The organism is Lentzea sp. CA-135723, from assembly GCF_050936595.1.
Lineage (GTDB): Bacteria > Actinomycetota > Actinomycetes > Mycobacteriales > Pseudonocardiaceae > Lentzea.
On sequence record NZ_JBNJMK010000002.1, the window covers coordinates 1410223 to 1522925 of the forward strand.

Here is a 112703-nt window from a genome sequence, read left to right on the forward strand (position 1 = left end):
TGCCGGCGGCGATCGCGACGTTCGAGCGCGCGCACCCGGACGTGTCGGTGCGGTTCGTGGAGGGCAGCCTGCCGGAGATCGGCGAGGACCTGGTCTCCGGCAGGTGCGAGGTCGCGTTCCTCTACGACCAGGACCTGGTGCCGGGCATCGCCACGACCCCGTTGTACGACCAGGCGCCTCGCGTGCTGCTGCCCGCGGACCACCGGCTGCGCCGCCGTCGTGCCGTGGCGTTGCGGGAACTCGCCGGTGATCCGTTCGTGCTGCTCGACGTGGCGCCGAGCGAGCGGTACTTCCGGTCGGTGTTCGCGGCGGCCGGGGTGGAGATGGTGGTGACGCACCGGGCGCGCAGCTTCGAGCTGGCGAGGTCGTTGGTGGCGCGGGGGATCGGCTACTCGATCACCGTGCAGCAACCGGCCGTGACCTCGTCGTACGAGGGGCTGGAGGTGGTGACCGTGCCGTTGCGCGACGACGTGCCCACCACACCTGTGGTGCTCGGCTGGGCGCGCGGCGGGGCGTTGACGCGCCGCGCGCAAGCGTTCGCCGAGCACTGCGTCTCGTTGTTCGGAGGCTAGATCGCCTGGGCGATGGCGATGTTGCCCGCCAGCCGGTCACCCGCCTCGTAGATCATGTACTCGCGGCCCTGGTAGGTGCCGAACGACGGCGCCGCGGCCCTGCCGTTGTCCGGTGAGCCGGACAGCGAGTCGTGGAAGACGCCGAGGTGGTTGCGCTTGCTGAAGTCCTTGCCCACCTCGGTGATGAGGATGTTGCCGCCGCTGCCCTTGTCGGTGTTGTAGACGACGTAGACGCTGTCGTTGCGGAACAGCAGGTGCGGGCCGCCGACGTTGACCGCGCCGACGTCCTGGTGCCGGATGAGCGGGGTCTGCGAGAACGTCCAGTCGCGGGCGTTGGCCGACCAGCCCCAGCCGATGTCGCGGTGGTTGGTGGTGTTGTTGAGCATGAAGACCATGACGTACCGGGCGCCGCGCGCGGTCAGGTCGTGGCGGAACACCCTGGCGTAGGAGGTCTCGGTGGTGCCGGCGGGCTGCAGGCGGGTGGACAGGACCTCCTTCTCGTAGGAGAAGTGGATGCCGTCGGCGGAGCTGGCGAGGCGGGTGACCGTGTTCTCGCCGTGGAAGTACAGGTACATGCGCTTCACGTCGTCGTTCCACATCGCGTGCGGCGACGACACGTGCGACACGGAGTACTCGCCGGGCCAGTTGCGCGTGATGATCGGGTTGCCGGCGTACTCGGTGAACTCCTCGTCGAGCGTGTTCGCGTACGCCAGGCAGATTCCGCCCGGTGCGTCGTGCGGCGCGTAGTAGAGGTAGTAGGCGGCGAGGGCGCCGGAGATCCGATCCTTTGTGCCGCGAATGGTCGGGAAGATCAGCTCGCCGGTCGGGTTGTAGCGGAGTTTGTTCTTGACGAGGGCGAGCCTGCGGTAGCGGTAGTCGGGGAATCCCGCCGGGGCGGCGACGGCGGGGGTGGCGGCTCCTGCCAGCAGGGCCGCGCTCGCGGTGCCGAGCAGAAGTTGACGGCGGGTCGGTGCCATGGGTGCTCCTTCGCTCAGGGGTGATTTCGGACCGTAGGGCCGCCGGAGCGTCGAAACAAGGCTGTAATACGAATTATCAGTTCTGGGTTCGGTCGGCGGCTCCGGTCGCCGGGGTGCGGGCGGGCGGCGTGCCGGGGCGTGCGTGGCATTACTCTTCTTTTTCTGTTTTGCCAATCGGTGAATTCCTAGAATCTGCTGGTTCTGCCCGGAAGAAGTCGGCGGTAAGGTCCAGACCAGTTGGTCATCCGCTCGGAGACGAATCCCGGGGGAGGACGTCGAATGACGAACCCTGGTCTGCTCGACGGAATCCGGCGCAGGCGACAGGAATTGGTGCGCGGCGGCCGGTGGAACGAGGCGGACGAGCTCGCGGGCGACGCCGTGCCGGGGTGCGACCCGGCCGCCCTCGCCTATCTGCCCGGCAGTCCCGGCGGGGGTGCCGATCCGGCCGTGTTCCGCGCGGTGCAGGCGGTCCACCGCGGCACGGGCCGGGCCGAGGCGGTGAGGGTCGCGCGGAGTGCGTTGGAGACGGTGCTCGACCCCGGCACGTTCTGGCAGGCCGTCACGGTGCTGTTGCACGCCGGCGAGGTCGCGGAGGCGCACCGGCACTGGTTCGCGGGAGGCGACGACCTGCTCGGCGGGCGGATCATGGTGCTGCGCGGCGATCCCCGTGCCGCGGTCCGGCTGTTGACCGGGGGCCGGGGCGTGGCGGTCGCCTGGCTGGTGCTGGCGCTGACCGAGCTCGGTGAGTTCGACCGGGCGAGCGCCCTGCTGGCCGACCAGCCGGACGGGGCCGAGGTGTGCTTCGCGCGTGGCCGGTTGGCGCTGGCGCAGGGGCGGAGCGCGGCGGCGCTGGACGAGTTCCTGGACTGCGGGCGGCGGCTCGCGGCCTGGGGCGTGGTCAACCCGGCGGTGCTGCCGTGGCGGTCGTCGGCCGCTCTCGCCGCCGCCGACCTCGGCGATCTCGTGCTCGCGCGGGTGCTCGCCGAGAAGGACCTCGTCGCCGCCCGGCGGTGGGGTGCGCGGCGGGGGATCGGCCTCGCCCTGCACGCGGCCGCGCTGGCCCGCGGCGGGGACGACCTGCTGCTGGAGGAGGCGCTGACGGTGCTGGGAGAGACCACGGCCGACGCGTTGCGGGCGCGGCACGACCTGGCGCAGCTGCTGCTCGCGCGCGGTGAGGTCGATCGTGCCCGCAAACACTCGCGACGGCTGCGCGAGGCCGCGTTCAGTCCACAGTGGATCGAAGTGGCGGACGCGCTGGCCGCCAGGCTGTTGCGCAACGACGGCGAGTCGGCGTTGAGCGGGCAGGAACGCCGGATCGCCCTGCTGGCGAGGGCCGGGCGGTCGAACCGGGAGATCGCCGGCGAGCTGGGGCTCACGCTGCGGACGGTCGAGTTCCACCTCACCGCCGTCTACCGCAAGATGGGGGTGGCGGGGAGACCGGGGCTGCGCCGGGCGTTCGTCCCCACGGCGTGAGAGCGTGCGAACTCGCCGTGGGGCTGGTCGCGGCGGGCGAGAACTGGCCGGACGCGGTCCAGGCGGCCGAGCACGCGCTGGCCGATCCCGTGTGCCGCGGGAGCGCGTCGTGCGTGTCGAAAGCGTTGGGGGCGTTGGTCTGCGCCGGTGAGCTCGTGGTCGCCGACGCGCACAGCATCGCGGTGCTCGACGAGAGCCCGGACGACCGCGCGCTGGCCGAGCACGTGCTGCTCGTCCGGGCCCAGGTCGCGCGCCGCACCGGCGACCTGACGAGGTGCGCCGCGCTGCTGGAGGCGTTGCGGGACAACGGTGCCGAGGACGGGATCCGGCCGGAGGTGCTGTTCTGGTCGGTGGAGGTGCTCGTCGCGCTCGGTGAGCCCAGGGCGGCCGAGGCGGTGCTGCGCGGCCACGGCGGGTCCGGTGCGTTGCTGCTCGCGGCCGAGGCCGTGGTGGCGATGGCCGCTGGACGTCCGGACGACGCGCTGACGGCCCACCTCGCGTTCGGACAGGCCACCGGTGTCGTCAACCCCGCCGTGCTGCCCTGGCGCGCCTGGGCTTCGCGTGCCGCGCTGGCGTGCGGCGACACCGGCCTGGCCTGTCGCCTCGCGGCGGAGGAACACGCCGCGGCGTGCCGGTGGGGTGAGCCGCGTGCCCTCGGGACGAGTCTCGCGGCGGTGGCGGCGTGCTCGTCCGGCGGCGAGGCCCTGGTGGCGTACGAACGGGCGATCCGGTTGCTGGAACTGGCGCACGCCAGGGCGGAGCTCGCACACGTGCTGTGCGACTACGCCGACCACCTGACCGCACAGGGCAAGCAGGCGGGGGAGATCTACGACCGGGCACGGGCCACGGCACTCGACATCGGCCACGAGGTGCTCGTGCGGCGCTGCGGGACCGTGCGTGGCGAGGCGCCCGCGCTGACCCCAGTCGAGACGGAGGTCGTCCGGCTGGTGCGGGCGGGCCTCGCCAACCGGGAGGTCGCGGCACGGCTCGCCATGGCCACGCGGACCGTCGAACTACACCTGACCAGGGTCTACCGCAAGCTCGGGCTGTCCGGGCGGCGGGAGCTGAGGACCTTGCGGACCCACCGTGGTGCCTCGGACGGCTTCCCCGCGTGATCGTGGAGTCCTGACTCCGGTGCCGCTACGCCGGAGGCGCGGGAAGGGAGCTCTCGGATGCTCGCACGACCACTCGGCCGCTGGGCCTCGGCGTTGTTCGCACTCGCGTTCGTGCTCGGGGCCTTGACGCCTTCGGCGAACGCGGCGGTCGACCACACCGTCACGCTGGTCAACAACACCGGCCAGACGATCTGGGTCGGCAGCCAGGTCAACGCGGACGGCTCCAAGGCGTTGACGTACCTGCCGACGCTGCAGAACGGCCAGTCCGCGACGGTCACGATCCCGGAGACCGCCGCCCCCGGCCACTGGCGCGGCACGTTCTTCGCCCGCCAGGGCTGCACCGGGACGCCGGGCTCGAACTTCCGCTGCGCGGTCGGCGACTGCGGGGTCCAGGCCGCCCGGTGCGTCACCGGCGAGCAGCCCGCGAGCCTCGCCGAGTTCAACTTCGACACCCGCGACCGGCTGGCGCCCTGGTACAACGTCAGCTACGTCAACGCGTTCTCCGTGCCGGTGTCCATCTCCGCCGTGAACGCGAGCCCGCCACCGGGTTCCACGTCCTGCGGCACCGCCGGGTGCACCGAGAACCTGCTGCCCCGCTGCAACCCCGCGTACGTCAAGTACCTGAACGGCAAGCGGGTCAACTGCGTCAACCCGAACCGCGACGCGCCGACGGACTACAGCAACACCATCAAATCGCGCTGCCCCAAGGCCTACGCGTGGTCCAAACAGGACACCGAGCCGGGCAACCAGACCGTGTTCCAGTGCGCGAACTGCAGCGGTTTCAAGGTCACGTTCCACTCCGTGGCCTGAGCGTTTTCCCATCCCTGAAAGGAAAACCATGAAGTCCACCCTGAAGGCGCTCGGCGTCCTGGCGTCGGCGGCGGTCGTGTCGTTCGTCTTCTCCGGCACCGCCTCGGCCGTGAGCGGCACCTCCAGCTGGTACAACGACGCGGGCTACGGCGCGTGCGGCACCAAGATCAACGCGGCGACGGAACTGCTGGTCGCGGCCCCCGCCGCGCTGTGGACGACGCCCAACCCGAACAACGACCCGCTGTGCCGCAAGTCGATCAGGGTCACCCACAACGGCAAGACGATCACCGTGCCGATCAGGGACAAGTGCCCGAGCTGCGGGAGCAACAAGATCGACCTGAGCCGCCCCGCGTTCGCCAAGCTGGCCAACCCCGACGTGGGCATCATCAACGTGACCTGGCAGATCGTCTGATGCGCACGTCCCTGCTCGCCGCCACGACCCTCGCCCTGGCGGCCACCCTCGCACCGCAGGCCTCCGCGGCCACCGTCCAGCAGGACGTCATCGCCCTCACGAACGCCGAACGGGCCAAGGCGGGCTGTGCGGCGGTGAAGGCGAACGCCGCCCTGAACACCGCGGCCCAGCGCCACTCCGCGGACATGGCGTCGCACAACTTCATGGGCCACACGGGTTCGGACGGCAGCACGGTGGTCGTCCGGATCGAACGGGCGGGCTACACCCGCTGGACCAGGGCCGCCGAGAACGTCGCCGCCGGTCACACGACCGCCGCCGCCGTCGTGCGGGGCTGGATGAACAGCGCCGGGCACCGCGCGAACATCCTCAACTGCGCGCTGAAGGACATCGGCGTCGGCTACCAGTACAAGGCGGGCACGAAGTACGGCCACTACTGGACGCAGGACTTCGGCACCCGCTGACGTCAGCCGAGCAGCGCGGCGAAGCTCCTGGCGAACAGGTACGCGTCGCCCGGCCAGCGCGCCGACACGTAGTTGCCGTCCCGCACCACGAAGGCGGGCCCGTCGTCGGTGGCCGTACCCCGGTCGCTCAGCTCGACGGGCCCGCGTTCGAACACCGCGCCCGACGCCGTGACCTCGTCCTGCACGTACGCGGGATACGTCCGGTAGTACCGCCCGCGCCGCCACGCCGTGGCGAGGTAGGCCGTCCGCTCCATGTACTTGGGCAGGCACGTCGTCCGCCGCCCGCCGAGCACCCCGGCGCGCGCCAGCACCAGCACGCCGTGGCAGATCGCGCCCACCGGCCGTTCCAGCGCCCAGAACCCCTTGACGACCTGCTGGAGCTCCGCCGAACCCAGGTACTGGCGCATCCCCGGCGCGTGCCCGCCCGGCAGGACCAGCCCGTCGAACTCCTCCGGCACCACCGACCCCCAGGCGACCGGCGCGCGGTAGGCGGGGTCGTCGAGCAGCTGCCGGTAGAACTCCTTCGGCTCGGCCTCGGCGCCGAGCCTGCCGAACAGCACGCCCGTCAGCAGCAGCGGGTCGGCCTGAGGCGCCGCGCCGCCGCGTTCGGTCGCGAAGACGACCTCGTGGCCCGCGTCGGTGAGCAGGCGCCAGGGCACCGCCACCTCGGTGACGTCGAAGTCCTGGTCGGGGAGGGGGAGCAGCACTCGCACGGATCCGATCCTGCCACCCGCGGGACTGATACGTTGCCTGGTGGTCGGGTCGCTGAAGATCCAGCGCCCAGCGAGAAGGGTTGGCTCGATGAGCTTGCTGCGCAGCTACGTGTCGGGTGGGTGGCACACGCCAACGGTCGAGGGCGCGCCGTTGCACGACGCCGTGACCGGTGAGGAGATCGCGCGGATCTCGTCGGCGGGCGTCGACATGGGCGCGGCGCTGCGGTACGGGCGCGAGGTCGGCGGGCCGGCGCTGCGCGAGCTCACGTTCCACCAGCGGGCGCAGCTGCTCAAGGCGCTGGGGCTCTACCTCAAGGAGCACAAGGCCGAGCTGTACGCGCTGTCGGCGCGGTCGGGCGCGACCAAGTCCGACTCGTGGATCGACATCGACGGCGGGTTCGGCGTGCTGCTCGGGTACGCGTCGAAGGCCAAGCGCGAGCTGCCCAACGACAAGGTCTACGTCGACGGGCCGGTCGAGCCGCTCGGCCGTGGCGGCACGTTCGTCGGCCAGCACATCTGCACGCCGCTGCGAGGCGTCGCGGTGCAGATCAACGCCTTCAACTTCCCCATGTGGGGGCCGCTTGAGAAGTTCGCGCCCGCGTTCATCGCCGGGGTGCCGTCGCTGATCAAGCCCGCGTCCCAGACGGCCTACGTGACCGAGAAGATGGTCGAGCTGATGCTCGCCTCCGGGCTGCTGCCAGAGGGGTCGTTGCAGCTGGTCTGCGGGTCGGCTGGCGACCTGCTCGACCACCTGACGCCGCAGGACCTCGTCGGGTTCACCGGCTCGGCGTCCACCGCCCAGCACCTGCGCACGCACCAGGCCGTGATCCGGTCGTCCGTGCGGTTCAACGCCGAGGCCGACTCGCTCAACTGCTCGATCCTCGGGCCGGACGCGGTCGCCGGCACGCCCGAGTTCGACCTGTTCGTCGGGCAGCTGGTGGCCGAGATGACGACCAAGGCCGGGCAGAAGTGCACGGCGATCCGGCGCGCGCTGGTGCCCGCGTCGCTGGTGGACGCGGTGGCCGAGGCGACGGCCGCGAAGCTGGCCGAGGTGGTGATCGGCAACCCCGCCGACAAGTCGGTGAAGATGGGCGCGCTGGCCGGGCTGGAGCAGCGCGAGGAGGTGCTGCGCTCGCTGAAGGCGTTGCGGGAGAACGCCTCCGTGGTCTACGGCGACGGTGCTCTGTCGCTTGTGGACGCGGACGCCGAGCGTGGCGCGTTCATGTCGCCGATGCTGCTCCGCGCCGCCGCCGACGCCGTGCAGCCGCACGAGGTCGAGGCGTTCGGACCGGTGTCGACGTTGATGCCGTACGACAGCGTGGACGACGCCGTGGAACTCGCCGCGCGGGGTGCCGGATCGCTGGTCGGCTCGATCGTCTCCGCCGACACGGACTTCGTGCGCGACGTCGTGATCGGCGTGGCGCCGTGGCACGGCCGGTTGCTCGTGCTCGACCGCGAGGACGCGGGGGAGTCGACGGGCCACGGTTCGCCGTTGCCGATGCTCGTGCACGGCGGTCCCGGCCGTGCCGGTGGCGGTGAGGAGATGGGCGGCATGCGCGGCGTGCTGCACCACATGCAGCGCACGGCCGTGCAGGGCAGCCCGCGCGCGTTGGGTGCCATCACGAACCGCTGGGTCACGGGCGCGCCCCGGACCGAGGACGCCGTGCACCCGTTCCGCAAGACGCTGGCCGAGCTGAAGATCGGTGACACGGTCACGGCGGGCCCGCGCGAGGTGACGATGGAGGACATCGAGCACTTCGCGTCGTTCACCGGCGACACGTTCTACGCGCACATGGACGAGGAAGCGGCCGCGGCCAACCCGTTCTTCGGCGGCAGGGTCGCGCACGGCTACCTGGTGGTGTCGTTCGCCGCCGGTCTGTTCGTCTCGCCGGAGCCTGGTCCGGTGCTCGCCAACTACGGGCTGGAGAACCTGCGGTTCGTCACGCCGACGTTCCCCGGCGACCAGCTGACCGTGACGCTGACGGTCAAGCAGATCACGCCGCGCGAGGATCAGGAGTACGGCGAGGTCCGCTGGGACGCCGACGTCACGAACCAGAAGGGCGAGTCGGTCGCGAAGTACGACGTCCTGACGCTGGTCGCGAAGAGCTAGTGGCGCGTCTCGGAACGTCGACGAGGTGATCCACGCGATGCACCCGTCTGACCGCGCATTCCCCCGGCAACGTTCCGAGCCACACCACTAGCGGGGTTCCTTGCGGGGGAGGGGCCGGGTCGCCGGTCCCTCCAGCACCGTGCCGTCGACGTCGAACCGCGACCCGTGGCACGGGCAGTCCCAGCTGTGTTCGGCGGCGTTGAACCGCACCAGGCAGCCGAGGTGCGTGCACCGCAACGACACCCCGTGCAGCTGTCCGTGCTCGTCGCGGTAGACCCCGGTCTTGCCGAGCCCGTCGCGGATGACGTGCGCGTGCCCCTTCGGCAGGTTCTCGCTGGACGTGGCGTCGGCCGGCACGACCCGGTCGCCGACCAGCTGGGTGGCGACCTCGGCGTTCTTCTTGACCAACGTCGGCAGCGACCCCAGCGACAGCCGGTGCGGGCTGAAGCGGTCCGCCAGCTCGTTCGGCTTGCCCGTCACCAGGTCCGCCAGCAGTGCCGCCGCGAACGTGCCGCTGGTCAGACCCCACTTCATGTAGCCGGTGGCGGTGAAGACCGTGGTGTTGCCCGGGGTGTAGCTCCCGATCATCGGCAGGTGGTCGTAGGCCGTCGGGTCCTGCGCCGACCAGCGGTGCGTGATCTCCTCGACCTGCCAGTGCTCGCGCGCGAACTCCTCCAGCCTGCGGAACGGCTCGACGGCGGGCTTGCCGGTCGGGTGGCTCTGCCCGGCGAGGATCAGCTTGTCCTCGTGCGCCGAGATGGACCACGACGGGCTGCCCGTGCTGATCGCGAGCGCCTGCGTCGGCGCGTGCACGCGTGCGGCGATGCAGTACGCGCGGGTGAGTTCGAGGCGCGGGAAGTACAGACCTCGGTCCAGCGTCGGGTAGTGGGTGGCGATCACGACCTTCCCGGCCGTGACCTGGCCGTCCTCTGTGGACACCGTGTGGCCGCTGACGTCCGTGACGCGGCTGTGCTCGAAGATCCGGCTGCCGTCGCCGTCGATCGCCTCGGCGAGGCCCAGCAGGTACTTCACGGGGTGCAGCGCGATCTGGTCGTCGAGCCAGACCGCCGCGTGCACGGGGAACGGCAGGTCGACGTTCCTGGCGTCGCGCACCGGCAGCCCGGCGTGGCGGGCGTTGATCAGCTCCTTGGCGACGTCGCTCACCTCGTCCTCGGTGTACGCGTACGTGACGGCGGGGGAGCGGCGCAGGTCGCAGTCGATCTCGCGCGCCAGCTCGGCGACCTGGGCGACGGCGGACACGGACGCGGTGGCGTAGTCGGTGGCGGCGGCCAGGCCGTGCCTGCTCCGGATCTGCGAGTACACAGTGGACTGGAGCGCGGTGACCTTGGCGGTGTTGTTGCCGGACACGCCCGAGGCCACCCGGTCGGCCTCCAGCACGGCGACGTTCAGGCCGCGGCGCTTGAGCAGGAGCGCGGTGGTCAGGCCGGTGATGCCTCCGCCGACCACGGCCACGTCGAAGGCGTGCCCGCCGGACAGCGGCGGGCGGGGCTCCCGCGGGAGGGCGGTGAGCCAGAGGGACTGGTCGGCGGTGGTGGTCATGGCGCGCGGATACCCCGCTTCAGAACGGGTATGCGAAGGGCATGAACAAGCACCGCGTCGTCGTTGTCGGAGGTGGGTTCGGCGGGCTGGGCGTGGTCCGCGGGCTCAAGCGCGCGGACGTCCAGGTCACCCTGGTCGACCGCACCAACCACCACCTGTTCCAGCCGTTGCTCTACCAGGTGGCGACGGCGTTGCTGCCCGCCGGTGACATCGCTCCGGCGTTCCGCGCGATCCTGCGCAAACAACGCAACGCGCACGTCCTGCTCGGCGAGGTGACCGGGTTCGACACGGCGGGCAAGCGCGTGTTCGTCGACCTGCCGGACGGCACCTCGCGGCACGTCGAGTACGACACGCTGGTCGTGGCGGCGGGGTCGAGGGACAGCTACTTCGGTCACGACGAGTGGGCAGAGTCCGCGCCGCCGATGAAGACCCTCGAACAGGCCGTCGGTCTGCGGTCGAGGCTGCTCAGGGCGTTCGAGACGGCCGTGGTGGCGGACGACCCGAAGCAGTGGCTGTCGTTCGCCGTCGTGGGGGCGGGGCCGACCGGGGTGGAGCTGGCCGGGCAGATCGCCGACCTGGCGCGCCGTGCGTTGAAGGGGCAGTTCCGCGAGATCGATCCCCGCGACGTGCGGATCACGTTGCTCGACGCCGTGCCGCACGTGCTGCCGCCGTTCTCCGCCGAACTGCGCGAGCACGCCCGCGTGAAGCTCGAACGGCTCGGCGTGACCGTGATGACCAGCGCGATGGTCGACCGCATCGACGCCGAGGGCCTGACCACCAAGGACGGCGACCGCGTCGAGGCGCGCACGATCATCTGGGCCGCCGGGGTCCAGGCCTCGCCGCTGGCCCGCGAGCTCGCCGAGGCGACCGGTGCCGAGACCGACCGCAAGGGCCGGATCGTCGTGAACCCCGCCGACTGCTCCGTCACCGACGACGTGTTCGCGCTCGGCGACATGGTCAACCTCGACGACCTGCCGGGCATCGCGGAGCCCGCCCTGCAGGAGGGCCACCACGTCGCCCGCGTGATCAAGGCCCGGCTGAACGGGCGCCGCGCCAAGCCGTTCCGCTACCTCGACCTGGGCACGATGGCCACCATCTCGCCCGGTGACGCCGTCGCGGACATCAAGAAGCTGCGCCTGCGGGGCGTCATCGGCAAGGCGGCCTGGGCGGTCGTGCACATCGCGTTCCTGGTGGGCTGGCGCAACCGGCTCGCCGTGCTCACGCAGTGGTGCTGGAACCTCGTCACCGGCCGCCGCGCGCAGCCGATCATCCTGGAGCCGATTCGGGCGATAGTGCGGAAATAGCGGCCGCCTCTAGCGTCCACGACGGAAGCCGAAGGCTGGTTCGGTTCTCTCCGTGGTGGACAAGCGGAAGTGGACGTATGTCGAACCTGGTTAACCAACTCCCCGTCGAGGTCGTGCGCTGGCCGGTGGACGCGGCGGCAAGAGAGGCGTGCCACCGGAGCGGGACCTTGTGCCTGCTGGTGCTGGAGAAGAACGTGCCCGCCCCGGTCCTCACCGACATGCGCGAGGACTGGGTCCGCGCGCCGGTCCCGCACCAGGACCTGGCCGTGCGCATCGCCATGCTCAGGGCACGGGCGGCCCGCTACGCCGTCCCGGAACTGGACATGGCGGGCATCCTGCGGTTCCGCACGCGTTCGGTCGTGCTCTCCCCGACCGAACGGGCGCTGGTGGCCGAACTGCTGCGGCGCTTCCGCTCCCTCACCACCCGGGACGACCTGCTGCTCTGCCTCCCGACCAAGGACGGCGACACCAGCAACGCCCTCCACCTGCACATAATGCGGCTGCGCAGGCGCATAGCCCCGCTCGGCCTGGTCATCAAGACCCTCTGGAACCAGGGCTACCAGCTGGGCCCGGCAGGGCCTTGACACGTTTGACGGTGGGTACTCCCCGGTCGTGAACACCGAGCTGCTGGGCATCTACCTCAACGACCACCTGGCCGGCGCCGCGGCGGGCACAGAACTGGCCCGCCGCGTCAGCCGCACCCACCCGGAGCTGCGCGTCCTCGCCGACGACATCGAGGCGGACCGCAAGGAACTCCTCGACGTCATGCGCGCGGCGGGCGTCGAGTCACGCCCGCACAAGGAAGCCCTGGGCTGGCTGACCGAGAAGGCGGGCAGGCTCAAGCTCAACGGCAGGCTGCTGGGTCGCTCCCCGCTGAGCGACGTCCTGGAGCTCGAGACCCTCCGCGTCGGCATCGAGGGCAAAGCCGCCCTCTGGCGCACGCTCCGCCACCTCGGCACCTTCGACGAGACCCGCCTCGAACGCCTCGCCGGCCGGGCCGAGAGCCAGGCGACCCTGGTCGACCAGTACCGCCTGGGCCTGGCCCCCAAGGCGTTCAACTCCCCGCACGTGTCCGGTGTGGACGTCGAACGCACCTTCACCGTGGCCACCACCCCGGAAAGCGTCACCGAGTACCTGCGCGACTTCTCCCGCACCGAGCAGTGGGACCCTGGCACCGTCACCTGCACCCGCCTCGACACGGGCCCGGTGGCCGTGGGTTCCCGCTGGCGCAACGTCTCCCAGTTCCTCGGCCGCAAGACCGAGCTGGTCTACGAGCTCACCCGCGACGACACCACGGGCCTGCAGTTCGTGGGGCGCAACGACACCGCGACCTCGACCGACGACATCTCGATCACGCCCGGCCCGACCCCCGGCACGACGAGGATCGGCTACCACGCTCACGTGGAGTTCAACGGCCTCGCGAAGCTGGGCGCGCCGGTGGCGAAGCTCGCGATGGAGAAGCTGGGCACGGACACCGAGCGGAGCCTGATCCGCGTCCTCGGCGCGGTCCACTGACCGGCCCCGTCCGGTAAAGGCGGAGGAAAAACGCAGGTCAGCCGCGATTCCGCCGTCAGCAGCGTGATCCCTAGACTCCCTCGGGCCGGTGTGCTGAGCCAGGTCCTTCCTCCTGCCGCCCCCGGCCAGGACACAGAGGGAGTACTGGGGTGTTCGAGAACAACGTCACCAGGCGCGGCTTCGTCACGGGCGCGGCAGCCGTAGCCGGACTCGCGGGCCTGTCCACCATCGCACCGGCCCTGGCGAACGCCGCTCCGGGCGCCGCACCCGACCCCGCCCGGTCCGCCGACCAGCACACGCCGGCCGAGATCCAGGCCGCCGAGGTCGGTGCACTCGCGATGATGACGTTCCAGAAGATCGACGGCACGCCCGTCTACTACTGGCGTTCCAACCGCGGCAACACGACCGCGCGCAACTGGCAGGCCACCGACGCCTTCTACAACGCCCTGGTCGCCTGGGTGCGCGACCTGCGTTCGCTCTCGTCGAGCTACGGGTCGATCAGCTACATCGTGTCGGCCGGGTTCTACGTCGACAAGCCCGGTCAGCACGGCGCGGGCACGGCGATGGACCTCGACCACGTGCGGTGGTCCAACGGGAACGTCACCTCGCCGCTCGACCAGCACCACGCGTCCGGCACGGCCGCGCTGCGCAAGCGTTACCTGGCAACGGAAGCGGTGTGCCGGCGGCGGTTCCGGTACGTGCTGGACGGCTGGTACAACGCCGACCACCGCGACCACATCCACTCCGACTTCGGCGGCATGCCGGTGCGCGTGCTGAAGGACTCCGAGGCGGACACCAAGTTCGTGCAGGGCACGTGCAACAACTTCCGGGCGTCCGGGCTCGCGATCGACGGCATCTGGGGGCCGGCCACGACGAGCGCGTTCAACGGGCTCAAGTCGGCGCTCGGCGTGACCGGTGACCCGCACACCAGCACCGCCGTGTGGCAGGGAATGCTGTCGAAGATCGCGACCAAGGGCTTCGCGAACCAGAACATCTGACAGCACGCGGAACCAGCAAGGCCGGAGCCGACACGGGCTCCGGCCTTGCTGTGCGAGGGCTGTCAGTTCGGCAGGACGGGCGCGGCTACTTCGGGCACTTCTTCCAGGCGAAGTGGTAGACGGTCTCGATCGAGCCGTCGGTCGAGTCCATCGCCATGAAGCTGGTCTTCTTCGGGTCCGAGGTGCCCTTGTCCACGCGCAGCTCGGTGTTGATGTTGAAGTTCCGCTTCGCGCCGCACGGGTGGTAGATGATCGACGCCACGTCGGTCTTGTGCGTGACCTGCCAGTCGTCGCTCAGGGCGCCGTTCCAGGTCTTGGTGCGCTGGTCGGTGTCCGACATCCCCTGGAAGTAGTAGCTCGCCTTCTGCGTTCCCTTGGCCCCGCGTTCCAGGTGGGCGAAACCTCTGTAGTCGGCCTGCGCGATGCCGAACGTGAATCCGCCGGGAACGTTGACCTTCAGGTTCAGCTGGCAGTTCTTCCGGAAATCGGTCGGCCGCGAATCCGGGCCCACCTGGGCCATGTAGTCGCTGTAGGTGACCGTGAACGCCTTGTTGTCGGGGGAGACGGCGACGGCGGCCGTGCCTGCTCGGCAGCCGGAGCCGTTGACCGTGACGACGTCGATCGTGATCTGGCCCGTCGGGGGCGGATCCGCGACCGGGGGAATGACGATGGTGGACAGAGCCAGGCCGGCTGCGGCCAGCACACTGATCATGGGAATGCCTTTCCGAATGTGCGACGACGTTCGGGCGGGCGGCGTGGTACGAGACCGTATCGGAAAGGATGTTGACGAACCGTCCGCCAACCAGAGCAACATCGCCGGACGTTCGCGCCGGTGAATGCGGTCCGACTATTTGTCACTTTTCGCGGTCAATCGGTCACTGAGGCAACAAGGCCCAGGGGCACCTCGTCGGTGAATTGCCGTCCGTACCACCAGAACGGCATCAAGAAACTCGATGACAGGGCCGCACGAGAATGTAACACGCCTCGAACGGAGCAGAGGCCGGGCAAAGTTCCGGAAATCAATTCGTGAAGCGTCCACCGAGGGAACCCCGCGAACACGCGAAAGGCGCGCCCACTGATGGACGCGCCCTTGCGGGTGAAGCTGGAAGATCTAGCGCTGACCGTTGCCCATCGAGCCACCGAGCCCGAACAGGATGCGCTGGATGAGCTCCGGATCGACGTCCGGCTCGTCGCCCAGCGCCTCGGCCGCCGGGGAACGGCGCTTCTCGCGGCGCGGCAGCGGCACCGCGTTCGCGTTCACGCCGGTCGGCAGCGCCAGTTCGCACCAGATGAGCTTGATGCCGCCGGCCAGCTGCAGCTCGCCGGTGCGCAGGTCAGGGGAGGTCGGCGGCATGATGAACCGCGCGGCCTCCAACTCGACGACCAGGTAGTCGCCACTGAGTCGCAGTCGCAGCGTGATCAGCCGCGACGTCTTGGGATCGGCCGACTCCACGGCGGCCTCGACCAGCGCACAGGCGACGGCCGAGCACTCCGCGGTCATGTTGCGCAGGCGCCACTCCCCGAGGGTGAAGCGCACGAACAGATCCGCGCAGTTCACCGCGGTGGGCAGCGCGATGAGTGTCAGGTCGTCGACCTGGGCGGTCTGGGCGTTCGCCTGCATGCTGCCTCCGTTTCGCGTGCGGCGCGCGAGCCGAGACGGTCACCCGAATGGCCGTCACGGTGAGCGGGAATCTACATGGGTATACGCGGGAAGCAATGCCCTGGTTGACTCACCCGTCAAAAGTCACGTCCGGGTCACGACGAGAGGGCCCGACGCTCACTGTGAGTATAGCGCCGGGCCCTCTAGGTGATCGTTCTGGGTCAGCATCGCTTCCAGGCGAACTGGTAGCGGGTGTTCACGCTGCCGTCGGTCGAGTCCATCGACACGAAGGCCGGTTGGTTGGCCGTGTTCGTGAACGCTCGCACCTCGGTGTTCACGTTCAGGTGCCGCACCGCCCCGCACGGCGCGTAGACGATCTCCGCGACCTCGGTCGAGTCGGTGAACTGCCAGTTGTTGGACGTCGGCGCCGCGATGTTGTGCGTGGTCGTCGTCGTGGAGGACGAGCCGGCGAAGTAGTAGCTGGCGCGCTGCATCCCGCGTGCGCCTCTGGGTAAGTGCGCGAAGCCGCGGTAGTCGGCCTTCGCGATGCCGAACGTGAAGCCCTGCGGGTAGTGCACGCGCAGGTTCAGCTGGCAGTTCTTGCGGAACTGCGTCGGCGTCGATCCGGAACCCGCCTGGGCGGTGTAGTCGCTGTAGGTCACCGTGAATGAGGTGTTGTCGTCAGAGACCGCGATCGCGGCCGTTCCGGCGGGGCAGCCGGAACCGTTCACCGTGACGACGTCGACCGTGATTTTGCCGGGAGGAACCACGTCGGCCTGAGGGGCTGTGAGGAGGGAGAGCGCCAATCCCGTTGCTGCCACCGCGCTGATCATGGGTCGCCTTTCGAATTTCTGCCGGGACGGCGGCGGGAGGACGACGCTATCTTAAATTCAGTTAAGTCGCGGACGACCGACCGGGCGAACTTAAACAAATTTAAAGCCGATTAATCGTCTGAACGGTGGATGGGCGACGATCCGCGGTCGGCTAACTTCATGTCAGATCGCAAAAACCCAGGACCCACTGAATACGCCGGTCCCCACACCTGGCGCCGAGAGCCCCGGCTGATCCACCTCGTTACACCGGTGTGGGAAGGCAAAGCGCGCACTGCTCATCGGGTTCCTCCCTCCTGCTCGGGACTCGGTGGTGCGGCAGCGGTGCCGCGCGGCCGGCCGGTGCCCGCCGGCGGCGTCGGACCAATCCCACGGTCCGCGCCGCCGGCGGCGTTCGTCACCGGTCACCCGGTCCAAGGCCTAGACCCTCCGGAGCCTCAATTGCACGCGTGCACCGCCCAACGGACCGCGGTCGACGTGGAGCGACCCTCCCGTGCGCTCCGCGGCCCTGCGGGCGATGTCGAGCCCCAGCCCGGTGGACCCGCCGCCGCTGGACCCGCGCCGCACGGCCTGCGCGGTGTCCGCGATGCCCGGCCCGGCGTCCTCGACCACCAGCGCCACCAGATCGGCCTGGTGCACCAGCGTCACGGCGAACCGCGTGCCCTCCGGCGTGTAGCGGAAGACGTTGCCCAGCAACGCGTCCAGCGCGGCCGCGAGGTCGTTGCGGGCGAGCGGCACCACCGCCGGCCGGTCGGCGCCGCGCACGGTCCACGGCCGTTCCTGGTCGTCGGCGAGCGCGGACCAGAACACGAGCCGGTCGCGCACCACCCCTGCCGCGTCCGCGCCGCCCTCGTCGGGCTGCAGACCGGACCGCGCCGCCTTGATGATCTCGTCGACCTCCCTCTCCAGGCCCTGGACGGCCTCTCGGACGCGGTCCGCACCCGGACCACCCCCGAGCGTGTCCGCGTCCAGGAGAAGGGCCGTGAGAGGGGTGCGCAGGCGGTGCGAGAGGTCGGCGACGACCTCGCGTTCGGCGGCGAGCAGGTGCCGGACGCGTTCGGCCATGGCGTTGAAGGCCTTGCCGGCCTCCTTGACCTCCGGCGGCCCCTTGACCGGGACGCGCACGGTGAGGTCGCCCTGGCCCATCCGGCGGGCGGCGTCGGCGAGGCCGCGGATCGCCCTGACGGCCCGCGCGCCGAGGCGGTCGGCGACGAGCACCGACCCGGCGACCAGGCCGACCGCGACCCCCGCCAGCACCCCCCACGTGCCGATCACGCCGTGGGTGAGCTGCTCGTCGGGCACGAACGCCTCGACGATCACGACGCCGCTGTCGCTGGTGGCGAGCGGTTGCAGGTAGGCGACGCCGTCAGGCCGTTCGACCGTGGACGCCCTGGCGAGCTTCTGCGCCTCCTGCAGGTCCAGGGCCGTGATGTGCGAGGTGCCGTACGTACCGGCCGGAGCGCCCAGGTGCACGGCCAGCCGGCCCTGGCCGCCGTAGCGGGTGCTCCTGATCGCCTGCCGGATCTCCTGCGGCTTGCGGGTGATGAGCAACGCGGGCGTCATCGCGTTGGCCTGCTTCTCGGCCTCGCTCAGAGCGCGGCTGTACGCGGAGTCCTTCACGACGATCGCGAGCGGGATGAGGAACGCCAGGGCCACCATGCTGGTCGCCGCGAGAGCGACCAGCACCAGTGACCGCCTCATCTCGGGTCGACCAGACGCACGCCGACTCCTCGCACCGTGTGCAGATAACGGGGCTGCGCGGCCCGTTCACCGAGCTTGCGGCGCAGCCAGGACAGGTGCACGTCGAGGGTCTGGTCGTCGCGGTTGGACGGCCACAGGCTCGCCAGGATCTCCGCCCGCGGCACCACCTCCCCCTGCCGTGCCGCGAGGTAGGAGAGCAGCTCGAACTCCTTGTGCGTCAAGGAGAGCTCCTGACCGTCCACAACGGCCCTGCGCAGGGTGACGTCGATCTCCAGGCCGCCGATCACGAGCTGCTTCGAGTCGCGGGCCCTGCGCAGCACCGCCTGCAGCCGCGCTTCGAGGATCTCGGCGGAGAAGGGTTTGACCAGGTAGTCGTCGGCGCCCGCGTTGAGCAGCCGGACGATCTCCGTCTCGTCGTCGCGAGCGGTCGCGATGACGACGGGGGTGTTCGTGACGCCTCGGATCATCCGCAGCGCGTCACCGCCGTCGAGGTCGGGGAGCCCGAGGTCGAGCACCACGACGTCGTAGCCGTTGGCGGTGACTTCTCGCAAAGCCTCGATCGCGAGCGCGACACCGTGCACGATGTGGCCCTGGCCGGTGAGAGCGCGCGTGACCGCCGCTCGCACCACCGGGTCGTCTTCGACCAGCAGTACTGATGCCATGAGCCGCTACAGGAGGATTGCCGCAGTGAGACGGTCGGTCGGATACCTGGTCGCCTGGGCGCTGGTGACCACGGTCGCCATCGGCCTCTCGTGGTTCGGCATCCGGTGGGCGATGGAACCCGCCCCGGCCGCGGACTTCGGCCCGCTGGGCGCCGCGACCTCCGCCGTGCTGCCGCTGCCGACCGTCTCGTCGATCAGCGTGCCGGTCCCCGAACCCGGCGCCTCCGTCGACGCCCCTCCGCCTGTCACGCCTTCTTCCACCAGGCCTCCTGTGGTCACAACAACTGTTCCGGTTCCTCCCAGTAGTACGGATGCGCGTCCCACCTCGGCTCAATCTCCGCAGGGGGAATGGCAGGCGGACGGGTCGTACGTGCACGCGTTCCACCTGCGTGGCGGTGACGTCGTGGTGCGCTACCGGCCACAGGGCGTGCAGGCGCTGTCGGCCACGCCCGCGGACGGTTACTCGGTGAAGGTGGAACAGCCCGGCGGGCCGCTGGTGGTCAACTTCACCAACGCCGCCGGCCGGTTGTCCAGGCTGGAAGCGACCTGGACCGACGGGCCGACGGCGAAGGTGATCGAGCAGTGAGCTCCTACAGGCCGATGGCCTTCGCGATCTGGGCGGGCTTGAGCACCCGCAGGATCGCCTCGTACAGGTAGTAGTCGCCGTAGGGCAGCGAGACCTCCACGCCGTCCTCGGACGGGCGGTTGCGGGTGCCGCGGGCGAGGATCGCCTCGGCGCGCGTGCTCTTGGTCGTCAGACATGTCGCGACCAGGCCGTCCAGGATCTTCAGCGCCCGGTCCTGGTAGCGGGTCGTGCCGGTGGCCTTGGCCAGGTCCAGCAGGCCGCACGCCATGATCGCGCCCGCCGACGAGTCCTTGATGTCGTTCACGCCCAGCGGTGAGCGGTAGTCCCACACCGGCACGCTGTCCGGCGTGAGCACCGACAGGGCGTAGTCCGCCAGCCTGCGCGCGGTGTCGCGGAACTCGCGCAGACCCGTGCGGCGGTACATGGTCGTGAAGCCGTAGATGCCCCACGCCTGGCCACGCGACCAGGACGACGTCGGGCTGTAGCCCTGCACGGTGTTCTGGCCGATGGGAGCGCCGGTGTCCGGGTTGAAGTCGAACACGTGCGGGGTCGAGCCGTCCGCGCGGACGAAGTGCGTCTGGGTGGTCCTGGCGTGCGCGATCGCGATGTCGAGGAACTTGCGGTCGCCGGTCTGCTCGGTGGCGAACGCGAGCAGGTCCAGGTTCATCATCGTGTCGATGATGACGCGGCCCGCGTTGCCCGGCGTGCCGATGGCGCCCCACGCGCGGATGAACTTGCCAGTGGCGTTCCAGCGCTGGATGAGGGTGTTCGCGGCGTCGATCGCGCCGTCGCGCCACTTCGTGTTGCCGGTCAGCCGGTACGCGGTGACCCACGACGGGTAGAAGAGGAAGCCCAGGTCGTGGTCGCGCGGCTGGAGCCGGCGAGGAGCGAGCCGGTCGTTGGCCGCCTCGGCGAGCGAGCGGAACTGCGCGTCGCCGCTGTCGAGGTGCGCGAGCCACAGCGTGCCCGGCCAGAAACCGCCGATCCAGCCGCCGTCGGCGACGTAGGTCCACTTCTCGGCCCTGGTGATCTCCGGGAACGAGGTGATGCCGGGCGCGACGGCCTTGAGCTTGGCGTTGCCGTAGTCGAGGGCCGCGCGGAGGGTGGCAGGCGAAGCGGCGGCTTGCCCGGCACCGAGGGTCAGGCCTGCTCCGGTGAGCAGGGGAGTGGCTGCTGCGGACGCCAGAAGGGTGCGTCGAGACAGATTCACGAGACTGTCCAGTCCCTTTCATTTGTGCCGTGCGCCCGGCGTCACAGTGGCAGATCGGATCAACGCCTGTAAAGGTGCGTCAAAAATTGATTCCTCTGTCTTGCATTGAGGCGTTGACCTGGCCTAAAGGACTGAATCACGTACGTGAAACCGCAGGAATCCGACGTTGTAAAACGCATTGTTCATCCTTGTGAACAATGCGCGGTTCAGGTGCGGAGCAGCACCGCGTCCAAATGGTGGGGGCGCAGGCCGTGGCGGCGCTGGAACGCCTCGTTGCCGCGGCCGCCCTCCAGGGTCGTCTTGCCGAGGCTGATGGCGTGCCGGACCGACTCGGCGAACAGCACGCCGTAGGGGCTGTAGTTGCCGTCCACCGCGTAGTCCACGCCGCACGTCCAGGTGTGGAAGCGCGTCTCGTCGGTGAGGCAGACGCCGGCCGCGACGAGCCTGCCGTGCTGGCGCACCTCGATCACGTGCGCGAGGTCGCCCAGCGCCGTCACGAACTTCGTGAACGCCTCGCCGGGGTGGTAGCCGGTGTTCTCGAACCTGCTCGCGGTCTTCACGCACAGCAGCGTGATGTCGTCCATCGCCGCGTGGTCGACCGGCAGCGCCTCGACGGTGACGCCCGCCTCTCGCGCCCTGCGGTCGTTGCGCCGCACGTTGGCCCTGGCGCGCAGGCCGAGGCCCGCGAGGTAGTGCTCGTACGTGGTGAGGTGCGCGGCCCAGCGGTCTGTCAGGTGCCGCGCCGGCAGCCCGGCGGCGTTGAGCGCCTGCGACAAGCCGTTGCCGCGCTGGACGTTCATGAACCCGCACCAGCGCGCCCCGAAGATCGACGCCGTGCGGATCATGGCGTCCAGCAGGCGGGGCAGCACCTCCTGCGTGGCGGGGACGTGCGCGTCGTAGCAGTGCCAGGTGTGGCTGAGCAGGGCGCGCTGGCCGGCCGCCTCCGGGTAGATCTCGTGCAGGCGGCGCAACGGGTTCTCGGCCGGCTGGAGGTAGGCGGGCGTGACGGCGACCGGCTCGTCGCCGTCCATCACCACGAAGTACGCGAACCCCTCGACCTCGGTGAGCGGGGACTGTTCGTACGCACTGATGTACGCGTGCCGGTAGAACACCGGTGCACCCGCCCGGCCCACCACCGAATCCCAAGCGGCAGCATCGATTTCCCTTATGCTGCTGGAGAATTCGACGCGCACGCCCTCACTGTACGGCTTGCCAGACGGCGAAGGGGACGTCGATCTCGTCGCGGCTCAGGCCACCGTGCTCGAACCGCACGGACGGGTCGGGCAGCGGGAAGCGCGGGGACGCGGCCACCGCCACGACCGGACCCGCCTCCGGCTGCGGCAGCCCGAGGTCGGTGGCGTGGTGCACGGTCGCCGTGTCGCCCAGAGTCGTTGCCACGCGGTCGAAAACGGCTTCCAGTCGGTCGGCCTTCGGGTAGAGCCAGCGCATCCGGCCCGCGCCGCCGGAGGGGATCACGCACTCCTCGCGCACGATCGCGTCCCAGGCGGCGACGAGCTCGGGGTCGGGGTCGACGGCGATCATGCCGTGGTCCGAGTGCGCGATCACGGTCCAGCCGGCCGCCGCCCAGCGGTTCGCGTGCGCGTCCAGGCGGAGCATCGCCTCGTGCACCGACTCGTCGTAGCCGTTGCGGTGCACGTGGTCGGAGATGTTGACGTAGGTCCAGAGGAACCTGGCGTCCTTGAGGGCCTTGTCGAGGTCCGCCACGACGTTCGCGACGAGCAGCGGCGGATCCTCCGCCTGGGCGGTGAGTTTGTGGGGCGCGGGGGCGGGTACCCGGGTCGTTCCTCGCAGCAGGGCCTGAGCCCAGGTTCCCTCGAGGTGGTCGAGCTCGCGGGCCAGCGCGGTCGCGCCGTGCCGTTCCAGCACGGTGGGCAGATCGGGGATCGGCGGCGCGCCGTTGACGGCGTGCACGAGCCCGGATCCGTTGCGGTACACCGTTCCCGGTACGCGGTGGACGTCGGCGGGGACACCGGTCAGCGCGGTCAGCAACGCCGTCGCCGTCGTCGAGGGCACCGTCGAGGACAGCGTGGAGACGGAGGCGGACAGCCAGGACTGTTTGGCCACGTCCGAGGAAAGACCGTCCACGGCGAGGACGATCACGCCGGACTGCGCCTTGCCGAGGGCGCGGTCGAGCCGGGAAGGTATCTCCGCCAGTGACATTCGGTGACTGTAACGCATCTCATCGAGCGAACATTGCTCGATCGGGGGCGCAGGTCAGCACAATGGTTGCCGATGAGGTAAAGAAACGTTTGGGGAAGGGAAGGTGGCGGATGTCGGTCGGAGTTCTGGACGTGGGGTGCTTCAGTGCACACCTGGTGGTCGTGGAACGAGACCTGATGCGTCCGCTGGTGTCCCACAAGGTCCGGCTGAGGCTGGACCGGGAGCTCGACGCGGAGGGCGCCATCAGCGCCGCCGGCATCGACTCCCTGTGCACCGCCGTCCTCGCCGCCCGCAAGAAGGCGGGCGACGTCCCGTTCCTGCCGTTCGCGACGTCGTCGGTGCGTGACTCGTCGAACGTCGACGAGGTGATCCGCAAGGTCGCGCGCCGCACCGGCGTCGAGCTGAAGGTGTTGTCCGGCAAGGAAGAAGCGCGCCTGTCGTACCTGGCCGCGCGGCACTGGTTCGGCTTCGGCGCCGGGCCGATGGTCGTGCTGGACGTCGGCGGCGGCACCGTCGAGCTCGCCGCGGGCTCCGGCGCCGAACCCGAGCGCGCCCTCTCGTTGCCTTTGGGGGCAAGGACGTTGACCCGCGCCGGCCTCACCGTGGCGGACATGCGCGCGGAGGTGGCGGAGAGACTCTCGGCGGCGTTCGCCCCGAGTGGGAGCGCTCGCGCGATCGGGTGCTCGAAGGTCTTCGAACAGCTCGCCCGTCTCGCCGGCGCGCGCAGCGACACGTACGCGCCGCGCCAGTTGCGGTTGAAGGACCTGGAGAAGTGGATCCCGCGGCTCGCGAAGCTCTCGGTGCGCGAACGCGCGGCCCTGCCGGGGATCTCGCGCCACCGGGCCCAGCAGTCGCTGGCGGGCGCGGTGGTCGCGGAGGGTCTGATGAAGGTGTCCGGCCACGACGTCGTGGACATCTCGCCCTGGTCCACCAAGGAAGGCCTGCTGCTCTCGCTGGTGGAGCGCTCTCGCGCGCGCAGCTCGTCCGCTGCCTAGAGGGTTGTGGACAAGGGATTTTCCGCTGAGGACCGCTGCTCAGGCGCTGAGCGCGGTCACGGCGTCGTCGACGTCGTTGAACAGCGACAGCAACTGGTCGACCGCGGTCATCTCCAGCGGCCGCAACACGATTCTGCTGTCGCTGACGACAGCGAACCTGATGCCGAGCTCGTCCGCCTGCTGCTGGGTCTCGACCAGTGCGCGGATTCCCTCGGAACCGAAGAAGCGCACCTCCCGCAGGTCCACGACGAGTGCGGGCGGCTTGTGGTCAAGCAGTTCGGCGAGCCGGCTGGTCACCGGTGCGGACGACATCATGTCGATCTCGCCGGTGAGCGCGACGATCGGAATGGACTGGACGTAGGTGGTTCTCTGGCGAAGTTGGTTCATGAGGACTCCCGTCCGCACCGACCGTACGCGCCATCGGCGGACGACCACAACCTGAAGCCCTCCGGGTTCGTGCTGGTCGTTGTGTCAGACCAGGAGGAACGCCTTGGTCAGCAGCATGGCGGCCACCAGCAGGGCGAACAACAGGATGAGACCGATCACGACGCGGGTCGTGGTGTTCCTGGGTGGTTTCGGTTCGTGGTGCGACAGACCCGAGGTCTGCCCGGACTCCGGCGGTGTGTCACCCGGCGCCACGCCCCCTCCCGGCTCGAGTCCGGGAGTGCGTCGCGGGTCGGGATCGGGCGGTGTGGCGGTCATAGGGGTTCAGGTACCCCGTTTTCACGCTTCCAGCTGCGCCCAGACCACTTTTCCGTCGTTGCGCGGCGTGGTGCCCCACCGGGCGCTCAAGGCCTTCACGAGCTGCATGCCACGCCCGCGCGCGCTGGTCGGGTCCACGGGTCTGAGCTGAGGCAGCCGCGGCGACCCGTCGTGCACCTCCACGAGCATGCCGCCCCGCGTCCTGCTGACCGTCAACGTGATCGGGCCCTCACCGTGGTCGATGCCGTTGGAGACGAGCTCGGTCACCACGAGCTGGGCGTCGTCGGTCAGGTCGTCCCCGAGCTCCCACGAGGCGGCGGCTTCGCGCACCACCTGACGAGCGCGTGCGCACGAGCCGCCCTCGGCGGTCAGGGTCACGCGCACCTCTGCCAGTGGGTCGTTCAGCACAAGGCGCATCGTCGCACATCCGGTGGGTCGTTCGGATCTTTCAGCCCCCCGGTGGTCGCATGCCCGGACGTCGTGCTGCACGATTTGGGTCGCACGAAGTCGCACGAGTCGGGCGTGGCGGAAGGAACGGCGACGATGGAGCTCAACGTCGGCAGCGAGGTCCAGCGGGGATGGCGAGTGCTCGCCGTCGCCGGTGAGCTGGACATCGATACCGTGCCTGTGTTGTCCGCCCGGATGGACGCGGACGTGACCGGGTCGCACGCGGTGCTGGACCTGTCCGAGCTGGCGTTCATGGACTCGACCGGGCTGGCGCTGGTGCTGGACTGGCACCGGCGGCTGGCCGAGGGCGGTGGGCAGCTGCGGATCGCGGCCGCGCAGGGGCCGGTTCGGCGGTTGTTCGAGCTGGCCGACGTGGCCGAGGTGCTGAGTCTGCACGCTTCGGTGGATTCGGCGGTTCAGGAAGCCGTTGATTCCGCTCGGTGATTTGGTGCGGGCTGCGGGTTCCGTCCGGCCTTGACGAGCCGGGTCATTTCATCGCCGCTTCGCGTCGATGGAGATCGGGGCTTGACTTCGGGGCCCTTGCGAGGCGCTTGTCGGACCGGAAAGGCCGGGCTGAAAAGCGCCCGGCCGAGCCACTAGCGGTAGCACCTCGCACCCAAGCCAAGCCCCAATCTCTACGCGTGCGTGGCTGGGTTGCGTTGGCACGTCACCGATACCGCTGCCCGCGTGCGCTGGGTCAGGCCTCTCCTGAGACTCCCAGGTAGTAGGCGATCAGGCGGATGAGGTGTTCGGTGTCCACCGGCTTGGTCACGTAGTCGGTGGCGCCCGAGGCAAGCGACTTCTCGCGGTCGCCCTTCATCGCTTTCGCTGTCACGGCGATAACGGGGAGGTCGGCGTAGCGTTCCATTGCCCGGATTGCCGAGATGGTGGCGTTGCCGTCCAGTTCCGGCATCATGATGTCCATCAGAACAATGGCCACGTCGTCGTATTGTTCGAGGGCTCGGACGCCTGTTATGCCGTTGTCGGCGAAGATCGCTTCCAGGCCGTGCAGTTCGAGGACGCTGGTCAGGGCGAAGACGTTGCGCAGGTCGTCGTCGACCACGAGGACCTTTTCGCCGTGGAAGCGCATCGAGGTCGAGTTCGCGACCACCGGGGCCGGGGTGACGATCGGGGTGGGTTCGGGGAGGACCACGGCGTCGGAGATCACCTTGCCCAGGGGGAGGCAGAGGGTGAAGGTCGAGCCGATTCCCGGTTCCGAGCGGACTCGGAGCGCGCCGTTCAGGAGTTGGGCCAGTTCCCGGCTGATGGAGAGGCCCAGGCCCGTGCCGCCGTACTTGCGGCTCGTGGTGCCGTCCGCCTGTTGGAAGGCTTCGAAGATGACCGCGAGCTTTTCGGCCGGGATGCCGATTCCCGTGTCGTGCACGTCGAAGGCGACGGTGGAGGGGTCGTCCATCCGGACGTGCAGGCGGATGCCGCCGTCGTGGGTGAACTTCACCGCGTTGGAGAGCAGGTTCCTGAGGATCTGCTGAAGCCTGTGCTCGTCGGTGTGGAGGGTTTCGGGGACGTTCGGGTCCACGCGGACGGAGAACTCGAGGTTCTTCTCCGCCGTCAGCGGCAGGCAGAGCGTTTCGACGTAGCGGACCAGTTCGTCCAGGCGGACCGGGTCCTCGTGCAGGGTCATGTGGCCCGCCTCGACCTTGGTGAGGTCGAGGATGTCGTTGATCAGCTGCAGCAGGTCGGAGCCCGAGGAGTGGATGGTGCGGGCGAACTCGACCTGCTTGGCGTTGAGGTTGCCGTCCAGGTTGTCGGCCAGCAGCTTCGCGAGGATCAGCAGGGAGTTCAGGGGAGTGCGGAGCTCGTGGGACATGTTGGCCATGAACTCGGACTTGTACTTCGAGGCCGTCTGGAGCTGGCGGGCCCGGTCTTCCAGTTCCTCGGAGCCCGCGCGGAGCTCGGTGGTGAGGCGCTGGGACTCGACCAGGAGGGCGTCGGTCCTGGAGTTGGCCAGGAGCGTGTTCACGTTGACGCCGATGGCTTCCTTGAGCTGGTCCAGGAGGTCCAGGTGGACGTCGGAGAACTCGTTCAGGGACGCCAGCTCGATCACGCCCAGGGTCTCGCCCTGGAAGAGGACCGGGAGGATCACCAGGTTGACCGGGGCCGACTCGCCCAGTGCCGAGGAGACGGTCAGGTAGCCGCCGGGGACCTGTTCGACCAGGATGGTCTTCTTCTCCAGCGCCGACTGGCCCACCAGGGACTCGCCCATGGCCACGTGGGTGGTGCGGGCCGCGTCGAGGCGGAAGCCGTAGGTGGCGGTCAGCTCCAGGGTCTGCTTGGAGTCGTCCTCCTCGATCTGGAAGAACGCGCCGTGGTGGGCGCTGACCAGCGGGGTCAGCTCGCTCATGATCAGCGACGCCAGCGCCCGCAGGTCCCGGTGGCCCTGCATGAGACCGGACAACCGCGCGAGGTTGGTCTTGAGCCAGTACTGCTCGCGGTTCGCTCGGGTCGTTTCCTTCAAGTTCGCGATCATCTGGTTGACGTTGTCCTTGAGCTCCGCGAGCTCGCCGGACGCGTCCACGGTGATCTGGCGCGTCAGGTCGCCCGCCGTCACGGCGGTGGCGACGGCCGCGATGGCGCGGACCTGGGTGGTGAGGTTCGAGGCCAGCTGGTTGACGTTGTCGGTCAGCTTCGACCAGGTGCCCGCCACACCGTCCACTTCGGCCTGACCGCCGAGCTTGCCCTCCGTGCCGACCTCGCGGGCGACGCGCGTGACCTCGTCGGCGAACGACGAGAGCTGGTCGACCATCGTGTTGATGGTGGTCTTGAGCTCGAGGATCTCGCCGCGGGCCGAGACGTCGATCTTCTTCGTCAGATCGCCCTGGGCCACGGCGGTGGTCACCTGGGCGATGTTGCGGACCTGGTTGGTCAGGTTGTCCGCCATGAAGTTCACCGAGTCGGTGAGGTCCTTCCAGGTGCCCGCCACGCCGGAGACGCGCGCCTGGCCGCCCAGGATGCCCTCGGTGCCGACCTCGCGGGCGACACGGGTGACCTCGTCGCCGAACGCCCGCAGCGTGTCGACCATGCCGTTCAGGGTCTCGGCGAGGGTCGCGACCTCGCCCTTCGCCTCGACGGTGATCTTCTTCGAGAGGTCGCCGTTCGCGACGGCGGTGGCGACGGTCGCGATGTTGCGGACCTGGTCGGTCAGGTTGTCCGCCATCAGGTTGACGTTGTCGGTCAGGTCCTTCCACGTGCCGGCGACGCCCTGCACGCGGGCCTGACCGCCGAGGCGGCCGTCGGTGCCGACCTCGCGGGCCACGCGGGTGACCTCCTCGGCGAACGAGGAGAGCTGGTCCACCATCGTGTTCAAAGTGGACTTCAGTTCGAGGATCTCGCCGCGCGCGTCGACCGTGATCTTCTGCGAGAGGTCGCCGTTCGCGACGGCCGTGGCCACGTGGGCGATGTTGCGGACCTGGTTCGTCAGGTTGTTCGCCATGAAGTTGACGTTGTCCGTCAGGTCGCGCCACGTGCCCGCGACGCCCGGCACCGTCGCCTGACCGCCCAGCCGGCCCTCGGTGCCGACCTCGCGCGCCACACGCGTGGCCTCGTCGGCGAACGAGGAGAGCTGGTCGACCATCGTGTTGATGGTGGTCTTCAGTTCGAGGATCTCGCCGCGGGCGTCGATCGTGATCTTCTGGGTCAGGTCGCCGCGCGCGATCGCCGTGGTCACCGAGGCGATGTTGCGGACCTGGGTCGTCAGGTTGTTCGCCATGACGTTCACCGACTCGGTGAGGTCGCGCCACGTGCCCGCGACGCCAGGGACCTGCGCCTGACCGCCCAGGCGGCCGTCCGAACCGACCTCGCGGGCGACACGGGTGACCTCGTCGCCGAACGACGACAGCTGGTCGACCATCGTGTTGATCGTGGTCTTGAGCTCGAGGATCTCGCCACGCGCGTCGACGGTGATCTTCTGGGTCAGGTCGCCCAACGCGACAGCGGTCGTGACCTGCGCGATGTTGCGGACCTGGGTCGTCAGGTTGTCCGCCATGAAGTTCACGTTGTCGGTCAGGTCGCGCCAGGTGCCGGCGACGCCGGGGACCTTCGCCTGGCCACCGAGCTTGCCGTCCGTGCCGACCTCGCGGGCGACGCGCGTGACCTCGTCCGCGAACGACGACAGCTGGTCGACCATCGTGTTCAGCGTGTTCTTCAGCTCCAGCATCTCGCCGGAGACGTCCACCGTGATCTTCTGCGTCAGGTCGCCGTTCGCGACGGCGGTGGCGACGTGGGCGATGTTGCGGACCTGGTTGGTCAGGTTGTTCGCCATCGAGTTCACGTTGTCGGTCAGGTCGCGCCACGTTCCGGCGACGCCGGGGACCTTCGCCTGACCGCCCAGCTGGCCCTCGGTGCCGACCTCGCGGGCGACGCGCGTGACCTCGTCGGCGAACGACGACAGCTGGTCGACCAGGCCGTTCACCGTCGAGCCGAGCGTCGCGAACTCACCGCGCAGCGTCTGGTCCGACATGCGCTTGGTCAGGTCGCCCTCGGCCACGGCGGCGAGCACGCGGCTCAGCTCCGTGGTCGGCCGCATCAGGTCCTCGACCAGGCCGTTCACCGAGTCGGCGATCAGCGACCAGCCCCCGGCGGTGCCCGCGGGCGCCACCCGTTCGGTCAGCCTGCCCTCCTGGCCCACCGCCTGGCGGACCCGGCCCAGCTCACCGGCGAGCCACTGGTTGCGCTCCGCGATCTCGTTGAACACGTCGGCGAGCGCGGACACGGGCCCGTTCCCCGGCACGACGAGCCTGCGCCGGAAGTTGCCGTCACGCAGGTCTCTCATGGCGGAGAGAACCCGTTCGAGGGTCGCGTCCGTCTCTTCGTTGGCCGTGGTCACTCCAAGCCTCCGTGCCTCGGTGGTCGCAGCCAAGCCTGCCACGTTAGGTTGGGAGCGAGGTAACTTGATGCCGCGATGCACGCCAACTACCCGCAGGAGGCCGTGATGATTCGGCCGCTTGCGCTGGACGAGAGCGGATGAGCAGCGTCGTGGGCATCGACCTGGACGGCTGGCAGCGCCTGGTGGACGGGCTGCGCGAAGCCGTTTTCGTCGTGGACCCGGCAGGCGTGGTGCGCGTGCGCAACGCCGCGGCCGCGGACCGGTTCCCCCGTCTCGGCGTCGGCGGGCAGTTCGACGTGCACGTCGCCGGCCGTCAGCACGACCTGGGCGAGGGCTGGAGTGCCTGGTACTTCGCGGATGCCACGCTCGACCACGCGCACCTGAGACTCGCCGGCGGTACATCGCGGGAACTCACGCTGAAGACGATCGTGCAGCTCGCGGCCGAGTTGCTGGGCGAGCACTGCGTGGCTGTGGTGCCCGCCACACGTGACCGCCTGGAGTGGTGGCGGTGCGGCGGCGGCGAGCCGACCGTCGCCAGGACGCCCAGACGGGCCTCCGAGCTGACCGAGGTGCTGACCGGTACGTCCACCCTGACCAGGATCACCTCATTGGGTGAGGGCAGCTGGGGCGTGCCGGACGACTTCGGGCGCGCGCTGGCCGTGCCGCTGGGTGTCGGCGGCGCGCTCGTGGTGCTGCGAAAGGGTGATTTCACTCCCAACGACGTGGAACGCGTGCGGCTGTTCGGCAAGCACGCGGCCGTGGCGCTGGAGTCGTCGTCGAAGCTGACCGAGCAGCAACGCACGATCGAGGTGCTGAGGTCGGCCCTGCTGCCGTTGCCACTGCCCGAGGTGCGCGGTGTGACGCTCGCCTCGGTGTTCATCCCGGCACACCAGCGGGCGCTGGTCGGCGGCGACTTCTACGACGTGCACCCGCGCACGGACGGCTCGGCGACGTTCGTGCTGGGCGACGTCTGCGGCCACGGCCTGGAGGCCGCGGTCCACAGTGGACGTGTGCGGCAGTCCCTGCAGGCGCTCTCCCTCGTCGAGACGAACCCGGTCCGGCTGCTGCACCTGCTCAACACCTCGTTGCGGGCCACCGGCTCGAAGCTCTTCACCACCCTCGTCGTCGGCGAGCTCGTGCCGCTCGCGAACGGGGGAGTGCGGCTGTCGCTCGCGAGCGGCGGGCACCCGGCGCCGTTGATCCTGCGGGCGGACGGCAGCGTGCACGAGGTGAGCGCGACCGGCGCGATCGTCGGCATCCTCGCCGACGTCCGGTTCTCCGGCGAGCAGGTGACGCTGAACCCCGGCGACACGCTGGTCCTCTACTCCGACGGCTTCACCGAGGCCCGCGCGCACACGGATCGCACGGAGTTGTTTGGGGAGCAGCGCCTGCGGGAAGTGTTGAAGGAATGCAAGGGCCTCTCGGCGGAGGAAACAGCACGGCACTGCGAGCGGGCAGTGCTCAAGTGGCTTGATCGCGACGATCACGACGACTTGGCACTGCTCGCCGTGCAGGCCCAGTAACTGCAATCTGCTGGCGATAAGCCGTGTGAGTGAAAGAACCGGGACAAGGGTTCACTGTCCGTTCGTTTGCCACGACAGATTCACGAGTTGTGATCTGCGCATGTCCCACTCTCACGATCACTCGCACGGTGATCACGCGCACCACCACCACGAGGTCGAGCCCGTCGAAGGCAGCTGGCTCGACCCCGAGGACGACCGCCCGTCGTCGGTCGAACGCCGCAAGTTCCTGGCAGGCCTGGGCATCGCGGCCGGCGCCGTCGGCGCGGTCGGTGTCGCCGCCGCGGCCGGTGCGGGCACCGCCGAGGCGCACGAGCCCGTCAACCCGTGGGGCGGCGGCGACCGCTGGTACGCCGGCGACCACCACATCCACACCCAGTACTCCGACGACGGCCAGTACACGATCGCGCAGCAGGTCAAGAAGGCGCACGAGTTCGGCCTCGACTGGGTCGTCATCACCGACCACGGTGGCCCCGCGCACCAGAAGTTCTCGATCGACCAGGTCACGCCCGACATCGAGAAGGTCCGCCGCTCGCAGCGCGACGTGCTCGTGTACCAGGGCCTCGAGTGGAACATCCCCGGCGCGGAGCACGCCACCGTGTTCCTGCCGCCCGGCAAGCACACCGTCGACATCCTCAAGGCCTTCGAGTTCGCCTACGACGGCCGCATCGCGAGCAACGCCGAACCGCTGGCGCTGGCCGCCCTGCGGTACCTGGAGGCGCAGGTCCTCTCCGGACGGACCGAGATCGCGCTGATGTTCGCGAACCACCCGTCCCGGCGCGGCGTCGACAGCCCGCACGAGCTGCGCGGCTGGCGCGACGCGGCCCCCGGCGTCGCGGTCGGCATGGAGGGCGCGCCCGGCCACCAGGCCGCCGGCATCCCGAAGTCCGCGGGCGGCCCCGGTCGTGCGCGCGGCTACTACGACACGGCCACCCCGAGCGCCGAGGCGTTCCCGGGCTATCCGCCGGAGTCCTACCGCACGCACGGCGGCTTCGACTGGATGACCGCCAAGGTCGGCGGCATGTGGGACGCGCTGCTCGCCGAGGGCAGGCCGTGGTGGATCACCGCGAACTCCGACGTGCACCAGGTCTTCAACGACACCTTCACCCAGGGCAAGCAGGACTACGCCACCACGGGCTCGAAGGGCGCGCCGATCGACTCCGGCGTCAAGCAGACCGGCTACGGCGACTTCTTCCCCGGCCAGTACGGCGCGAACATCGTCGGCGCCCGGTCGAAGTCCTATGTGGACATCATGCGCGCCATGCAGGCGGGCAAGCTGCTGACCGTGCACGGCCGCCTGATCGATGGCCTGGAGCTGCGCGTCCGGTCGCGCGACGACCTGCGCGGCGTGACGCTGGGCGGGCGGACGTTCGTGCGCCGCGGCGGCGACGTCGAGATCACCATCGAGATCGACCGCGCGTCCGGCCCGAACTTCTCCGGCGCCAAGCCCGTGCTGGCCAAGGTCGACCTGATCTCCGGCCCGGTCACCGGTCCGTCGATCGACCGCGACGCGTTCCTCGCGCCCGAGACGGTGGTCGCGAAGACGTTCGAGGTGCCGCGCACCGGCAAGATCCGCTTCACCCACACGTTCAAGAACGTCGACCGCGCGTTCTACCTGCGGCTGCGGGGCAGCGACGGCAAGCGGCTCACCTCGTCCGGTGACCCGATGATCGACGAGCTCGCGAACTCCGACCCGTGGCAGGACCTCTGGTTCTACGCCAACCCGGTGTTCGTCGACGTGATCTAGTACGGGAGATCCACACAGGACTAGGTTGGGCTCGTGTCCATGAAGCGCGAGCCCGACCGCCTGGTCCTCTTCACCGACGCCGTGGTCGCCATCGCGATCACGCTGCTGGTGCTGCCGCTGGTGGAGATCACCTCGGAACCCGGCGAGGGGCCGCCGATCGAGCTGGTCTCGCACCACTGGCCGCAGATCTTCAGCTTCCTGCTGAGCTTCGCGGTGATCGCGCAGCTGTGGTTCACGCACCACAAGCTGTTCGAGAACGTCCGCGAGTACACGACGCCGCTCGTGGTGCTGAACATGGCCTGGGTGCTGACGATCGTGGTGCTGCCGTTCCCGACGGAGCTGGTCGGGACCTACAGCGACGACACGTTCGTGAAGCTGTTCTACGTCGGCACGGTCCTCGCGAGCAGCGTGCTGCTGACCGCGATGACGTTGCTGGTGCACGGGAGTCCCCGGATCGGGCGGGACGTCGCCGGGTTGTCGCGGCCCGTGGTGCTCAGGGCGATCCTGCCGGCCGTGCTGTTGCTGCTGGCGTTCGTGCTGGTGCCGTTCATCAGCTACTACAGCATGCTGTTGTTGTTGCTCAGCCCGTTGGCGCAGCGGATCCGATGACCGACAGGAGCTGGAGCTTCTCGTAGCTCTCGGTACCGGGCGTCGCCGTGTAGACCAGCAGGAAGTGGTGCTGGTCGGGGTCGAGCAACGTCTGGCACTGCAGTTCCAGCGCGCCGATGCTCGGGTGGACGTAGCGCTTCACCTCGCGCGGGCGCAGGCCGATCTCCTGCCGGCCCCAGACGGTCCGGAACTCCTCGCTGCGGGCGAGCAGCAGGTCGGCGTAGTGCTGCGCGCGGGAGCCGGAGCCGTGCCGGGTGAGCGCCTCGCGCAGGCCGGAGGCGAACATGCGGCCCAGGAAGTCGTGGTCCTCCGGCGCGTAGAGCGAGCGGGACGACGGGTCGGCGAACCAGCGGTAGCCGAGGCTGCGGTCCGGGCCGGTGTAGCGCGACGCGTCCCCGGTCAGTGCGACGCCCAGCGGGGTCTGCCGCAGCGTTTCACCCAGTTCGGTGACGATCTCGGCCGGGGTGTCCTGCAGGCGGTCGAAGATCCGGGCGAGGCCGGGACCGACGTGCTCGCTCGGCACGCCGCGCGGCGGCGGGATGTGGTCGGCCAGCCGGAACAGGTGGTCGCGTTCGTCCAGCGACAGGTGCAGGCCCTGGGCGATGGCCGCGATCATCTGCGGCGACGGGTGCGGGCCGCGTTCCTGCTCCAGGCGCGCGTAGTAGTCCGCCGACATGTTGCAGCGGGCGGCGACCTCCTCGCGGCGCAACCCGCTGGTCCGGCGCCGGGGTCCGCGCGGCAGTCCGATGTCCTCCGGCTGCAACGCCTCCCTGCGGCTGCGCAGGAACGCGGCCAGGCCTGCTCGGTCGATCACGGCGTCACTCCTCTCGTCAAGCACAGTTCTAACTCGCGCGCCCGGCCGCAGCCACGGATCGTCAGGTCCTGGATCCGCTCCGGCGGGTCCGGCCACTGTGGAGGACACCACGACGAGCAGGGGAGAGCACGATGAACGGGTTGACCGGCAAGCGGGTCGTCATCACCGGCGGCAGCGACGGCGTCGGACTGGGCCTCGCGGGGCACTTCGCGGCGGCGGGGGCCGAGGTCGTGCTGCCGGTCCGCAACCAGCGCAAGGGGGAGGCGGCGCTCGCCTCGATCCGGCGGAAGACCCCGGACGCCGACGTGTCGCTGCGCTCGCTCGACCTGTCGTCGATGCGGTCGGTCAACGCGCTGGCGGAGACGTTGCTCGAAGAGGGCACCCCGGTGCACGTGCTGGTCAACAACGCGGGCGTGATGACCCCGCCGGACCGGCAGACCACCGAGGACGGCTTCGAGCTCCAGTTCGGCACCAACCACCTGGGCCACTTCGCCCTCGTGACGCGCCTGCTGCCGTTGCTCAGGGGCGGCCGGGTCGTCTCGCAGATCAGCATCGCGGCCAACCAGGGCGCGATCAACTGGGACGACCTCAACTGGGAGCGCTCCTACGACGGCGGCAAGGCGTACAGCCAGTCGAAGATCGCGTTCGGCCTGTTCGGGCTGGAGCTGGCGCAGCGCAGCGAGGCTCAGGGCTGGGGGATCACGAGCGTGCTGGCGCACCCCGGCGTCGCGCCGACGAACCTGCTCGCCGCGCGGCCCGAGATCGGGCGGTCGAGCGACACCCTCGGCGTGCGGCTGATCCGGGTCGCGTCCAGGATCGGTGTGCTCGGCACCGTCGAGTCGGCCCAGCTCCCGGCCCTGCTCGCGGCGACGACCCCGGACCCCGCGCCGTTCTACGGACCGCGCCGCTTCGGCCACCTGAGCGGTCCGCCGGCCACGCAGAAGCTCTACAGCCGCCTGACCAGCGCCGACGAGGCGCGCCGGGTGTGGGAGGTGTCCGAGGAGCTCGTCAGCGGACTCCGTGCGGGCGGAACTGGACGCTGATCCGGGGCCCGACGACCTTCGACGTCTTCGGGATGGCGTGCTCCCACGTGCGCTGGCACGAGCCGCCCATCACCAGCAGGTCGCCGTGCCCCAGCGCGTACCGGTGCGTCTCCCCGCCCCCGCGCGGCCGCAGCAGCAGGGCGCGGGGCGTGCCGACGGACAGGATCGCGACCATCGTGTCCTCGGTCTGCCCGCGGCCGATCGTGTCGCCGTGCCACGCCACGCTGTCCTTGCCGTCGCGGTAGTAGCAGAGCCCCGCGGTCGTGAACGGCTCGTTCAGCTCGGCCAGGTAGTGCCTGCTCAGCTGGTCGCGGGCGGTCGTCAGCACCTCGAACGGCAGCGCGCCGTCGTAGAAGCACAGCAGGCGCGGCACGTCGACCACCGAGTCGTACATCTGGCGGCGTTCGGCCCGCCACGGCACCTCGCCGGCCAGCTGGTCGAACACCGCGTCGGCCCCGGTGAGCCAGCCAGGCTGCACGTCGATCCACGCGCCGTGGGCCAGTTCGGTGCGGCGCGGGGCGAGCGGGGCCAGCTCCGGCTCCGCCTCCAGGTCGAAGAGGGATCCCTGGCGCATGGACGGCAGCATAATCGAACACGTGTTCTAGGGCCAACGACGTCCGTCAGGTGACGCGGAAGACCGGCCAGCCGATCTCGGTGCGCCACGCGGCGGGATCGGGCGAGTCGCGGTGGCCGACGAGGTAGACCTCCCGCACCGGCCCGGCCACCGACATCGCGTTCTCCACCACCCAGGTCCCGAGCTCGCCGTAGGTGACCTCGACGCCGTCGTGCTCGCCCGCGTGGGTGGTGACGGCCAGTTCCACGGCCGGGAGGACCACGGGGTGCACGCGTCCGGTGCGAGGTGGCGTGTCGGTCGGCAGGTAGAGCAGCGCGTGCCCGCGCTCCTGTTCGAACAGGGCGTTGTCGTAGCAGCCGCCCGGCGGTCCGGTCGCGGTGTCGCCGACGGCCGCCTCCAGCTCGGCGATCGCGCCCGCGTACCAGGTCTCGACGTCGCCGGCGTCGACGACGGCCTCCACCGCCGCGACCGTCCTGGCGGGTTCCGCGCGCAGCTCGACCACGATCGGCGCGGGGTCGGGCCGGAGCAGGCGCCGCAGCGACACGACGGCGGCGCGCGTGCGGTCGAGCACGGCCTCGAGGCGTTGCAGGTGGTCCGCGACCAGGGCCGCCCGGACGTCGGGGTCGGGGGTCCGCAGGATGCGCCGCACGTCGCTCAGGGGGACGTCGAGCTCGCGGAGCCGGTGGATGACCTGTGCGGCCGGGATCTGGTCGAGGGCGTAGTAGCGGTACCCGGTGGCCTCGTCCACCACGGCGGGTTCCAGCAACGACGCCTCGTGGTAGCGACGCAGGGTCCGCACGCTCAGGTGGGTCAGCCGCGAGAACTCCCCGATGGTCAGCACCCGTCCATTCTGGACTCTCCCCCTGGGAGAGAGTCCACGGCTTGACCCTCCCGCGCCGCGAAGCCGCACGGTGGGCTCATGACACAGCACACCGACCTGATCCCGGCCACCGTCCGCGAGTTCCTCGCCGCCCACGTCGTCCACGACGCCGACACCGCCTCGTCCTTCCTCGCCGAGGACGCGGTGGTCGTCGACCAGGGCGAGACCTTCCTCGGCCGGGAGGAGGTCCACGCGTTCCTGCGGGACGCCGGTTCCGAGTTCGAGTACACGACCGAGCAGATCGGCGCGCACCGCGTGGACGACACCCACTGGGTGGTGACCGTGCGGCTCGAGGGCACCTTCCCCGGTGGCGTCGCCGAGCTCGACTACCGGTTCGCGTTGCGGGACGACCTCATCGCCGAGCTCGTGATCGCCAACCACCCGGCCTGACCCGCCGATCGTCAACGGAGAGAGAAATGTTCAGTTCGGATCGCGATCGCCTCGACGGTCGCAGGGCACTGGTCACGGGCGGCTCGAAGGGCTCTGGCAAGGCCGTCGCGGCGAGGCTGCGGGAGATGGGCGCCGACGTGTTCGTGACGGCGCGCACGATGCCGGACGGGTACGAGCACCCCGACCGGTTCATCGAAGCGGACACGACGACGGCCGAGGGCACCGGCGCGGTGGCGGCGCGCATCGCCGAGGCCGGTGGTCCGCTCGACATCCTGGTGCACGTCGTCGGGGGTTCGTCGACGCCGGCCGGTGGGTTCGCGGTCGTCACCGACGACCAGTGGCTCACCGAGCTGAACCTCAACTTCCTCGGGGCGGTGCGGCTGGACCGGGCCCTGCTCCCGGCGATGATCGAGTCCGGGACGGGCGTGGTGCTGCACTTCACCTCGATCCAGCGCGAACTGCCCCTGCACGACGCGACCCTGGCGTACGCGGCGGCGAAGGCCGCGCTGCGCACGTACAGCAAGGGCCTCGCCAACGAGCTCGCGCCGCGCGGCGTGCGGGTCAACGCGATCAGCCCCGGCGGGATCGAGACCGAGGCCTACGAACGATTCGTGGACCGGCTCGCCGAGGGCGGCGGCATCACGCGTGAGGCGGCGAAGCAGACCGTCTACGACTCCCTGGGAGGAGTGCCGCTGGGACGGTTCGCGCACACCGAGGAGATCGCGGACCTCGTCGGGTTCCTGGTCTCGGACCGGGCTTCGGCGATCGTGGGCGCCGAGTACGTGATCGACGGCGGGACCGTCCCGACCGTCTGAGCCGGCGACGGCTAGGGCTTCAGCACGGCCCACACCGCGTCCGCCACGACCTCGCGCGCCTGCGCGAGGTCGAACACGCCGAGCAGGAACCGGCGCACCGACTCGTGCGCCGGGCCCATCGCCACCGGCTCCAGCGCCCACGGCGGCACCGCGCGCAGGTCGCCCGCCGCCATCCGGTCGAGGAACCAGGCGAGGACCGGCGCGAACTCCGCCGTCTTGGCCACCGGGTCGGCGTGGTCGGGGGCGGCGTAGAGGAACCGGGCTCGGCTCGGGTTCGCGATGACCCAGTCGAGGTAGCTCACCGTCAGGCCGCGCACGCCCGCCTCGGCCGCCGGTGCCCGCAACGCGGGCAGCATCGCGGCGACGCACCGGCTGTAGCTGTCGGCGTAGAGCTGGGCGAAGACGCCCGCGCGGCTGCCGAAGTGGTGGTAGATGCTGCCGTTCGACATGCCGGAGCGCTCGGTCAGGGCCGCGATCGTGACGGCGTCCAGGCCGCCTTCCTCGACGAGCCGGAGCGCCGCGGCGAGGAGAGGCTGTCGTCGGTCGGACACGAGCGTTAGAGTACCGCTCTGGAGCGACGCTCTAGACGAAGGTGGAGAGCAATGGCGCTGTCGATACCCGGCCTGCTGCGCGACCGCGCGGCCCGCACGCCCGACGCCGAGGCGATGCGCTATCGCGGTGACGGCGGCTGGGTCTCGCTGACCTGGGCGCAGCTGCAGGACCGGGTCGCGGCCGAGGCGTTCGGGCTCGTGGACGCCGGACTGCGCAAGGGCGACCGCGTGGCGTTGATGGGCAGGACGAGCATCGAGTGGATCGTCACCGACCTCGCCGTGCTCGCCGCCGGCGGTGCCACCACGACGATCTACCCGAACAGCACCGCGGCCGAGGTCGCGCACATCGTCGGCGACTCCGGCAGCCGGATCGTGGTGGTGGAGACCGACGAGCACGCCGCGTCGATGCCGGACGGCGTCGAGGTGCTGCGGTTCGGGGCGGTGCCGCGCGGCGAGGGCGACTACGCCGCGTTGATCGACGTGCTCGCGCCGGACGACCTCGCGACGTTGATCTACACCTCCGGCACGACCGGTACGCCCAAGGGCGTCGAGCTCACCCACGAGAACTGGTTGACGACGGCGGAGGCCATCGCGTCGCTGGGCATCCTGCGGCCGGACGACCTGCACTTCCTGTGGCTGCCGCTGTCCCACGCGTTCGGCAAGGTGCTGACCATGGCGATGATCGCCGCGGGCGTGCCGACGGCGGTGGACGGCAGCGTCGAGCGGATCGTCGACAACCTGGGCGAGCTGCGGCCGTCGATCGTGGCCGCCGCGCCGCGCATCTTCGAGAAGATCCACGGCCGGATCGTCGCCGGGGCGCGGGAGAAGGGCGGCGCCACCGAGAAGATCTTCCGGTGGGCCGACCGCGAGCACGGCCCCGCGACGCGCTGGCTCGCGGATCGCCTGGTGTACCGCAAGCTGCGCGACCGCGTGGGCGGCCGGATCCGCTACTTCGTGTCCGGCTCCGCGCCGCTCGCGCAGGAGATCGCCGAGTTCTTCGACCGCGCCGGCATCACGATCCTGGAGGGCTACGGGCTCACCGAGTCGTCCGCCGCGACGTTCTTCAACCGGCCGGGCATGATCAAGATCGGCACCGTGGGCCCGCCCATCCCCGGCATGGACGTCAAGATCGCCGACGACGGCGAGGTGCTGCTGCACGGCCCCGGCGTCATGCGCGGCTACCACAACCGGCCGGACGCGACGGCCGAGTCGCTGGTCGACGGCTGGCTGCACACCGGTGACATCGGCGAGCTCGACGAGGCGGGCCGGCTGAAGATCACCGACCGCAAGAAGGAGCTGATCAAGACCTCCGGCGGCAAGTACGTGGCGCCGGCCAGGATCGAGAGCATGATCAACGCCGCGTCGCCGTACATCAGCAACGTGATCGTGCACGGCGACCGCCGCAAGTACTGCGTGGCGCTGGTGACGCTCGACCCCGACACCGCTTCGGGTCTCACCAACGCCGAGGAAGAGGTCGGCAACGCGATCAAGACCGTCAACGCGCAGCTCGCGCGGCACGAGACGATCAAGCGGTTCGCCGTGCTGGAGCACGACTTCAGCGTCGAGGACGGGCTGCTGACCGCGTCGCTCAAGCCGCGCCGCCGGGAGATCGAGAAGCGCTACGCCGACGTGCTCGACGGCCTTTACTGAGCGAACTGCGCCGAGCGAACCGCCCACCGGCGGAAGTGGTGGGCGGTTCGCGAGGACCTTCGATCAGCGGCGGCCGCGCGGTTCGTCGTCGCGCTCGACCTCGACGCGCTCCTTGCGGACCTCGCCCTTGACCTCGCGCTGCTCGGTGACGGCGTTCTTCTCCAGCCGGACCCGTTCGGTGGCCTCGGTGCGCTTCTGCACCACCGGTTCCTCGCGGTGCAGCGTGACCTCGGCCGACTCGTCGGTGAAGGCCTTGCCGGCGTTGCCCTTCGCGGGCTCGCGGACGACCCGGACCTCCTCGTGCGTCACCGGCACGGTGATGTTGCGCTGCTCGGTGACCGTGTGCTTGACGAGCCGCACCCGGCCCGTCTCGACGCTGCGGGTGCCGACGTCGAGCTTCTCCTCGGAGAGCGTGACCTCGGCGCCCTCGTCGTCGCGCATGCCGGCGTCGGTTCGCTTGCCGGCGCGCTCGTCGTCCTGCATGGCGGCCCGCTTGCGGTCCTGGCGGCCGTCGAGCCGGTCGTGCTCGCCGGTCTTGGCCTGCGGGATCATCCCGTAGTGCCGGTAGAGCGCGTCCTGCTCCTCGTCGGACATGTGGTCGTCCGAGGTGTGCACGCTCGGCGCGTCCTTCACCTGCTGCTTGGAGACGGGAACGGTGATGCCGCCGCCCGCCACCTCGCCCTGCTGGATCGGGACGAAGCTCTCCTTCATGCCGAACAGTCCGGTGTGGACCTCGGCCCACATCGGCCTGCCGGTGCCGTCCTCGAGCCAGACCCGCTTGACCGACCCGATCTTCTCGCCGTGGTTGTCGATCACGTCGCAGTCGTACAGAGCTTCAACGTGCTTCTGGTCGATCATCGGGCTGTCCCTCCGCGTTGGTTGTCTGGCCTGCCACCGCGAAGTACCCGCCCATCGGCGTCCAACCGCGGGTGCCCTACGACCGGGTGACCGTGCCCGCCTGGCGATTCAGTCGACCGGGTGAGGTCACCACGGGATGTCACCGCCGTCGTCGAAGAAACCGCCGCGCGGGCCGTCGCCGGGCAGCGTGGCCAGCCTGACCGCGATCGCGGCGCCCTGTTCGGGAGTGCGGTCCGAGGCGTGGCCGGTGAAGTCGGTGGCGACGTAGCCGGGGCAGCAGGCGTTGATGATGACGTTCGTGTCGGCCAACGCCCGTGCGTACTGCACGGTGAGGCTGTTGAGCATCGACTTCGACGGCGCGTAGGCGGCCATGATCGGGCCGGTGCGCAACGCGAGCGAACCCATGTTGCTCGACACGTTCACGATGCGCGGTGCTTCGGCCTTGCGCAGCAACGGAAGCACCGCGTTCGTGACGCGGACGACCCCGAACACGTTGGTGTCGAGGACGGTCCGGACGACGCCGAGGTCGAGCGTCGTCGGGTCCTGGGGGAACGGGCCGCCGATGCCCGCGTTGTTGACGAGCACGTCGAGGCGGTCGAGCGCCTGCGCGGCCGTGCGCACGCTGTCGTCGGAGGTGACGTCCAGTGCGACGCCGAACGCGTCGATCCCCTTGGCGCGAAGGCGTTCGACGGCCTCCTCGCGGCGCACGTCGTCGCGGGCGCCCACCGCGACGCGGAAGCCGAGCGTGCCGAGCCCCTCGGCGATGGCGAAGCCGATTCCCTTGTTCGCGCCGGTGACCAGCGCGGTCTTCATGTCGTTCACGCGATCCATGCTCGGCTCGGTCCGCGCCGTCTGTCCAAGATCGATTCAGTAAGCCCTGATACCTCACGGGTATTAGGGTCGGGCTCGTGGACCTGGAGACCCGCGAACTGCGGTACTTCGTCGTGCTGGCGGAGGAGCTGCACTTCGGGCGCGCGGCGGCGCGGCTCGGCATCGCGCAACCGCCGTTGTCGCGGGCGATCACCCAGCTGGAACGGCGGCTGGGCGTCCGGCTGCTCGACCGCGACCGCAGGGGCGCGGCGCTCACCGACGCCGGGCGGGTCCTGCTGCGGGAGGCCAGAACGGCGCTCGACGCGGTGGAGGCCGCGGTCGAACGCACGCGCCGCGCGGGGGATCCGGACCGGCCGTTGGTGCTCGTGACGAAGGCGGGGGCGTCGCACGACCTGCTGCGGGCGTTGCTCGACGCCGTGGAGGTGCCGGTCGAGGTGCTGCTGTGCGAGGTGGGGGAGCAGGCGCACCGGCTGCGCGACGGGCAGGCCGACGTCGCGATCATGCACCGGCCGTACGACGACCTCGCCGGGTTCGACACCGAGGACCTGCACGTCGAGGGGCAGGTCGCGATCGTGCCGGCCGCCCACCCGCTCGCGTCGCGGGAGAGCGTCACCCTGGCCGAGGTCAGCGACGTGCCGGGCCTGCCGATCGCCCGCTGGCCCCGTCTCGACGGCACCTACCCGGACGGCCCGGGGCCCGAGGTGCGCACGCAGTCGCAGCTCGCCCAGCTCGTGGCGCTCGGCCTGACCCTGCTCGTCATCCCCGCGTCCAGCCGGGCGTGGCAGTGGCCGGAGCACGTCGCGGTGCCGGTGACCGACGCCCCGGACGTGACGACGCTGCTGGCCTGGCCGCCAGGAGCGCCCGTGAGCGCTGTGGTCCTGGCGGCCAGAAACCTAGTCGCAGACCGCTCCGCGTGAGGCCGAGCCGACGAGCTTGGCGTACTTGGCGAGCACGCCGCGTTCGTAGCGGGGAGGCAGCGGGGCCCAGCCGTCCTTGCGGCTCTCCAGGTCGGCTTCGACGTCGAGCGTGCCCTCGGCGACGTTCAGCGTGATCCGGTCGCCGTCGCGCACGAACGCGATCGGCCCGCCGTCCACCGCCTCCGGTGCCACGTGCCCGACGCAGAGTCCCGTGGTGCCGCCGGAGAACCGGCCGTCGGTGAGCAGCAGGACGTCCTTGCCGAGGCCCGCGCCCTTGATCGCGGCGGTGATCGCGAGCATCTCGCGCATGCCCGGCCCGCCCTTGGGACCCTCGTACCGGATGACCACGACGTCGCCCGCGGTGATCGTGCCGTCCTCGAGGGCGTCCATCGCGGCGCGCTCGCGGTCGAACACCCGCGCGGTGCCGGTGAAGACGTCCGAGTCGAAGCCCGCGGACTTGACCACGGCACCCTCCGGGGCGAGCGAGCCCTTGAGGATCGTGATGCCGCCGGTGTGGTGGATGGGCTTGTCCAGCGCCCGCAGCACCAGGCCGTCCGGGTCGGGCGGGGCGATGTCGGCGAGGTTCTCGGCGACCGTGCGGCCGGTGACCGTGAGGCAGTCGCCGTGCAGCAGACCGGCGTCCAGCAACGCCTTCATCACCACGGGCACGCCGCCGATGCGGTCGACGTCGGTCATCACGTGCCGCCCGAACGGCTTCACGTCGGCGAGGTGCGGCACGCGCGCGCCGATGCGGCTGAAGTCGTCGAGGGACAGCTCCACGCCGGCCTCGTGCGCGATGGCGAGCAGGTGCAGCACGGCGTTGGTCGAGCCGCCGAACGCCATGACGACGGCGATGGCGTTCTCGAACGCCTCGCGCGTCATGATCTGCCGGGCGGTGATGCCCCTGCGCAGCATCTCGACGACGGCCTGGCCGGACCTCCGCGCGAACCCGTCGCGGCGGCGGTCGGTGGCCGGGGGAGCGGCGCTGCCGGGCAGCGACATGCCGAGCGCCTCGGCCGCGCTGGCCATGGTGTTCGCCGTGTACATGCCGCCGCACGCGCCCTCACCGGGGCAGATCGCGCGTTCGATCAGGTCGACGTCCTCGCGGCTCATCAGCCCCCGCGCGCACGCGCCGACGGCCTCGAACGCGTCGATGATCGTGACTTCCTTCTCGGTGCCGTCGGTCAGCGTGACCCGGCCCGGCAGGATCGACCCGGCGTAGAGGAACACGCTGGCGAGGTCGAGCCGCGCGGCCGCCATCAGCATGCCGGGCAACGACTTGTCGCAGCCCGCGAGCAGCACCGAGCCGTCCAGCCGCTCGGCCATCATCACGGTCTCGACGCTGTCGGCGATCACCTCGCGCGAGACCAGCGAGAAGTGCATCCCCTCGTGGCCCATCGAGATGCCGTCCGACACCGAGATCGTGCCGAACTCCAGCGGGTACCCGCCGGCCGCGTGCACGCCGTCCTTCGACGCCTTCGCGAGCCGGTCGAGCGGCAGGTTGCACGGGGTGATCTCGTTCCACGACGAGGCGACGCCGATCTGCGGCTTCTCCCAGTCCTCGTCGCCCATGCCGACGGCCCGGAGCATGCCGCGCGCGGCGGTGCGCTCCAGGCCGTCGGTCACGTCGCGGCTGCGTGGCTTCACGTCCGGTGTCTCGGTCATGAGCGCACGCTAGCGCCTAGGCGGGGTTGGCCGCGTGAGTCAGCGTCTCCCACGCGATGAAGAGGTTGTCGGTCGCGTGTGGACGGTTCGACTCGGTGTAGATCTTCGTGTTCGCCATCGCGATGCCCATCCGGGTGTTCAGCGCGTTGTAGCTGACCTCCGGCGTGGGCCCGAGCTCACGGCTCAGCCTGCCGCCGCACAGCCAGGACGGCATGGGCTCGCCGTTCTGGTACTTCGTGTGCAGGCCCCACGCGTGCCGCATGCGGTCCTTGATCTCGCCCCAGATGTCCTGGCCCTGGATGCGCGCGGTCTCGGCGAGGTGCGAGGCCGCGGACAGCCCGTAGGCCGTGTGGGCGAAGTCGCGGCAGGTCTCCTGGGTGAGCCCGTCGACGAACGTGGACTGGTCGTGCCAGTACGAGATGATCTCCGACCGGGTGTCGATGCCACTGCCCGGCGGCGTCTTCGGCAGTGCCCCGTCGCTCGTCAGGTAGATGAACGCCTGGATGCGCGTCCGGAAGATGCCGATGGCCTTGTCGTAGGCCGCCTTGTCCTCCAGGAACACGGCGATGCCGATGGACGCCTCCATCATGCTGAGCTCCCAGTTGCCGTTGGTGTTCGCACGGCCGTTCTGGATCTCGGGCAGGTAGACGGTGCGCAGCATCGTGCCGAACCTGGCGCTGTTGGGCCAGTTCCCGTAGACGTGCTTGATGATCTCGGCGGCCTTGGGCCAGCTGCTCGCCGACCACGCGGTCTGCAGCGGGGCGTTGGAGTTGGTGTGGTCGCGGATCGTGTTGGACCAGGCGTCCATGATCTGGATCGCCTTGGTGGCGTACCTGGCGTCACGGGTGACGTACCAGGCGAGGGACAGGGTGTAGGCGGCGAGCGCGTCCTCGCGTTCGTCGGTGCACCCGTTGTTGGGGTTGCTGACGGGACCGCACTCCACGACCGCGCGCGGCTTCGGCGTGCGGTTGAGGTCGGCGTACTTCGACGCCATCATGCGGTCGTACGCGAGCTTCCACGGCTGCGCGCCCGCCTGGACCTTGGCGCGCACGAAGTCCAGCTGTGGCCGGGAAACGACGACTCCCGGGTGGACGAACGTCGCCGGCGCGGCCTGGGCCGAACCGGTGACCGGCACTAGAAGGGATGTCAGCAGTGCGATCAGCACCGCGCAGGAACGGGTGACCATGCCCGTCAGTGTTAGTGGTCTATACCTTTCTGGTCAATGATCCCGGTTGAAGATTCACGTCGGTGAACCGGTTCACGTGGATGAACGCGCTTGGGCGGCGAATCGCGGTGAAATCGCGGCCACGGCAGGGAAGTCGCCGGAGCGCCCCGACCGACCGTCCACACCGGACAGCGAAGAGCCCCGGTGCGCGGGAGGTGCACCGGGGCTCTTCACTCACGAACGGTCAGGGCGTCACTCGCGGCACTTCTTGCCCGAGTTCACGCAGTTGACCAGGCGGTTCATGATCTTCTGCGACATCACGTTGGCGAAGTCGTCGTGGTCGGTGAGCGGGTTGTGCTCCTCCTCCGGGAAGGAGTCGACCAGGTAGCGACCGTCCTTCTGGACGTCCAGCGGGATGTTGTAGGTCAGCGAGATGCGCAGCTGCGGCACGGCCTTGAAGCCCTGCTTGCACTTGCCGTTGGCGTCCGGGAACACGATGTGGTCGCGGTGGTTCGCCGAGTCGATGTTCTTGCCGTCCCAGCAGCTCGGGAAGTCGTGGATGCGCTTGACCTTCGAGCCCTGCGGGCAGATCGGGTACTTGTCCATCAGGACCTTGTCCTCGAAGCCGGAGCAGGTCCAGGACGCCTTGGCGTTCTTCGGGCCGTTCTGGCCGGCCTTGGCGTCGCCGTAGAGCACGCGCAGGAACTTGGGCATCGCGGTGACCTTGCCGACGGGCGAGCCGCGGAACTGCAGGTCGACGACGGCGGGGCGCTGGATCTCGCCCTCGTTGCCCTCGAGCTCGTTCTCGGCGTTCTCCTCGGCGTTGTTCTGGTTCTTCTTCTGCTCGGTGCCCTCGGCCTGGGCGTTGTCGCTGTTCTCGTTGCCGTTGTCGAGGCCCTTCTCGCCCGCGGCCGCGTCCTTCACGGCGCACGCGGCGCCCGCGTTCAGGTCGGGGGCCTGCACGCCCTGGCGGGAGAACGCCTGCATCATGCGGTTGAGGATCGCGGCGCGCTTCTCGCGCGTCGGGCCGACGATGACGTTGTCATGGTCCTGGGCCTTGGTGGAAGCGACCTTCTTCTCGGCCTCTTCGGTCACCTTGTCGATGTTCTCGAGTTCCTTGTCGATCTCCGCCTGGGCGCCTTCCGGCACGTCCTCGGGGAGCAGCGACGCGACGTCGGGGCACTGGAGCTGGGCCTGGCCCTTGACGGCCTTGTCCTTGTCCTGCTGCGCCTTGTCGTCCTTCTTCGGCGGGGCCTGCTCGCCGCCCTCCGCGCCTTCGGCGGCCTCTTCCTCGTCGATGATGCGCACGACGGGCCAGAAGTAGGCGGACTTGTCACCGTTCTTGCAGGTCGTGCCCGCCGCCTGGAGCGACTGGTTGTTGGAGTCCGCGTTCGTGGACAGGTTGCCGACGTAGTCGTGCAGGTGCTGGGCACCGTTGCGGACACCGGGCTGCGCGATGAAGTTGTCCGGGTTGAAGTGCCCGTTCTCGTTCCGCCCGCAGTTCACGGTGAACGTGCCTGTGGTGGCGTTGTTCTGTTGTTTTGGTTTCTTGACGTTCGGCTTCACCTTGGTGATGTCGACGAACAAGCTCTTGTCCGCCCCGTCGGCGAGCGCGGAGCCATCAGAAGAACTGATGGCCACCACCGCGGCACCGCCCGCGACCACGGCCATCGCCGCAGCGGCGGCGGTGAGCCAGATCGTGGATTTCCTCCGGTGAATAGCCATTTGCCACCTCGTGGTAGTCCGATAAAACGGCATGGCGAAGCTGACGGCGGTATGGGGCCGCTATCTTCGGGATTGAGCCTGGGTGTGTTTTTTAGAACGAGCGAGACTTACGTCGCGATTTCTTCGAACGGGAGATGAATCTCATCCCCACCAGCGCGAGAGCGAGCACCGCGATGGCTCCGAAGAAGACGCCGTTGTTCTCACCGAATACGCCCTGCTCGGCGGTCCGGGTGAACCGGGTGCCCTCGGGCACGGTCGGGATCACGCCGTCGGTGGGGTTGGTCGACTGGTCGCCCTGCTCCTGGTCGCCCTGTGCGGCGGTGCTGTTGTCCGCGGGCGGCGGCGGTGCGAGCGGTGCCGGCGACTCCAGTCCTGCGAAGTCGACGCGGCCGGTGTCCTCGAGCACCTTCATGTGGTCGAAGACGGTGATCATGGCCTGGGTGGAGAGGATGCGCACCAGCTCGTTCTTGGTGCCGGCGCGGATCTGCGCGGCGTAGGCGTAGACCTTGCCGTGGGCCGCGCGGAGCCGGTTGGCGAAGACGGCGTCGAACTCGTCGCCGTTCGCCGCGTCCATCTCGGCGAGCCAGCCCTTCTGCTCGTCGGAGGCCTCGGTGGGCAACGTGTGGCCGAGCAGGACGCCCGCCCTGTTCACCACGTTGTCCAGGAGGGTGTGCCCCTCGATGAGGTGCTTGCAGGCTTCCTGGATCTTGGGCTGGTCCGGCCGCTTGGCCTTGCCCTTCTCCCCTGCGGGCTTCTCCCACAACCCGGCCTGCTTGACGCGGTTCAGGAAGTCCCGGTCGGCCGGTCCGAGCGGGCCCCACTGCGTCTGGACGACCTCGTCGCCCGTCCCGCTGCTCCCGGGCGGCGGGGTGGAGATGGGGGTGGACGGCGTCGTACTCGGCTGCCCGGTGGCGCTCCCGGTGTTGAGGAGCACTGCCAGAGCGCAGCCGGCCAGCGCGACCATCAGTCGCGTCGGCTTCGCCAAGTCCATGGGGAGTCGCACGAACGGGGATACGGCCAGGAAAGGGAGCGCGCCTCAGTTCGAGACGCCGCCGTTATCGAACCGTTATCTCCTGGACCGCAACCCCCGGACGTTCCCGCTGCATATGCCCGACATAGGGTCGTGAGCATGAGCAAGCGTTTTGTGGCGTTGGGGGACTCGTTCACCGAGGGAGTGGGCGACGTGGACGCCGGCAGGCCGAACGGCGTGCGCGGCTGGGCCGACCGGGTCGCCGACGTCCTGGGGGCGGCCGACCCCGAGTTCACCTACGCCAACCTGGCCGTGCGCGGCCGGCTGATGCCGCAGGTGCTGGGGGAGCAGCTGGAGCTCGCTCTCGCGATGAAGCCCGACCTCGTCTCCCTCTACGCGGGCGGCAACGACCTCATGCGGCCCAAGGTGGACATCGACGCGTTGATGCGTCGCTACCGCGCGGCCGTCGCGCGGCTCGTCACCGCGGGCGCGCGCGTGATCCTCTTCACGGGCGTGGACGGCGCCGACGACCCGGTGTTCCGCAAGATGCGTGGTCGCGTGGCCATCTACAACGAGCACGTGCGCTCGATCGCGGCCGAGCACTCGTGCGTGCTCGTCGACATGTGGAACATGCGCCAGCTGCGCGACCGTCGCATGTGGTCGGTCGACCGGCTGCACCTCAACTCGCTCGGGCACGCCGAGGTCGCGATCTCCGTGCTCGACGGTCTCGGCGTCGACCACGCGCTGGACCGGACCGTCCTCGGCGTGGCCCCGCTGGTCGACCGTCGCGCCAAGCGCGCGGAGGACTGGAAGTGGGCGCGCGAACACGTCGTGCCGTGGGTCGTGCGCCGGGTGCGCGGCGAGTCGTCCGGTGACGTGATCAGGCCCCGTCGTCCCGAACTGCTGCCTCCGTCGTAACTAGAACGTGTTCTTGTGGGCTGCTCTAACGAGGGCAGGGTCTTTTGGTGACGGGTTTCCGCGCGATTCTTTGCATGTAGAACGCGTTCTATAACTTGCCTGGTCCTGGATGGATGCAGAGCCCTAGCGTCCGACTGTATGCGCCGCAGGACCGCACTGGTCGCACTGACGATCTGCGCGTTGGTAGCCGGGTGTGGGAGCAGACTCACCGACGAGCAACGCGCCGCACTCGTCGTGCCGCAGGGCGGGTCGGCTGCCACCCAGGACGGCGCGGTGACCGGCGAGGACGGCGCGGTGTCCGAGGGCACCGCCGAGCAGCCGGGCGCCGCGAACCCGCAGCAGCCCGACCAGAAGCCGAATCCGCCCGGCAGCATCGCGGGCGCCTGCCAGGGCACCGGCGGCGCCACCGACAAGGGCGTCACGGCCGGCGAGATCACCATCGCCAACATCTCCGACATCAGCGGCCCGGTGCCCGGCATCTTCCAGTCCGCGCAGCAGGCCACCAAGGCGTTCGTCGAGTACTTCAACGCCACCCAGGGCTCGGTGTGCGGCCGCAAGCTCAAGCTCGTGTCGTTCGACTCGCGCACCGACAGCGGCGGTGACCAGCAGGCGACCTCCCAGGCGTGCGAACAGGCCTTCGCGCTGGTGGGCTCGATGTCCGCGTTCGACCAGGGCGGCGGGCCGGCGGCGCAGGGGTGCGGGATCCCGGACCTGCGCGCCTCGACCGTCACCGCCCAACGGCAGCGCACGGCCGTGAGCTTCGGTGCCGCGTCGAACGTCGTGAACCTCGTGTCGTCGGCCGGGCCGGACCTGGTCAAGCAGGCGTTCCCCGGCGCGGTCGGCGCCGCCGCGTACATGTACCTCAACGCCGACGCGAGCGCCCAGAACGCTCGCAGCATGCAGAAAGCCGCCGAGGCGCGCGGCATCAAGTTCGTGTACTCGCAGGCCATCGACATCGCGGACGTCAACTACGCGCCGTACGTGGCGAAGCTGAAGGAGACCGGCACCAAGATCGTCTACTGGATCGGGTCGGCGCAGTACGCGGTGCGGTTGCAGCAGGCCATGAGGCAGCAGGGGTACACGCCGGAGGCGTTCATCACCGACCCGTCCGCCTACGACCCGGTGTACGTGCGGCAGGGCGGCGCGGCCGTGGACGGCACCGTGGTCTACACGAACGGCGCGCTGTTCGAGGAGTCGAACGCGCAGGTGGCGCTGTACAAGCAGTGGCTGGGGCGGGTGGCTCCGGGGGCGGCGCCGTCGTACTTCGGGATGTTCGCGTGGGCGGCGGCGCGGTTGTTCGTGACGACGGCGGCGAAGGTGGGGCCGCAGCTGACGCGCAAGGCGATGCTGGACGCGGTGCGTCAGGTGCACGACTTCACGGCGGAGGGGATGGTGGCGCCGCAGGACGTCGGGGGGAAGCGGACCTCGGCCTGCATGACGCTGGTGAAGCTCAAGGGCGGGGCGTGGAGCCGGTTGGCGCCGGCTTCGGGGTACTCGTGCGGGTCGTTGATCGACACGGGGGTCGGCGGATGAGGTCGTGCAAGGGTTCTGGCGCCGGAGGCCTCTCATGACCGCCCTCCTCGCGTACACCATCTTCGGCCTCGTCACCGGCGGTGCCTACGCCGTCGTCGCGGGCGGCCTCGTCCTCACCTACAGCACCTCCAAGGTGTTCAACGTCGGCCACGGCGCCATCGGCATGGTCATGGCGTTCCTCTACTGGGAGCTCGCCGAGAACCGCGGCCTGCCGCAGTGGCTCGCCCTGCTGCTCGTCGTGGGCGTCTGCGCGCCGCTGTTCGGGCTGGTGGTCGAGCGGTTCATCATGCGCCGCCTGGTCGGGGCGCCGGTCGGCATCTCGCTGGTGGCCGGGGTGGGCGTGCTGGTCGGGCTGATCGGCGTGGCGCAGGTGATCTGGCCGCCGCAGGCACGTCCGGTGCGGCCGTTCCTCGACCAGCTCGGCGTCCACATCGGACAGTCGTTCGTCAGCGGGCACGACCTGGTCACGTTGCTGTGCGCGGTGCTGGTGGCGGGCGGGTTGTACGTGCTGCTCAACCGGACGCGCACCGGGCTCGCGATGCGGGCCTGCGTGGACGCGCCGGAGCTGGCCGCCCTGTACGGGACGCGGCCCCACCGGTTGTCGGCGTTGAGCTGGGCGATCGGGTCGTCGCTGGCGGCGCTGGGCGGGATCCTGCTGACGCCGGTGGTGCAGCTCGACTACGTGACGATGACGTTGCTGGTGATCACGGCGTACACGGCGGCTCTGGTGGGGCGGCTGCGGAGTCTGCCGTGGACGTTCGTCGGGGCGTTGGGGCTCGGGCTGGTGCAGTCGTACGCGGTGGCGTACCTGCCGTCGTCGCCGTTCTGGATCTCGTTCCGTGCGGCGATTCCGGCGTTGTTGCTGTTCGTGGTGCTGCTGGCGATGCCGCAGTCGCCGTTGCGGATCGGCGGGGTGCGCGGGCAGCGCGGGGTGGCGGTGCCGACCGCACTGACGACCGGGGTCGGGGCAGGGTTGTTCGGCGCTGTGGTCGTCGTGCTGGCGTTGCTGGTGGACTCGGTGGTCGCCGGGCAGCTCGCGCTGGCGCTGGTGTTCGGGATCGTGCTGCTGTCGATGGTGCTGCTCACCGGGTACGGCGGGGTGGTGTCGCTGGGGCAGTTCACGTTCGTCGGCGTCGGGGCCGTCACGGTCGCGCGGCTCGGCAGCGCGTCGCCGGTGAGCCTGCTGGCCGGGGCAGCGGTGGCGGCCGTGGTGGGGGCGCTGATCGCGTTGACGGTGTTGCGCGTGAGCGGGCTGTACCTGGCGCTCGCGACGCTGGGGTTCGCGCAGCTCATGGACAAGCTCGTGCTGCAGTCGCCGATCGCGTTCGGGGTGCGGGGGAGTCTCCAGGTGCCCGCGATGGTCGGCTCGGCGACCGGGCAGCTGGTGCTGGCGGCGGGCGTGTTCGCGCTGGTCGGGATCGGGGTGCTGGCGATCCGGCGCGGACGGCTCGGGCGGCGGATGATCGCGGTCAAGGACAGCTCGGCCGCGTGCGCGACGCTGGGCCTCAACGTGCGGTGGATCCGGGTGTGGGTGTTCTCGCTGTCGGCGGCGATCGCGGGGCTCGCGGGCGGGTTGTTCGCGCAGCTGCGGGAAACCGTTGCGGCGAGCGACTTCCAGCTGTTCAACAACCTGCCGTTGCTGCTGTTCGCGGTGATCGCGGGCGTGACGTCGGTGTCCGGCGCGTTGCTCGGTGGGACGATGCTGATGCTGCTTCCCGTGCTGCAGAGCGGTTTCCCCGCGTTCGCCGGGGTGGCGGTGGTGCTGCTGGGCGTCGCCGCGGCCGGGCTCGCGCGGGATCCGAACGGCCTGGTCAGCTGGGGTTTCCGGGCCTGGACCTGGCGGCGCGCATGAGCACGTTGCGGGTGGAGGGCGTCACGGTCCGCTTCGGCGAGGTGACCGCGGTCGACGACGTGTCGCTGGTCGTCGAACCCGGCGTCACCGGGCTGATCGGGCCCAACGGCGCGGGCAAGACGACGTTGTTCGACGTGATCAGCGGGCTGCGCAGACCCACGTCGGGCCGCGTGCTGCTGGACTTCGCGGACATCACGGGCCTCGGCCCGCACCAGCGGTCCCGGCTCGGCGTCGCCCGGACGTTCCAGCGGCTGGAGGTCTTCGGGTCGCTCACGGTCTGGGAGAACGTCGTGGTGGCGCTGGAAAGCCGCCGCCGTCCCGCCCGGCTGGCCGGCGAGCTGCTGGAACGCGTCGGGATCGCGGAGTTCGCCCGCAACCAGGCCGACACCGTGCCGACCGGCGCCGCCCGGCTGCTCGAACTGGCCCGCGCGCTCGCCACCGACCCGTCGTTGCTGCTGCTGGACGAACCGTCGTCGGGACTCGACCGCGCCGAGACCGAGGAGTTCGGCGAGCTGCTGCGCCAGCTCAGCGCGGAGGGGCGGGCGGTCGTGCTGGTGGAGCACGACATGGACCTCGTCATGGGCTACTGCGACCACGTGCACGTGCTGAACCTGGGACGGCTGCTGGTGTCCGGCACCCCCGACGTCGTCCGCGCGGACGCCGGAGTCCGGGAGGCGTACCTCGGATGATCGACCTGATGGACGTCCACGCGGGCTACGGCCGCATCGAGGTGCTGCGCGGCGTCTCGCTGACCGTGCCGCGCGGCACCGTCACCGCGTTGCTGGGCCCGAACGGCGCGGGCAAGTCGACGCTCGTCAAAGTCCTCAGTGGACAGATCAGGGCCACCTCAGGGCACGTCCACCTGGCGGGCGTGCACGTCAACGACGCCGCACCCGACGAGCTGGCCCGCGCGGGCCTGTGCACGATCCCGGAGGGCCGCGCGATCTTCCCGAACCTGACCGTCGCCGAGAACCTGCGGCTCATGCGCGGTGACCCCGCGGTCGTCTACGAGCGCTTCCCGAAGCTGTCGGCGCGCCGCCGTCAGCTCGCGGGCTCGATGTCCGGCGGCGAGCAGCAGATGCTGGCGTTCTCCCGGGCGTTGCTCACCGACCCGGCGGTCGTGGTGGTCGACGAGCTCTCGATGGGCCTCGCCCCGGTGATCGTCGCCGAGCTGTACGAGGTGGTGGGGGAGCTGGCGCGCTCGGGCGTGACGATGCTGATCGTGGAGCAGTTCGCCGAGACCGCCTCCGCCGTCGCCGACCAGGTCGTCGTGATGACGCACGGCGCCGTCTCGGCCGACGACGACCTCGCCACCGTCTACTTCGGAGGGACGACATGAGGTACGCGCTCGTTCTGCTGCTCCTCCTGCTGTCCCCGATGCCGGCCCAGGCCTCCGACATCGGCGGCTTCACGCTGTCCGCCCGCGCCGCGCCCGTCTCGGTGCTCCTGCACACCGACCTGCTCCCGGTCCCGGCCGAACCGCAGGGCGAGGCGCACCTCTCCTACACCCAGACCGAACTGGGCTCCGGCCCGATCGGCCGCTCGCTCGCGTCGTCGCTGTGGCCGGGCGCCGCCGTCGGCACCGGCCTGCCACAACTGCTCGGCTTCGCCTACCCGGTGCAGGCGAACGCGGCGCACCCCGGCGGCCCGGCCGACCAGACCCAGCCGGGCATGCGCGCCTCCGCCGGCGCCGCGAAGGCCGAGTCGTACGCGGGAGCCAAGCAGGAGGTGCCGTTCCTGCTCACCGCGGACGGGCTCTCCTCCACGAGCACCAGTTCGGTCGGCGCGTCCGAGGCCCGGTCCACCGCCGTCACCTCCGCCCAGACGATCTCGTTGCTGGCCGGTCTGGTGGTGATGTCCGGGGTTCGCTTCGAGTCCGTGGCCGTGAGCGACGGCGCGAAGGGGAGCGGCACCAGCACGTTCTCGATCGCCGAGTTCACCGTGCTGGGCCAGAAGTTCCCGGTCAGGTCTCCCGACGCACCGCCGGACGGCCTGCTGAAAGCCCTGGAACCACTGGGAGTCACGCTCGCCTGGCCCACGTCGTCCACGAAACTCGAAGGCACGTCAGCGACTTCCACCTCGCGCGGCCTCACGCTGACGATCGACGTGCTCGCGTTGCGCACGAAGCTCGGCCTCGGCGGCATCCTGGACGGCATCGTCGCCCCGCTGCTGCCCAAGGAACTCGTGCCGCTGCTCAACCCGCTGCGCAAGATGGTGGTGATCGTCGGCGACACCGAGGCTGTCGCGAACGCCTCCGCCGCCGCACCCCTGACCCCACCGGACGCCCCCGCGCCAGTCGTACCGCCGCCACCTGCTCTCGACGCACCCCCGCCGTTGTCGCCGGGCACACCTCCGGTCGCGGGCGTGAACCCGCCCGCGAAGTCCGTCGTCCCGGTCGCCTCCGCCCGCACCCGGCCCCGGTCGCTCCTCGACTTCCCGGGCGTACCGGCGTTGCTGGTGCTCACCGGGCTGGGAGTGGCCGCGGCCGGAGCGTTCGGGATGAAGTCTTTCGGCACGTTCCTGCTGGGCGGCGCCCCCTGTCCTTCCGGGCACCCGACCGGTGTCCCCGACCTGAGGGTGAAGCCATGACGATCCAGGACCGCCGCCGTGCCCGGATGCGCAACGGCCTCGGGCTGGCCGGCACGATGCTGATGACGGCGGGCATCGCGGCGATCCTGTTCGCCTGGTGGGGCGTCGCGCACACCGGGTACACGTTCGAGCAGGTCCCGTACGTGGTGTCGGGCGGGATCCTGGGGGTCGGGCTGATCGGGGTCGGCGGGTTCCTCTACTTCGGGTCGTGGCTGACGAAGCTCCTGGAGGAGCAGCGGCAGACCACGTACGCGTTGTTGCAGCTGCTGGAGGAACGCGACCGGGAACGCGATCGCGAGAAGTTGGAACGAACTAGCGTGCTGTGAGGGCGTAGGCGGGCAACGGCACGTTGCCCTTGTCCCGTGCGACCTGCCGCAGCAACTCCTTCGCCAGCCCGCCCGGCGCGTCGTGCACCGCGAAACCGACCTCCCAGTCGGCGTCCTGCAACGCGCTGGTGTCCACCGTGGACACCTCCTCGACCCGCCACCCCGTCCGTTCCAACGCGCCCAGCAGCGTCTCGCGCGTGAGCGGCGCCCGCACGTTCAGCTCCGTGTCACCCGCGATCCGGTCCTGGGCGAGCACCGCGAGCAGGTGCGGGATCTGGCCGGTGTGCGCGGGCATCGGGTCCCACTCGGCGAAGCACAGCCGCGAACCGAGCTCCCGCGCCTTCCTCAACGTCTGCTCCAGCAACCCGGCCGACGCGAAGTACCAGGAGCAGTGCACCAGCGCGACGTAGTCGTACCCGGCGCCGACGTCGTCGGTGAGCACGTCCGTCTCGAAGCGCATGTCGATCCGGGACCCGAGCGGGCCGTCGTGCAGGCGCCGGGCGGAGTCGCCGACGGTGATCGGGGCGCCGTAGCCGGGGACGGCGACGTCGGTGCCGACGACGAGGCCGTCCGGACCGACCTGGTCGGCGAGCACGGCGGTCATGTCGCCCTGACCGCAGCCGATCTCCAGGACCCGCGCGCCCTGCGGGATCTGCCAGGTCCGCGCCAGGTCGAGGCGGTAGGCGGTCTGCGTGAGCTGGATTTCCGGGCTTACCTCGTAAGCCGCCATCAGCCGCGCGATCTCAGAAGCGTCCATATGGCTGCGAGAGTACGTCCGGACCGTGCCGGTCGCGGAACCGGTTTCGCCCACGTCACCGGGTTTCGTCAGCGACCGAACAATGTGAGTCTTAAGTGGATTTAAGGTGAGAGCGTTCTCTCGCAACGTCTGTACCAGCACAAACGATGTCCGTTTCATCCCCTTGAACAGGTGGTTTAGACCAGTTAACGTGCCCTTCATCACGTACCCCCTGCACGTGAATGGAGCACCATGAAGAAGTTTCGCTGGCAGATCCTGACCATCGGGCTCGCGATGGCGACCGTGGTCGGAGGCGTGCTCGCCGCACCCGCGAGCGGCGCGTCGGGCGTGACGGCGGCGTTCACGAAGACGTCGGACTGGGGCAGCGGCTACGAGGCCAAGTACACGATCTCCAACAGCGGCGGGTCCGCGCTCACGTCGTGGACCGTCGAGTTCACGTTGCCGAGCGGCCAGTCGATCGCGTCGCTCTGGGACGGCAGCTACGCCGCCAACGGCCAGAACATCACCGTCCGCAGCACCTGGAACGGCAACGTTCCCGTGGGTGGCAGCACCAGTTTCGGCTTCACCGTGAAGGGTTCCGGCGCGAACCCGTCCAACTGCAAGGTCAACGGCGGTTCGTGCGACGGCAACGGCAACCCGCCGACGACGACCACCACGACCACCACCACTACGACGTCGAACCCGCCGTTGCCCGGCAACGGCCGTGGCGCGCCCTACCTGTACCTGGGCTGGGGCAACCCGCAGAGCGCGACGCAGGTCATGAGCCAGACCGGCGTAAAGTGGTTCACGCTCGCGTTCGTGCTGTCGAGCGGTGGCTGCAACCCCGCGTGGGACGGTCAAAGGCCGCTCACCGGTGGTGCCGACCAGCAGACCATCAACGCGATCCGCGCGGCCGGTGGTGACATCGTGCCGTCGTTCGGTGGGTGGAGCGGCAACAAGCTCGGCCCGAACTGCTCGACCCCCGAGGCGCTGGCCGGCGCGTACCAGCAGGTCATCAACGCCTACGGGCTCAAGGCGATCGACATCGACATCGAGAACTCCGACGAGTTCGAGAACACCGTCGTCGCCGACCGGATCGTCAACGCCCTGCGCATCGTCAAGCAGAACAACCCGGGCATCCAGACGATCGTCACCTTCGGCACCTCGACCACCGGCCCGAACTTCTACGGCAACCGGCTGATCGACCAGGCCAAGGCGCTGAACGCGAACATCGACGTGTTCACGATCATGCCGTTCGACTTCGGCAGCTCCAACGTCCGCCAGGACACCATCAACGCGGCGACGGGGCTGAAGAACAAGCTCAAGTCGACGTTCGGCTGGAGCGACGCCGAGGCGTTCAAGCACGTCGGCATCTCCGGCATGAACGGCCTGTCGGACCAGCGCGAGCTGACCACCGTCGACGACTGGACCGCGATCCGCGACTGGTCGAAGTCCAACGGCCTCGGGCGACTGGCCTTCTGGTCGGTCAACCGCGACCGCGGCGGCTGCGACGGCCAGGTGGCCGCGAACTGCTCCGGCATCCAGCAGGCGGAGCTCGCGTTCACGAAGATCACCGCGGGCTTCTGATCACGGCCGGTTCCTGACCGGTCACGAGCCGTCAGCGCCATTTATTCGGTGGCGCTGGCGGCTTAGTCTTGTGCCATGCGTCGACGACATTGATCTTCAGCTGATCTCTCCCGAACCGCGACGGCGTGGGCGTGGTGTTCGCACCTCGTGCCCATCTACGCGCTGTACGCGTTGCTCTTCGCCGACAGCGGGCTGTCGGACGCCTCCATCTCGGTGCTGCTCACGATCTGGTCGCTGACCGCGGTCGTGTTCGAGGTGCCGTCGGGTGCGCTGGCGGACCGGTTCTCGCGGCGGAGCTGTCTGGTCGCCTCCGGTGTGCTGCAGGCACTCGGGCACGCGGCCTGGGTGGTGTTCCCGTCGTTCTGGGGGTTCGCGGCCGGGTTCGTGCTGTGGGGCCTGGGCGGCACGCTGCAGTCGGGTTCGTTCGAGGCCCTGCTGTACGACGGGCTCGCGGCCAACGGCGACGAGGACCAGTACGGACGCCTCAACGCGCGCGTCGACACCATCGAGCTGATCGCGCAGGTGCCGGTCGCGGTCATCGCCACCGTGCTGTTCTCGTTCGGCGGCTACGAACTGGCGGGCTGGGTGTCCGTCGTGGTGCTGCTCGCGTCGTCGGTGATCGCCTTGCGGTTCCCGGAACCCGAGCGCGGTGAGGACGACGAGGAGGAACTCGGCTACCTGGACACGCTGAAGACCGGGTTGCGCGCGTCCGTGCCGATCAAACGTGCCGTGCTGGCAGTGGCTCTGGTGTACGCGATCGACGCGTTCGAGGAGTACTTCACGCTGCTGGCGCAGGACTGGCACGTGCCGACGGTCTGGGTGCCGATGGCGACGATCGGGGTGCCGTTGCTGGGTGCGGCCGGGGCGTCGCTGGCCGGGCGGTTGCCGTTCCGCGGCTGGGTGCTGTTCGCCTCGGGCTTGTTGCTGCTCGTGGCGGCGTGGCTGGCGGTCCCGTTCGCGATCGTCCTCTTGGGACTGTGCTACGGCCTGTACCGGTTCGTGCTGGTGCACGTGGAGACCGAGCTGCAGCACCGGATCTCCTCCGACGCCCGCGCGACGATCACGTCGGTGGCCGCGATCGGGTCGGAGTTCGTGGCGTTCGCGATCTACGGGCTGTGGGTGCTGGGCTCGGCGTTCGCCGTCGCCGTGATGATCCTGGTGGTGGCGCTGGTGGTGCGGCGTCAGTGAGGAAGCGCGCGCTTCGGGGCTGAGTCTCGCGAAGAGCGGCGGTGTGGCAAGGCTGAACGCACCTGCGACCACAGCTTTTCCACGTCGTCCGGGCTTCCGGCTTTGATCAGCAGCCGGTCGGGTTCGTGGCCGAGGCCCTCGTCGAGCGCGTCGGCCAGGACGCCGATCCTGGGGTGCGCTGCCTGGTCCCGGTACCGCGCGACGTGCTCGGTCTGGCCGGCGAACACGAACAGGCCGTCGTCGTGCCGCGCGGCCAGGTCGGCGATCTCGGGGGAGCGCGTGGTCGCGTGCCAGACGTACGGCCGCTCCGGCCACAACGCGCTGAGCCGGGCGTAGTTCTCGATCGTCAGCGGCAGCCCGTACTCGATCTCCTGGCCGAACCAGCCGAACACCTTCGCGGTGTTGCCCCGGCCCAGCACCAGGTCGGTGCGGCCGGGCGCGAGCAGGTCCAGCGTCCGGTACTCGGCGGCGAGCCGGGCGGGGTCGTTCGTGGTGATGAGCGTGGTGGCGGTGGAGAGCGCGATGGTCGTGCGCGCCGCGATGTGGGCGAGCAGCGTGGCCGGGCAGGACGAGCTGTACGGCGGGTTGTGGTGCTCGCCGACCGCGAAGACGTCGAACCCCACCTCGTCGGCCTTGAGCGCCAGCGCGACCATCCCGGCCGGATCCTGCTCGCCCGCGGTGAAGACGCCGATCTGCACGTCCGTCAGTGTCGCAGCCGGACGGCCCGCGACACGCCCGGTGCCACCGCCTGGCCTATTCCATCGGCGGCGGAGTAACGCCAGGATCTTCCGAACAGATCAAACCGCACAAAGCTGGACATTCGCGGAGGCCGCCGTGCTAGTCGTACAGATCTTCCTGCCGCTGGCGCTCGGCCTGGTCATGTTCGGCCTCGGCCTGACGCTGACCGTCGACGACTTCGCCCGCGTCGCCAAGTACCCCAAGGCCGCGGTCATCGCGCTCGTCTGCCAGGTGATCGTGCTGCCCGCCGTGTGCCTCGGCCTGGTGCTGGCGTTCGGGCTCAAGGGCGTGCTGGCGGTCGGCATGATGTTGCTGGTCGCGTCGCCGGGCGGGACCAGCGCGAACCTGTTCAGCCATCTCGCTGGTGGGGACGTGGCGCTCAACATCACGCTCACCGCGATCAACTCCGTGCTGGCCGTGTTCACGTTGCCGCTGGTGGTGGGGCTGAGCATGGCGCACTTCATGGCCGACAGCGCCGAGGTCGGGTTGCAGCCGGCGAAGTTCGTGCAGGTCTTCGCGATCGTGCTGGTGCCCGTCGCGATCGGCATGGTGGTGCGGCGCAGGTTCGAGGCGTGGGCGCTCAGGATGAACGACCCGGTGCGCATCGCGTCCGTGGTGGTGCTGGTGCTGGTGATCATCGCGGCGATCGCGCAGGCGTACCAGCAGCTGCTCGACAACATCGGGACGCTCGGGCCGGTGGCGTTGCTGCTGAGCGTCTTCAGCCTGGCGATCGGGTACTACGTGCCGAAGCTGTTCAACGTCGAGCACAAGCAGGCCATCGCGAGTGCGATGGAGATCGGCATCCACAACGCCACCATCGCCATCACCCTCGCGCTCACGGTGCTGAACGACGAGACGATGGCGATTCCGCCGGCCGTGTACGGGGTGCTCATGTACCTGCCCGCGGCGGTGGCGGCGCGGTTGTTGTCACGCGACAAGGCTGCGGTCTAGGGGCGCGGTGGACAGGCGCTGGGCCCGCAGCGCCAGCGCGATCAGGACGGCGGGCGCGAGCACGTCGTAGATCAGGATGCCGCCGGTGTTGCCCGGCTGGTGGTTGCCGGCGGCGAACCACTGGTAGACGTGACCGACCACCGCGCCCCACAGGAACATGCCAGCGCCCAGGCCGACCAGCACGCGTTCCCTGGTGGTGGCCGACGGGGACGCGGCGCGGAAGGCCAGCACCGCGAGCGCGAGGTTGGCGAAGGCGATCTCGAACTCGAACGGGGTGCGCGCGAAGCCGATCGTGGCCGCCATCTCGTCGGGGACGGCGAGGAACGCGATGACGAGCCACGCGCTGCCGCCACCGAGCGCGGCCCCTGCCCACCACCGCTGCCAGGTCTCCAGGCGAGCCGCGGGGGACGGGCTGTGGCGGGTGCTCACGAGTGCGCCGACGACGGCGATCAGTAGCCAGAGCAGCGGAAACGAGGTCTTGCCGAGGTAGGAGAGCATGTCCATGGCATCGAGTGTTGCATGGTTAATATTAACCGCGCAACACTGATGTAGGATGATCGGCGTGGACGACGGACTCGCGGACCTGTTGCACCGGGTCGTGTACCTGCTCGGAGAAGCCGCCCGGCAGCGGGAGGCGGACCAGGACGGGCTCAGCTACAGCCAGCTGCGGTTGCTGGGCACCTTGGAGGAGATCCAACCGGTGACGCAGCACCAGCTCGCGCAGGCGTTGTCGGTGTCCGACCCGGCGATCAGCAGGGCCCTGAAACCGCTGGAGGCCGCGGGGCACGTGGAGGTCCGCGTGGACCCCGAGCACGCGCGGCGCCGGCTGGTCAGCCTCACCGAGGCGGGCAGCAAAGCGTTCCACGACAACGGGAAACCGATGTACGACGAGCTGCGCACCGCCCTGCTCGACGCGGGCTTCCCCTACGAGCGGTACCTGGACGACACCCTGCGCCTGGCCGAGATCCTGGAGCGCTGAAACGCGGTTCGACCACGCCGGCACCACTCTCACGCCGGTGGACCACCGGTGAGAGTTCTGGCGTTAACGGCGGTCTGACCTGCCGGGTGCTAGACCAGGTGCCCATCCGGAGGTGGGCACTTGTTCCCGTTGCTCGAAACGGCCGTCCGCGTCGAACCGCTGGAAGGGGAGGGCCTCACCAACGTCCTGCACCTCGTGACGCTCGCGGACGGCCGCAAAGCCGTGCTGCGCCAACCCAAGGTGGCCCGCGACCTGCCCAAGTTCGTCGTGCCCGGCGCGCCGGAGATCCTCGCGCACAACGGCCGCGGCGACGTGCTGGTCGAGTACGTCGAGGGCCGGACGCTCGCCGACGCGCTGCCGGTGTCCGAAGAGGTCTGGCACAGCATCGGCAGGGCGTTCCACAAGATCCACCGGATCGGCCTGCTGCACAACGACGTCAACCTCCACAACATCATCGTGAACGACGGCGAAGCGACGCTGATCGACTGGGACAACCCCGGCCAGGGTGACCCGCTGCACGAGCTCGCCGCGTTCGAGGAACACCTCTACCTGCACGGAACCGTGCTGCCCCAGGCGTTCTGGACCGGCTACGGCTCCACTCCGGACCCGGACCTGCTGCGGGTGCACCGGATCGCGGGCTGCATCGGCTGGCTCGCGAGCGAGGACTGGCAGGAGTGGGAGGACGACAGGACCCTCAGCGCGGACAAGCTCGCGCGGGTCCGGAGCTGGCGGCGGCTCCTCGCGAAGTGGCTCGCCGACCAGCTCCGGAACGACTTGCTAGCGGCTGAGGTTGCGGTACTTCAGGACCGACAGAGGCCAGAAGATCGCCACGAACACCGCGGGCCACAGCACGGCGAGTAGCAGCGAGTTCTGCGCGGCCCACGAGTCGCCGCCCACGCCAGGGTTGCCGAACAGGTCCCGCGCCGCCGCCACCGTCGACGACAGCGGGTTCCACTCCGCGACCACCCGCAGCCAGCCCGGCATCAGTTCGGGCGAGACGAACGTGTTCGCGAACATCGTCAGCGGGAACAGGAACATCCAGGACGCCTGCGCCGCCTCGGGTTTGACCAGCAGACCGAGGTAGATGCCGACCCACACCAGCGCGAACCGGAGCCAGAGGAACAGCGCGAACGCCAGCAGGGCGTCGAGCAGTCCGTCGTGGAACGACCAGCCGATCACCAGCCCGCACAGCGTGAGCGTCACGAGCTCCAGCGACGAGTTCACCAGGTCCGCGATGCTGCGCCCGGCCACGACGCCGGTCTGCGACATCGGCGACGCGCGGAACCGGTCTGTCACGCCCCGGTCGGCGTCCATCGACACCACCATCATCGTGGTGGCCACGCCGAACGCGATGGTCTGGCCGAACATGCCCGGCATCAGGAACTCGATGTAGTCACCGCCGCCGAAGACGTTCATCGCGCTGCCGAACACCAGGCCGAAGATCAGCACCGAGATGACCGGGTAGGCGAGGTTCGCGAACACCCTGACCGGCTCGCGCACCCAGTGGATCAGGTCCCTCTTCGCGACGACCCACGAGTCGATCACGGCGTACCTCATGCGCGTCCCCCAGAAGAAGTGCCGACGGCCTTGTGTCCCGTGATCGCCAGGAAGACCTCGTCCAGCGTCGGTCGCCGCAGCGCGATGTCCTCGGCCTCGACCCCCTTGGCCGCGAGCGCCGACGTGACGCGGGTCAGCGCCGCGACCCGGTCGGCGACGGCCGCGCTCACCCGGAACGCGTCGGGGTCGACCTCGGCGTCCGGCCCGAGCACGTCCGCCACCACCGGCAGCTCGCCGGCGTCGCGGACGACGACCTCGATCCGGTCCCCGCCGAGCGTGGACTTCAACCCCTCCGGCGTGCCCTGCGCGGCGACCCTGCCGGTGTCCAGCACGACGATCTGGTCGGCGAGCTGGTCCGCCTCGTCCAGGTACTGCGTGGTCAGCAGGACGGTCGTGCCCTCGGCCACGACCCGCTTCACCTCCCGCCACACCTCGCCGCGGTTGCGCGGGTCGAGGCCGGTGGTCGGTTCGTCCAGGAACAGCACGGACGGCGCCGTGATGAAGCTCGACGCCAGGTCCAGTCGACGCCGCATGCCGCCCGAGTAGTGCTTGGCCCGCTTGTTCGCCGCGTCGGTCAGCCCGAACTGCTCCAGCAGCTCGTCGGCCCGCACCGCGGCCTGGCGGCGGGACAGGTGGTAGAGCCTGCCCCACATGACCAGGTTCTCCTTGCCGGTCAGGACGTCGTCGACGGTGGACTGCTGGCCGTTCAACGCCACCTGACGGCGGACGGCGGGCGCCTCGCGCGCCACGTCGTGGCCCGCCACCTCGCCGCGGCCGCCGTCCATGCGCAGCAACGTGGCCAGGATGCGCACCGCCGTCGTCTTGCCGGCGCCGTTCGGGCCGAGCAGCCCGCAGACCGTGCCGGCGGGCACCGCCAGGTCGAACCCGTCGAGCGCCCACTTCTCGTCGAATCTCTTGCGCAGGCCTTCCGCGAGCACCGCGTGTCCCACGACTTCACCCCCGTGGCTTAACTGCGTACCTTGTAAACCGAGGTGTACGTTGTACACGGTTCTAGGATTCACATGCAAGCGCGTTGTGAACGAGGGGGCTGGGTGAAGAACGACCGGGACCGGAGCGTGCGGCTGCTGTGGGAGTCGCCGGCCGAGGCGACCAGGGGGCCGAAGGCCGCGCTGAGCCAGTCGCGGGTGGTCGAGGCGGCGATCAAGGTGGCCGACGCGGACGGGATCGACGCGCTCACCATGCGCCGGGTCGCCGAGACGCTCGGCAGCACGGCCATGGCGCTCTACCGGCACGTGCCCGGCAAGTCCGAGCTGCTCGACCTCATGGTCGACGCGGTCTGGGGCGAGACCGAGCACACACCGCAGGGGCAGTGGCGCGCCGGCCTCGAGTTCTTCGCCCGGCAGATGTGGGCCACCTACCGCGCCCACCCGTGGATGCTCCAGCTCACGACTTCGCGCCGGGTGCCGGGCCCGCAGGCCATGACCCGGCAGGACGCCGCCTACGGCGCCGTGTCCGACCTCGGCCTCGCGTCCGAGGAGATCGTCGCCGTCGTGACGACGGTGGCCCAGTTCGTCGACGGCGTCGGGCGCACGATGGCCGACCGGGTCCAGGCCGAACGGGAGACCGGCGTCTCCGAGGAGGACTGGTGGAACGGCCGGGAGGCGCTCTGGGAGCACTTCACGCCCGAACGGCTGCCGATGATGAGCCACATCTGGAACACCGGCGGCTTCCACCGCCTCCTCGACGAGTTCGAGTTCGGTCTGGCGAGGGTCCTGGACGGCCTCGCGGTGTTCATTGAGTCCGAGGAACGACCGCAGGTTCGTCCACAGACGTGCCTGTAGCCATTCAAGACACCTTGAGTCGTCCGATCGAGTGAAAAGGGCAGCTCAGCGCGGGCTGGAAGGGTAGTTGGGCGGTTACGTAATGCCATTGTTATGCGATATCAGAATGAACTCGTTCGAACGCTGAACCGACCACTCCTATCTGCCCGTTTTCCTTGTGACACCGTTTCGCCGCGGGGGTCGAATCGGGACGACGAGGAGGTCGTATGACAGCTGGCGCGCACGACGCGGTCACCCTTGGCTGCTACGCGCTCGGCGTTCTGGACGCGCACGAGAGTCTTGGCGTGGAGCAGCACCTCCGGGGCTGTCCGTCCTGCCGTGCGCAGGTCGCCGACTTCCATCGGATCCGAACAGCACTTGACGACGTGCCTCGTGAGGCATTTCTGCACGAGCTCGAGGACGACCTGCCCATGCCGTCGGACCTGGTGCTGCAACGCACGTTGCGGCAGATCAGGCAGGAGTCGGTCATCCCGCAGCAGCGGGAGTCCGCTCCGCACCTGAGAGCCAGTCCGGCGCCGCCGCCGGTGGAGGACCTGCCTTCACCGCAGCACGCCAAGTCCCGGCGCTGGCCGGGCTATCTCGCCGCCGCGGCCGTCGCCGCGGTGGTCGCGTTCGGGGGTGCCGCGGTGTTCATGCAGAACCAGGCGCCGGACACCAGCATCGCCTCCACTCGCTCGGGCGAGGGGAACGCGGGCGCGGTCAGGCTGGTGGCGGAGATCGCTCCGTCGTCGCAGGACCGCTACCTGGTGACCGCCAACGTCGACGGGCTGCCCGCCGCGCAGAAGTGCAAGCTGGTGGTGGTGGGCAAGGACGGGACGAAGACCGAGGCCTTCGCCTGGACGACGACCGAGAAGCAGCGGGTCGAGGGGTCCAGGGTGCGGGGCAACGTCAGCGTCTCACCCGACCAGGTCCAGTCGATCTCGGTCGAGACGGCGGACGGCAAGTCCATCGTGGTGGCGAACCTGTAAGAACACGGGAAACAGACGAAGGGCCCGGATTCCTCGGAATCCGGGCCCTTCGAGTTGCATTGGTGTAATTAGACGGCCTGCAATGTCAGCCAGGCGCCGACGACGATCACCGTGGCGGCCGTGCCCACGGGTGCGTAATGAGACAGCAGGCGAGTGGCGCGGCCGTCCAGGATTTTCTCCACGCGTTCCCGCGCCTTCACGAGCAGCAGCCCGACCGCGGTGAGCGTGCCCGCCATGCCGATTCCGTAGCCGAGCACCAGCAGCACGCCGAACCAGGTGCGGCCGAGCGCCATCGCGCCCAGCAGGACCACGAGCGCGGACGGCGAGGGGACCAGGCCGTTGGCCGCGCCCATGCCGATGAGGCTCGCGCGGCTGTACCCGTGTCCGTGCCCATGACCGTGTCCGTGGCCATGACCGTGCCCATGTCCGTGGCCGTGCCCGTGTCCATGACCGGTGAGGGCGCCGGCGAGTGCGGGCTGGCGTTGTGCCGAGAGGGCCGAGCGCAGCAGCATCACGCCGATCGCGGCGATCAGCACGCCGCTGACCAGGCCGAGCCAGCGCAGCACCTGTTCACCGGCCAGCGCGCTGGAGGCGCTGATGACCAGGCCGAGGACCAGCACGCCACCGGTGTGCGTGGCCGTGACCGACGCACCGACGATGAACGCGTCTTTGGGCGTGCCCTGCCGTCCGGCCAGATAGGCCGCGATGAGCGTCTTGCCGTGACCGGGCAGCGCGGCGTGCGAGGCGCCGAGCACCAACGACAGCAACAACGCCAAGAACCCGAGCCACGGCGTGAGGTCGTCGCTGCCGAGGATGTCGTTGAGCCTGGCCGCCGTGACGCTGAACGACTGGATGGGGGAGCCGGTGGCCTTCTTGGGCTCGGACCCCGTGCCCGGTTCGGCGCTGAACGCGACGCTGCGCACGTCCATCGGACTGCTGAGCAGATCCTCCGGGTACGTGCGCAGCTCGTCGCTGATGCTCTCGGTCGGCACCTTCGCGTCGGCGATCCTGATGCCGGTGCCGGCGGCGGTGATCTCCCGCCAGCCGACCCGGTCGGCGTTCGACTCGTCGCGGAACTCGAAGCGCGACGGCCGGTCCAGGTCCACCTTGGCGGTGAACTCGCAGACCAGCCGTGTCGTGGCGAGCTCGGCCTGACCGAGCGGATGGTCCTTGGAGGAGCTGGAGAGCGTCCAGGAGATCTGGCGTCCGTCCACGTAGGACCGGTCGGTGCGGGACACCTCCTCGCACCACTGCTTCGCGTCGCGGGCCTTGAGGTTCTCCTGCAGCGTCGGGATCTCCGCCACGTCGACGACGGATCTGAGGTCGATCCGGTCGGGGTGCAGGTGCAGCCCGTGGTAGTGGTTGACGCTGAAGTTGCCCAGCGGGTGGGCGGACGCCTCGCCGTTGATGAAGAAGATGCCGGCGAGCAACAACGCGACCACGAGGACGGGTCGCACCACCCAGCTGGACAGGCTCACCTGCCGCCTCGCAGCTCCGCGAGCTTGCGGCCTGCCTTGAGGGACTGCAGCGGCGAGAAGTTCGCGTTCAGCCGGAGTGCCTGCACGAGCGCCTCCTGGGCCTCGGCGACCCGGCCGAGCGCGGCCAGGATCATCCCGCGGTGGTAGGAGAAGGTGGCGTTCTGCCAGCCCAGCGCCACCGCGCGGTCGGAGTAGCTCAACGCTTCCGCGTCCCTTCCGTTGACGTGCAGTGCCCACGCCATGGCGTCGGCGACGAAGACGCTCTGCCTGCGGCTCCACTCGGCTTCCGCGCGGCGCAGTGCCTGCATGCCATCACCGCGGTCCGCTGCGACGAGGGCAGCGGCCAGATCGTCGGAAGCACCCTGGGACTCCATCAGTCGTTGCTGCTCGGAGAGCACCGCGTACTGCTGCGCGGCCTCCTCGGTCCTCCCGTTGGCCTCCAGCAGCTCCGCGTACTCCTGGAGGTACTGGGGCAGGGGAGCGCGCGCCACGAGCCTGCGGTACGAGTCGAGCGCGACGGGGGCGTCACCCCGTGCCGCCGCGACCTTGGCCATGCCCTGAGTGAGAGTCATGTCGTCTCCTCTCGCCGCCAGTCCCTGCTCGTAGTGCTGCGCGGCAACGTCCAGCTGGTTGTGGTCGAACGCGAGTTCGCCCAGCCGGTAACGGCAGAACGCGATCTCCTCCGGCGTCGTGGAGGCCTTCAGCGCGCGTTCCATCGCGTCGCGGGCGCCGTCGACGTCGCCGTGGAGCTCGAAGTGGAAGGAGGCACGGGCGAAAGACGCCGTGTTGGGCTTGAGGTCCAGCATCGTCTGCACCGCCTCCTCCGCGCCCGCGTCGTCGCCGAGCTGCGTCAACGCGTCCGCCAGCACGCCGTGCGCCTCCGCGGAGGCGGGCAGTGCGGCAATCGCCTTCGCGGCCCAGTCGCGGGCCGCGGGGAAGTCGTGACGGGCGTTGGCGAGCGTCCCCATGCCGATGGCGGCGAGGCCCGTGTCACCCGCGTTCTTCAGAGCACCTTCGGCCTTCGCGTAGTACGCCGGGTCGGCCGTGACCCGTGCCAGCTCCACGTAGGACGATCCGAGCCGGGCCCAGGAGTCCTTGTCCTGCGGCAGTTCGTGCAGCCGTTGCTGCAGCTGGTGAACCACCTTGTGCATCTGGTTCTGCTGCGCCACGGCCGGAACAGCCGGCTCAGGGGGCGCGCCCCCGGCCCTGCTGTCGGCAGGACCGGAGGCGGCGAGGTAGGCAAGCGCCGCGGTGACCAGGAGAACCACCGCGACGGCCTGCCGTTGTTGGTACTTCACTTCGAGTGCGACCCGTACTTGCGGATGTGCTGCTGACGCTTGCGCCACAGGAGGAAACCGGCGCCGAACACGACCGCGGAGCCGACCGCGGTGGTCATCGCCATCGGGTCGATGTTGCCGATCTGCCCGACCGGGTTCACCGCGACCTCGGCGGTGTTGCCGGAGGTGTTGACCGCGGTGCCGTTGCGGGGCAGGCCCACGTACGGGAAGTTCGCCTCGAACGGCTGGTCGTTCGCGTCGACCTTGTCACCCGTGGCGAGCGCGTCGACCAGCTTGCCGGACGCCGCCGCGCCCTCCATCGCCTGGATGGCGATGTCCACGACGTCGTCGGTGAGGCGACGGCCGTTCGGGAAGCCCTGCGTGTCGCCCGCCAGCAGGCCGAGGCGGTTCGGGTTGGCGTTCGGGTCGATCATCATGTTCAGCCGCAGCATCTCCGCCGGGCGGAACTTCTGCGCGTTCGCGTCGGCGTTGTTGACCTGCGAGTTCAGGTCGGCGTTGATCTGCGCGCCGAGCTTCTTCGTGATGCCGGTCAGGAAGATCTCGGCCAGGTCGTCGCGCTGACCCTGCGGGGCCGGGATCTTGTAGATCGCCTCGATCAGCTTCGGCAGCTCCGGGTTCACGACCCGGTCCACCAGCTCCTTGACGTTCGCGTCCTGCTCGGGGCGCAGGCCGTTGAACGCGTCCTTCAGACCGGCGGGCGCCACGACCTCGTTGACCAGCGGGTTGCCCAGCCGCGAGACCTGCACGAAGTCACCGGTCGGCTCCGCCTTGCCCGGCGAGAGCTTCAGGCTGCGCTTCTGCGTCGTGCTCCACACGCCGATGTTCGGGTTGCGGTGCATGTCGTTCTTGAGCGCCAGCGCGTGCTTGGGCAGCTGGATCGCGATGGTGTTGACGTTGTAGCCGCGCAGGGTGTCCTGGCCGACCTCGCTCAGGTTGCCGCCGTAGAGCAGGTCGAACACCCGCAGGTCGGCGAAGAACGAGTCCTCCGACGGCCCCACGTAGACCTTGCCGCCGCCCGCGATCTGCGTGACGGCCTGGTCGCGCAGCTTCTTGAAGTCGGGCATCGACGCCGGGCCGTTCGGGGACGGCGCCACCGGGGCGTTGTTCGCCAGCTTGACCTTCTGGCCGTTCTGGTAGATGGCCTCGAGGTTGTAGCGCTGGCGGAACAGCAGGTTCTCGTCGTCGAGCGAGTCCACGACACCGTTGGTGTACAGGAACGTGTTGTTCTTGCGCCGGTCGTCGGTCTGGAACGTGAACCGCAGCGTGACGTCGGGCTTCGCGTCGCCGTCGTTGTCGACGTTGAAGTCGTACTGCGCGTCCTCGGCCCACGGGAAGAAGTTGGGACCACCGTTGGGCTCCTGGAAGCCCGACCAGTTGCCGACCAGCGTCACGGTGTCCTTGTGGTCGGGACTCACGAACGCGTACAGGTCGGTGTTGTCCACGGCCGGGTCACCCGCGATGAGCGGAGCCTCGCGGTGCGACGACGCCGTGGCGCCGTTACCGCCGAACATGGCCGCGTTCAGCAGTGTGGCGGCCACCAGCGCGGCCGCAGCCACCTGGCCGCGCCGACCGCTGAGGGCGTGCGGTGATGACATCTCTGGGCAACCTTTCGGGAAGTGGATCAGGTGCGCTGTCAGGCGCTGTGCATCAGCAGCGACGGTTCGCTGGAGTGGCTCGAATGGCTTGCGTGGTCGTTCGTCCACCTCGCTTGGGTGAAGTCGCGGATGCCCTCGACCAGCCGGTCGACGTCGTGCTCGGGCCGCACCACCAGCCGGGCGAACCGGCTGGTCATGCCGAGCTTGTTGCCGCACTCGCGGATGAAGACCTGGTGGCGGGACAGCAGGTGGTCCCGCAGCTCGCGGCCGTCCATCCCGCCGCCGAGCTTGACCAGCAGGAAGTTGGCCTGCGAGGAGTAGACGGTCAGGTCGGGGACGCGCGAGAGCTCCATGCCCATCCGGTACCTGTCCCGCGACAGCAGACGCAGGCTTTCGGCGTACTCCGCCTCGTGCTCGGCCAGCATGAACACGACCGTTTCCGCCAACGAGTTGAGGTTCCACTTCGGCAGGATCTGGCGCATCTTCCCGGCCAGACCGGGGTTCGCGACCAGGTAGCCGAACCGGATGCCGTGCAGGCCGAAGTTCTTGCCGAGGCTCTTCAGCACGACCACGTTGGGCCGGATGGACGCCTCCGCTGCGACGCTCGGGTTGCGCTCGACCTCCACGAAGTCGATGAACGACTCGTCGATGACGACGAGGTCCAGGTCCGCGAGCTCGTCCATGAAGCGGACGATCTCCCGGCGCGGCAGATAACCGCCGTCGGGGTTGTTCGGGTTGCAGATCACGGCCACCTTGGAGCCGCGGGCGCGGATGAACTTGATGTACTCGTCGACGTCCAGCTCGAAGTTGTTGCTCTCCTGGAGCAGGAACATGTCGACGCGCTTGTTGCTCTCCATCGGCTGGTCGGTCCAGCGCCCGAAGGTCGGGATCGGGATCGCGACGCTCTCGTGGATCCACATGTGGTCCATCCACGTGATGAGCTCCGTCGACCCGTTCGACATGGCGATCGTGGCGGGGTTGAGCCCCAGCACGGCGCTCAGCTGGGCCGCGATCTTCGACGAGTCGCTGGGGTAGAACTTCAGCACCGCCTCGAGGTTCTTGGAGAGCTCCTCGAACATCTGCGGGGTCGGAAAGTACGGGTTGCACGGGATGCAGAAGTCCACGAGCTCGCCCGCACCCGTCCGCGACAGCTCGAAGTAGGACGGGCTGTGCGCGGTCTGCTGGAAGAGACCCGAGTCCACACCATGCCGCACGCGATCACTCCGTCCCTCGGTCCGTTTCCGACACCGGGGCATACGTGCCGATGTTCATCGCGGTTCACGGGTCCGTTTCGGGAAGGTCTCGGAACGGTCTCGCACGCAACCTCGCGTGGTCCGGGTCCTCGTCTGGGCGGACGCCGGTTTGTCCGGTTCGGTGGAACGTGGGCGCACGTGATGCCGGTCGCGCCCGATTCGTTGATCGTCCACACTGGACAGATCGACGGTGCCGGATACCGCGTCGAAGTTCCTTCCCGTTGGAACGGAAAGCTTTTGTCGTACAGCCACGGCACAAGCGCGGCCGGTTCGACGGCGTTCTGTCTCTGTGCGGGGCGCTGCTCGACCCGGCTCTGGAGGTCGCCCGGATTTCCGATCCTGCCGCGAACGAGCGCGGGCGGTCCAGGCCGCCGACTCGGCACCGGGTTCTCCTCCCGGGCGTGCGCGGCCGGCGTTGGCGAACGCCGTTCGCCGGCTGCCGTCGTTCGGCGACCCAGTACCCGTCGAGCACTCCGGCGCGCACCGGGGACGTGACGTGCGTCAACTCTTCGTCAACCGCGCCGGGCACCGCACGCACACCGCGGCGGAGGAGCTCGTCGCGTCGCGCGTCCTCGAAGACCGCATCTCGTTTGGGAGGTGGACGGCTTTGGACCTGAACGCTTTGGCTGGTCAGCACGGCCCCGAGAGCCGCGTGCCGCAGGACTGGACCGCGACTCCACCCCGTGAGGAGACCGTGGCACCAGGGTTCGTGACACACCACCCAGGGCACTTTCCACGACCGTGACGGGCGGCCTGCGAAAAATTGTCGGTCGATCCGGATACCCTGCTGGCAGTCCGCACACAACCAGGGAGCAGTACCCGTGACCGCAGAGACCCTGTACGGGGCCGACGACCTCACCCATCTGGAAGGTCTGGAGGCCGTCCGCAAACGGCCAGGCATGTACATCGGGTCGACCGACAGCCGGGGCATCAACCACCTCTTCAGCGAGATCGTCGACAACTCGACCGACGAGGGCGTCGCCGGGCACGCGACGCGCATCGTCGTCACCCTGCACGCCGACAACAGCGTCCAGGTGGACGACGACGGCCGCGGCATCCCGACCGACGTGCACGCCAAGTCCGGTCTGTCCGGTGTGGAACTGGTCCTCACCAAGCTGCACGCCGGCGGCAAGTTCGGCGGCTCCGGCTACAAGACCTCCGGCGGCCTGCACGGCGTCGGTGCCTCCGCCGTCAACGCCCTCTCGCACCGCTACGACGTCACGGTCCGCCGCGGCGGCAAGGTGCACGAGATGTCGTTCGCCCACGGCGTTCCCGGCGTCTTCGACGGCCCCGGCCCCAAGGCGAAGTTCACCCGCCAGTCGGGCCTTCAGGTCACCGGCAAGATGAAGCGCAACGAGTCGACCGGCACCACGACCCGTTACTGGTACGACGCCCGCTACTTCGAGAACGGCGCCGTCCTGGACGTGGACACCGTCCGCGCCAAGCTGCGCAACACGGCGTTCCTCGTCCCCGGCGTCACCTACGTGCTGCGGACGGCGCTGGAAGACTCGATCTCCGAAGAGGTCTTCCACTACCCCAACGGCCTCACCGACATGGTCGACTTCCTGGCCCCGTCCGGCGACCGGGCCGTCTCCGGCACCCTGGTGATCACCGGCAACGGCACCTACTTCGAGAACGCCGCCGACGAGAACGGCGTGATGCGGTCCAAAGTGGAGCGTCAGGCCGAGATCGAGGTGGCGCTGCGCTGGGGCACCGGCTACGAGCGCACCGTCGAGTGCTTCACGAACACCATCCGCAACGTGCACGGCGGCACCCACCGCCGAGGCTTCGACCGCGCGGTCGTGAAGTCGATCCAGGACGCCATCTCCAAGACCAGGGGCCTGCTGAAGCCCAAGGAGGAGATGCCGACCCTCGACGACGTGCTGGAAGGCATGACGGCCGTCGTCCACGTCCGCATCCCCGAACCGCAGTTCACCTCGCAGACCAAGGACGAACTCTCCACCGCAGGCATCACCAAGGTGCTGCAGGGCGTCGTGGACCAGCACGTCCGCGCGTGGACCGAGGACCGCAAGACCAAGGTGGAGGCCAAGACCGTCCTGCAGAAGGTCGTCGACGCCTCCCGCGTCCGGCTGACCCAGAAGCAGCAGAAGGACGCGGCCCGCCGCAAGACGGCCCTCGAAGGCGCCGCGATGCCCGCGAAGCTCGTCGACTGCCGCACGACAGGCGTGTCGCGCTCCGAGCTGTTCCTCGTCGAGGGCGACAGCGCATTGGGCTGTTTTGTGAAAGAAACTCGCGTTTCGCTCGCGTCCGGTGGTTCGCTGTCCTTCGGCGAGCTCGTCGACGACTGGGCACGTGGCGTCACGCACTTCGGCTATGCCACGAACAAGGCCGGACGCGTCGTCGTCGCACCGCTGGTCGAACCGAGGCTGACGAAGAAGAACGCACCGCTGGTCCGCGTCACGCTGGACAACGGGGAATCCGTGCGCTGCACGCCGGACCACCTGTTCCGGTTGCGGGACGGCTCCTACCGCCGTGCGGACGCGTTGCAGCCCGGTGACTCGCTGATGCCGCTGTACCGCTCGATCTCCTCGAAAGCGGCGGGCGACAAGCTCGACGGTTACGAGCGGATCTGGATGAACGACCGGCAGGAATGGGTCTACACCCACTACCTGGCCGATGCGTACAACCTGCGGCACGGCCTCGACAGCGCCGAGAACGGCAACGTGCGCCACCACCTCGACGTCGACAAGCGCAACAACGACCCGCGCAACCTCAAGCGGATGACGTGGGAAGACCACGCGGCACTGCACGCCGCGTTGATGGGCGAGCACGTGCACGCGGGCTACCGCGCCTGGCTCGCCGCCGGCGGCACCGAGTTCAAGTCCGCCATGCTCTCCGAGCAGTGGAAGAACCCGGAGTTCCGCGCCTCCTGCCTCGCCCGGCTCGCCGAACGCAACCAGGACCCGGAGTTCCGCGCTCGCATCGAGCAAGGCTTCGTCGACTGGTACGCGGCGCTGAGCGAGGACGAGAAGGCGGCCTACGCCGAACGTCTGCGCGCGTTGCAGGCCGAGTACTGGGCGAAGCCCGAGCACCGCGCCGCCGCGGCCGAGCGTGTCCGAGCGTTCTTCGCGCAGCCCGGCAAGCGCGACGAGTGGCGTGAGCGTTCGCTGGCGCAGTGGCAGGACGAAGAGCTGCTCGCCTGGCGTTCCCGTGCGACGACCGAGCAGTTCGCCGACCCCGCTGAACGTCAGCGCCAGCGCGACGCGGTCGTCGCCTGGCACGAGAACAACCCGGAGTTCGGCCGCGAGCACTCGGCGCGGATGAGGCAGCGCATGGCGGATCCGTCCACCGGCCACCTGGAGAAGGTCCAAGAAGGCCGCCGCCGGTACGTCGAGTCGGCTCCGCGTGCGGAGAGGGTCGAGCGTCAGACCGAAGGTCGACGGATCGCCGCGTTGAAGCGACTGGCGCCGATGCTGGACACGCCGTCGAACCTCGAACTCGCGCTCTCCTACGAACTCGACCGCAAGGAGAACGCGAAGACCGGCCTCAAGTTCCAGAAGGTCCTGGCGCACTACGACGACGACTTCGCCCGGCTCCGCGAAGCGGTGTCGATGGTGAACCACTCGGTCGCGTCCGTCGAGGCACTGCCGGAGCGCGAAGACGTCTACGACCTCACCGTCGACGGCTACCACAACTTCGCGCTCGAAGCCGGTGTGTTCGTCCACAACAGCGCGCGCATGGCCCGCGTCTCCGAGTACCAGGCGCTCCTCCCGTTGCGCGGCAAGATCCTCAACGTCCAGAAGGCCTCCCTCGCCGACACCCTGCGCAACGCCGAGATCGCCTCGATCGTCCAGGTCCTCGGCGCCGGCACCGGCCGCACCTTCGACGTCTCCCAGATGCGCTACGGCCGCGTCATCCTGATGGCCGACGCGGACGTCGACGGCAGCCACATCCGCACGCTGCTGATCACGTTGTTCGCCAAGTACATGCGCCCGGTCATCGAGGACGGCCGCCTCTACGCGGCCATGCCGCCGTTGCACAAGGTCATGACCCGAGGCCGCAACGCCGAGACGCACTTCACCTTCACCCAGCGCCAGATGGAACAGAAGGTCGCCTCGCTGGAAAAGGCAGGCAAGCAGGTGGTCACCCCGGTGCCGCGGTTCAAGGGCCTCGGCGAGATGGACGCGGACGAACTGTGGGAGACCACGATGAACCCGTCCAGCCGCTCGGTCCGCCGCATCACCATGGACGACGCCGAAGCAGCCGAAGACGCCCTCGAACTGCTGATGGGCGAGAAGGTCGAGCCGCGCCGCAACTGGCTCATCGAGTCCTCCTCACGGGTCGACCAGTCGGCCATCGACCTCTAAGCCTTCAAGAAACAGACGGAGTCACGAAGTCATGGCACGCCGCAAGGGACCCACGACCAAGGTCGACCCAGCCGCGTTCGACCGGGCCGGTGCGACGGTCCTCGACAACTCGCTGAAGACCGAGATCGAGGACTCCTACCTGGAGTACGCGTACTCGGTCATCCACTCGCGCGCCCTCCCGGACGCGCGGGACGGCCTCAAGCCGGTGCACCGCCGCATCCTCTACTCGATGCACCAGAACGGGCAGCGGCCGAACACGCCCTACGTCAAGTCGTCGCGGGTTGTTGGTGACACGATGGGTCGCTACCACCCGCACGGTGATACTGCGATCTACGACGCGTTGGTCCGCCTCGCGCAGGATTTCAGCCTCAACGAGCCGCTCATCGACGGGCACGGAAACTTCGGTAGCCCAGACGATGGACCGGCCGCGAGCCGCTACACAGAGTGCCGCATGTCCCCGGTCGCCTCGCAGCTCGTCGGAGAGCTGAACGAGGACACCGTCGACTTCCGCCCGAACTACGACGGTTCTCTCGAAGAGCCGAGCGTGCTGCCGGCGGCGTTCCCGAACCTGCTGGTCAACGGCACGTCCGGCATCGCGGTCGGCATGGCCACGAACATGATCCCGCACAACCTGCGCGAGGTCGTGGGCGCGGCGCGGTGGCTGATCAGCCACCCCAACGCCGACCTCGACAAGCTGATGGAGTTCGTGCCGGGCCCCGACCTGCCGACCGGCGGCATCCTGCTCGGCCTCGACGAGGTGCGGAAGGCCTACGAGACCGGCCGCGGTGTCGTGCGGATGCGGGCGAAGGTCGAGATCGGACTGCTGGAAGGCAGTCGCGGTCGTCAGGCCATCACGGTCACCGAGCTGCCGTACGGCGTGGGGGCCGAGCGGATCGTCGAGAAGATCACCGACGAGGTCAACAAGTCCAAGCGCCTCACCGGCATCGCGGACGTCAAGGACCTCACTGACCGCGAGAACGGCATCCGCCTCGTCATCGAGTGCAAGGTCGGCGTGAACCCGCAGGCGTTGCTGGCGGACCTCTACCGGCTGACGCCGATGGAGCAGTCGTTCGGCATCAACAACCTGGTGCTGGTCGACGGGCAGCCGCAGACGTTGGGCCTCAAGGAGTTGCTGGAGGTCTTCCTCCAGCACCGCTACGAGGTCGTGACGCGTCGCACGAAGTTCCGTCGCCGCAAGCGTGAGGAACGGCTGCACCTCGTCGAGGGCCTGCTGCTCGCGTTGCTGGACATCGACAAGGTCATCAAGCTGATCCGGGGCAGCGAGAACGCGGCTGCCGCCAAGGACGGCCTGATGAAGCAGTTCAAGCTGTCGGAGATCCAGGCGAGCTACATCCTCGACACGCCGCTGCGCCGCCTCACCAAGTACGACAAGCTCGAGCTCGAGAACGAGCAGGACAAGCTGCGCCAGGAGATCGCCGAGCTGACCGCGATCCTGGACGACGAGGGCGTGCTGAAGAAGCTCGTGTCCACCGAACTCGCGGCCGTCGCCAAGGAACTGGGCGGCGAGCGCCGCACGAGCCTCATCGACGGTGACCTGAAGGAGGTCCTGGCCGCCTCGAAGCCGGCGGGCCCGCTGGAGGTCGCCGACGACCCGTGCCAGGTCATCCTGAGCGCGGCGGGCCTGGTCGCGCGCACCGCGGCCGAGTCGGAGGAGGCCTCCGAGGGCAAGCGCCGGGCGGGCCGCGTGAAGCACGACGCCGTAGCGGCCGTGGTGCACTCCACCGCGCGCGGCCAGGTCGTCCTGATCACGAACCTGGGCCGCGCCTTCAAGACCGACGTGCTGCCCCTCCCGGTGCTGCCGGAGCAAAGCGGCACCGTGTCGTTGCGCGGGGGCATGGCGGCGGCCGAACTGGTGCCGCTCGACAAGGGCGAGAAGGTCGTCGGCATCGCACCCCTCGACCCGAAGGACTCACCGGGCATCGCGCTCGGCACCAAGCTCGGCACCGTCAAGGTGTGCGTGCCGGAGTGGCCGGTGCGATCGGACGAGTTCGAGGTCATCACCCTCAAGGACGGCGACGAGATCGTCGGGTGCACCTGGCTCACCGACGGCAGCGAGACGCTCGCCTTCGTCAGCAGCGACTCGTCGCTGCTGCGCTACGACGCCAAACTCGTTCGCCCGCAAGGCCTCAAGGGCGGCGGCATGGCGGGCATCAACCTGAGCGGCGACGCCCAGGTGGTCTTCTTCGGCGCCATCCGCACGGACGACGCCGAGCACGGCGAGCCGATGGTCGTCACCTCGTCCGGCCACAGCGTGAAGGTCACCCCGTTCAGCGAGTACCCGGCCAAGGGACGCGCCACCGGCGGTGTCCGCTCGCAGCGCTTCCTCAAGGGCGAGGACCACCTGGTGCTCGCCTGGATCGGGTCCCGGCCGGCGGGTGCCGACGACAAGGGCAGCCCGGTGGAGCTCCCGGAGATCGACCCGCGCCGGGACGGCTCGGGTCACGCGCACCCAGGCCCGGACGTGATCGGCCACCTGATCGAACGCGACTGACGCACGTCTCGGCGAGGAGGCCTGCCTCCTCGCCGAGCGCTGTCAGAGGTGCTCGGACCGTGTGAAGTGCGGTGTCAGAATCCGGCGCCGAGGTGCTCGAAGTCGCCGAACGGGGATGGCTGCCAGCCTGCTCCCACCGGTGCCCACTTGTGCACCAGGTCGCCTGCGGTGCCCTGGCCGAAGACGTCGAGCTGCCCGTTGGGTTGCTGGATCAACGACGGTGCGGCGGCCAGGCCGGTGCCGAGGCGTTCGGGTTCACCGAACGCCGACGGTTGCCAGCCTGAGTTGACGCTCAGCCACTTGTGCCACAGTTCACCCCCGGTGCCGCGGCCGAAGACGTCGAGCTGGCCGTTGGTTTGCTGGAGCACCACCGGTTCGCTCGCGAGACCGCCGCCGAGCCGCTCGAAGTCGCCGAACGGCGAGGGCTGCCAGCCCGCACTCGACGTCCACTTGTGCATCAGGTCGCCTGCGGGACCGCGGCCGAACACGTGCAGCTGGCCGTTCGCCAAGGGGATCGCGGCGATGTCGTCGGCGAGGCCGCCGCCGAGGCGTTCGAAGTCGCCGAACGGCGAGGGTTGCCAGCCGGAGGTCGGCGTCGCCCACTTGTGCAGGAGGTCGCCGTTGGTGCCGCGAGCGAAGACGTCGAGCTGCCCGTTGGCCTGCACCACCGCGACCGGGTCGCCGCCGAGGCCGGTGCCGAGGCGTTCGAAGTCGCCGAACGGTGAGGGGCCCCAGCCGGCTCCGGGGCTGAGCCATTTGTGCAGGAGGTCGCCGTTGGTGCCGCGCGCGAACACGTCCAGGACGCCGTTGGGACGGACGATCGCGACAGGGTCACCACCGAGGCCGGTGCCGAGGCGTTCGAAGTCGCCGAACGGCGAAGGGCCCCAGCCGGCTCCGGGGCTGAGCCATTTGTGCAGGAGGTCGCCGTTGGTGCCGCGCGCGAACACGTCCAGGACGCCGTTCGGGCGGAGGATCGCGGTGGGCTCGCCGGCGAGGCCGGTGCCCAGGTGTTCGAAGTCGCCGTACGGTGACGGCTGCCAGCCGGTGCCCGGGACGTACCACTTGTGCACCAGGTCGTTGGTCGGACCTCGGCCGTACACCTCCAGGAAGCCGCTGGGGCCGAAGACCACGTTCGTGCTGCTGCGACGGGCTGCCGGCGGCTGCGCGTCCGGCAGGTCGGCGATGTGCAAGAACGCCTGAGGCCAGCCGGACGACCTGCTGAGCGTGCGGGTGCCGAAGGCACCGTTGCCTGCGTTGTTGTACTCGTGGACGACGACTGTGTTGCCGCCGTTGAGGACCTCGGCGACGATTGCGACGTGTCCGAATCCGCCGCCGTGGGTCGCACCCCACCACGCGACGGCGCCGCGGGCCGGTGTGTCGTTGACCGGCTTGCCGCGGTTGAGAGCGCCTTGCCGCCAATCCCGCGCGTGGCCGCTGTTGTTCGCCTGGATGCTGCCCCAGTCGAAGCGGATGTCGCTGGTCGAGCCACCCAGTTGGACGTTGAGGGTCCAGGCGGCGTAATCGGTGCAGTTGCGGTAGTAGAACCGGAGCGGGGAGATCTGGTTCATGTTCGCGTTGGGCCACGGGTAGTCGTTTCCCAGCGCCTGTGCCGGTGTTGGCATCAACAGCCCGGCGAGCAAGGCGAACAACCCTGCCAGGAGGGCGACACGTCTGCGGTGTTGGACCATGCCTGGTGTGTCGCCCTGCGGGAAAGTGTTGTGACGCGTGGAGAAATCTGACCTGAATCTGTCCTTTTCCCATGCCTGCATAGGTTTTTCCGCTGAGCGGTTCGTGTGAACGCTCGGTGTTGGTGCGCGAGAGTGAGGCTGAAGCTGGCCCGTCGGTGGCGCGCGCCCTCGACGACGAGTGCACATTCCTCGCAAGAGTAACCCGAGTGGGTCAATGAGGCCTGGTGGATTTGCCTGATTCCACCAGGGCGGGGCTAGGGTTTGATCGTGACCAGTTCTGAGGCCTCGGCGGTGTTCCTGATCGGGGAGGCGCACTCGTACCTCAAGTCGGCCGCGCTCAGGGCCGTGGCGTTGCTCGGAGTGGCCGATCACCTCGGCGACGGGCCGCGGTCGGCCGGGGAGCTGGCGCGCGCGGTGGGGGCGGATGCGGACTACCTCGGGCGGGTGCTCCGGTTGCTGGCGACTGTCGGGGTGTTCCGGACAGAGGGTGACGGCTTTGCGTTGACGCCGTTGGGGCAGGGGTTGCGGAGCGACTCGCGGTATTCGGCGCGGGCCGGTGTGGTCATGAGCACCATGCACACGCATTGGGCCAGCGCGTTCGAGTTGGAAACCGGTGTGCGCGAAGGGAGGCCGTCGTTCGAGGCCTTGTTCGGGATGCCCTACTTCGACTACGTGGCGAGTGATGAGAAGTCCACTGTGGAGTTTCACGGTGGGATGGGGAGCTTTTCGGGGGCCGCGCGCCGGTTGGCGTTGGATCAGTACGACTTTCCGGCCGCGGGCACGGTGGTCGATGTCGGTGGTGGCCGTGGTGGGTTTCTGGCGGACGTGCTGCGCGGCAATCCCGGGTTGAGCGGGGTGTTGTTCGACCAGGCGCACGTGCTGCCGAACCAGGTGCCGCAGGACATCGCTCCGGAACGGTGGAGCGAGGTCGCTGGGAGCTTCTTCGACGGGGTGCCTGAGGGTGACCTGTACTTGTTGTCGTACGTGTTGCACGACTGGGATGACGAGGCGTGCGTGAGCATTTTGAGCAACTGCCGGAAGGCGATGGCGCCCCACGGCCGGATCGCTGTGTTCGACGCGGTCGTCGGGAGCGACGACCGGCCGGAGGACGCCAAGTTGCTCGATCTCGTGATGATGATGCTGGTCAGTGGCCGGGAGCGGACCGCGGGGGAGTTCGAGGCGCTCTTCGGCAAGGCTGGGATGCGAGTAGAGCGCATCGTCCGGTCTGAGGGGCCGTTGTCGGTGGTCGAGGCGCGGGCCTAGGCGGTCACGTCCAGGGCCGCGCTGACGATGCTGTCGGTGTCGATGCCGTGGTGGCGGTAGACGCTGTCCAGGTCGCCGGACTGGCCGAAGCTGCTGACGCCCAGGTGCACGGCGCCGCGGCAGGTCAGGCCCGCCAGGAACGCCAGGGTGTGCGGGTGGCCGTCCAGCACGGTGACCAGGGGCGTGGGGGACGGGAAGAGCGCGTCGAGGATCCACGTCGGCGCGGACGAACGGCCGCGGCGTGCCTGCACCGCGCGGAAGATCAGGTCCGGGCTGGTCAGGCAGACGACGTCGGCGGTGACGCCCTGAGCGGCCAACCGGTCTGCGGCGGCGAGGGCCTCGGTGACCAAAGCGCCCATGGTCACGATGGTCACGGAAGCAGCAGCGGAGCGGCGCAGCGGGTAGCCGCCTGCCACGACCTGACGGCGGCGGCGTTCGCGGGCCGCCGGGTCCACAGGGATCGCGGCCAGCGTCTGGTCGACCGGGCGGGTGGAGAGGCGCAGGTAGGCGGAGGTGCCGTCGGGGCGGCCCAGTTGGCCCAGGGCGGCCAGCAGGCACCACTCGGTGTCCAGCGCGAACGCCGGTTCCCAGGTCGTGCAGCCGGGCTGCTCGATGCCGATGGACGGCGTGGTGATCGACTGGTGCGCGCCGCCCTCGGGGGCCAGCGTGACGCCGGACGGGGTGCCGACGAGGACCGACTGGCCGCCCGCGTACAGGCCGAACGACCACGGCTCCAGCGCGCGGGACACGAACGGGTCGTAGAGCACACCGATCGGCAGAAGTGGCTGGCCCCAGCGGTTCCAGGTCGCGCCGAGCTCGCCCAGCAGGCCGACCAGGTTGGTCTCGGCGATGCCGAGTTCGATGTGCCGGCCGGTCGGGCGTTCGCGCCAGTGCAGGATCGTCTCGGCGTCGTCGGCGAACCAGTCGACGTTCTCGCTGGTCGACCAGACGCCGACCTTGTTGACCCAGCCGCCCAGGTTGGTGCTGGAGCTGACGTCCGGCGAGACCGTGACGACCCGCGCGCCCGCCTCGGGCGCCACCCGGTTCAGGTCCAGCAGGGTGCGGCCCAGCGCCGACTGCGTGGTCGCGGTTCCGGACGGCGTGCGGCCCAGGTCGGCGGGCACGGCAGGAGGTCCCGCGAGTGCGATCGGTTCTCGGCGCAGCCGGGCGGCGGCGGAGAAGCACAGCAGCTGCTCCGCGGTGCCGTCGGCGAACCGTTGCCACGGCTGGGAAGCGGACATGCCCGACCGCGCCGCCAGCTCCTCGAACTGGGCGCCGTTCAGCAGCGCCGAGTGGTTCTGCGGGTGTCCCGCGGTCGGCAGGCCGTGCCCCTTCACGGTGTAGGCGATGATCACCGTCGGGCGGGAGTCGTCGATCTCGGCGAACGCCGCGCGCAACGCCGCGTGGTCGTGCCCGCCGAGGGACCGCAACGCCGTCGCGAGCCCGGCATCGTCCACATCGGACACCAACGAGGCGATGCGCGCGGCGTCGGGGCCGTCGCCGGGCAGCAACGAGCGCAACCGGTCCGGGGCGTGCCGCAGCAGGCGCTGGTACTCGGCGTTCGTCATCGTGTCGATCCGGTCGCGCAACGCCTCCCCGCCGGGCCGCCGGAAGAGCGCCTCGAGCGCGGCGCCGTACTTGACGGTGATCACCTGCCAGCCCGCCGCCGTGAACAGCGCGCGCATCCGGTCGCCGGCGAGCACCGGCACCACCCGGTCGAGTGACTGGCGGTTGAAGTCGACGATCCACACGACCTCGCCCAGCTCCGTCACCATCGGGTCGCCGATGGCCTCCCAGACCGCGCCCTCGTCCAGTTCGGCATCGCCCACCAGCGAGTACTGCCGGCCGAGCGGCTGCTCGGCGAAGTGCCCGCCGACGTAGCGCCGCGACAGCGCGCCCCAGATCGGCGCCGTTGCCCCGATGCCCACGGAGCCGGTCGAGTAGTCGGCCGGCACCGGGTCCTTCGTGCGCGACGGGTAGCTCTGCAGGCCGCCGAACTCGCGCAGCGTGGTGAGGTGCTCGGCGTCGAGCTGCCCCAGCAGGAACTCGATCGCGTGCAGCACGGGGGAGGCGTGCGGCTTGACCGACACGCGGTCCTCCGGCCGCAGGTGCTCGAAGTACAGCGCGGTCATGATGCTCGTCATCGACGCGCTGGACGCCTGGTGGCCACCCACCTTGAGGCCCGAAGCGTTGGGGCGCACCCGGTTCGCGTGGTCCACGATCGCCGTGGACAGCCACAGCACCCGCTGCTCCACGTTCTGCAGCACATCCAGGTCCGTGGTGGTGGGCGCGCTCAACGTCGTCATGGCACGAAGTGGAAACGAGCCCGCCGACGCGCCGCAAGTATCACGCGCGATATCGAGGTCATCGTGCAGTTTTCCGCCGGCGAAACCGCCATGAACTGATGAAAAACTGCGCAAACGACTAGACTTCGGCTCGTGGCGGACTCGATCGACGACCTGGACCGCGAGATCCTCGCGCTGCTGATCGAGGACGGCCGCCGGTCGCTGGTAGACATCGCCGACCGGGTGAGCCTGTCGCCCGCCCCGGTGAAGCGCCGCATCGAACGGCTGGAGCGCCTCGGCGTCATCACCGGCTACACCGCGCTCGTCGACCACGGCAAGCTCGGCGCGGGCCTGGAGGCCTGGGTGGAGCTCAGGTTCGCGGGCGACATCAGCGTCGAGGACGTCACCGACGCGATGATGCGCATCCCCGAGGTGCAGGAGATCGTCACCGTGGCGGGTGATCCCGACGCCCTCGCGCGGGTGCGGCTCACCGACGTCGCCCAGGTGCGCCACGTGATCGACAGGATGCGCGAGGGCGGCTGGGTGATCGGCACCAAGACGTTGATGGTGCTGGGGCGCAAACGTCGCTGAGCCACGCCTGCGTGTACCGTCGATCGCGCGCATCTTCGCAGGTCAGCAGGCCAAGTCGGGTGGAATTCGACGCGGTCGAACCGGATGCGCTTTCGGCCCGAACGTTGCTGCGGGGGACTCCGGTGGAGAGGAACGGGCGGTGGGAGCGATGAACGTCCGCATCGACGTCACCCCGTTGGCGCAACGGCAGGGGTATTGCTCTTGTGCTGCCCGCACGGCCTGGTGTGAGGTGTCGCGGTGACGACGTCCAGCGGCGCCCCGCAACGCTTCGACGCGTTCTTCCGCGCCTGCCCGGCGGCCGCGGTCATCACCGATCCAGACGGCGTCGTGCGGGCCGCCAACCCGGCGTTCGCCGACCTCGTCGAGAAGACCGAGATCGGGGCGCGCCTGGGGTTCGGCATCGGCGAGATGGCGACGACGAGCACCACCGGGGCGTTCCTCGCCGACGCGGTCAGCAAGCTGCGGCTCAACACCGACCTGGTCGTGCGCGGCGAGGCGGAGATCGTCTCGGCGGAGACGCCGAGCCGGTACGTGCGCGTGTCGGCGACGGCCCTGCCGGAGGAGGGGCTGCTGTTCCTGTTCGAGGACGAGCAGGAGCTGCGGCAGCTGCAGGAGACGTTCCGGCACCAGACGTTGCACGACTCGCTGACGGGCCTGCCGAACGACGCCTACTTCCGCTCGAAGCTGGAGAGCATGGTCGCGGGGGAGGGCGAGCGGATCGCGGTGCTGTTCGTGGACGTCGACGGGTTCGGCGTGATCAACGACGGCCTCGGGCCCGACCTCGCGAACCGCGTCCTGCACGCCACCGCCGCCACCCTGCGCGAGGTCTTCGCCCACGAGGACGCCTTCATCGCGCGGCTGTTCCGCGACGAGTTCGCCGTGGCGCTCAAGGGAGATCTCACCCAGCAGTCGGTCGTGGCGCTGGTCGAGGAGATGATCGACCAGCTCGCGCAGCCGGTCTACCACGACTCCCGCGTCGGCGTGGGGGTGAGCGCGAGCGTGGGCATCGTGGTCGCGGACCGCGCGGGCGCCGAGCACGGCGCGCTGGCCCGGTCCGCCGAGGTCGCGCTGCACCGGGCCAAGGAGCTCGGCAAGTCGCAGTGGGTGCTGTTCGACCCGGAGACCGACCGCGCGGCACGGGACCGGTACTTCCTCGCCGCGTCGCTCGCCGGCGCGATCGAGGTCGGTGAGGTCGGCTTCGTCTACCAGCCGCAGGTCGTCCTGCCCGACGCCCCGGTCATCACGTCGCTCAAGACGAGCCTGTGCTGGCGGCACCCGTCGCTCGGGCTGCTGCGGGCGGACGAGGTGTACGCCCTCGCCGAGCTCACCGGCATGACCATGCCGCTGGGCCGGCACCTGCTCGCGGAGTCCATCGAGACCGCCGCCGACTGGCACGCCCGGTTCGCCGACGGAGCGCCGGTCGTGTGCCTGAACCTGCCCCAGCGCATGGCGATCGACCCGGACCTGGTCCGCATCGTCCGCGCCGAGCTCGACCGGCACGGCCTGGACGCGCGGCGGCTGATGCTGTGCACGAACAGCGCGTCGTTGCTGGACAAGCGGGGTGACCTGCAGGAGTCGCTCGGCGTGCTGGCGCGGCTCGGCATCGTGTTCGTGATGGACGTGGCCGGGCTGCCCGACCTCGAACTGATCGCCGAGCTCGAGCTGCCGGTGCCGGGCGTGATGCTCGTCGGCCCGGTCGTGGCCGTCACCGCCACCGGCGACGCTCCCGAGTGGGCCGTGCGCCAGATCCGCCACCTCGTCGAACGGGCGGGCGAGCTGGGCATCGTGGTGGGCGCGCACGGCGTGGCCTCGCAGGCGCAGGCGGAGCTGCTGCACTCGCTGGGCGTGCTCGTCGCGGCCGGCCCGTACCTGCCCCAGTACGAGAGCAGGGAAGAGGCCGAGATCTGGGCAGGTCGCGTCTGGTCGGCGGGCTAGCAGGCCCCAGTCGAGACGGTGTGGGAACGCTCTCACCCGGTTGGACGGTTGTGACGCGCACGCGTTCCGGGCCACGGTGACCACCGGCTGACAACGTTGTCCCGGGAGGTCTCGCGATGCGTGCGCTGCTGGTCGTGCTGCTGGTCGCCCTGTTCGTTCCGGTAGGTCCCGCCGCGGCGGGCACGACACCGGACTACCCAGAGTTCCCTTACGCGCCAACGACCTACTCCGAGCCGTTCCGCGGGCAGTTCCACTTCAGCTCGCAGTCGGGGTGGATGAACGACCCCAACGGGCTGGTGTTCGCCAACGGCCTCTACCACTTCTTCTACCAGCACAACCCGCACGGCCTCGAGTGGGACACGATGCACTGGGGCCACGCCACGAGCCCGGATCTCGTGCACTGGACCCAGAAACCCGTCGCGCTGGAACCGGGCGTGCACCCCGGCACGTTGTTCTCCGGCGGCGGCGTGGTCGACAAGGCCAACACCTCGGGGCTCAAGACGGGCGCGCTCGACCCGATCGTCGTGTTCTCCAACGTCAACGGCGTCAGCGTGTTCTACAGCAACGACAACGGCCGCAGCTTCCAGGCGTACGACGGCGGGCGCAAGCAGATCGAGATCCCCGAGGAGAGCCGCGACCCCAACGTCGTCTGGGACGCCGAGCGGCGGCAGTGGGTCATGGTCGTCTGGTCGAACCGCGGCGGCAACGGCGTGGACGTCTACACCTCGCCGAACCTCCTGAAGTGGACGTTCGCCAGCCGCTACGCCGCCGGCTGGCTGTTCGAGTGCCCCGAGCTCTTCGTGTTGCCGCTCAACGGGGTTCCGCGCTGGGTGCTCACCTCGGCGACCGGCGAGTACGTCGTGGGCACGTTCGACGGCAAGGCGTTCCGCACCGACCAGCCGCAGCCGAAGAAGATGAACCACGGCACCACGTTCCCCGGCGGCACCTTCTACGCCGCCGAGACGTTCGACAACACCCCGGACGGCCGGGTGGTGCAGATGGCGTGGCAGGGCGGCAACCGGGGCAGCGCGTGGACCGGCAACGCGACGTTCCCGGTGTCCCTGGGCCTGGTCGCGTCACCGGACGGTCCTCGGGTGACGAGGACCCCGGTCACCGAACTGGACTCGCTCCGCGCCGACACCCGGACCTGGCGCAACACCACCGTGACGGCCACGAACAACCCGTTCGCCGGCGTGCTCGCCGACACCTACGAGATCACCGCTCGCTTCGACCTGCGCGGCGCGACCGCCCGCGAGTTCGGCTTCGCCTTGCACAGCCGGTCCGACGGCAGCGCCGACCGGACCGTCACCTACGACCGCGCCGCACGCGCGCTGGACGGCAAGCCCTTCCAGCCCGCAGGCGACGAGGTGAGCGTGCGGTTGCTGGTCGACCGCGGCCAGCTGGAGATCTTCGGCGGCGACGGCGTGTTCTCGTTGTCGGACAACGTGAACTTCGACTCGGCCGCCGTCAGCCAGGGCATCCGGCTGTTCGCCAATGGCGGCACGGTTCGGTTGGTGGACGCGAAGTTCACCCGGCTCAGCACGAGCTGGGGCACCGCGCAGTCCACTTTGGAGAGCAACCTGCGCGGCCCGTGGCACGCCACCGCCGGTTCCTGGACGGACGTCGCCGGCGGCAAGCGCGCCCAGGCGACCGGCGACGCGTTCTACCTGAGCGCGAGCACCGCCGCCGACGCGACCTACGAGGGCGACCTCCGCCTGGACTCCGCCCAGGCGGCCGGTCTGGTGTTCCGCGCGGGTGCGGACGGCGCCGGTTACACCGCCAACATCGACGCGTCGGGCGTGGTGAAGCTCTGGCGGCCGGGGCGGGACATCGCGACGGTCGCGACGCCGATCGTGCAGGGCCGCGGCTATCACCTGAAGGTGCAGGCGACCGGGTCGCGGCTGCGGGTCTGGCTGAACCACGGCACGAACCCGATCATCGACGCGACCGACACGGCCCACACCTCCGGACGGTTCGGCGCGAACGTCTACCGGGGCGCGGCGACCGTGCAGAACCTGAACACCGGCCCGTCCGGCTTCACCGCGTTCCCGTCCGGCCCGTGGACCGCCGTTGCCGGCACCTGGACCACGACCCCGGACTCGTTGCGCGCCCAGACCCAGGGCGACGCGTTCTACCTGAGCGACCGCGTCGCGTCGGATCTCGTGTACGAAGGCGATCTGTCGATCGTCAACGGCGTGGCGGCGGGCCTGACGTTCCGCGCCGGGGCCGACGGCGCGGGGTACACGGCGAACATCGACGCTTCCGGGCTCGTGAAGCTGTGGCGGCCCGGTCGTGACATCGCGACGGTCGCCGCGCCGATCGTGCAGGGCCGCACGTACCACCTGAAGGTCCAGGCCGAGGGCTCACGCCTGCGGGTCTGGTTCGACCGCGGCGCGAACCCGGTGATCGACGCGACCGACACGGCGTACGGCGAGGGGAGGGTCGGGCTCAACGCGTACGCCGGCACCGCCACGATGCGCGACCTCGTGCTCGGCTAGCGGCCCCGCCGTGCCGAGGCGCGCCTCCCGGCCCGCTCCTCCTACTCGATGTGCAGGCTCTGGATCTTGGCCTCCGCGACGATGCGTTCGGCCTCGTCGCGGGCCACGTTGCGCAGCTCGGCCAGCGCGCGCATGGCCTCCGCGCGGCGGGCAGACATCGCGAGGCGGAAGTCCTCGCGGATCTCCTCGCGCTTCGCCGCCGCCTGTTCGTCCAGGTCACGCGCCCGTTGCTCGGCCTCTCCCACGATCATCAACGCCTTGAGCTGGGCGTCGCGGACGACGTCCCTGCGCTCCTCCTCGGCGAGGGCGACCATGCGGGCGAGCCGTTCGGGCAGGCCCTTCGGGTCGATCGGGGTCAGGCAGATGCGGTGCAGGCCGTCCTGAAGTGCGGCGTTCTCCTCCTGCACGGTGACCAGCCTGGTGGCCAGGGCCTCCGCGCGGGCCTCCGACGCGTCCCGGTCGGCCGTGACCAGGCGGAGCTCGGCCTCCAGCTCGGCGACGTAGTCGTCCACCTCGTCCCTGTCGTAGCCGCGCCAGCGCAGTCCGAACCACGTGCGCAGCGGTACGAGCTCTGTCCTGCTGTCGACACTCACTGCCGTCTCCTCTGCCTCCCGCGAGTCAGTCTTGCCAAGGGGTACGTACAGAGCGCGGCATCGGTTCTAACGGGATTACCAGGCACAATGTCGGCGTGAACAACAAACTGTGTCCCTGCGGCACCGGCGGGTCCTATGTGGACTGCTGTGGCGCGCTGCACTCGGGAGCCCGCAAGGCGGCCACCGCGGAGCAGCTGATGCGGTCCCGGTACAGCGCTTTCGCGGTGCACGACGAGGACTACCTGCTGCGCACGTGGGCCACGCGGCACCGCCCGTCGAGCGCCGGGATCGACTCGACCGACCGCTGGCTGAAGCTCGAGGTCCTGGCGACGGAGAACGGCGGGTTGCTGCAGAACGAGGGCGTCGTGGAGTTCCGCGCGCACTACGTCGGCGGCATCGTGCACGAGCGGAGCAAGTTCGTCCGCGAGAACGGCCAGTGGGTGTACCTGGAGGGGCAGGAATGAGCGCGGTCAGGGTCGCGAGCAGGTTCAACGGGCCGCCCGGCACGGGCAACGGCGGATATTCGGCCGGCCTGCTCGCCGCGCACGTGGACGCGCCGGCCGTGAGCGTGCGGCTGCGCAAACCGATCCCGCTGGACACCGACATGGTGGTCGAGAACGGCGAGCTGCTCGACGGCGAGACCGTGATCGCCTCGGCCGAGCCCGCGACGCTCGACCTGGAGGTGCCCGCCGCGCCGACGCTGGAGGAGGCGCTCAAGGCGTCCGCGCAGGTCCCGTGGCGCGACCGGCACCCGTTCCCGACGTGCTTCGGCTGCGGCCCGAACCGGGAGGACGGCATCGCCGCGCTGCTCGGCCCGCTGGACGGCCGCAGCGAGTGGGCGGGCGTGTGGCGGCCGTCGGACGTGCTGCCCAACGACGGGGTGAGCGTGCTGCCGGAGATCGTCTGGGCCGCGCTCGACTGCCCCTCCGCCCAGCCCGTCGCGCCGGACGGCGGACCGGCGTTCGTGCTCGGCACGTTCGTCGCTCAGGTGGAGCAGCCGGTGAAACTGGGCGTGGACCACGTGCTGCTGGCGTGGGAGCTTGGCAGGGACGGGCGCAAGGCGTACTCCGCGTCCGCGATCATCGGCCCTGACGGAGTGTGTGGACGAGCACGCGCTGTGTGGGTCTCGATCGGATGAGATCAAACCACCCGACTGGGTGACACGAGTGCGGCGCGTCTTGATAGCGTGCACGACCGTTGCCCGATTACACCGAAAGGGCGAGTGACCGGGATGGCACGGAGGTGATCAGGCGCTTGTTGGGCCGACGTGCCGCCGCCCAAGGCGAGCAGCAACCACAGATCCAGCAGACCCAGCAGAGTTCTGGCCAGAGCGTTTTCGGGGTGCAGACCATCACGAGCACGGACCAGGACCAGGATCTGTACGAGCCGCCCCCGGCCGCGGTCCCGCCGCCGGAGCCGGTGTCGGTGCCCCAGAGGACGCCGTTCGCGGCGAACCTCGTCGGGGCGACGCTCGTCGTCTCCGCTCCGGAGGGCCCGAGCCAGGGCGCCACGGGTCTCGCCCGCGCGCTGCCCGCCGATCCCGGCCGCACGGTGGTCGTGGTCGACTTCCCGAGCGGGGACCAGAGCACCTTCTGGCCGCACGTCGTGACGGCGTTGCACGGCCGTGGGCCCATCCGGCTCGCGGTGTCGCACGCCGGCACGATGCGGCCGACCGCGCCCGCGCAGTGGCTCACCGAGCAGCTGCAGGCCGAGGTCGTCGCGCCGGACGGCGTGCTGACCACGGTGCCCGGTGCCGCGTTCGTCGTCGGCACCCAGGGCTACGGCAGCTGGGTGAAGTTCCAGCCGAACGCGTCCCCGATGCCGTTCGGCCGCCGCTTCCCGGTGCCGCAGTGGGAGGCGATGGACCCGAACTCGCCGTGGCCGACGGGCGAGATCGGCATCTCCGAACCCATCCCGAGCGGCATGTGGCTGCGCGCGCAGGTGCCGCCGTTCGACCCGGCCGCCCAGGACTCGCGGCCGATCGTGGCGCTGCCGTGCCGCGACAACGTGCTGACGCTCGTCGTCGGAGGACCCGGCCAGTCGGCGATCCCGATCGACGAGGTGTGCCGCCTGCTCACCGCGCTGCCCCAGGCGGCCCGGTCGCGCGTGCGGCTCGTCCCGTACGGCATCGACGCGTCCATCGGCAGCCTCGTCGCCGACGAGATCGGCGAGCCGATCGCGATGTTCACCGGCCTGCCGGTGGGCAACCTGCGCACCGGCGGTCCCGCGGTGATCGCGGTCGACCCGCGCGGCCAGCAGACCTGGCGGCCGTTCGTCACCGAGGTCACCTGCCTGCCGAACGAGTCCGTGCCCGTCGTGTCCGGCTACCGGGCGCCCGTGCAGGGCCTCAACGAGGTCTCGCCCGGCGTGTTCGCGCTCGGCGACGGCGTGGTGCTGGAGGTCGTTCCCTCCGGTCTGTGGGTGCGTGAGCAGGACGAGCCGTACAACGCGGCCGAGGTGCGCACACAGCCGTTGGACCCGGAGTGGGCACGTCTGACCGTGGGTACGCCGGGACGCACGACGCCCGGTGCGGTCGCGGTGCACGGCGCTGCTCTCGTGGAGCGTCTTGAGCCCGAGGTGCGCAAGCTGCTGCGTCTCGTGTTCTGCGACTCGAAGGTGACGGCACCGCCACCTCCTCCGCCACCCGCTCCCGAACCGCCGGCCAGCACGGCCGCACACGCGTTGACGCGCCGTGAGTCGTCGGACAGCGGCACGGGCTTCTTCACGCCCGCCACCCCCGCCGAGTCCGGCCCCGCCTACGCGTCCATCAGCGCCGGTCCGGCGATCGCGAAGGTCACCTCGCACGCGCTGGACGACCCGGACGAGGCCGCGTTCCCGTCGGACGACCCGGACTCGGCCCCGATCAGGTTCCGCGTCGACGGCCCGCTGCCGTTGCAGCCGCTGGCGATGTGGGAGGCCCCGCCGGAGGACGACGGCGAACGCGAGACCGTCGCGCGCGAGCACAGCAGCACGGACGCGGAACGAGACACGGTCCGCCGCGCTCTCGGCGAGCGTTACGGCGTGCACGCGGCCACGGTCGTGCGCCTGCTTTCGCAACGTCCGGACGCGGAGGAGGACCCGGCCGCGTTCGAGGCCACGGTCACCGACCTCACGGCGTTGCTGGCGTGCGTGTCGCAGGACGAGGACATGGTCGTCGAGACGCTCCGCATGGGACGCCTCGGCCGCCTGCGCCCGTACGTCGCGTGCATCGTCTCCGGCCTGAACCGCCTGCCCGTGCACAGCGGCGTGGCGACGGTGTGGGGCGTCAGCGGCCCGACCGGCCCGCGCCGCTACCGCAGCGGCGACGTCCTGGTCGACCACGGCCTGCTGGACACCATCGCGAACCCGTCGCACCGCATCGACGGTGTCACCGAGTACCTGATCTGGTCGGTCACCGGCCGCCGGGTCGAGGTCTCGGACCGCGTCGCGGTGTCCACCGAGGAACGCGTCGTCTTCGCGCCCGGCACGCCGTTCCGGGTGCTGGCCGTCGCCGACGCCGAGGGCGATCACCCGCAGCAGGTGCTGCTGCAGGAGATGGCCGGGCCGATGGCGGACCAGGAGATCGCGGGCCTGCGCCCGAGCGTGCTCTCGCAGCTGGAACGGGCGGCCGCGAACCTGCGCGTGCTGCCGGTCTCGCACCAGGTGACGGCCTGAACCTCGGCATCCGCTACGCCGAACCCCCGGTCGGCCCGCTCCGCCTCCACCCACCGGTGGACAGCGACGGCGAGCCGACCGGCGCGTTCGGGGACGCGCACACCCTGAACGTCTGGTCCACAGTGGACGCGGACGCCCCCGTCCTGGTGTGGGTCCACGGCGGCGCGAACACCGTTGGCTCCTCAGCACAACCGGAGTACGCGGGTGACGTGCTCGCGTCGCTCGGGATCGTGTTCGTCAGCTGCAACTACCGGCTCGCCGTCGACGGATACGGTGCGCTGGAAGGAGTTCAGCACAACCGCGGGCTGCTCGACGTCGTGTCGGCGCTGCGCTGGGTCCAGCGCAACATCGCGCGCTACGGCGGAGATCCCTACAACGTCACCGTCGCCGGCCAGTCGTCAGGGGCGCAGACCGTCGCGAGCCTGATGGTGATGCCGTCGGCCGCGGGCCTGTTCCACCGCGCGATCGTGCACAGCCTCGCCGGCCGGTTCTTCACGCCGCGCGAAGCCGTCGAGGTGCAGCGCGCCGCCGATCCGGAAGTCGTGCAGTACCAACCGATCGTGGACGGCTCGACGTTGCCGCGCAGCCCCTTCGAAGGCCCGTACGACGTCGAACTGCTGGTGTGCCACACGGCGGACGAGGACGTGGACCTGTTCCAGCGCCCCACGAAGAGGCTCGCCGACGAACACGGCAGCGCGTTCCGGTCGATCTACGCCCGGCATCCCGCACACCACGGCGCGGACGTCCCGGACATGTTCCGCGGCGACATCGCACGGGCGTGGGCGGAGTTCGCGCGCACCGGCGATCCCGGCTGGCCGAAGGACGAGCTGAAGCTCTGGGTCTAACGGCACGGTTCAAGCCGGGGCTCTGCGTAACAACGAAAGGGGCCTGGACGAACAGCTGGGCGACTGGGGGAGTGAACCGTGAGCGTCGCGATCATCGCCGCACTGCTCGTGCTCGTCGGGTGCGGCTCCGGAGATCCTGTCGCCGCGCCGTCGTCACCGACGAGTGCGACCACCACGATCACCGCCGCCGCAGCGAGGACGCCCGGTGCGCTCGCAGACGAGCTTGACGCGCAGTTCGCGGCCTTGCCCGATTATGCCGATCCACCGTGCTCCCCAGCGCGAGCGCAGACGAAAACGTGCGCCGACTACCTGACCCAGCAGGTTCAGCTGGTGACGAAACTGGATGCCGAACTCCGTGCGCGGGACGATGCGAAGAGTCGGTACCTCGACACGCTCCTCGCCATCCAGAAGGTGTTGGACGAGTCCGCGCGTTACGCCGATGCCAGGTGCTTCGCAGGCGGTGGCACACAGGAGGACTGCCACGGGATCGCGATGCTCATCGGGACGGGGACCATCTCCGTGCAGGCGATCCTGCGATCGGACGACCTCGACCGTTAGGCACACGAACAGCCACCGCCCCGCTCAACCAGTCGCTGTCCGAGCAACCGGCTAGCGTGACTAGCTCTCGGTGTTGAGTCCGAGCGAGCCGTCCAGCTTCGGCACGCACGCCCCGTCCCGCTTGTCCGCCGACGCCAGGAACTCGCTCAGGCACCGCGCGATCTGCTCGTGCCCGCGGGCGTTGGGGTGGAACGACTCCTGCAACGCGTGCGGGGCGCGCCGCTCGTCCTGCAGCCCCTCCCAGTCGACCGACAGCCGGGTGAACCACTCCTTGGACGCGTCGCCGCCGCCCACGCACGCCTCGTGGCCCTCGCCGGCGCGGGCCAGGTCGAGGAAGCGGGCGTTGACCTTCGCGGCCGCGGTGCGCAGGCCGTTGGACAGCTCCGGCACGGCCTCCTCCACGACCCACTCCAGGTCGGTGGTGCGCAGCGGGCAGCCGGAGAGGTTCTGCAGCGAGCGCGGCATCTTCGGTGAGACCGGGGCGGCGTAGGACTGCACGACCAGCTGGTACGACGCGTCAAGATAGCCGGAGTCGCGCATGGTCTGGCGGATGGCGTTCAGCGTGTTCTCGACCTTGGGGACCATCCGCTTCACGCGCTTGGTCCACTCCGGCGCGACGGACGACGTGCAGTCGCTGCGCTTGCCCCACGCCTCGAAGCACTTGTTGAGGATCTCGGCGAAGCGCGGGTCGTCGTTCGCGCCGATGGCCACGACGATCGCGACGACCTGGTTGGCGCCCGCGATCTCGCGCAGCCTGGGTAGCTGCTCGTTGCGCAGCTTGTCGGAGTTGGCGCCCGAGCAGGCCAGGTTGATCTTCTGGTCGGCCTCGAACTCGGTCTTGAGGATCTCGGCCTCGCGCGAGCGGTGGCACCAGTTGCCGCCGGCCTCGCCGTCGGTGCCGGGCTCGTAGGAACCCGCGCCCTCGCCCGACATCGTGCTGTCGCCGAGCGCCACGACGGCGGTGCGGGTCTCGCGGTCCGGTTCCGAGGGCGGCGGGAACACGTGGTCGCTCACGACCAGCAGGATCGTGAGCAGGCCGATCGCCGCGAGGAAGAGCACTTTGCGCATCGCGCACCAGTTTACGGGGGTGGCCGAATGCGAGGGAGATGTGGCGTTGCCGCCCCGGCCGGTCATGGGGACAGTGGAGGTGTGGGGAAACCGAGGGAAGTAGTGGTGGTCGGGTACGACCGCACGGCGTTGCTCGACCTGGCGGGACCGATCGAGGTGTTCGCCGCCGCGAACTACAGCGAGCAGCGCTACCAGGTCACCGTCGCCACGCTGGGAGGGGAGCCGTTCGCCGCGACGGCGGGTGTGCGCATCGAGGCAGGCGCCGACCTGAGCACGCTCGACCGTCCGATCGACACGCTGCTCGTCGTCGGCGGCTGGGGGTACGACGAGGCCGCGGCCGACCCGGTGCTCACGACGCACCTGCGCCGCCTCGCGCTGCGCTCCCGGCGGGTCGCGGGGGTCTGCACCGGCGCCGTCGTGCTCGCCGGGGCCGGGCTGCTCAACGGCAAGCGCGCCACGACGCACTGGGCGTTCACCGGCGAGCTGGAGAACCGCGGGGTCGACGTCGAACCGGACGCGATCTTCGTGTGCGACGGCCAGGTGGCCACGTCGGCGGGCGTGACAGCGGGCATCGACCTCGCGCTCGCCATGGTGGAGCAGGACCACGGGCCGGCGCTGGCCCGCAAGATCGCGCAGTACCTGGTCGTCTTCCTGCAACGCTCCGGCGGCCAGTCGCAGTTCAGCGTCCACACGCGCGCGAAGCCGGTGCAGGACGGCTCGCTGCGCGCGTTGCTGGACGACATCCACGCCGATCCGACGCGGGAGTGGACGGTGCCGGTCATGGCCCGCAAGGCGATGATGAGCGTCCGGCACTTCGCCCGCGTGTTCTCCCGCAGCGTGGGCACCTCGCCCGCGCAGTACGTCGAACGTGCCCGCGTCGAGGCCGCCGCCGACCGGCTGGCGAGCACCGGCGACTCGCTCGACCTCGTCGCACGGCAGTCGGGCTTCGGTTCGGCCGAGACCCTGCGACGGGCCTTCCTGCGCGTGCTCGGCGTCTCGCCGGGCAGCTACCGCGCCCGCTTCCGGACCACTGGGGTTGCCTGATGGACGCCACTTTCGTGCTCTACCCGAACATGACCTCGCTCGACTTCGTCGGCCCGTTCGAGGTGCTGGCGAGCGTGCCGGTGGTCTCGGCGCGGTTCGTCGCGGCCACGCTGGACCCGGTGCGGTCCGACAACGGGCTGATCGTGACGCCGACGGACACGTTCGACTCGTTGAAGGCCACCGACATCGTGGTGGTGCCGGGGTCGGGGCACTGGAAGGAACTGCTGAAGGACTCCGGCGGCGTCGTCGAGTGGCTGCGCGAGGTGCACCCGACGACGAAGTGGACCACGTCGGTGTGCACGGGCTCGACGCTGCTCGCCGAGGCCGGGCTGGTGTCGAAGGCGACCACGCACTGGGCCGCGCGCGAGGACCTCGAGGTGCGCGGGGTCGAGGTGAGCACCGACCGGGTCGTGTTCGACGACAAGGTCGTCACCGGCGCCGGGGTGTCGGCGGGCATCGACATGGCGTTGCGGCTGGTCGAGGCCGAGTTCGGCGAGGTGGTGGCGCAGGCCGTGCAGGTCGGCATCGAGTACGACCCGCAGCCGCCGCGGTCCTACGACTCGATCCCGCCGGAGATCGCGGCCGGCCTCAAGCAGGCTTTTGCGGCTTCCCAAGCCTGACGCCGCGCCCCTAACCTGGATCGGACGGCTCAGGGGGAGCCGTCCGTTCTAGGGGGAACGATGTTCAGAGCTGTGGCCGCGTGCGCGGCCGTCTTCAGCCTGCTCGTGGCAGGCACTCCGGCCTCGGCCAGCCCGGCGGGGATCGACGGAACCGTCACGTCCGCCAGGACGGGCCAGCCGATGAAAGGCATCCAGGTCATCGCGAAGACACCCGACGGCGGCTGGGTGCGCGACACGACCACCGACGACGCCGGCAGGTTCGACATCCCGCTCACCGCGGGCAGGCAGTACCGGCTCTTCGCACACGCCACCGAGCACCACGAGCAGCTCAGCGAGCCGGTCACCGCGCCGGGTTCGGTGTCGATCGCCCTGCAGCCGCTCACGTACGGCTCGGTGCGCGGCACCTACCTCCGCAAGCCGGGGCAGCCGATCCCGGACGCCGGGGTGGAGCTGAGGGACCTCAACGGCAACCAGCGGGGGTGGACGGGCACCGACGCCACCGGCGCGTTCCGCTTCGAGCACGTGCTGACGGGCACCTACACGCTGCGCTACCACTTCCCGCGGTCCTCGTACCACGAGTCGGAGCGCCTGACCGTCTCGGAGGACCAGGAGACCGCGGTCGAGCAGCTCGCCCGACCGATGGGCGCGGCCGAGGTCACGATCCGCGACAGCGCCACCGGTGACCCGATGGCGAACGTCGCGGTGGAGGCGACGTTGCCGGTCGAGCTCGGCGCCGGCTACACCGTGCGCACCGACGCGCAGGGCAAGGCCCGGTTCACCGACCTGCTCACCGGCAGGTGGCGGTTCCTGATCTCCCCGCCGGACGGGTACCTCTACAACACGATCGAGGACGTCGAGGTCGCGGAGGACCAGACCGCGCACGCCGAGGACGCGCTCGACCGGGAGGCCGTGCTCGACGTGACGTTCGTGGACGCGGTGACCGGTGCCCCGGTCGACGGTTGCGTCTCCCTGGTGGCCCCGGACGCGCACAACGCCGTGGACACGAGCCATAGCTGGTGCGGCACCGACGGCACCGGCAAGCTCCGCCTGACCGAGTACTGGCCCGGCAGGCAGCGGCTGTTCGCCTACCCGCGCACGTCCACGGCGCACGGCAGCCAGTGGGTCGGCGAGAACGGCGGCACCGGTGACGTCGAGCAGGCGAAGTGGTTCGACCTGGTGAGCGGTCAGACGACGGCCGCGCGGGTGGAGTTCGACGGCGCGGGCACCATCCGCGGCACAGTCGTCGACGACGAGACCGGAGCGCCGGTGCAGGAGGTCTGCCCGTCGGTGACGCCGTCGCACACCTCCCCGTTCCAGGGCCGGAACGTGCGCTGCACCTGGACCGAGGGGACGTACGAGATCGGCGGCCTCGGCCCGTACGAGTGGAAGGTGCAGTTCCCCGCCCCCTACGGCCGCTACGCGTGGCAGTGGTCGGGCGGCGCGGCCAACCGCTTCGACGCGGCGGGTGTCCGGGTGACGGCCGGTGGTGTCGCCACGTCCGACGCGCGGCTGAGGAAGCCGGGGCAGATCACCGGCAAGGTCGTGGGCGCGACCTACCCGTGGCAGTACACCTCGATCTGGGCCGTGGACGCGCGCACCGGTGACTACGTGGGCGACCGGGCGTACCTCAACGACAGGTACGAGTACACGATGAAGGGCTACGGCGGGCAGGACGTGCGGGTGTTCTTCTCGGCGTCACCGGACGGCGTCGAGGAGCACCCCGACACCGTCCACATCGGACCCGGTGAGGTCGTGGCCGGGATCGACCTGCACGTCAGGTAAGGCCTGACTGGACGGCGAACACCACGAGCTGGGCGCGGTCGCGCGCGCCCAGCTTCACCATCGCCCGCGACACGTGCGTGCGGACGGTCGCGGGCGAGATCACCAGCACGGCCGCGATCTCGTCGTTGGACGCGCCCGACGCCACGTGCCGCATGATCTCCCGCTCGCGTTCGGTGAGCTTGTCGAGGTGCGGCACGGGCCGGGCGGAGGCGCCGGACGCGAACCGCTCGATCACCCGGCGCGTCACGGACGGCGAGAGCAGCGACCCGCCGTCGGCCACCACGTGCACGGCCCGCAGCAGGTCGGTCGGGTCGGAGTCCTTGACCAGGAACCCGGACGCGCCGGTGCGCAGCGCCTCGAAGACGTACTCGTCGAGGTCGAACGTCGTGAGCATGACGATCCGCACGTCCGCGCAGGACGGGTCGGCGGAGACGCGCCGCAGCACCTCCAGGCCGTCCATCAGCGGCATCCGGATGTCGAGGAACACCACGTCCGGTTTCGTGGCCTGGATCAGCCCGAGTGCCTCGCGGCCGTCGGCGGCCTCGCCGGCGAACTGGACGCCGTCCTCGGTCTCGATCAACGTCCGCAGCCCCATCCGGACGAGCGGCTGGTCGTCGGCCACCACCACGCGAATCATGACGGCAACGGTATCCGGGCGATCACCGCGAAGCCGTGCGATCCGGTGACCTCCAGCGTGCCGCCGAGCGCCTCCGCCCGCGACCGCATGCCGGTGATGCCGTGGCCCTCGGCGAACGCCGCGGGCGTACCGGTGTCGGTGACGTGCACGACCAGGTCGCCGCGCACGGTGTAGACCTTGACGGCCGCGGTGACGCCGGGGGAGGAGTGCCGCAGCACGTTGGTGAGCGACTCCTGCACGATCCGGTAGACGGCGAGCTGGTAGTTCTCGGGCAGGTCGACGTTCTCGACCTCGACGGAGACCTCCAGGCCCGCCTCGCGCATCCGGGCGGCCAGCGGCGGCAGGTCGGCGAGCGTGATCGTCGGGGTGAGCGGGGCCGAGCCGCGCAGGGTGTCCAGTTCGGACCGGAGGCCGTCGAGAGCTTCCTTCGACGTGGCGCGGATGGCTTCGAGGGACGCGCGGGCCTTGGCCGGGTCCTTGTCGAGGACGTAGAGGGCGACGCCGGCCTGCATGGCGATCACGGAGAGCCCGTGGCCGACGACGTCGTGGACCTCCTGGGCGAGCCGCAGCCGTTCGGAGATCACGGCGCGTTCGCGAACGTCCACAACGGACCGCTTGCGCAGCTTCATCAGCACGCCGGCCGCGACCGGCAGCAGGATCCAGCCCGCCGACCAGGTGATCCACGAGGTGAGGGAGTCGTTCCACCACGGCAGGATCGCGAGCGCGTAGACCAGGGCGCTGGCCGCCGCCAGTTCGAACCTCGCGTAGACCGCCACCGCGTACATCGCCGCGACGCCGCTCATCAGGATCGGGCCGAACGGGTAGCCCTGCGCCAGGTAGACGGCGATGGCGACGGTCGTGATCCCGACCGTCCACAGCGGACGCACCGAGCGGAACAGCAGGCCTGCCGCGGCCACCGTGATCAGCAGGTAGCCGAGGACGTCGAGCTGGTCGGCGCCCTGCAACCGGGCCGCGAACCGCGTGCCGCCCAGCCCGAAGAACACCAGCGCCACGGTCAGCGCGATGTCCTGCCACTTGATCCGCATGGTCCTGACCATACGACCGGGCGCGTACGCAGATGTGCGTATCTTCATGACGCTCCCGAGCGGACGTGCCGACCTCCGCCCGCGGCCAGTGTTGTCGCCATGATCGTGACGACGGAGAAGCTGACGAAGCGCTACGGCGACCGCGCCGTGGTGGACGAGGTCAGTCTGTCCGTGCGGCGGGGCGAGGTCTACGGGTTCCTCGGCCCCAACGGCGCGGGCAAGACGACCACGATCCGCATGCTGCTGGGGCTCGTGAAGCCGACCAGCGGCTCTGCCCGCGTGCTGGGTGAGGCGCCCGGCACCCCCAAGGCGTTGCTCCAGGTCGGGTCGCTGATCGAGGGGCCCGGTTTCTACCCGTACCTGTCCGGTCGCGACAACCTGCGCGTGCACGCTCACCGCAGGGGTGTGCGTCCGTCCGAGGTCGAGGCGGCACTGGAACAGGTCGACCTGGTGGGCGCGGCGGGGGAGAAGTTCCGGCGCTACTCGCTCGGCATGAAGCAACGGCTCGGCGTCGCCGCGGCCCTGCTCGGGCAGCCGGAACTGCTGATCCTCGACGAGCCGACCAACGGCCTCGACCCGGCGGGCATGGCCGACATGCGCGACCTGGTGCGGGCGCTGGCCGCGCAGGGCCAGACGGTGCTGCTGTCGAGCCACCTGCTCGGCGAGGTCGAGGAGATCTGCGACCGGGTGGGCGTGATCTCTGCCGGGAAGCTGGTGGCCGAGTCGACCGTCGAGCAGCTGCGCGGCGACTCCGTGCTGCTGATCCGCGCCGACCCGCTGGAGAAGGCGCTCGTGCTGATCGAGGGCAGCACGCGGCACGGCGACGTGCTGCACGTGCACCGCGACGACCCCGGATCGCTGATCAGGACGTTGGTGGCGGCCGACGTGGACGTGCAGGAGGTCCGGCCGCTGCGCCGGACGTTGGAAGAGGTCTTCTTCGAGATGACGGGAGCGGCGTGATGGGCAGCGTGAAGGCGGAGCTGCTGAGGCTGTGGAAGTGGCCGGCGACCTGGGTGCTGATCGGCCTCTGGCTGGTGATGACGCTGACGTTCGGCTACGTGTTCAACTACCTGGCCCTGGAAGGGAGTACGAACACGCGCGGCATGTCCCAGCAGCAGCTGATCAGCGCGATGCAGCCGGAGAACGTGGGCCTGGCCGTCGTGCGCGGCCTGCCGATGTTCGGCGGCGCGATCATCCTGGTGCTGGCCGCGCTGGCGGTCGGCAGCGGCTACGGCTGGGGCACCTGGAAGACGACGCTGACCGCCGGGCCGCGCCGGGTGACGGCGATGGCGGGCACCCTGGGCGCGCTGGCGGTCGTCGTGGTGCTGCTGGTGGCGTTGACGTTCGCCGTGAACCTCAGCGCGTCGATCGTGATCGCCTCCCTGGAGGGCTGGAACTGGAGCCTGCCGGGCTGGGACGTGTTCCAGGCGTTGGGCGCGTCACTGCTGATCGCCGCCATGTGGACGGGCTTCGGGGTGTTCCTCGGCGTCGTCACCAAGGGACCCGCGCTGGCCGTCGGGCTCGGCCTGATGTGGGCGATCGTGACGGAGAACCTGTTGCGGGGCGTGGGTTCCCTGCTCGGATCCGTCGGCGATCTCACGAAGGTGCTGCCCGGTGGCTCGGCCGGCAACCTCGCCGGAGCCGTCGGCGGGCAGGGCGCTCCCGGCGTGCTGACCGACCTCAGCGGCACGACCGCCGCGTTGTTCCTCCTCGGGTACGTCGTGGTGTTCGTGGGCGCGGCGACGTTGCTGAAGGTGCGCCGCGACCTCGTATAGCGCCACGGCGGCCCAGGTGATGCCGAGTGCGACCGCGACTCCGGTGGGGTAGTCGCGGTCGTGCAGGCCCGGGTTGACCGGGCCGCTGTGCTCGCGCCACAGCAACGGAACGGCGATCAGGCCGAGAACGCCCGTGGTGACCAGGCCGACGCCGACGGACGGGCGTTTGACCACGAACCCGGACAGGCCGACCAGCGGGGCGATCAGGAAGTCGTGCAGGACGACGCCTCCGCCGAGCCAGAGCAGGAGTTCGAGGGTGACCTGGGGGAGGAGCAGCCAGGCGCCCCACGCACCGAGCCCCACGCCGGCCAACCCGATCGCGATCCTCGTGCCGAGGACGCCCGTGTTCGTGCTGCTCATGCCGTCACCTCCAGCGACGTGACCCACTTCGTCTGCAACACCCCAGGCCTGTTCGGCGCGATCAGCCGGCACGGGAACCCGTGGTCCGGACTCAGCTCCTCCCCGTCGAGCTCGAGCGCCAGCAGCGTCAAGGGATCCTGCGCGAACGCCTCCGGCAACGTCGTCGCCCGGTACAGCCCGTCGCGCTCCAGCGACTCGACCCGCACGTCCCCTCCGCTCACCAGGTCCCGCACCCGCACCCCGGTCCAGGTGGCGTTCTGGCTCCACCCCTCGACGCACGCGATCGGCAGCTCGACGGTCGTCTGCGGCATCGCCCGCAGCTCGGCGAGCGAGAAGCTCCGGTCGCCGGCCTTCAACCGCCAGTTCGCCGGCACGACGACGTTCGCGGCCTTGGCCGTCCGGTTGACCGGCAACGTGCTGCCCGACCGCCACGCCAGCACCGACACCTTGCGCAGCCACGGCACCGTGACGCCGGCCGTCGCCACGACCGCCACCCCGGTCGTGAGCGCGGTGGTCCGCAGGAAAGCCCTGCGCGACAGGACGGTCCGCTCCTCGGACCTCGGTTCCAGCGTCCGGCGGACCACCGGGATCTTCACCGCGATGTGGACGAGCATCGAGCCAATCGCGATCCACGCCACCGCGTAGTGCGCCGTGGGGAAGTAGAACGACCACGGGTAGTTCTGCGCCGCGTTGAACAGCCCGGTCACCAGCTCGAAGAACGACGCCCCGAGCAACACGAAGATCGACCCGCGCTCCAAGGCGTGCGGCACCGACTTGACCAACGGCCGTTCGAACAGCTTCGGGTAGACGCTCCACAACTTGGCCAGCAGCAACGGGATCGACGCCACGCCCGAGATCACATGCACGCCCTGCGTGATCCGGTAGAGGTTGACCGGACGCGTGGGCCACGGCCAGTCGTGCTGCACGCCGTGGCTGATCAGCCCGGTGACGAAGCACAGCCCGAACGCGATGCCGAGCCACGTCCCGACCCGGCTGGTCACCCCGACGTGGTGCGCGGGCGCCTTGAACTCGGGTTCCTTGATGTCGGGGAGTTTCACAGCCGCTCCCAGCACGCGAACCAGCGTCCCGCCCGTTCCACCTGCCACAGCAGGAAGAACCCGTCCGCCGCCACCGACTCCGCGTCGCTCCACGCCCACGGGAACCGCTGCCCGCAGGTGTCCGCCGTCCGCACCCGCGCCAGCCCGACCGTGAGCCCGGACCCCGGCGCCTCGACCTCGACGACCACGGTCCCGCTGGGCCCGAGCAGCTGCCGCACGCGCCGCAACAACGCCGCCGGATCACCGCCGATGCCGATGTTGCCGTCGGCGAGCAGCACGTGCCGCCACCGCCCTTCGCCGGGCAGGGGACCGAACACGTCCCGCCGGATCGCCACGCCGCCCCGTGCCGTGGTGCGCCGGATCGCCTCTCGCGAGACGTCGACGCCGAGCGCGTGCACGCCGCGGCCCAGCAGCGCGGTGACGAGACGGCCGGGCCCGCAGCCGACGTCGAGGGTGGGGCCGGCGCAGGCGTCGAGGAGGACCTCGTCGCCGTCGTCGGCATCGGACTGCCAGCGCGCGACGCTGAGCTCGCGCGAGGTGACGCCGGGCAGGTCGAGCCAGCTGGGACGGCCGCGCAGGGCCTGGTCGAACATCACGACGTCACCGCCGCGGCCGCCCAGACGGAGGGAGGGGGAGCGGCCGGCGCGCCCGGCCGCCCCGCCCCGCCACCGGACACCTGCCCCGCGGCCCGGCCCACCGCGGCCACCGCCGCGGCGAACCGGCTCCCCGGAACCTCCCGCGCCACCGCGACCGCGTCCTCGATCGTGTCCACATCGGACAGCACCGGCAGCGTCCGCACCTCCATCCCCAGCAACGCCTCCAGCGTCCGCACCCCGGTGTCGGCCCGCGACATCGGCACGTCCCGCAGCACCGCCGCCCGCAGCGGGTCCCGCAGCCCGAGCGCCCACCACCCGCCGTCCTGCGCGAACCCGAGCGCCGCCTCCCCGAACTCCGCGCACGACTCGAGCAGCGACGGCGTCACCTGCGGCGTGTCCATCCCGATCTGCAGCACCGGCATCCGGAACCGCGCCACGTCGGCGTGCGCGTGCACCAGCCGTTCGGCGAACGTCGAACCCCGTTGCGGGATCACCACGCACTCCGCGAGCGCGTCCCGGACGTCCTCGCGGCGCACCACCCCCGCCAGCGCCACCACCGGCACGGCACCGGGTGTCTCCAGCGCGGCCGCCACGGTGTCGAGCAGGGAGGCCGCCGCCACGTCCGCCGCCTCCTCCGGGGACAACGGCGGGCACAGGCGCGTCTTCACCTGGCCGGGGATCGGCGACTTGGCCATGATCATCAGGCTGAACCTCATCGCAGCACCCCCGCCATGTCGCGGGCGGCCCGCATCGTGCCGCGCACCGAGCCCGACACCTTCGACTTCGTACCCGCCGCACGCGCCCGGTAGGTCACGTCCACCTCGTGCACGCGCCACCCGGCGGCGGCCGCGCGCACCAGCAGTTCCAGGGGATAGCCGAAGGCGCGGTCCTGAACGTCCAGCGCCAGCAACGCTTCCCGCCGGCACACGCGCAGCGGCGCGATGTCGTGCACGGCCAGACCCCGCCGCCGCAACAAGGACGCGATCACGGCGTTCCCGGCCCGCGCGTGCCAGGGCCAGACGCTCGCGTCGACGGGCCTGCGCCGGCCGACCACGAGATCGGCGTCTTCCAGCAAGGCCGCCATCGCGGGAAGTTCGGCCAGGTCGAGGGAACCGTCCGCGTCGGCGAACGCCACCACGTCGGAGGTGGCCGCCAGCAGGCCGGTGTGCACGGCGGCGCCGTAACCGCGCCGGGGCTCGTGCACGACGAGCGCGCCACACGCCGAAGCCACGGCGGGCGAGCCGTCGGAGGACCCGTTGTCCACCACGATCGCGCGGTGGCCGGGAGGCAGGGAGGCGAGGACCGCGGGCAGTGCGGCGGCCTCGTCCAGGCAGGGCAACACGACATCCATGGGTCCACCCTGGACCATGGGAAAGTGTTGTGGTGCTTACGGAATTGTGACGCACGAAAGAGTTCTTACGATTGTCTTGCGAGCCCGGCGGACACCCGGCGGACCCCCTAGGTTGGGCGCGGTGCGTCTAGTCATCGCAGGGCTGCTCGTCGCTGCCGCCATCATCATCGGGGTCGTCGTCAACGTCAACGACCCCGGCGTCCTGTTCGCCGCCGCGGCACCGCTCTTCGGCGACTGGCAGCCGCACGTCGGCCCCGGCACGCCCGCCGCGGTCCTGATCGCGTTCCTCGTCGTCGCCAAGGGACCCGAGCTGGCACAGCACAGGTTCGCGCTGCCGATCGCGTACGCGGCCTCGGTGGCGTTCACCTTCTCGCTGGCCATGATCGACGGCTGGGGCCGGTTCGTCACCAGGCTCACCACCGAGGACGAGTACCTGCACGAGGTCCCGGGAGTCACCGACATCCCGGCGATGCTCAGGGGTTTCGCCGCGCGCATCCCCGACTTCCAGCCCGACTCGTGGACCACGCACGTCTCCGGTCACCCGCCGGGCGCGCTGCTCACGTTCACGCTGCTCGACCGGATCGGGCTCGGCGGAGGCGCGGCCGCGTCGCTGTTCTGCGTGCTGGCCGGCTCGCTCGCCGTCGTCGCGATCCCCAAGGCCGTCGGCAACAACGCGTTGCTGCCGTTCCTGGTCCTGTTCCCCGGCGCGGTGTGGGTGGGCGCGTCCGCGGACGGCATGTTCATGGGCGTCGCGGCCGTCGGCCTCTACCTGCTCACGCGGTGGCCGGTACTCGGCGGAATCGTGCTCGGCTGGTGCCTGTTCCTGTCGTACGGCCTGGTGCTGCTGGCCCCGCTGGCACTCGTCGCCGTCGGCAAGGACCTCCGGAAGATCGGCTGGGCGGCCGCGGGTGTGCTCGCCGTCGTGGGGGCGTTCGCGCTGAGCGGGTTCTGGTGGCTCGACGGCTACGAGCTCGTCAAACTCCGCTACTACCAGGGCATCGGCGACACCAGGCCGTACTGGTACTGGGTGTGGGCGAACCTGGCGGCGCTCGCGCTCGTCCTCGGCCCGGCCGGCATCAAGGGGCTGCGCAAGGACAAGTGGGTCATCGGTGCGGGCGTCGCGATCCTGGCGGCGGATCTCTCCGGCCTCAGCAAGGCCGAGACCGAACGCATCTGGCTGCCGTTCGCGGTCTGGCTCCTCGTCGGCACCGCCAAGCTCGACCACCACAGGAGGTGGCTCACCGCCCAGGCCGTCACGGCCCTGGCGGTGAACCACCTGGTGCTCACGAACTGGTGACGGGCTCCCGCTGGGCGGAGAACGCGAACTCCCGCACGCCGTCCTCGAACCCGACCCGAGCCTCGAACCCCAGCACCTCCAACGCCTTCGCGGGCGACGCGACGACGTGCCGGACGTCGCCCGCCCGCGCTCCGCCCACGATCTCCGGCGTGGGCCCGTCGCACGCGTCGGCCAGCGCGAACGCCAGGTCGCCGATCGTGTGCGGGGTGCCGGAGCAGACGTTCACGGCCTCGAAGCCCGGCCGGGGTGACGCGAGCGCCAGCGCGTTGGCCCGCGCCACGTCCGTGACGTGCACGAAGTCCCGCCGCTGCCGCCCGTCCTCCATGACCCGCGGCGCGACCCCGTTCTGCAGAGCAGAGCGGAAGATCGACGCCACGCCGGCGTACGGGGTGTCGCGCGGCATCCGCGGCCCGTAGACGTTGTGGTAGCGCAACGCCCACACGCTCCCGCCGGTCTGCCGCGCCCACGCCACCGCCAGGTGCTCCTGCGCCAGCTTCGTGGCGGCGTAGGTGCTGCGCGGCTCCAGCGGCGCGTCCTCGGGCACCAGCTCGGACACCACGAAGTCACCGCAGAAGCACCGCGGCTCGTACATGCCCTGCGCCACGTCGGCGGCGGTGCGTTCGGCGCGCACGATCCCGTGCGTAAGGCACCGGTAGCGGCCCTCGCCGTAGACGACCATCGACGACGCCAGCACCAGCCGGGACACCCCCGCCCGGTGCATCTCGGCCAGCAGCACCGCCGTGCCGAGGTCGTTGTGGCGCGCGTAAGAAGGCGCGTCGAACGGGTCGACGCCGTGCCCGACCATGGCCGCCTGGTGGCACACGGCGTCCACAGTGGACAGCAGAGGTCGCAGCACGCCGGGGTCGGTCACGTCGCCGACGACGAGTTCGTGCTCCAGCAGCGGAACGGCGCCGTGGGCCTCGGGCAGCAACGCGTCGAGCACCACGCAGTCGTGGCCCTGGGAGGTCAGCTCGTCCGCGACGTGTGACCCGATGAACCCGGCCCCGCCGGTGATCAGTACTCGCATGAACCGACCGTAGGGCCGTCACGCACGCCCGGCGCCGTGAGGCGGCCAGCCGTCAGAACTCCGTAAGACCATTTCCACGACGAAGCGCGCACCCCGTGGTGAGCGGTCCTCCACCCAGACCCGGCCGCCCAGCCGGTGCACGTGCTCGCGGACCAGCGCGAGCCCCAGCCCGCTGCCGGTGTCACCGCCCCGGCTGCCCGCCATGACGCCGCGCGCGAACCGTTCGAAGATCTCCTCCCGCAACCGCGCGGGCACCCCCGGCCCGGCGTCCTCGACCTCCAGCCGCACGGACGTGCCCGCGATCCGCAGCGCGACCAGGACCGCGCCGCCGGCGTGCCGTTCGGCGTTGTCGAGCAGGTTCGTCAGCACCCGGTCGAGCCGCCGCCGGTCACCCAGCACGACGGCCGCCTCCAGCTCCACCGGCACGGGCGTGGCGCGGGTGGCGATCACGTTGCGCACCAACGCGTCCAGCGCGATCTCCTCCGGCGGCGGGTCGTCGGTCTGGTCGGCGCGCGAGATCTCCAGCAGGTCCACCACCATCCGCGCGAACCTGTCGACCTCCGAGGTCAGCAGCTCCAGCGCGGTGCCCGCCGTGCCGGGCAGGTGCTCGCGCCGGCGCCGCAGCACCGCGCCCGCGTTCACCATCGTCGTCAACGGCGACCGCAGCTCGTGCGAGACGTCCGAGGCGAACCTGGCCTCCCGCAACGCTCTCTGCTCCAGCTCCCGCGTCATCGAGTCGAACTTCGCCGCCAGGCTCCGCCGCGAGGCCCACGACCCCAGCGAGGCACCGAGCAGCGCCGCGCCGATCGTGACGGCGATCAGCACCGCGATCAGGCAGGTGAACACGTTGTCCAGCTGCTGCAACCCGAACAGCTCGACGTAGACGGCGTCGCCCGCCACCGGCTGGGCGACGGCGAGCATCGGCAGCCCGTCCACGGTGACCCGCTCCCGGCCGGGCGGGTGCTCGACGAGGTGCGCGGGCAGCTGGGACGGCTCGACCCTGCGGCCCGCCGACACCAGTCCCCGCGGGCTCATCACCAGGATCGACGAGTCGGGCCCGGTGGTGAGCCCGGTCAGCAGCTCGCCCAGCCCCGGTGACGCCAGCGAGCGTTCGACCAGCCGGACGTTGACCTCTGCCTGCCGGGTCGCGCTCGCTTCCCGTTGCCGCATCATGTACCCGGAGGCGAGGTGCCAGGTCGCGAACGCCAGCACGCCCGTGACGACCAGCAGCCCGAGGCTGAACGACAGCGTGACGCGGCTGCCGCCCCTCACGAGCGGATCCGGTACCCGGTGCCGCGCACCGTGAGCAGCAGGTCGGGATCGTCCGGGTTGGTCTCTATCTTGCGGCGCAGTCTTCTGATGTGCACGTCCAGCAGACGGGTGTCGCCGAAGTAGTCGTATCCCCAGACCTTTTGCAGCAGCTGTTCCCTCGTGACGATGCGTCCGGCCGCACCAGCGAGTTCCAGCAACAGCCGGAACTCCGTCCTGGTGAGATGAACCCGTTCGCCCGCACGGTGCACAAGTCCTTCCTGCGGACGGATTTCCAGATCTCCTATCCGAACCGCCTCGCGCCCCGGCCCGCGTCGTCTCAGCAACGCGCGGATGCGCGCGGCGAGAACGCCGGCCAGCAAAGGTTTCGTGACGTAGTCGTCCGCTCCCGACTCCAGCCCGGCGATCACGTCCCGCGCGTCCGTGCGCGCCGTGACCACGATGATGGGCAGGTCACCACGTGCCCGCAGGGTCCTGACCACCTCCAGGCCGTCCACGCCGGGCAGCGTGAGGTCGACCAGCACCACGTCGAACGACTCCGTCCCCAAACGGTGCAACGCTTCTTCGCCCGAACACGCCTCGTCCACCGAGAAACCCTCGTCGGACAAGGCGAGGCTCAACGCCTGCCGGATTCGCTCGTCGTCTTCGACCAGCAGGACCCGTACGCACACAACGACTCCACTGTGTGAGAGCCGCGGCGACGGCGTCTCACACAGTGGAGTGAAAGTCGATCAAAATCAAGATTGCTTCGGTTTAAAATCCGGTCAGCGTGATCTTTGCCGAACGCGGGTTCGGTTCGTGGACAAGTGACTCGAAGCCACCGACGTCGTCGAAGGCGAACCCGTAGGCGCGCCCGTCGACCATGTTCGCGTGCACGATCTTCGAGAAGTGGTTGGTCGTCGCGCGGGTGTAGAACTCATTCGCGTTGTACGTCGGCGCGGTGTGGATGAAGCCGAGCGTGGAGCGGTTGAGCGCCGCGCACAGCGACCGCGAGATCGCGCCGAGCTCGTTGTTCGGCGCGGCGAGCCGTCCGTCGCAGTTGAGCACGTCCCGGGTGGACGGCTGCTGGAACTCCGCGACCTGCTGGCCCGCCGTGTTCGTGAACCGCATGACGCCACCGCTGACGCGGCCGGTGAACTTGCGGTTCGGCTCGGCCTGGAACGGCACGACGGTCAGCGGCGTGTTCTGGTACGTCGACCAGACGCTGTTGACGTAGCTCTGGAAGTACGAGCCGGAGAACAGACCCGCGTCGAGGCCCTTGCTCGGGTTCAGCACGCGCAGCCGCGTGCCGTCCGCGCGGCTGTAGGCGAGCTTCGCCCAGTCACCGCCGAGTGTGCGGTGCGCGTCGAAAATCCGGTTCCGCCCGTTCGCAACGAGCTGGCCCGCCTTCTTGGTGGCGCCGCCCTGCGACGTCGCCTCGACCGCGTGCGGCACCGCGAACATGTCCACCTGGGAGCTGTTGAGCCACAGACCGCCGCCGTCGTAGCTGAACTCGCTCCAGTCGAACAGGATGTCGCGGTTCGGGTCGCCGCCCGCCCACGGCGCCGGCTGCACCAGCCCGTTCGGCACGAGGCTGAACTTGAGCTTGTCGCGGAACGCCATGTAGATGCGGCCGCCCGCGAAGTTGAGCGGGATGTTCACCGTCTTGCTGGCGCCGTTGCCGGGGCCGGGGATCGAGAAGTCCGGCGCGGGCACCGGCGGGATCGCGCCACCGGACCACGGCGTGAACTGGCCGTTGCCGTTCAGGTAGCCGAGCCGGCCGTTCATGATCCCGGTGATGTAGAGGTGGACCGCGTCGCCGCGCCCGGAGTTGTTCGTGACCGTGAGCGGAAGTTGGCTCGGAGGTGCCGCCTGGACCGGTGCAGACATCGTTGTCAGCCCTAGTAGGGCCGATGTCGCGAGCAGCAGGAGCTTGCGCATCGACTTATCTCCTCACTGAGACAGGGTCGTGAGAGCGCTCTCATAGTCGGCGGGTCGCTGTTGATATGTCAAGAATGGTCTTCATGCGCGCACTGACGGTGGATCTTGCCCGGGCCGGGGCCCTGTCTTTGGAAGAACTGCCTGATCCGGTGCCTGGGCCGGGTGAGCTGCTGGTAGCCGGGGTCGCGGTCGGGATCTGCGGGACCGACCGCGAGATGGTGCGCGGCGAGTTCGGCGTCGGCGGGCGACTGGTCATCGGCCACGAGTCCCTCGGACGGGTGATCAGCGGCCCGGGGTTCGAGCCCGGTTCGCTGGTGGCGGGCGTGGTCCGCAGACCGGACCCGGTGCCGTGCGTGGCGTGCGCGCGCGGGGAGTTCGACATGTGCCGCAACGGCCAGTACACCGAGCGCGGCATCACCGGCCTCGACGGCTACGCCGCGACGCTCTGGACCGTGCCGGCTTCGTACGCTGTCGCGGTCTCATCCGAGGCAGGTGTGCTCGTCGAACCCACGTCCGTGGTCGTGAAGGCGTGGGAACGGCTGGACCAGCTCGCGCTGTACCCGTTCGAGTCGGTGCTGGTGACGGGGGCAGGGCCGATCGGGCTGCTGGCGGCGTTGATCGGCGTGCAACGAGGGCTCGACGTGCACGTGTTCGACCTGGCCGCTGACGGACCGAAGCCGTTTTTGGTGTCTTCGCTCGGCGCCACCTACCACCGGTCGTTGCCCGACATCCCCGTCGTGATCGAGGCGACCGGCGCGCCGTCGCTGGTCGCGTCGGTGCTGGGGCGCGACCTGGTGTGCCTGACCGGCGTGCCGTCGACCGAGGTGCTCCCGGCCGACATCGGGCAGATCAACCGGGACCTGGTGCTGCGCAACGGAATCGTGTTCGGCACGGTCAACTCGAACCCGCGCCACTACCGGGAGGCCTCCGCGGTGCTCGACCGGGCGGACGACGCCTGGCTGTCCGGTCTGATCACCCGGCGGGTGCCCCTGGAGCGGTTCGCCGAGGCCTTCGAGACACGGCCAGGCGACGTGAAGGTGGTGCTAGAGCTGTGACGGCCGCCGCCGCGACGATGGCGGCCGCGAGCAGGAGCGCCTGGTCGTAGCCGGTCGCCAGGAGGGGCGCGGCGAGGAGCGGACCGACGATCTGGCCCGCCGAGTAGCCCGCGGTGAGGATGGCGGCGGCGTTCGGAATGCCCAGGTCCGCGCCTTGCTTGAGGGCGGTCGCGGCGATGCCGATGAAGGTGCCGCCGAA

At 70.1% G+C, this 112703-nt stretch carries 104 protein-coding genes (2 of these 104 only partly in view); 55 read left to right on the forward strand and 49 right to left on the reverse strand.

Translation table 11 applies throughout. The features are described from left to right. Nucleotides 1–572, forward strand: partial view of a LysR family transcriptional regulator gene (locus tag ACQEU1_RS42545; protein WP_433215659.1) — the 3' portion only. Its footprint begins 334 nt before the window's first position; 572 of the gene's 906 nt are visible here — the last part of the coding sequence; its start codon lies beyond the left edge, outside the window; it ends in the stop codon at nucleotides 570–572. On the opposite strand, the gene ACQEU1_RS42550 is transcribed toward ACQEU1_RS42545, so the two are convergent. Continuing rightward, entirely contained in the window at nucleotides 569–1549 is a 981-nt protein-coding gene (locus ACQEU1_RS42550) for a hypothetical protein (RefSeq protein ID WP_433215662.1), read from the reverse strand. The genes ACQEU1_RS42545 and ACQEU1_RS42550 overlap by 4 nt on opposite strands. A 279-nt stretch (nucleotides 1550–1828) precedes the next feature. Between ACQEU1_RS42550 and ACQEU1_RS42555 the strand changes: the two genes are divergently transcribed. The 5 genes from ACQEU1_RS42555 to ACQEU1_RS42575 are packed head-to-tail and all read left to right on the forward strand — an operon-like array spanning nucleotide 1829 to nucleotide 5820. After that, complete coding sequence (locus ACQEU1_RS42555) at nucleotides 1829–3022, forward strand: LuxR C-terminal-related transcriptional regulator (RefSeq protein ID WP_433215665.1); 1194 nt, start codon at nucleotides 1829–1831, stop codon at nucleotides 3020–3022. Then, complete coding sequence (locus ACQEU1_RS42560) at nucleotides 3019–4137, forward strand: helix-turn-helix transcriptional regulator (RefSeq protein ID WP_433215668.1); 1119 nt, start codon at nucleotides 3019–3021, stop codon at nucleotides 4135–4137. The genes ACQEU1_RS42555 and ACQEU1_RS42560 overlap by 4 nt, the downstream gene beginning before the upstream one ends. A gap of 57 nt (nucleotides 4138–4194) precedes the next feature. Next, nucleotides 4195–4947, forward strand: a complete 753-nt coding sequence (locus ACQEU1_RS42565) for a thaumatin family protein (RefSeq protein WP_433215671.1) — start codon at nucleotides 4195–4197, stop codon at nucleotides 4945–4947. 28 nt (nucleotides 4948–4975) lie between these two features. Next, nucleotides 4976–5359, forward strand: coding sequence for a cysteine/serine endopeptidase inhibitor (locus tag ACQEU1_RS42570; protein ID WP_433215674.1), 384 nt, complete (start codon nucleotides 4976–4978; stop codon nucleotides 5357–5359). Further along, nucleotides 5359–5820 carry a CAP domain-containing protein gene (locus tag ACQEU1_RS42575; protein WP_433215677.1) on the forward strand — a complete coding sequence of 154 codons (462 nt, stop codon included), beginning with the start codon at nucleotides 5359–5361 and terminating at the stop codon, nucleotides 5818–5820. Before ACQEU1_RS42570 ends, ACQEU1_RS42575 begins: the two co-directional genes overlap by 1 nt. Nucleotides 5821–5822: 2 nt before the next feature. Here the strand turns inward: ACQEU1_RS42575 and ACQEU1_RS42580 are convergent, their stop codons facing one another. Beyond that, nucleotides 5823–6533: a type 1 glutamine amidotransferase domain-containing protein gene (locus ACQEU1_RS42580; protein WP_433215680.1), complete on the reverse strand. Its 711-nt coding sequence runs from the start codon at nucleotides 6531–6533 to the stop codon at nucleotides 5823–5825. Nucleotides 6534–6621: 88 nt separating this feature from the next. Here ACQEU1_RS42580 and paaZ point away from each other — a divergent pair, with 88 nt between their 5' ends. Beyond that, entirely contained in the window at nucleotides 6622–8643 is a 2022-nt protein-coding gene (paaZ, locus tag ACQEU1_RS42585) for a phenylacetic acid degradation bifunctional protein PaaZ (RefSeq protein ID WP_433215683.1), read from the forward strand. A gap of 87 nt (nucleotides 8644–8730) precedes the next feature. Here the strand turns inward: paaZ and ACQEU1_RS42590 are convergent, their stop codons facing one another. Then, entirely contained in the window at nucleotides 8731–10203 is a 1473-nt protein-coding gene (locus tag ACQEU1_RS42590) for an FAD-dependent oxidoreductase (protein ID WP_433215686.1), read from the reverse strand. A gap of 41 nt (nucleotides 10204–10244) precedes the next feature. On the opposite strand from ACQEU1_RS42590, the gene ACQEU1_RS42595 reads away from it, so the two are divergent. The 4 genes from ACQEU1_RS42595 (at nucleotide 10245) to ACQEU1_RS42610 (ending at nucleotide 14020) form a co-directional block, all read left to right on the forward strand. Further along, nucleotides 10245–11507 (forward strand): NAD(P)/FAD-dependent oxidoreductase, encoded by a 1263-nt coding sequence (locus ACQEU1_RS42595; protein ID WP_433215689.1) that lies wholly within the window; start codon nucleotides 10245–10247, stop codon nucleotides 11505–11507. A 77-nt stretch (nucleotides 11508–11584) separates the two neighbouring features. Beyond that, on the forward strand, nucleotides 11585–12091 hold the full coding sequence (locus ACQEU1_RS42600; protein WP_433215692.1) for a helix-turn-helix domain-containing protein: 507 nt from the start codon (nucleotides 11585–11587) through the stop codon (nucleotides 12089–12091). Nucleotides 12092–12119: 28 nt separating this feature from the next. Beyond that, entirely contained in the window at nucleotides 12120–13022 is a 903-nt protein-coding gene (locus ACQEU1_RS42605; RefSeq protein WP_433215695.1) for an SRPBCC family protein, read from the forward strand. A gap of 149 nt (nucleotides 13023–13171) precedes the next feature. Further along, entirely contained in the window at nucleotides 13172–14020 is an 849-nt protein-coding gene (locus ACQEU1_RS42610) for an extensin family protein (RefSeq protein WP_433215698.1), read from the forward strand. Nucleotides 14021–14105: 85 nt separating this feature from the next. Here the strand turns inward: ACQEU1_RS42610 and ACQEU1_RS42615 are convergent, their stop codons facing one another. From ACQEU1_RS42615 to ACQEU1_RS42635, 5 genes are all read right to left on the reverse strand, one after another. Continuing rightward, nucleotides 14106–14732 (reverse strand): DUF4360 domain-containing protein, encoded by a 627-nt coding sequence (locus tag ACQEU1_RS42615; RefSeq protein ID WP_433215701.1) that lies wholly within the window; start codon nucleotides 14730–14732, stop codon nucleotides 14106–14108. Between the two features lie 399 nt (nucleotides 14733–15131). Beyond that, nucleotides 15132–15641, reverse strand: a complete 510-nt coding sequence (locus ACQEU1_RS42620) for an ATP-binding protein (RefSeq protein WP_285631014.1) — start codon at nucleotides 15639–15641, stop codon at nucleotides 15132–15134. A 200-nt stretch (nucleotides 15642–15841) separates the two neighbouring features. After that, complete coding sequence (locus ACQEU1_RS42625) at nucleotides 15842–16453, reverse strand: DUF4360 domain-containing protein (RefSeq protein ID WP_433215704.1); 612 nt, start codon at nucleotides 16451–16453, stop codon at nucleotides 15842–15844. Nucleotides 16454–16870: 417 nt separating this feature from the next. Next, nucleotides 16871–18151 (reverse strand): ATP-binding protein, encoded by a 1281-nt coding sequence (locus ACQEU1_RS42630; protein WP_433215708.1) that lies wholly within the window; start codon nucleotides 18149–18151, stop codon nucleotides 16871–16873. Next, nucleotides 18148–18813: a response regulator transcription factor gene (locus tag ACQEU1_RS42635; protein WP_433215711.1), complete on the reverse strand. Its 666-nt coding sequence runs from the start codon at nucleotides 18811–18813 to the stop codon at nucleotides 18148–18150. The genes ACQEU1_RS42630 and ACQEU1_RS42635 overlap by 4 nt, the downstream gene beginning before the upstream one ends. 25 nt (nucleotides 18814–18838) lie before the next feature. Here ACQEU1_RS42635 and ACQEU1_RS42640 point away from each other — a divergent pair, with 25 nt between their 5' ends. Further along, nucleotides 18839–19399, forward strand: coding sequence for a hypothetical protein (locus ACQEU1_RS42640; protein WP_433215714.1), 561 nt, complete (start codon nucleotides 18839–18841; stop codon nucleotides 19397–19399). 4 nt (nucleotides 19400–19403) lie between these two features. Here ACQEU1_RS42640 and ACQEU1_RS42645 read toward each other — a convergent pair whose 3' ends face one another. The 3 genes from ACQEU1_RS42645 to ACQEU1_RS42655 all read right to left on the reverse strand — a co-directional run bounded on the left by ACQEU1_RS42645 (nucleotide 19404) and on the right by ACQEU1_RS42655 (nucleotide 22790). Next, the gene (locus tag ACQEU1_RS42645) at nucleotides 19404–20609 is read right to left on the reverse strand and encodes a glycoside hydrolase family 88 protein (protein WP_433215717.1); all 1206 of its coding nucleotides are present in this window, start codon (nucleotides 20607–20609) and stop codon (nucleotides 19404–19406) included. Nucleotides 20610–20815: 206 nt separating this feature from the next. Further along, nucleotides 20816–21721 (reverse strand): GNAT family N-acetyltransferase, encoded by a 906-nt coding sequence (locus tag ACQEU1_RS42650; protein WP_433215720.1) that lies wholly within the window; start codon nucleotides 21719–21721, stop codon nucleotides 20816–20818. 85 nt (nucleotides 21722–21806) lie between these two features. Next, nucleotides 21807–22790: an alkaline phosphatase family protein gene (locus tag ACQEU1_RS42655; protein ID WP_433215723.1), complete on the reverse strand. Its 984-nt coding sequence runs from the start codon at nucleotides 22788–22790 to the stop codon at nucleotides 21807–21809. Nucleotides 22791–22900: 110 nt separating this feature from the next. Here ACQEU1_RS42655 and ACQEU1_RS42660 point away from each other — a divergent pair, with 110 nt between their 5' ends. Then, entirely contained in the window at nucleotides 22901–23785 is an 885-nt protein-coding gene (locus ACQEU1_RS42660; protein WP_433215726.1) for a Ppx/GppA phosphatase family protein, read from the forward strand. Between the two features lie 39 nt (nucleotides 23786–23824). Here the strand turns inward: ACQEU1_RS42660 and ACQEU1_RS42665 are convergent, their stop codons facing one another. The 3 genes from ACQEU1_RS42665 to ACQEU1_RS42675 form a co-directional block, all read right to left on the reverse strand. Beyond that, a complete protein-coding gene (locus ACQEU1_RS42665) occupies nucleotides 23825–24172 on the reverse strand; it encodes an STAS domain-containing protein (RefSeq protein ID WP_433215729.1) in 348 nt (115 codons plus the stop codon). 84 nt (nucleotides 24173–24256) lie between these two features. After that, a complete protein-coding gene (locus ACQEU1_RS42670; RefSeq protein WP_433215732.1) occupies nucleotides 24257–24487 on the reverse strand; it encodes a DUF6480 family protein in 231 nt (76 codons plus the stop codon). Nucleotides 24488–24508: 21 nt separating this feature from the next. Beyond that, entirely contained in the window at nucleotides 24509–24904 is a 396-nt protein-coding gene (locus ACQEU1_RS42675) for an ATP-binding protein (RefSeq protein WP_433215736.1), read from the reverse strand. Between the two features lie 105 nt (nucleotides 24905–25009). On the opposite strand from ACQEU1_RS42675, the gene ACQEU1_RS42680 reads away from it, so the two are divergent. Continuing rightward, the gene (locus tag ACQEU1_RS42680; protein WP_433215739.1) at nucleotides 25010–25378 is read left to right on the forward strand and encodes an STAS domain-containing protein; all 369 of its coding nucleotides are present in this window, start codon (nucleotides 25010–25012) and stop codon (nucleotides 25376–25378) included. Nucleotides 25379–25631: 253 nt separating this feature from the next. Here the strand turns inward: ACQEU1_RS42680 and ACQEU1_RS42685 are convergent, their stop codons facing one another. Continuing rightward, on the reverse strand, nucleotides 25632–29777 hold the full coding sequence (locus ACQEU1_RS42685) for a HAMP domain-containing protein (protein WP_433215742.1): 4146 nt from the start codon (nucleotides 29775–29777) through the stop codon (nucleotides 25632–25634). 137 nt (nucleotides 29778–29914) lie between these two features. Between ACQEU1_RS42685 and ACQEU1_RS42690 the strand changes: the two genes are divergently transcribed. The 3 genes from ACQEU1_RS42690 (at nucleotide 29915) to ACQEU1_RS42700 (ending at nucleotide 33653) form a co-directional block, all read left to right on the forward strand. Then, nucleotides 29915–31300: a PP2C family protein-serine/threonine phosphatase gene (locus ACQEU1_RS42690; RefSeq protein ID WP_433215745.1), complete on the forward strand. Its 1386-nt coding sequence runs from the start codon at nucleotides 29915–29917 to the stop codon at nucleotides 31298–31300. Nucleotides 31301–31400: 100 nt separating this feature from the next. Continuing rightward, nucleotides 31401–33044, forward strand: coding sequence for a PHP domain-containing protein (locus tag ACQEU1_RS42695; RefSeq protein ID WP_433215747.1), 1644 nt, complete (start codon nucleotides 31401–31403; stop codon nucleotides 33042–33044). A gap of 39 nt (nucleotides 33045–33083) precedes the next feature. Further along, entirely contained in the window at nucleotides 33084–33653 is a 570-nt protein-coding gene (locus tag ACQEU1_RS42700) for a TMEM175 family protein (protein WP_433215750.1), read from the forward strand. Here ACQEU1_RS42700 and ACQEU1_RS42705 read toward each other — a convergent pair. Beyond that, nucleotides 33625–34467: a helix-turn-helix transcriptional regulator gene (locus ACQEU1_RS42705; RefSeq protein ID WP_433215753.1), complete on the reverse strand. Its 843-nt coding sequence runs from the start codon at nucleotides 34465–34467 to the stop codon at nucleotides 33625–33627. The genes ACQEU1_RS42700 and ACQEU1_RS42705 overlap by 29 nt on opposite strands. 95 nt (nucleotides 34468–34562) lie before the next feature. Between ACQEU1_RS42705 and ACQEU1_RS42710 the strand changes: the two genes are divergently transcribed. Next, nucleotides 34563–35510, forward strand: coding sequence for an SDR family oxidoreductase (locus tag ACQEU1_RS42710; protein ID WP_433217074.1), 948 nt, complete (start codon nucleotides 34563–34565; stop codon nucleotides 35508–35510). Here ACQEU1_RS42710 and ACQEU1_RS42715 read toward each other — a convergent pair. Continuing rightward, complete coding sequence (locus tag ACQEU1_RS42715; RefSeq protein WP_433215756.1) at nucleotides 35476–36084, reverse strand: alpha-ketoglutarate-dependent dioxygenase AlkB; 609 nt, start codon at nucleotides 36082–36084, stop codon at nucleotides 35476–35478. The two genes, ACQEU1_RS42710 and ACQEU1_RS42715, sit on opposite strands and share 35 nt — an antisense overlap. A gap of 46 nt (nucleotides 36085–36130) precedes the next feature. Continuing rightward, nucleotides 36131–36925 (reverse strand): MerR family transcriptional regulator, encoded by a 795-nt coding sequence (locus ACQEU1_RS42720; protein ID WP_433215759.1) that lies wholly within the window; start codon nucleotides 36923–36925, stop codon nucleotides 36131–36133. A 78-nt stretch (nucleotides 36926–37003) separates the two neighbouring features. On the opposite strand from ACQEU1_RS42720, the gene ACQEU1_RS42725 reads away from it, so the two are divergent. Both ACQEU1_RS42725 and ACQEU1_RS42730 read left to right on the forward strand, forming a co-directional pair. Next, nucleotides 37004–37354: a nuclear transport factor 2 family protein gene (locus ACQEU1_RS42725; RefSeq protein ID WP_433215762.1), complete on the forward strand. Its 351-nt coding sequence runs from the start codon at nucleotides 37004–37006 to the stop codon at nucleotides 37352–37354. Nucleotides 37355–37380: 26 nt separating this feature from the next. Next, nucleotides 37381–38169, forward strand: coding sequence for an SDR family oxidoreductase (locus ACQEU1_RS42730; RefSeq protein ID WP_433215765.1), 789 nt, complete (start codon nucleotides 37381–37383; stop codon nucleotides 38167–38169). Between the two features lie 11 nt (nucleotides 38170–38180). Here the strand turns inward: ACQEU1_RS42730 and ACQEU1_RS42735 are convergent, their stop codons facing one another. Then, entirely contained in the window at nucleotides 38181–38720 is a 540-nt protein-coding gene (locus tag ACQEU1_RS42735) for a TetR/AcrR family transcriptional regulator (protein WP_433215768.1), read from the reverse strand. A gap of 51 nt (nucleotides 38721–38771) precedes the next feature. On the opposite strand from ACQEU1_RS42735, the gene ACQEU1_RS42740 reads away from it, so the two are divergent. Next, complete coding sequence (locus ACQEU1_RS42740; protein WP_433215771.1) at nucleotides 38772–40370, forward strand: AMP-dependent synthetase/ligase; 1599 nt, start codon at nucleotides 38772–38774, stop codon at nucleotides 40368–40370. 63 nt (nucleotides 40371–40433) lie between these two features. On the opposite strand, the gene ACQEU1_RS42745 is transcribed toward ACQEU1_RS42740, so the two are convergent. Both ACQEU1_RS42745 and ACQEU1_RS42750 read right to left on the reverse strand, forming a co-directional pair. Then, the gene (locus tag ACQEU1_RS42745) at nucleotides 40434–41228 is read right to left on the reverse strand and encodes a DUF2382 domain-containing protein (RefSeq protein ID WP_433215774.1); all 795 of its coding nucleotides are present in this window, start codon (nucleotides 41226–41228) and stop codon (nucleotides 40434–40436) included. A gap of 126 nt (nucleotides 41229–41354) precedes the next feature. Beyond that, entirely contained in the window at nucleotides 41355–42059 is a 705-nt protein-coding gene (locus ACQEU1_RS42750; protein WP_433215777.1) for an SDR family oxidoreductase, read from the reverse strand. Between the two features lie 83 nt (nucleotides 42060–42142). Between ACQEU1_RS42750 and ACQEU1_RS42755 the strand changes: the two genes are divergently transcribed. Further along, on the forward strand, nucleotides 42143–42976 hold the full coding sequence (locus tag ACQEU1_RS42755) for a LysR family transcriptional regulator (protein WP_433217077.1): 834 nt from the start codon (nucleotides 42143–42145) through the stop codon (nucleotides 42974–42976). Here the strand turns inward: ACQEU1_RS42755 and ilvD are convergent. The 4 genes from ilvD to ACQEU1_RS42775 all read right to left on the reverse strand — a co-directional run bounded on the left by ilvD (nucleotide 42953) and on the right by ACQEU1_RS42775 (nucleotide 48522). Beyond that, nucleotides 42953–44641 carry a dihydroxy-acid dehydratase gene (gene ilvD / locus ACQEU1_RS42760; RefSeq protein ID WP_433215780.1) on the reverse strand — a complete coding sequence of 563 codons (1689 nt, stop codon included), beginning with the start codon at nucleotides 44639–44641 and terminating at the stop codon, nucleotides 42953–42955. The two genes, ACQEU1_RS42755 and ilvD, sit on opposite strands and share 24 nt — an antisense overlap. Before the next feature lie 16 nt (nucleotides 44642–44657). Continuing rightward, nucleotides 44658–45827 (reverse strand): alginate lyase family protein, encoded by a 1170-nt coding sequence (locus ACQEU1_RS42765; protein WP_433215783.1) that lies wholly within the window; start codon nucleotides 45825–45827, stop codon nucleotides 44658–44660. Between the two features lie 231 nt (nucleotides 45828–46058). Beyond that, nucleotides 46059–47531: a DUF1996 domain-containing protein gene (locus ACQEU1_RS42770; protein ID WP_433215786.1), complete on the reverse strand. Its 1473-nt coding sequence runs from the start codon at nucleotides 47529–47531 to the stop codon at nucleotides 46059–46061. Between the two features lie 91 nt (nucleotides 47532–47622). Then, a complete protein-coding gene (locus tag ACQEU1_RS42775; RefSeq protein ID WP_433215789.1) occupies nucleotides 47623–48522 on the reverse strand; it encodes a DUF4142 domain-containing protein in 900 nt (299 codons plus the stop codon). 138 nt (nucleotides 48523–48660) lie between these two features. On the opposite strand from ACQEU1_RS42775, the gene ACQEU1_RS42780 reads away from it, so the two are divergent. The 7 genes from ACQEU1_RS42780 to ACQEU1_RS42810 all read left to right on the forward strand — a co-directional run bounded on the left by ACQEU1_RS42780 (nucleotide 48661) and on the right by ACQEU1_RS42810 (nucleotide 55719). Continuing rightward, nucleotides 48661–49419, forward strand: a complete 759-nt coding sequence (locus tag ACQEU1_RS42780) for an SGNH/GDSL hydrolase family protein (protein ID WP_433215791.1) — start codon at nucleotides 48661–48663, stop codon at nucleotides 49417–49419. A 138-nt stretch (nucleotides 49420–49557) separates the two neighbouring features. Then, a complete protein-coding gene (locus ACQEU1_RS42785; protein ID WP_433215794.1) occupies nucleotides 49558–50952 on the forward strand; it encodes an ABC transporter substrate-binding protein in 1395 nt (464 codons plus the stop codon). A gap of 34 nt (nucleotides 50953–50986) precedes the next feature. Then, complete coding sequence (locus ACQEU1_RS42790; protein ID WP_433215797.1) at nucleotides 50987–52804, forward strand: ABC transporter permease; 1818 nt, start codon at nucleotides 50987–50989, stop codon at nucleotides 52802–52804. Beyond that, nucleotides 52801–53493, forward strand: a complete 693-nt coding sequence (locus tag ACQEU1_RS42795; protein WP_433215800.1) for an ABC transporter ATP-binding protein — start codon at nucleotides 52801–52803, stop codon at nucleotides 53491–53493. Before ACQEU1_RS42790 ends, ACQEU1_RS42795 begins: the two co-directional genes overlap by 4 nt. Beyond that, a complete protein-coding gene (locus tag ACQEU1_RS42800) occupies nucleotides 53490–54143 on the forward strand; it encodes an ABC transporter ATP-binding protein (RefSeq protein ID WP_433215803.1) in 654 nt (217 codons plus the stop codon). Before ACQEU1_RS42795 ends, ACQEU1_RS42800 begins: the two co-directional genes overlap by 4 nt. Further along, nucleotides 54140–55393 carry a choice-of-anchor P family protein gene (locus tag ACQEU1_RS42805; RefSeq protein ID WP_433215806.1) on the forward strand — a complete coding sequence of 418 codons (1254 nt, stop codon included), beginning with the start codon at nucleotides 54140–54142 and terminating at the stop codon, nucleotides 55391–55393. The genes ACQEU1_RS42800 and ACQEU1_RS42805 overlap by 4 nt, the downstream gene beginning before the upstream one ends. After that, on the forward strand, nucleotides 55390–55719 hold the full coding sequence (locus ACQEU1_RS42810) for a hypothetical protein (RefSeq protein ID WP_433215809.1): 330 nt from the start codon (nucleotides 55390–55392) through the stop codon (nucleotides 55717–55719). Before ACQEU1_RS42805 ends, ACQEU1_RS42810 begins: the two co-directional genes overlap by 4 nt. Here the strand turns inward: ACQEU1_RS42810 and ACQEU1_RS42815 are convergent. Next, complete coding sequence (locus ACQEU1_RS42815; RefSeq protein ID WP_433215811.1) at nucleotides 55706–56476, reverse strand: hypothetical protein; 771 nt, start codon at nucleotides 56474–56476, stop codon at nucleotides 55706–55708. The two genes, ACQEU1_RS42810 and ACQEU1_RS42815, sit on opposite strands and share 14 nt — an antisense overlap. Nucleotides 56477–56707: 231 nt before the next feature. On the opposite strand from ACQEU1_RS42815, the gene ACQEU1_RS42820 reads away from it, so the two are divergent. Together ACQEU1_RS42820 and ACQEU1_RS42825 are read left to right on the forward strand one after the other, a co-directional pair. Then, nucleotides 56708–58042 carry a cellulose binding domain-containing protein gene (locus ACQEU1_RS42820; protein WP_433215814.1) on the forward strand — a complete coding sequence of 445 codons (1335 nt, stop codon included), beginning with the start codon at nucleotides 56708–56710 and terminating at the stop codon, nucleotides 58040–58042. A 147-nt stretch (nucleotides 58043–58189) separates the two neighbouring features. Beyond that, entirely contained in the window at nucleotides 58190–59230 is a 1041-nt protein-coding gene (locus tag ACQEU1_RS42825; protein WP_433215817.1) for an MFS transporter, read from the forward strand. Here the strand turns inward: ACQEU1_RS42825 and ACQEU1_RS42830 are convergent. Beyond that, entirely contained in the window at nucleotides 59224–59928 is a 705-nt protein-coding gene (locus ACQEU1_RS42830) for an LLM class flavin-dependent oxidoreductase (protein ID WP_433215820.1), read from the reverse strand. The genes ACQEU1_RS42825 and ACQEU1_RS42830 overlap by 7 nt on opposite strands. Before the next feature lie 136 nt (nucleotides 59929–60064). Here ACQEU1_RS42830 and ACQEU1_RS42835 point away from each other — a divergent pair, with 136 nt between their 5' ends. After that, a complete protein-coding gene (locus tag ACQEU1_RS42835; RefSeq protein ID WP_433215823.1) occupies nucleotides 60065–60919 on the forward strand; it encodes a bile acid:sodium symporter family protein in 855 nt (284 codons plus the stop codon). On the opposite strand, the gene ACQEU1_RS42840 is transcribed toward ACQEU1_RS42835, so the two are convergent. Further along, the gene (locus ACQEU1_RS42840; protein ID WP_433215825.1) at nucleotides 60896–61423 is read right to left on the reverse strand and encodes a DUF6790 family protein; all 528 of its coding nucleotides are present in this window, start codon (nucleotides 61421–61423) and stop codon (nucleotides 60896–60898) included. The genes ACQEU1_RS42835 and ACQEU1_RS42840 overlap by 24 nt on opposite strands. A 49-nt stretch (nucleotides 61424–61472) precedes the next feature. On the opposite strand from ACQEU1_RS42840, the gene ACQEU1_RS42845 reads away from it, so the two are divergent. Together ACQEU1_RS42845 and ACQEU1_RS42850 are read left to right on the forward strand one after the other, a co-directional pair. Beyond that, nucleotides 61473–61898, forward strand: a complete 426-nt coding sequence (locus ACQEU1_RS42845; RefSeq protein ID WP_433215828.1) for a MarR family winged helix-turn-helix transcriptional regulator — start codon at nucleotides 61473–61475, stop codon at nucleotides 61896–61898. A 120-nt stretch (nucleotides 61899–62018) separates the two neighbouring features. Further along, complete coding sequence (locus ACQEU1_RS42850) at nucleotides 62019–62759, forward strand: lipopolysaccharide core heptose(II) kinase RfaY (RefSeq protein WP_433215830.1); 741 nt, start codon at nucleotides 62019–62021, stop codon at nucleotides 62757–62759. On the opposite strand, the gene ACQEU1_RS42855 is transcribed toward ACQEU1_RS42850, so the two are convergent. Together ACQEU1_RS42855 and ACQEU1_RS42860 are read right to left on the reverse strand one after the other, a co-directional pair. Beyond that, nucleotides 62676–63455, reverse strand: a complete 780-nt coding sequence (locus tag ACQEU1_RS42855; protein WP_433215833.1) for an ABC transporter permease — start codon at nucleotides 63453–63455, stop codon at nucleotides 62676–62678. The two genes, ACQEU1_RS42850 and ACQEU1_RS42855, sit on opposite strands and share 84 nt — an antisense overlap. Then, nucleotides 63452–64405: an ATP-binding cassette domain-containing protein gene (locus tag ACQEU1_RS42860; protein ID WP_433215836.1), complete on the reverse strand. Its 954-nt coding sequence runs from the start codon at nucleotides 64403–64405 to the stop codon at nucleotides 63452–63454. Before ACQEU1_RS42860 ends, ACQEU1_RS42855 begins: the two co-directional genes overlap by 4 nt. Before the next feature lie 102 nt (nucleotides 64406–64507). Here ACQEU1_RS42860 and ACQEU1_RS42865 point away from each other — a divergent pair, with 102 nt between their 5' ends. Both ACQEU1_RS42865 and ACQEU1_RS42870 read left to right on the forward strand, forming a co-directional pair. Beyond that, nucleotides 64508–65257: a TetR/AcrR family transcriptional regulator gene (locus ACQEU1_RS42865; protein ID WP_433215839.1), complete on the forward strand. Its 750-nt coding sequence runs from the start codon at nucleotides 64508–64510 to the stop codon at nucleotides 65255–65257. Between the two features lie 206 nt (nucleotides 65258–65463). After that, nucleotides 65464–66225 (forward strand): zf-HC2 domain-containing protein, encoded by a 762-nt coding sequence (locus ACQEU1_RS42870; RefSeq protein ID WP_433215842.1) that lies wholly within the window; start codon nucleotides 65464–65466, stop codon nucleotides 66223–66225. Nucleotides 66226–66293: 68 nt separating this feature from the next. Here ACQEU1_RS42870 and ACQEU1_RS42875 read toward each other — a convergent pair whose 3' ends face one another. From ACQEU1_RS42875 to ACQEU1_RS42890, 4 genes are read right to left on the reverse strand one after another with little or no spacing between them, the layout of a single operon-like run. Further along, nucleotides 66294–67703 carry a nickel/cobalt transporter gene (locus tag ACQEU1_RS42875; RefSeq protein WP_433215845.1) on the reverse strand — a complete coding sequence of 470 codons (1410 nt, stop codon included), beginning with the start codon at nucleotides 67701–67703 and terminating at the stop codon, nucleotides 66294–66296. Further along, nucleotides 67700–69001: a tetratricopeptide repeat protein gene (locus tag ACQEU1_RS42880; protein ID WP_433215848.1), complete on the reverse strand. Its 1302-nt coding sequence runs from the start codon at nucleotides 68999–69001 to the stop codon at nucleotides 67700–67702. Before ACQEU1_RS42880 ends, ACQEU1_RS42875 begins: the two co-directional genes overlap by 4 nt. Then, nucleotides 68998–70596: a DUF4331 domain-containing protein gene (locus ACQEU1_RS42885; protein ID WP_433215851.1), complete on the reverse strand. Its 1599-nt coding sequence runs from the start codon at nucleotides 70594–70596 to the stop codon at nucleotides 68998–69000. The genes ACQEU1_RS42880 and ACQEU1_RS42885 overlap by 4 nt, the downstream gene beginning before the upstream one ends. Before the next feature lie 38 nt (nucleotides 70597–70634). Beyond that, nucleotides 70635–71810 carry a pyridoxal phosphate-dependent aminotransferase gene (locus ACQEU1_RS42890; RefSeq protein WP_433215854.1) on the reverse strand — a complete coding sequence of 392 codons (1176 nt, stop codon included), beginning with the start codon at nucleotides 71808–71810 and terminating at the stop codon, nucleotides 70635–70637. A gap of 535 nt (nucleotides 71811–72345) precedes the next feature. Here ACQEU1_RS42890 and ACQEU1_RS42895 point away from each other — a divergent pair. From ACQEU1_RS42895 to ACQEU1_RS42905, 3 genes are all read left to right on the forward strand, one after another. Beyond that, on the forward strand, nucleotides 72346–72594 hold the full coding sequence (locus ACQEU1_RS42895) for a hypothetical protein (RefSeq protein WP_433215857.1): 249 nt from the start codon (nucleotides 72346–72348) through the stop codon (nucleotides 72592–72594). Between the two features lie 76 nt (nucleotides 72595–72670). Beyond that, the gene (locus ACQEU1_RS42900; protein ID WP_433215860.1) at nucleotides 72671–76177 is read left to right on the forward strand and encodes an ATP-binding protein; all 3507 of its coding nucleotides are present in this window, start codon (nucleotides 72671–72673) and stop codon (nucleotides 76175–76177) included. 31 nt (nucleotides 76178–76208) lie between these two features. Further along, nucleotides 76209–78689: a DNA gyrase/topoisomerase IV subunit A gene (locus tag ACQEU1_RS42905; protein WP_433215862.1), complete on the forward strand. Its 2481-nt coding sequence runs from the start codon at nucleotides 76209–76211 to the stop codon at nucleotides 78687–78689. Between the two features lie 74 nt (nucleotides 78690–78763). Here ACQEU1_RS42905 and ACQEU1_RS42910 read toward each other — a convergent pair whose 3' ends face one another. After that, nucleotides 78764–80338: a CHAP domain-containing protein gene (locus tag ACQEU1_RS42910; RefSeq protein ID WP_433215865.1), complete on the reverse strand. Its 1575-nt coding sequence runs from the start codon at nucleotides 80336–80338 to the stop codon at nucleotides 78764–78766. 306 nt (nucleotides 80339–80644) lie between these two features. On the opposite strand from ACQEU1_RS42910, the gene ACQEU1_RS42915 reads away from it, so the two are divergent. Beyond that, nucleotides 80645–81640, forward strand: coding sequence for a methyltransferase (locus tag ACQEU1_RS42915; protein ID WP_433215867.1), 996 nt, complete (start codon nucleotides 80645–80647; stop codon nucleotides 81638–81640). Here ACQEU1_RS42915 and ACQEU1_RS42920 read toward each other — a convergent pair. Next, nucleotides 81637–83946, reverse strand: a complete 2310-nt coding sequence (locus ACQEU1_RS42920; protein WP_433215870.1) for a transketolase-like TK C-terminal-containing protein — start codon at nucleotides 83944–83946, stop codon at nucleotides 81637–81639. The two genes, ACQEU1_RS42915 and ACQEU1_RS42920, sit on opposite strands and share 4 nt — an antisense overlap. A gap of 132 nt (nucleotides 83947–84078) precedes the next feature. On the opposite strand from ACQEU1_RS42920, the gene ACQEU1_RS42925 reads away from it, so the two are divergent. The 3 genes from ACQEU1_RS42925 (at nucleotide 84079) to ACQEU1_RS42935 (ending at nucleotide 88949) form a co-directional block, all read left to right on the forward strand. Then, the gene (locus ACQEU1_RS42925) at nucleotides 84079–84516 is read left to right on the forward strand and encodes an Lrp/AsnC family transcriptional regulator (RefSeq protein WP_433215873.1); all 438 of its coding nucleotides are present in this window, start codon (nucleotides 84079–84081) and stop codon (nucleotides 84514–84516) included. A 237-nt stretch (nucleotides 84517–84753) separates the two neighbouring features. Then, complete coding sequence (locus ACQEU1_RS42930) at nucleotides 84754–86451, forward strand: diguanylate cyclase domain-containing protein (protein WP_433215876.1); 1698 nt, start codon at nucleotides 84754–84756, stop codon at nucleotides 86449–86451. Between the two features lie 116 nt (nucleotides 86452–86567). Then, the gene (locus tag ACQEU1_RS42935) at nucleotides 86568–88949 is read left to right on the forward strand and encodes a glycoside hydrolase family 32 protein (RefSeq protein WP_433215880.1); all 2382 of its coding nucleotides are present in this window, start codon (nucleotides 86568–86570) and stop codon (nucleotides 88947–88949) included. Nucleotides 88950–88990: 41 nt separating this feature from the next. Here the strand turns inward: ACQEU1_RS42935 and ACQEU1_RS42940 are convergent, their stop codons facing one another. Next, complete coding sequence (locus ACQEU1_RS42940) at nucleotides 88991–89542, reverse strand: DivIVA domain-containing protein (protein WP_433215883.1); 552 nt, start codon at nucleotides 89540–89542, stop codon at nucleotides 88991–88993. 95 nt (nucleotides 89543–89637) lie between these two features. Here ACQEU1_RS42940 and ACQEU1_RS42945 point away from each other — a divergent pair, with 95 nt between their 5' ends. The 5 genes from ACQEU1_RS42945 (at nucleotide 89638) to ACQEU1_RS42965 (ending at nucleotide 94599) form a co-directional block, all read left to right on the forward strand. Continuing rightward, on the forward strand, nucleotides 89638–90006 hold the full coding sequence (locus ACQEU1_RS42945; protein ID WP_433215886.1) for a YchJ family protein: 369 nt from the start codon (nucleotides 89638–89640) through the stop codon (nucleotides 90004–90006). Continuing rightward, nucleotides 90003–90680 (forward strand): hypothetical protein, encoded by a 678-nt coding sequence (locus tag ACQEU1_RS42950; RefSeq protein ID WP_433215889.1) that lies wholly within the window; start codon nucleotides 90003–90005, stop codon nucleotides 90678–90680. Before ACQEU1_RS42945 ends, ACQEU1_RS42950 begins: the two co-directional genes overlap by 4 nt. A 203-nt stretch (nucleotides 90681–90883) precedes the next feature. Beyond that, nucleotides 90884–93196, forward strand: a complete 2313-nt coding sequence (locus ACQEU1_RS42955) for a hypothetical protein (protein ID WP_433215892.1) — start codon at nucleotides 90884–90886, stop codon at nucleotides 93194–93196. 56 nt (nucleotides 93197–93252) lie between these two features. Then, nucleotides 93253–94041, forward strand: coding sequence for a carboxylesterase family protein (locus ACQEU1_RS42960; RefSeq protein ID WP_433215895.1), 789 nt, complete (start codon nucleotides 93253–93255; stop codon nucleotides 94039–94041). Nucleotides 94042–94119: 78 nt separating this feature from the next. Further along, nucleotides 94120–94599 carry a hypothetical protein gene (locus ACQEU1_RS42965; RefSeq protein ID WP_433215898.1) on the forward strand — a complete coding sequence of 160 codons (480 nt, stop codon included), beginning with the start codon at nucleotides 94120–94122 and terminating at the stop codon, nucleotides 94597–94599. 60 nt (nucleotides 94600–94659) lie between these two features. Here ACQEU1_RS42965 and ACQEU1_RS42970 read toward each other — a convergent pair whose 3' ends face one another. Then, a complete protein-coding gene (locus ACQEU1_RS42970) occupies nucleotides 94660–95667 on the reverse strand; it encodes a GDSL-type esterase/lipase family protein (protein WP_433215901.1) in 1008 nt (335 codons plus the stop codon). Nucleotides 95668–95748: 81 nt separating this feature from the next. On the opposite strand from ACQEU1_RS42970, the gene ACQEU1_RS42975 reads away from it, so the two are divergent. The 3 genes from ACQEU1_RS42975 to ACQEU1_RS42985 are packed head-to-tail and all read left to right on the forward strand — an operon-like array spanning nucleotide 95749 to nucleotide 99113. Next, the gene (locus tag ACQEU1_RS42975) at nucleotides 95749–96711 is read left to right on the forward strand and encodes a GlxA family transcriptional regulator (RefSeq protein ID WP_433215904.1); all 963 of its coding nucleotides are present in this window, start codon (nucleotides 95749–95751) and stop codon (nucleotides 96709–96711) included. Beyond that, complete coding sequence (locus ACQEU1_RS42980) at nucleotides 96711–97331, forward strand: DJ-1/PfpI family protein (protein WP_433215907.1); 621 nt, start codon at nucleotides 96711–96713, stop codon at nucleotides 97329–97331. Before ACQEU1_RS42975 ends, ACQEU1_RS42980 begins: the two co-directional genes overlap by 1 nt. Before the next feature lie 60 nt (nucleotides 97332–97391). Then, nucleotides 97392–99113, forward strand: a complete 1722-nt coding sequence (locus ACQEU1_RS42985; RefSeq protein ID WP_433215909.1) for a carboxypeptidase regulatory-like domain-containing protein — start codon at nucleotides 97392–97394, stop codon at nucleotides 99111–99113. Here the strand turns inward: ACQEU1_RS42985 and ACQEU1_RS42990 are convergent. Together ACQEU1_RS42990 and ACQEU1_RS42995 are read right to left on the reverse strand one after the other, a co-directional pair. Further along, nucleotides 99106–99750: a response regulator gene (locus tag ACQEU1_RS42990; protein WP_433215912.1), complete on the reverse strand. Its 645-nt coding sequence runs from the start codon at nucleotides 99748–99750 to the stop codon at nucleotides 99106–99108. The two genes, ACQEU1_RS42985 and ACQEU1_RS42990, sit on opposite strands and share 8 nt — an antisense overlap. After that, entirely contained in the window at nucleotides 99747–100796 is a 1050-nt protein-coding gene (locus tag ACQEU1_RS42995; RefSeq protein WP_433215915.1) for a sensor histidine kinase, read from the reverse strand. Before ACQEU1_RS42995 ends, ACQEU1_RS42990 begins: the two co-directional genes overlap by 4 nt. A gap of 99 nt (nucleotides 100797–100895) precedes the next feature. Between ACQEU1_RS42995 and ACQEU1_RS43000 the strand changes: the two genes are divergently transcribed. Both ACQEU1_RS43000 and ACQEU1_RS43005 read left to right on the forward strand, forming a co-directional pair. Then, nucleotides 100896–101756, forward strand: a complete 861-nt coding sequence (locus ACQEU1_RS43000; RefSeq protein ID WP_433215918.1) for an ABC transporter ATP-binding protein — start codon at nucleotides 100896–100898, stop codon at nucleotides 101754–101756. Next, complete coding sequence (locus ACQEU1_RS43005; protein WP_433215921.1) at nucleotides 101756–102571, forward strand: ABC transporter permease; 816 nt, start codon at nucleotides 101756–101758, stop codon at nucleotides 102569–102571. The genes ACQEU1_RS43000 and ACQEU1_RS43005 overlap by 1 nt, the downstream gene beginning before the upstream one ends. A 356-nt stretch (nucleotides 102572–102927) precedes the next feature. Here the strand turns inward: ACQEU1_RS43005 and ACQEU1_RS43010 are convergent, their stop codons facing one another. From ACQEU1_RS43010 to ACQEU1_RS43025, 4 genes are read right to left on the reverse strand one after another with little or no spacing between them, the layout of a single operon-like run. Continuing rightward, entirely contained in the window at nucleotides 102928–103989 is a 1062-nt protein-coding gene (locus ACQEU1_RS43010) for a molybdopterin-dependent oxidoreductase (RefSeq protein ID WP_433215924.1), read from the reverse strand. Continuing rightward, complete coding sequence (locus tag ACQEU1_RS43015) at nucleotides 103986–104582, reverse strand: methyltransferase domain-containing protein (protein WP_433217080.1); 597 nt, start codon at nucleotides 104580–104582, stop codon at nucleotides 103986–103988. The genes ACQEU1_RS43010 and ACQEU1_RS43015 overlap by 4 nt, the downstream gene beginning before the upstream one ends. After that, nucleotides 104582–105301, reverse strand: a complete 720-nt coding sequence (locus ACQEU1_RS43020) for a TIGR04282 family arsenosugar biosynthesis glycosyltransferase (RefSeq protein WP_433215927.1) — start codon at nucleotides 105299–105301, stop codon at nucleotides 104582–104584. Before ACQEU1_RS43020 ends, ACQEU1_RS43015 begins: the two co-directional genes overlap by 1 nt. Next, the gene (locus ACQEU1_RS43025; protein WP_433215930.1) at nucleotides 105298–105936 is read right to left on the reverse strand and encodes a glycosyltransferase family 2 protein; all 639 of its coding nucleotides are present in this window, start codon (nucleotides 105934–105936) and stop codon (nucleotides 105298–105300) included. The genes ACQEU1_RS43020 and ACQEU1_RS43025 overlap by 4 nt, the downstream gene beginning before the upstream one ends. 121 nt (nucleotides 105937–106057) lie before the next feature. Between ACQEU1_RS43025 and ACQEU1_RS43030 the strand changes: the two genes are divergently transcribed. Beyond that, nucleotides 106058–107233, forward strand: coding sequence for a hypothetical protein (locus ACQEU1_RS43030; protein WP_433215933.1), 1176 nt, complete (start codon nucleotides 106058–106060; stop codon nucleotides 107231–107233). On the opposite strand, the gene ACQEU1_RS43035 is transcribed toward ACQEU1_RS43030, so the two are convergent. The 4 genes from ACQEU1_RS43035 to ACQEU1_RS43050 form a co-directional block, all read right to left on the reverse strand. Next, the gene (locus ACQEU1_RS43035; protein ID WP_433215936.1) at nucleotides 107220–108260 is read right to left on the reverse strand and encodes an NAD-dependent epimerase/dehydratase family protein; all 1041 of its coding nucleotides are present in this window, start codon (nucleotides 108258–108260) and stop codon (nucleotides 107220–107222) included. The genes ACQEU1_RS43030 and ACQEU1_RS43035 overlap by 14 nt on opposite strands. Before the next feature lie 18 nt (nucleotides 108261–108278). After that, a complete protein-coding gene (locus tag ACQEU1_RS43040) occupies nucleotides 108279–109532 on the reverse strand; it encodes a sensor histidine kinase (protein WP_433215939.1) in 1254 nt (417 codons plus the stop codon). After that, nucleotides 109529–110200, reverse strand: a complete 672-nt coding sequence (locus ACQEU1_RS43045; protein WP_433215942.1) for a response regulator transcription factor — start codon at nucleotides 110198–110200, stop codon at nucleotides 109529–109531. Before ACQEU1_RS43045 ends, ACQEU1_RS43040 begins: the two co-directional genes overlap by 4 nt. A gap of 82 nt (nucleotides 110201–110282) precedes the next feature. After that, nucleotides 110283–111449, reverse strand: a complete 1167-nt coding sequence (locus tag ACQEU1_RS43050; protein ID WP_433215944.1) for a beta-1,3-glucanase family protein — start codon at nucleotides 111447–111449, stop codon at nucleotides 110283–110285. An 83-nt stretch (nucleotides 111450–111532) separates the two neighbouring features. Between ACQEU1_RS43050 and ACQEU1_RS43055 the strand changes: the two genes are divergently transcribed. Next, nucleotides 111533–112504, forward strand: coding sequence for an alcohol dehydrogenase catalytic domain-containing protein (locus tag ACQEU1_RS43055; RefSeq protein ID WP_433215947.1), 972 nt, complete (start codon nucleotides 111533–111535; stop codon nucleotides 112502–112504). Here the strand turns inward: ACQEU1_RS43055 and ACQEU1_RS43060 are convergent. After that, on the reverse strand, nucleotides 112422–112703 hold the final stretch of the coding sequence (locus ACQEU1_RS43060; RefSeq protein WP_433215950.1) for a YbfB/YjiJ family MFS transporter. Its footprint extends 1185 nt past the window's final position; 282 of the gene's 1467 nt are visible here — the last part of the coding sequence; its start codon lies beyond the right edge, outside the window; the stop codon is at nucleotides 112422–112424. The two genes, ACQEU1_RS43055 and ACQEU1_RS43060, sit on opposite strands and share 83 nt — an antisense overlap.

Coding starts and splice junctions, on each gene's coding strand:
- ACQEU1_RS42625 (WP_433215704.1), bottom strand. CDS start 16,453: ATGATCAGCGCGGTGGCAGCAACGGGATTGGCGCTCTCCCTCCTCACA.
- ACQEU1_RS42765 (WP_433215783.1), bottom strand. CDS start 45,827: ATGGTCACCCGTTCCTGCGCGGTGCTGATCGCACTGCTGACATCCCTT.
- ACQEU1_RS42995 (WP_433215915.1), bottom strand. CDS start 100,796: ATGCGGATCAAGTGGCAGGACATCGCGCTGACCGTGGCGCTGGTGTTC.
- ACQEU1_RS42590 (WP_433215686.1), bottom strand. CDS start 10,203: ATGACCACCACCGCCGACCAGTCCCTCTGGCTCACCGCCCTCCCGCGG.
- ACQEU1_RS42935 (WP_433215880.1), top strand. CDS start 86,568: ATGCGTGCGCTGCTGGTCGTGCTGCTGGTCGCCCTGTTCGTTCCGGTA.
- ACQEU1_RS42670 (WP_433215732.1), bottom strand. CDS start 24,487: ATGACCGCCACACCGCCCGATCCCGACCCGCGACGCACTCCCGGACTC.
- ACQEU1_RS42870 (WP_433215842.1), top strand. CDS start 65,464: ATGACAGCTGGCGCGCACGACGCGGTCACCCTTGGCTGCTACGCGCTC.
- ACQEU1_RS42885 (WP_433215851.1), bottom strand. CDS start 70,596: ATGTCATCACCGCACGCCCTCAGCGGTCGGCGCGGCCAGGTGGCTGCG.
- ACQEU1_RS42750 (WP_433215777.1), bottom strand. CDS start 42,059: ATGGATCGCGTGAACGACATGAAGACCGCGCTGGTCACCGGCGCGAAC.
- ACQEU1_RS42695 (WP_433215747.1), top strand. CDS start 31,401: ATGTCCCACTCTCACGATCACTCGCACGGTGATCACGCGCACCACCAC.
- ACQEU1_RS42780 (WP_433215791.1), top strand. CDS start 48,661: ATGAGCAAGCGTTTTGTGGCGTTGGGGGACTCGTTCACCGAGGGAGTG.
- ACQEU1_RS42655 (WP_433215723.1), bottom strand. CDS start 22,790: ATGTCACTGGCGGAGATACCTTCCCGGCTCGACCGCGCCCTCGGCAAG.
- ACQEU1_RS42570 (WP_433215674.1), top strand. CDS start 4,976: ATGAAGTCCACCCTGAAGGCGCTCGGCGTCCTGGCGTCGGCGGCGGTC.
- ACQEU1_RS42810 (WP_433215809.1), top strand. CDS start 55,390: ATGACGATCCAGGACCGCCGCCGTGCCCGGATGCGCAACGGCCTCGGG.
- ACQEU1_RS42615 (WP_433215701.1), bottom strand. CDS start 14,732: ATGATCAGTGTGCTGGCCGCAGCCGGCCTGGCTCTGTCCACCATCGTC.
- ACQEU1_RS42730 (WP_433215765.1), top strand. CDS start 37,381: ATGTTCAGTTCGGATCGCGATCGCCTCGACGGTCGCAGGGCACTGGTC.
- ACQEU1_RS42635 (WP_433215711.1), bottom strand. CDS start 18,813: ATGGCATCAGTACTGCTGGTCGAAGACGACCCGGTGGTGCGAGCGGCG.
- ACQEU1_RS43055 (WP_433215947.1), top strand. CDS start 111,533: ATGCGCGCACTGACGGTGGATCTTGCCCGGGCCGGGGCCCTGTCTTTG.
- ACQEU1_RS42665 (WP_433215729.1), bottom strand. CDS start 24,172: ATGAACCAACTTCGCCAGAGAACCACCTACGTCCAGTCCATTCCGATC.
- ACQEU1_RS42985 (WP_433215909.1), top strand. CDS start 97,392: ATGTTCAGAGCTGTGGCCGCGTGCGCGGCCGTCTTCAGCCTGCTCGTG.
- ACQEU1_RS42555 (WP_433215665.1), top strand. CDS start 1,829: ATGACGAACCCTGGTCTGCTCGACGGAATCCGGCGCAGGCGACAGGAA.
- ACQEU1_RS42790 (WP_433215797.1), top strand. CDS start 50,987: ATGACCGCCCTCCTCGCGTACACCATCTTCGGCCTCGTCACCGGCGGT.
- ACQEU1_RS42575 (WP_433215677.1), top strand. CDS start 5,359: ATGCGCACGTCCCTGCTCGCCGCCACGACCCTCGCCCTGGCGGCCACC.
- ACQEU1_RS42785 (WP_433215794.1), top strand. CDS start 49,558: ATGCGCCGCAGGACCGCACTGGTCGCACTGACGATCTGCGCGTTGGTA.
- ACQEU1_RS42565 (WP_433215671.1), top strand. CDS start 4,195: ATGCTCGCACGACCACTCGGCCGCTGGGCCTCGGCGTTGTTCGCACTC.
- ilvD (WP_433215780.1), bottom strand. CDS start 44,641: ATGACCGAGACACCGGACGTGAAGCCACGCAGCCGCGACGTGACCGAC.
- ACQEU1_RS42980 (WP_433215907.1), top strand. CDS start 96,711: ATGGACGCCACTTTCGTGCTCTACCCGAACATGACCTCGCTCGACTTC.
- ACQEU1_RS42845 (WP_433215828.1), top strand. CDS start 61,473: ATGATCGGCGTGGACGACGGACTCGCGGACCTGTTGCACCGGGTCGTG.
- ACQEU1_RS42660 (WP_433215726.1), top strand. CDS start 22,901: ATGTCGGTCGGAGTTCTGGACGTGGGGTGCTTCAGTGCACACCTGGTG.
- ACQEU1_RS42770 (WP_433215786.1), bottom strand. CDS start 47,531: ATGGCTATTCACCGGAGGAAATCCACGATCTGGCTCACCGCCGCCGCT.
- ACQEU1_RS42815 (WP_433215811.1), bottom strand. CDS start 56,476: ATGGACGCTTCTGAGATCGCGCGGCTGATGGCGGCTTACGAGGTAAGC.
- ACQEU1_RS42700 (WP_433215750.1), top strand. CDS start 33,084: ATGAAGCGCGAGCCCGACCGCCTGGTCCTCTTCACCGACGCCGTGGTC.
- ACQEU1_RS42950 (WP_433215889.1), top strand. CDS start 90,003: ATGAGCGCGGTCAGGGTCGCGAGCAGGTTCAACGGGCCGCCCGGCACG.
- ACQEU1_RS42970 (WP_433215901.1), bottom strand. CDS start 95,667: ATGCGCAAAGTGCTCTTCCTCGCGGCGATCGGCCTGCTCACGATCCTG.
- ACQEU1_RS42990 (WP_433215912.1), bottom strand. CDS start 99,750: ATGATTCGCGTGGTGGTGGCCGACGACCAGCCGCTCGTCCGGATGGGG.
- ACQEU1_RS42820 (WP_433215814.1), top strand. CDS start 56,708: ATGAAGAAGTTTCGCTGGCAGATCCTGACCATCGGGCTCGCGATGGCG.
- ACQEU1_RS42675 (WP_433215736.1), bottom strand. CDS start 24,904: ATGCGCCTTGTGCTGAACGACCCACTGGCAGAGGTGCGCGTGACCCTG.
- ACQEU1_RS42600 (WP_433215692.1), top strand. CDS start 11,585: ATGTCGAACCTGGTTAACCAACTCCCCGTCGAGGTCGTGCGCTGGCCG.
- ACQEU1_RS43000 (WP_433215918.1), top strand. CDS start 100,896: ATGATCGTGACGACGGAGAAGCTGACGAAGCGCTACGGCGACCGCGCC.
- ACQEU1_RS42725 (WP_433215762.1), top strand. CDS start 37,004: ATGACACAGCACACCGACCTGATCCCGGCCACCGTCCGCGAGTTCCTC.
- ACQEU1_RS42550 (WP_433215662.1), bottom strand. CDS start 1,549: ATGGCACCGACCCGCCGTCAACTTCTGCTCGGCACCGCGAGCGCGGCC.
- ACQEU1_RS43020 (WP_433215927.1), bottom strand. CDS start 105,301: ATGAGGTTCAGCCTGATGATCATGGCCAAGTCGCCGATCCCCGGCCAG.
- ACQEU1_RS42620 (WP_285631014.1), bottom strand. CDS start 15,641: ATGCAGGCGAACGCCCAGACCGCCCAGGTCGACGACCTGACACTCATC.
- ACQEU1_RS42745 (WP_433215774.1), bottom strand. CDS start 41,228: ATGATCGACCAGAAGCACGTTGAAGCTCTGTACGACTGCGACGTGATC.
- ACQEU1_RS42775 (WP_433215789.1), bottom strand. CDS start 48,522: ATGGACTTGGCGAAGCCGACGCGACTGATGGTCGCGCTGGCCGGCTGC.
- ACQEU1_RS42855 (WP_433215833.1), bottom strand. CDS start 63,455: ATGAGGTACGCCGTGATCGACTCGTGGGTCGTCGCGAAGAGGGACCTG.
- ACQEU1_RS42595 (WP_433215689.1), top strand. CDS start 10,245: ATGAACAAGCACCGCGTCGTCGTTGTCGGAGGTGGGTTCGGCGGGCTG.
- ACQEU1_RS43015 (WP_433217080.1), bottom strand. CDS start 104,582: ATGTTCGACCAGGCCCTGCGCGGCCGTCCCAGCTGGCTCGACCTGCCC.
- ACQEU1_RS42905 (WP_433215862.1), top strand. CDS start 76,209: ATGGCACGCCGCAAGGGACCCACGACCAAGGTCGACCCAGCCGCGTTC.
- ACQEU1_RS43050 (WP_433215944.1), bottom strand. CDS start 111,449: ATGCGCAAGCTCCTGCTGCTCGCGACATCGGCCCTACTAGGGCTGACA.
- ACQEU1_RS42740 (WP_433215771.1), top strand. CDS start 38,772: ATGGCGCTGTCGATACCCGGCCTGCTGCGCGACCGCGCGGCCCGCACG.
- ACQEU1_RS43025 (WP_433215930.1), bottom strand. CDS start 105,936: ATGGATGTCGTGTTGCCCTGCCTGGACGAGGCCGCCGCACTGCCCGCG.
- ACQEU1_RS42690 (WP_433215745.1), top strand. CDS start 29,915: ATGAGCAGCGTCGTGGGCATCGACCTGGACGGCTGGCAGCGCCTGGTG.
- ACQEU1_RS43005 (WP_433215921.1), top strand. CDS start 101,756: ATGGGCAGCGTGAAGGCGGAGCTGCTGAGGCTGTGGAAGTGGCCGGCG.
- ACQEU1_RS42795 (WP_433215800.1), top strand. CDS start 52,801: ATGAGCACGTTGCGGGTGGAGGGCGTCACGGTCCGCTTCGGCGAGGTG.
- ACQEU1_RS42630 (WP_433215708.1), bottom strand. CDS start 18,151: ATGAGGCGGTCACTGGTGCTGGTCGCTCTCGCGGCGACCAGCATGGTG.
- ACQEU1_RS43035 (WP_433215936.1), bottom strand. CDS start 108,260: ATGCGAGTACTGATCACCGGCGGGGCCGGGTTCATCGGGTCACACGTC.
- ACQEU1_RS42805 (WP_433215806.1), top strand. CDS start 54,140: ATGAGGTACGCGCTCGTTCTGCTGCTCCTCCTGCTGTCCCCGATGCCG.
- paaZ (WP_433215683.1), top strand. CDS start 6,622: ATGAGCTTGCTGCGCAGCTACGTGTCGGGTGGGTGGCACACGCCAACG.
- ACQEU1_RS42715 (WP_433215756.1), bottom strand. CDS start 36,084: ATGCGCCAGGGATCCCTCTTCGACCTGGAGGCGGAGCCGGAGCTGGCC.
- ACQEU1_RS42840 (WP_433215825.1), bottom strand. CDS start 61,423: ATGGACATGCTCTCCTACCTCGGCAAGACCTCGTTTCCGCTGCTCTGG.
- ACQEU1_RS42800 (WP_433215803.1), top strand. CDS start 53,490: ATGATCGACCTGATGGACGTCCACGCGGGCTACGGCCGCATCGAGGTG.
- ACQEU1_RS42920 (WP_433215870.1), bottom strand. CDS start 83,946: ATGACGACGTTGAGCGCGCCCACCACCACGGACCTGGATGTGCTGCAG.